Annotated in this window: 100 protein-coding genes and 1 tRNA gene (1 of these 101 only partly in view); 60 read left to right on the top strand and 41 right to left on the bottom strand. The window is 70.8% G+C overall.

What is annotated here, in order from left to right:
• Positions 1–13: 13 nt before the first annotated feature.
• Positions 14–817, bottom strand: coding sequence for a 30S ribosomal protein S2 (gene rpsB, locus DRV85_RS10230; RefSeq protein WP_113289359.1), 804 nt, complete (start codon positions 815–817; stop codon positions 14–16).
• A gap of 210 nt (positions 818–1,027) precedes the next feature.
• Here rpsB and DRV85_RS10225 point away from each other — a divergent pair, with 210 nt between their 5' ends.
• The 3 genes from DRV85_RS10225 to DRV85_RS10215 are packed head-to-tail and all read left to right on the top strand — an operon-like array spanning position 1,028 to position 3,660.
• A complete protein-coding gene (locus tag DRV85_RS10225) occupies positions 1,028–1,927 on the top strand; it encodes a PfkB family carbohydrate kinase (RefSeq protein WP_113289505.1) in 900 nt (299 codons plus the stop codon).
• Entirely contained in the window at positions 1,924–2,868 is a 945-nt protein-coding gene (locus DRV85_RS10220; RefSeq protein WP_113289358.1) for a pseudouridine-5'-phosphate glycosidase, read from the top strand. The genes DRV85_RS10225 and DRV85_RS10220 overlap by 4 nt, the downstream gene beginning before the upstream one ends.
• Positions 2,869–2,925: 57 nt before the next feature.
• Positions 2,926–3,660 (top strand): DUF502 domain-containing protein, encoded by a 735-nt coding sequence (locus tag DRV85_RS10215; protein ID WP_113289357.1) that lies wholly within the window; start codon positions 2,926–2,928, stop codon positions 3,658–3,660.
• A gap of 4 nt (positions 3,661–3,664) precedes the next feature.
• On the opposite strand, the gene DRV85_RS10210 is transcribed toward DRV85_RS10215, so the two are convergent.
• Together DRV85_RS10210 and DRV85_RS10205 are read right to left on the bottom strand one after the other, a co-directional pair.
• A complete protein-coding gene (locus tag DRV85_RS10210; protein ID WP_113289356.1) occupies positions 3,665–4,705 on the bottom strand; it encodes a patatin-like phospholipase family protein in 1,041 nt (346 codons plus the stop codon).
• Between the two features lie 91 nt (positions 4,706–4,796).
• On the bottom strand, positions 4,797–5,570 hold the full coding sequence (locus tag DRV85_RS10205) for a 3-hydroxybutyrate dehydrogenase (RefSeq protein WP_113289355.1): 774 nt from the start codon (positions 5,568–5,570) through the stop codon (positions 4,797–4,799).
• Between the two features lie 296 nt (positions 5,571–5,866).
• Here DRV85_RS10205 and DRV85_RS10200 point away from each other — a divergent pair, with 296 nt between their 5' ends.
• The 13 genes from DRV85_RS10200 to DRV85_RS10145 all read left to right on the top strand — a co-directional run bounded on the left by DRV85_RS10200 (position 5,867) and on the right by DRV85_RS10145 (position 17,762).
• A complete protein-coding gene (locus tag DRV85_RS10200) occupies positions 5,867–7,693 on the top strand; it encodes an extracellular solute-binding protein (RefSeq protein ID WP_233495465.1) in 1,827 nt (608 codons plus the stop codon).
• Positions 7,690–7,809: an entericidin EcnA/B family protein gene (locus tag DRV85_RS10195; protein ID WP_113289354.1), complete on the top strand. Its 120-nt coding sequence runs from the start codon at positions 7,690–7,692 to the stop codon at positions 7,807–7,809. Before DRV85_RS10200 ends, DRV85_RS10195 begins: the two co-directional genes overlap by 4 nt.
• 53 nt (positions 7,810–7,862) lie before the next feature.
• On the top strand, positions 7,863–8,048 hold the full coding sequence (locus DRV85_RS10190) for a hypothetical protein (RefSeq protein ID WP_113289353.1): 186 nt from the start codon (positions 7,863–7,865) through the stop codon (positions 8,046–8,048).
• Complete coding sequence (locus DRV85_RS19165) at positions 8,049–8,207, top strand: hypothetical protein (protein ID WP_158540141.1); 159 nt, start codon at positions 8,049–8,051, stop codon at positions 8,205–8,207.
• Positions 8,208–8,249: 42 nt separating this feature from the next.
• Positions 8,250–9,776 (top strand): class I adenylate-forming enzyme family protein, encoded by a 1,527-nt coding sequence (locus tag DRV85_RS10185; RefSeq protein ID WP_113289352.1) that lies wholly within the window; start codon positions 8,250–8,252, stop codon positions 9,774–9,776.
• Entirely contained in the window at positions 9,763–10,401 is a 639-nt protein-coding gene (locus DRV85_RS10180) for a DsbA family oxidoreductase (protein WP_113289351.1), read from the top strand. The genes DRV85_RS10185 and DRV85_RS10180 overlap by 14 nt, the downstream gene beginning before the upstream one ends.
• Positions 10,398–10,745 (top strand): potassium channel family protein, encoded by a 348-nt coding sequence (locus DRV85_RS10175; protein WP_113289350.1) that lies wholly within the window; start codon positions 10,398–10,400, stop codon positions 10,743–10,745. The genes DRV85_RS10180 and DRV85_RS10175 overlap by 4 nt, the downstream gene beginning before the upstream one ends.
• Positions 10,746–10,802: 57 nt before the next feature.
• The gene (locus DRV85_RS10170) at positions 10,803–12,020 is read left to right on the top strand and encodes an MFS transporter (protein WP_113289349.1); all 1,218 of its coding nucleotides are present in this window, start codon (positions 10,803–10,805) and stop codon (positions 12,018–12,020) included.
• 102 nt (positions 12,021–12,122) lie between these two features.
• Positions 12,123–13,340 (top strand): NADP-dependent isocitrate dehydrogenase, encoded by a 1,218-nt coding sequence (locus DRV85_RS10165; RefSeq protein WP_113289348.1) that lies wholly within the window; start codon positions 12,123–12,125, stop codon positions 13,338–13,340.
• Between the two features lie 97 nt (positions 13,341–13,437).
• Complete coding sequence (locus DRV85_RS10160) at positions 13,438–14,058, top strand: YitT family protein (protein ID WP_113289347.1); 621 nt, start codon at positions 13,438–13,440, stop codon at positions 14,056–14,058.
• Positions 14,059–14,135: 77 nt separating this feature from the next.
• Positions 14,136–14,597 carry a (2Fe-2S)-binding protein gene (locus DRV85_RS10155; RefSeq protein WP_113289346.1) on the top strand — a complete coding sequence of 154 codons (462 nt, stop codon included), beginning with the start codon at positions 14,136–14,138 and terminating at the stop codon, positions 14,595–14,597.
• A gap of 3 nt (positions 14,598–14,600) precedes the next feature.
• Positions 14,601–16,844: a xanthine dehydrogenase family protein molybdopterin-binding subunit gene (locus DRV85_RS10150; protein WP_113289345.1), complete on the top strand. Its 2,244-nt coding sequence runs from the start codon at positions 14,601–14,603 to the stop codon at positions 16,842–16,844.
• Between the two features lie 51 nt (positions 16,845–16,895).
• Positions 16,896–17,762, top strand: a complete 867-nt coding sequence (locus DRV85_RS10145; RefSeq protein WP_113289344.1) for a DMT family transporter — start codon at positions 16,896–16,898, stop codon at positions 17,760–17,762.
• A 5-nt stretch (positions 17,763–17,767) separates the two neighbouring features.
• Here DRV85_RS10145 and DRV85_RS10140 read toward each other — a convergent pair whose 3' ends face one another.
• The 13 genes from DRV85_RS10140 to pdxH all read right to left on the bottom strand — a co-directional run bounded on the left by DRV85_RS10140 (position 17,768) and on the right by pdxH (position 32,324).
• On the bottom strand, positions 17,768–18,589 hold the full coding sequence (locus DRV85_RS10140) for a hypothetical protein (protein WP_113289343.1): 822 nt from the start codon (positions 18,587–18,589) through the stop codon (positions 17,768–17,770).
• Positions 18,582–20,315 (bottom strand): thiamine pyrophosphate-binding protein, encoded by a 1,734-nt coding sequence (locus DRV85_RS10135; RefSeq protein ID WP_113289342.1) that lies wholly within the window; start codon positions 20,313–20,315, stop codon positions 18,582–18,584. The genes DRV85_RS10140 and DRV85_RS10135 overlap by 8 nt, the downstream gene beginning before the upstream one ends.
• A 15-nt stretch (positions 20,316–20,330) precedes the next feature.
• Positions 20,331–21,629 carry a TRAP transporter large permease gene (locus DRV85_RS10130; protein WP_113289341.1) on the bottom strand — a complete coding sequence of 433 codons (1,299 nt, stop codon included), beginning with the start codon at positions 21,627–21,629 and terminating at the stop codon, positions 20,331–20,333.
• Positions 21,630–21,637: 8 nt separating this feature from the next.
• Positions 21,638–22,174: a TRAP transporter small permease gene (locus DRV85_RS10125; protein WP_113289340.1), complete on the bottom strand. Its 537-nt coding sequence runs from the start codon at positions 22,172–22,174 to the stop codon at positions 21,638–21,640.
• A gap of 69 nt (positions 22,175–22,243) precedes the next feature.
• On the bottom strand, positions 22,244–23,266 hold the full coding sequence (locus DRV85_RS10120; protein WP_113289339.1) for a DctP family TRAP transporter solute-binding subunit: 1,023 nt from the start codon (positions 23,264–23,266) through the stop codon (positions 22,244–22,246).
• A 50-nt stretch (positions 23,267–23,316) separates the two neighbouring features.
• Entirely contained in the window at positions 23,317–24,303 is a 987-nt protein-coding gene (locus tag DRV85_RS10115; protein WP_113289338.1) for an alpha-ketoacid dehydrogenase subunit beta, read from the bottom strand.
• Positions 24,303–25,322, bottom strand: coding sequence for a thiamine pyrophosphate-dependent dehydrogenase E1 component subunit alpha (locus DRV85_RS10110; RefSeq protein ID WP_113289337.1), 1,020 nt, complete (start codon positions 25,320–25,322; stop codon positions 24,303–24,305). The genes DRV85_RS10115 and DRV85_RS10110 overlap by 1 nt, the downstream gene beginning before the upstream one ends.
• Positions 25,319–26,143: an IclR family transcriptional regulator gene (locus DRV85_RS10105; protein ID WP_113289336.1), complete on the bottom strand. Its 825-nt coding sequence runs from the start codon at positions 26,141–26,143 to the stop codon at positions 25,319–25,321. Before DRV85_RS10105 ends, DRV85_RS10110 begins: the two co-directional genes overlap by 4 nt.
• 279 nt (positions 26,144–26,422) lie before the next feature.
• The gene (locus tag DRV85_RS10100) at positions 26,423–30,091 is read right to left on the bottom strand and encodes a vitamin B12-dependent ribonucleotide reductase (protein ID WP_113289335.1); all 3,669 of its coding nucleotides are present in this window, start codon (positions 30,089–30,091) and stop codon (positions 26,423–26,425) included.
• 387 nt (positions 30,092–30,478) lie between these two features.
• A tRNA-Pro gene (locus DRV85_RS10095) sits at positions 30,479–30,555 on the bottom strand.
• A gap of 40 nt (positions 30,556–30,595) precedes the next feature.
• Positions 30,596–31,063 carry a DUF192 domain-containing protein gene (locus tag DRV85_RS10090; protein ID WP_420820916.1) on the bottom strand — a complete coding sequence of 156 codons (468 nt, stop codon included), beginning with the start codon at positions 31,061–31,063 and terminating at the stop codon, positions 30,596–30,598.
• Positions 31,060–31,593, bottom strand: a complete 534-nt coding sequence (locus DRV85_RS10085) for a cold-shock protein (RefSeq protein WP_233495464.1) — start codon at positions 31,591–31,593, stop codon at positions 31,060–31,062. The genes DRV85_RS10090 and DRV85_RS10085 overlap by 4 nt, the downstream gene beginning before the upstream one ends.
• A gap of 125 nt (positions 31,594–31,718) precedes the next feature.
• Positions 31,719–32,324, bottom strand: coding sequence for a pyridoxamine 5'-phosphate oxidase (gene pdxH / locus DRV85_RS10080; protein WP_113289333.1), 606 nt, complete (start codon positions 32,322–32,324; stop codon positions 31,719–31,721).
• Between the two features lie 108 nt (positions 32,325–32,432).
• Between pdxH and fabI the strand changes: the two genes are divergently transcribed.
• From fabI to trpE, 5 genes are all read left to right on the top strand, one after another.
• Entirely contained in the window at positions 32,433–33,239 is an 807-nt protein-coding gene (gene fabI / locus DRV85_RS10075) for an enoyl-ACP reductase FabI (RefSeq protein WP_113289332.1), read from the top strand.
• A 19-nt stretch (positions 33,240–33,258) separates the two neighbouring features.
• The gene (gpt, locus tag DRV85_RS10070) at positions 33,259–33,762 is read left to right on the top strand and encodes a xanthine phosphoribosyltransferase (RefSeq protein WP_113289331.1); all 504 of its coding nucleotides are present in this window, start codon (positions 33,259–33,261) and stop codon (positions 33,760–33,762) included.
• Positions 33,763–33,834: 72 nt separating this feature from the next.
• Entirely contained in the window at positions 33,835–35,034 is a 1,200-nt protein-coding gene (locus DRV85_RS10065) for an aminotransferase (RefSeq protein WP_113289330.1), read from the top strand.
• Positions 35,035–35,061: 27 nt separating this feature from the next.
• Positions 35,062–36,909, top strand: coding sequence for a peptidylprolyl isomerase (locus DRV85_RS10060; protein ID WP_113289329.1), 1,848 nt, complete (start codon positions 35,062–35,064; stop codon positions 36,907–36,909).
• A 4-nt stretch (positions 36,910–36,913) separates the two neighbouring features.
• Positions 36,914–38,428 (top strand): anthranilate synthase component I, encoded by a 1,515-nt coding sequence (gene trpE / locus DRV85_RS10055; protein ID WP_113289328.1) that lies wholly within the window; start codon positions 36,914–36,916, stop codon positions 38,426–38,428.
• Positions 38,429–38,456: 28 nt separating this feature from the next.
• Here trpE and DRV85_RS10050 read toward each other — a convergent pair whose 3' ends face one another.
• Positions 38,457–40,373, bottom strand: a complete 1,917-nt coding sequence (locus tag DRV85_RS10050) for a divergent polysaccharide deacetylase family protein (protein WP_113289327.1) — start codon at positions 40,371–40,373, stop codon at positions 38,457–38,459.
• Between the two features lie 147 nt (positions 40,374–40,520).
• Here DRV85_RS10050 and DRV85_RS10045 point away from each other — a divergent pair, with 147 nt between their 5' ends.
• The 6 genes from DRV85_RS10045 to lexA all read left to right on the top strand — a co-directional run bounded on the left by DRV85_RS10045 (position 40,521) and on the right by lexA (position 45,387).
• The gene (locus DRV85_RS10045) at positions 40,521–41,102 is read left to right on the top strand and encodes an anthranilate synthase component II (protein WP_113289326.1); all 582 of its coding nucleotides are present in this window, start codon (positions 40,521–40,523) and stop codon (positions 41,100–41,102) included.
• Positions 41,099–42,121, top strand: a complete 1,023-nt coding sequence (trpD, locus tag DRV85_RS10040) for an anthranilate phosphoribosyltransferase (RefSeq protein WP_113289325.1) — start codon at positions 41,099–41,101, stop codon at positions 42,119–42,121. The genes DRV85_RS10045 and trpD overlap by 4 nt, the downstream gene beginning before the upstream one ends.
• Positions 42,118–42,930, top strand: a complete 813-nt coding sequence (trpC, locus tag DRV85_RS10035) for an indole-3-glycerol phosphate synthase TrpC (RefSeq protein WP_113289324.1) — start codon at positions 42,118–42,120, stop codon at positions 42,928–42,930. The genes trpD and trpC overlap by 4 nt, the downstream gene beginning before the upstream one ends.
• Before the next feature lie 8 nt (positions 42,931–42,938).
• Positions 42,939–43,415, top strand: coding sequence for a cyclic pyranopterin monophosphate synthase MoaC (gene moaC / locus DRV85_RS10030; protein ID WP_113289323.1), 477 nt, complete (start codon positions 42,939–42,941; stop codon positions 43,413–43,415).
• A complete protein-coding gene (locus tag DRV85_RS10025) occupies positions 43,412–44,593 on the top strand; it encodes a molybdopterin molybdotransferase MoeA (protein ID WP_113289322.1) in 1,182 nt (393 codons plus the stop codon). The genes moaC and DRV85_RS10025 overlap by 4 nt, the downstream gene beginning before the upstream one ends.
• Before the next feature lie 83 nt (positions 44,594–44,676).
• Positions 44,677–45,387 (top strand): transcriptional repressor LexA, encoded by a 711-nt coding sequence (gene lexA / locus DRV85_RS10020; protein WP_113289321.1) that lies wholly within the window; start codon positions 44,677–44,679, stop codon positions 45,385–45,387.
• On the opposite strand, the gene DRV85_RS10015 is transcribed toward lexA, so the two are convergent.
• Positions 45,344–47,431 carry a ComEC/Rec2 family competence protein gene (locus DRV85_RS10015; protein WP_113289320.1) on the bottom strand — a complete coding sequence of 696 codons (2,088 nt, stop codon included), beginning with the start codon at positions 47,429–47,431 and terminating at the stop codon, positions 45,344–45,346. The two genes, lexA and DRV85_RS10015, sit on opposite strands and share 44 nt — an antisense overlap.
• 161 nt (positions 47,432–47,592) lie before the next feature.
• On the opposite strand from DRV85_RS10015, the gene gltX reads away from it, so the two are divergent.
• Together gltX and gltA are read left to right on the top strand one after the other, a co-directional pair.
• Positions 47,593–49,002 (top strand): glutamate--tRNA ligase, encoded by a 1,410-nt coding sequence (gene gltX, locus DRV85_RS10010; protein WP_113289319.1) that lies wholly within the window; start codon positions 47,593–47,595, stop codon positions 49,000–49,002.
• An 85-nt stretch (positions 49,003–49,087) separates the two neighbouring features.
• Positions 49,088–50,383, top strand: a complete 1,296-nt coding sequence (gltA, locus tag DRV85_RS10005) for a citrate synthase (protein ID WP_113289318.1) — start codon at positions 49,088–49,090, stop codon at positions 50,381–50,383.
• Between the two features lie 129 nt (positions 50,384–50,512).
• Here gltA and DRV85_RS10000 read toward each other — a convergent pair whose 3' ends face one another.
• The 5 genes from DRV85_RS10000 to DRV85_RS09980 form a co-directional block, all read right to left on the bottom strand.
• Positions 50,513–51,289 carry an enoyl-CoA hydratase-related protein gene (locus DRV85_RS10000; protein WP_113289317.1) on the bottom strand — a complete coding sequence of 259 codons (777 nt, stop codon included), beginning with the start codon at positions 51,287–51,289 and terminating at the stop codon, positions 50,513–50,515.
• A gap of 65 nt (positions 51,290–51,354) precedes the next feature.
• The gene (locus tag DRV85_RS09995) at positions 51,355–51,807 is read right to left on the bottom strand and encodes a cytochrome c-type biogenesis protein (RefSeq protein ID WP_113289316.1); all 453 of its coding nucleotides are present in this window, start codon (positions 51,805–51,807) and stop codon (positions 51,355–51,357) included.
• Positions 51,804–53,786: a heme lyase CcmF/NrfE family subunit gene (locus DRV85_RS09990; protein WP_113289315.1), complete on the bottom strand. Its 1,983-nt coding sequence runs from the start codon at positions 53,784–53,786 to the stop codon at positions 51,804–51,806. The genes DRV85_RS09995 and DRV85_RS09990 overlap by 4 nt, the downstream gene beginning before the upstream one ends.
• Positions 53,787–53,841: 55 nt before the next feature.
• A complete protein-coding gene (locus DRV85_RS09985) occupies positions 53,842–54,363 on the bottom strand; it encodes a 3TM-type holin (protein ID WP_113289314.1) in 522 nt (173 codons plus the stop codon).
• On the bottom strand, positions 54,354–54,965 hold the full coding sequence (locus DRV85_RS09980) for a holin-associated N-acetylmuramidase (RefSeq protein ID WP_113289313.1): 612 nt from the start codon (positions 54,963–54,965) through the stop codon (positions 54,354–54,356). The genes DRV85_RS09985 and DRV85_RS09980 overlap by 10 nt, the downstream gene beginning before the upstream one ends.
• Before the next feature lie 444 nt (positions 54,966–55,409).
• Between DRV85_RS09980 and DRV85_RS09975 the strand changes: the two genes are divergently transcribed.
• On the top strand, positions 55,410–56,243 hold the full coding sequence (locus DRV85_RS09975) for a class I SAM-dependent methyltransferase (RefSeq protein ID WP_113289312.1): 834 nt from the start codon (positions 55,410–55,412) through the stop codon (positions 56,241–56,243).
• A gap of 25 nt (positions 56,244–56,268) precedes the next feature.
• On the opposite strand, the gene DRV85_RS09970 is transcribed toward DRV85_RS09975, so the two are convergent.
• Positions 56,269–57,243 (bottom strand): NAD-dependent epimerase/dehydratase family protein, encoded by a 975-nt coding sequence (locus DRV85_RS09970; RefSeq protein ID WP_113289311.1) that lies wholly within the window; start codon positions 57,241–57,243, stop codon positions 56,269–56,271.
• A 275-nt stretch (positions 57,244–57,518) separates the two neighbouring features.
• Here DRV85_RS09970 and DRV85_RS09965 point away from each other — a divergent pair, with 275 nt between their 5' ends.
• The 22 genes from DRV85_RS09965 to DRV85_RS09860 all read left to right on the top strand — a co-directional run bounded on the left by DRV85_RS09965 (position 57,519) and on the right by DRV85_RS09860 (position 81,907).
• On the top strand, positions 57,519–58,787 hold the full coding sequence (locus DRV85_RS09965; RefSeq protein ID WP_113289310.1) for an ABC transporter substrate-binding protein: 1,269 nt from the start codon (positions 57,519–57,521) through the stop codon (positions 58,785–58,787).
• 152 nt (positions 58,788–58,939) lie between these two features.
• On the top strand, positions 58,940–59,989 hold the full coding sequence (locus DRV85_RS09960) for an iron-containing alcohol dehydrogenase (RefSeq protein ID WP_113289309.1): 1,050 nt from the start codon (positions 58,940–58,942) through the stop codon (positions 59,987–59,989).
• Between the two features lie 163 nt (positions 59,990–60,152).
• Positions 60,153–60,983: a helix-turn-helix domain-containing protein gene (locus tag DRV85_RS09955; RefSeq protein WP_113289308.1), complete on the top strand. Its 831-nt coding sequence runs from the start codon at positions 60,153–60,155 to the stop codon at positions 60,981–60,983.
• A gap of 145 nt (positions 60,984–61,128) precedes the next feature.
• Positions 61,129–62,142 carry a branched-chain amino acid ABC transporter permease gene (locus tag DRV85_RS09950; protein ID WP_113289307.1) on the top strand — a complete coding sequence of 338 codons (1,014 nt, stop codon included), beginning with the start codon at positions 61,129–61,131 and terminating at the stop codon, positions 62,140–62,142.
• Positions 62,143–63,192 carry a branched-chain amino acid ABC transporter permease gene (locus DRV85_RS09945; RefSeq protein ID WP_113289306.1) on the top strand — a complete coding sequence of 350 codons (1,050 nt, stop codon included), beginning with the start codon at positions 62,143–62,145 and terminating at the stop codon, positions 63,190–63,192. It abuts the gene before it with no gap.
• Positions 63,189–63,995, top strand: coding sequence for an ABC transporter ATP-binding protein (locus DRV85_RS09940; protein WP_113289305.1), 807 nt, complete (start codon positions 63,189–63,191; stop codon positions 63,993–63,995). The genes DRV85_RS09945 and DRV85_RS09940 overlap by 4 nt, the downstream gene beginning before the upstream one ends.
• Positions 63,988–66,189 (top strand): ABC transporter permease, encoded by a 2,202-nt coding sequence (locus tag DRV85_RS09935; RefSeq protein ID WP_113289304.1) that lies wholly within the window; start codon positions 63,988–63,990, stop codon positions 66,187–66,189. Before DRV85_RS09940 ends, DRV85_RS09935 begins: the two co-directional genes overlap by 8 nt.
• Entirely contained in the window at positions 66,186–67,013 is an 828-nt protein-coding gene (locus tag DRV85_RS09930) for a phosphoenolpyruvate hydrolase family protein (RefSeq protein ID WP_113289303.1), read from the top strand. Before DRV85_RS09935 ends, DRV85_RS09930 begins: the two co-directional genes overlap by 4 nt.
• Positions 67,014–67,039: 26 nt before the next feature.
• Entirely contained in the window at positions 67,040–70,033 is a 2,994-nt protein-coding gene (locus tag DRV85_RS09925; protein ID WP_113289302.1) for a flotillin family protein, read from the top strand.
• Complete coding sequence (locus tag DRV85_RS09920; protein ID WP_113289301.1) at positions 70,034–70,471, top strand: SRPBCC family protein; 438 nt, start codon at positions 70,034–70,036, stop codon at positions 70,469–70,471.
• Between the two features lie 3 nt (positions 70,472–70,474).
• Complete coding sequence (locus DRV85_RS09915; RefSeq protein WP_113289300.1) at positions 70,475–70,921, top strand: SRPBCC family protein; 447 nt, start codon at positions 70,475–70,477, stop codon at positions 70,919–70,921.
• A complete protein-coding gene (locus tag DRV85_RS09910) occupies positions 70,918–71,718 on the top strand; it encodes an FAD binding domain-containing protein (protein ID WP_113289299.1) in 801 nt (266 codons plus the stop codon). The genes DRV85_RS09915 and DRV85_RS09910 overlap by 4 nt, the downstream gene beginning before the upstream one ends.
• The gene (locus tag DRV85_RS09905) at positions 71,718–72,194 is read left to right on the top strand and encodes a (2Fe-2S)-binding protein (protein ID WP_113289298.1); all 477 of its coding nucleotides are present in this window, start codon (positions 71,718–71,720) and stop codon (positions 72,192–72,194) included. The genes DRV85_RS09910 and DRV85_RS09905 overlap by 1 nt, the downstream gene beginning before the upstream one ends.
• Entirely contained in the window at positions 72,191–73,906 is a 1,716-nt protein-coding gene (locus DRV85_RS09900) for a xanthine dehydrogenase family protein molybdopterin-binding subunit (protein ID WP_199525895.1), read from the top strand. Before DRV85_RS09905 ends, DRV85_RS09900 begins: the two co-directional genes overlap by 4 nt.
• Complete coding sequence (locus DRV85_RS09895; RefSeq protein WP_113289297.1) at positions 73,906–74,931, top strand: xanthine dehydrogenase family protein molybdopterin-binding subunit; 1,026 nt, start codon at positions 73,906–73,908, stop codon at positions 74,929–74,931. Before DRV85_RS09900 ends, DRV85_RS09895 begins: the two co-directional genes overlap by 1 nt.
• Before the next feature lie 23 nt (positions 74,932–74,954).
• Positions 74,955–75,803 (top strand): AAA family ATPase, encoded by an 849-nt coding sequence (locus DRV85_RS09890; protein ID WP_233495463.1) that lies wholly within the window; start codon positions 74,955–74,957, stop codon positions 75,801–75,803.
• Complete coding sequence (locus DRV85_RS09885; RefSeq protein WP_113289295.1) at positions 75,800–76,912, top strand: vWA domain-containing protein; 1,113 nt, start codon at positions 75,800–75,802, stop codon at positions 76,910–76,912. The genes DRV85_RS09890 and DRV85_RS09885 overlap by 4 nt, the downstream gene beginning before the upstream one ends.
• On the top strand, positions 76,909–77,793 hold the full coding sequence (locus DRV85_RS09880; protein WP_113289294.1) for an amidohydrolase family protein: 885 nt from the start codon (positions 76,909–76,911) through the stop codon (positions 77,791–77,793). Before DRV85_RS09885 ends, DRV85_RS09880 begins: the two co-directional genes overlap by 4 nt.
• Positions 77,794–77,807: 14 nt before the next feature.
• Positions 77,808–78,659 carry an N-acyl homoserine lactonase family protein gene (locus tag DRV85_RS09875; RefSeq protein ID WP_113289293.1) on the top strand — a complete coding sequence of 284 codons (852 nt, stop codon included), beginning with the start codon at positions 77,808–77,810 and terminating at the stop codon, positions 78,657–78,659.
• Between the two features lie 10 nt (positions 78,660–78,669).
• Positions 78,670–80,238 carry an isochorismatase family protein gene (locus DRV85_RS09870; RefSeq protein ID WP_113289292.1) on the top strand — a complete coding sequence of 523 codons (1,569 nt, stop codon included), beginning with the start codon at positions 78,670–78,672 and terminating at the stop codon, positions 80,236–80,238.
• Positions 80,239–80,272: 34 nt separating this feature from the next.
• Positions 80,273–81,025, top strand: coding sequence for an SDR family NAD(P)-dependent oxidoreductase (locus DRV85_RS09865; protein WP_113289291.1), 753 nt, complete (start codon positions 80,273–80,275; stop codon positions 81,023–81,025).
• A 36-nt stretch (positions 81,026–81,061) separates the two neighbouring features.
• Positions 81,062–81,907 (top strand): fumarylacetoacetate hydrolase family protein, encoded by an 846-nt coding sequence (locus tag DRV85_RS09860; RefSeq protein ID WP_113289290.1) that lies wholly within the window; start codon positions 81,062–81,064, stop codon positions 81,905–81,907.
• Positions 81,908–82,185: 278 nt separating this feature from the next.
• Here DRV85_RS09860 and DRV85_RS09855 read toward each other — a convergent pair whose 3' ends face one another.
• From DRV85_RS09855 to DRV85_RS09845, 3 genes are all read right to left on the bottom strand, one after another.
• Complete coding sequence (locus tag DRV85_RS09855; RefSeq protein ID WP_113289289.1) at positions 82,186–84,186, bottom strand: hypothetical protein; 2,001 nt, start codon at positions 84,184–84,186, stop codon at positions 82,186–82,188.
• A 39-nt stretch (positions 84,187–84,225) separates the two neighbouring features.
• Positions 84,226–85,452 carry an ATP-grasp domain-containing protein gene (locus DRV85_RS09850; RefSeq protein ID WP_113289288.1) on the bottom strand — a complete coding sequence of 409 codons (1,227 nt, stop codon included), beginning with the start codon at positions 85,450–85,452 and terminating at the stop codon, positions 84,226–84,228.
• Positions 85,453–85,892: 440 nt separating this feature from the next.
• The gene (locus DRV85_RS09845; protein ID WP_113289287.1) at positions 85,893–86,837 is read right to left on the bottom strand and encodes a response regulator transcription factor; all 945 of its coding nucleotides are present in this window, start codon (positions 86,835–86,837) and stop codon (positions 85,893–85,895) included.
• Between the two features lie 100 nt (positions 86,838–86,937).
• Here DRV85_RS09845 and DRV85_RS09840 point away from each other — a divergent pair, with 100 nt between their 5' ends.
• Together DRV85_RS09840 and DRV85_RS09835 are read left to right on the top strand one after the other, a co-directional pair.
• Entirely contained in the window at positions 86,938–88,239 is a 1,302-nt protein-coding gene (locus DRV85_RS09840) for a vWA domain-containing protein (RefSeq protein ID WP_158540140.1), read from the top strand.
• A gap of 92 nt (positions 88,240–88,331) precedes the next feature.
• Positions 88,332–89,912, top strand: a complete 1,581-nt coding sequence (locus tag DRV85_RS09835; RefSeq protein ID WP_158540139.1) for a Calx-beta domain-containing protein — start codon at positions 88,332–88,334, stop codon at positions 89,910–89,912.
• 181 nt (positions 89,913–90,093) lie between these two features.
• Here DRV85_RS09835 and ccmE read toward each other — a convergent pair whose 3' ends face one another.
• The 5 genes from ccmE to DRV85_RS09810 form a co-directional block, all read right to left on the bottom strand.
• On the bottom strand, positions 90,094–90,549 hold the full coding sequence (gene ccmE, locus DRV85_RS09830) for a cytochrome c maturation protein CcmE (RefSeq protein WP_113289284.1): 456 nt from the start codon (positions 90,547–90,549) through the stop codon (positions 90,094–90,096).
• A 10-nt stretch (positions 90,550–90,559) separates the two neighbouring features.
• Complete coding sequence (gene argC, locus DRV85_RS09825) at positions 90,560–91,588, bottom strand: N-acetyl-gamma-glutamyl-phosphate reductase (protein WP_113289283.1); 1,029 nt, start codon at positions 91,586–91,588, stop codon at positions 90,560–90,562.
• 23 nt (positions 91,589–91,611) lie between these two features.
• On the bottom strand, positions 91,612–92,424 hold the full coding sequence (locus tag DRV85_RS09820) for a glutamate racemase (RefSeq protein ID WP_113289282.1): 813 nt from the start codon (positions 92,422–92,424) through the stop codon (positions 91,612–91,614).
• Between the two features lie 30 nt (positions 92,425–92,454).
• On the bottom strand, positions 92,455–93,360 hold the full coding sequence (locus tag DRV85_RS09815) for a lysophospholipid acyltransferase family protein (RefSeq protein WP_113289281.1): 906 nt from the start codon (positions 93,358–93,360) through the stop codon (positions 92,455–92,457).
• A 99-nt stretch (positions 93,361–93,459) separates the two neighbouring features.
• The gene (locus tag DRV85_RS09810; RefSeq protein WP_113289280.1) at positions 93,460–96,861 is read right to left on the bottom strand and encodes an indolepyruvate ferredoxin oxidoreductase family protein; all 3,402 of its coding nucleotides are present in this window, start codon (positions 96,859–96,861) and stop codon (positions 93,460–93,462) included.
• A gap of 195 nt (positions 96,862–97,056) precedes the next feature.
• Between DRV85_RS09810 and DRV85_RS09805 the strand changes: the two genes are divergently transcribed.
• The gene (locus tag DRV85_RS09805) at positions 97,057–97,962 is read left to right on the top strand and encodes a LysR family transcriptional regulator (RefSeq protein WP_113289279.1); all 906 of its coding nucleotides are present in this window, start codon (positions 97,057–97,059) and stop codon (positions 97,960–97,962) included.
• A gap of 297 nt (positions 97,963–98,259) precedes the next feature.
• Here the strand turns inward: DRV85_RS09805 and DRV85_RS19160 are convergent, their stop codons facing one another.
• Together DRV85_RS19160 and DRV85_RS09800 are read right to left on the bottom strand one after the other, a co-directional pair.
• Complete coding sequence (locus tag DRV85_RS19160; protein WP_158540138.1) at positions 98,260–98,436, bottom strand: hypothetical protein; 177 nt, start codon at positions 98,434–98,436, stop codon at positions 98,260–98,262.
• A gap of 199 nt (positions 98,437–98,635) precedes the next feature.
• Entirely contained in the window at positions 98,636–98,896 is a 261-nt protein-coding gene (locus DRV85_RS09800; RefSeq protein WP_113289278.1) for a hypothetical protein, read from the bottom strand.
• A 124-nt stretch (positions 98,897–99,020) separates the two neighbouring features.
• Between DRV85_RS09800 and purL the strand changes: the two genes are divergently transcribed.
• Positions 99,021–101,180, top strand: a complete 2,160-nt coding sequence (gene purL, locus DRV85_RS09795) for a phosphoribosylformylglycinamidine synthase subunit PurL (RefSeq protein ID WP_113289277.1) — start codon at positions 99,021–99,023, stop codon at positions 101,178–101,180.
• A gap of 126 nt (positions 101,181–101,306) precedes the next feature.
• Here the strand turns inward: purL and DRV85_RS09790 are convergent, their stop codons facing one another.
• On the bottom strand, positions 101,307–102,185 hold the full coding sequence (locus DRV85_RS09790) for an NAD(P)-dependent oxidoreductase (protein WP_113289276.1): 879 nt from the start codon (positions 102,183–102,185) through the stop codon (positions 101,307–101,309).
• Positions 102,186–102,289: 104 nt separating this feature from the next.
• Between DRV85_RS09790 and DRV85_RS09785 the strand changes: the two genes are divergently transcribed.
• Positions 102,290–104,761, top strand: a complete 2,472-nt coding sequence (locus tag DRV85_RS09785) for a penicillin acylase family protein (protein WP_113289275.1) — start codon at positions 102,290–102,292, stop codon at positions 104,759–104,761.
• Here DRV85_RS09785 and DRV85_RS09780 read toward each other — a convergent pair.
• Complete coding sequence (locus tag DRV85_RS09780) at positions 104,756–105,685, bottom strand: DMT family transporter (protein ID WP_113289274.1); 930 nt, start codon at positions 105,683–105,685, stop codon at positions 104,756–104,758. The genes DRV85_RS09785 and DRV85_RS09780 overlap by 6 nt on opposite strands.
• 79 nt (positions 105,686–105,764) lie before the next feature.
• Between DRV85_RS09780 and DRV85_RS09775 the strand changes: the two genes are divergently transcribed.
• The gene (locus DRV85_RS09775; protein ID WP_158540137.1) at positions 105,765–106,730 is read left to right on the top strand and encodes a LysR family transcriptional regulator; all 966 of its coding nucleotides are present in this window, start codon (positions 105,765–105,767) and stop codon (positions 106,728–106,730) included.
• Between the two features lie 31 nt (positions 106,731–106,761).
• On the opposite strand, the gene hflX is transcribed toward DRV85_RS09775, so the two are convergent.
• The 5 genes from hflX to DRV85_RS09750 form a co-directional block, all read right to left on the bottom strand.
• Positions 106,762–108,045, bottom strand: coding sequence for a GTPase HflX (gene hflX, locus DRV85_RS09770; protein ID WP_113289501.1), 1,284 nt, complete (start codon positions 108,043–108,045; stop codon positions 106,762–106,764).
• The gene (gene hfq, locus DRV85_RS09765; protein WP_113289500.1) at positions 108,038–108,277 is read right to left on the bottom strand and encodes an RNA chaperone Hfq; all 240 of its coding nucleotides are present in this window, start codon (positions 108,275–108,277) and stop codon (positions 108,038–108,040) included. Before hfq ends, hflX begins: the two co-directional genes overlap by 8 nt.
• 167 nt (positions 108,278–108,444) lie before the next feature.
• Entirely contained in the window at positions 108,445–109,956 is a 1,512-nt protein-coding gene (locus DRV85_RS09760) for a potassium transporter TrkG (RefSeq protein ID WP_113289272.1), read from the bottom strand.
• Between the two features lie 4 nt (positions 109,957–109,960).
• Positions 109,961–111,337 carry a Trk system potassium transporter TrkA gene (gene trkA, locus DRV85_RS09755; RefSeq protein ID WP_113289271.1) on the bottom strand — a complete coding sequence of 459 codons (1,377 nt, stop codon included), beginning with the start codon at positions 111,335–111,337 and terminating at the stop codon, positions 109,961–109,963.
• A gap of 146 nt (positions 111,338–111,483) precedes the next feature.
• A complete protein-coding gene (locus tag DRV85_RS09750; RefSeq protein WP_233495462.1) occupies positions 111,484–111,924 on the bottom strand; it encodes a PaaI family thioesterase in 441 nt (146 codons plus the stop codon).
• Between the two features lie 57 nt (positions 111,925–111,981).
• On the opposite strand from DRV85_RS09750, the gene DRV85_RS09745 reads away from it, so the two are divergent.
• Complete coding sequence (locus tag DRV85_RS09745) at positions 111,982–112,767, top strand: enoyl-CoA hydratase (RefSeq protein WP_113289269.1); 786 nt, start codon at positions 111,982–111,984, stop codon at positions 112,765–112,767.
• Positions 112,768–112,807: 40 nt separating this feature from the next.
• On the top strand, positions 112,808–113,047 hold the start of the coding sequence (gene trmFO / locus DRV85_RS09740; protein ID WP_113289268.1) for a methylenetetrahydrofolate--tRNA-(uracil(54)-C(5))-methyltransferase (FADH(2)-oxidizing) TrmFO. The gene runs 1,116 nt beyond the window's last position; the window shows 240 of its 1,356 coding nt (coding positions 1–240); it begins with the start codon at positions 112,808–112,810; its stop codon lies off the right edge, out of view.

Genomic DNA, 113,047 nt, shown 5'->3' with positions numbered 1-113,047 from the left:
CCCTGCCCCGGGTTCAGCTCTGGGCCTGCTCCTCCGCGGGCGCGCCCTCGGCCGTTTGCTCGCCTTCGGCGACCGCCTCCTCGACCGGCGTCTCGGCCAGCGCGCCGACATCGACGCCCGCTGCGCCCAGCTGCGCCGACATGCCGTCGAGCGCAGCGCGGCTCGCCAGATCGCAGTAGAGCGCGATGGCGCGCGCGGCGTCGTCGTTGCCGGGGATCACGTAGTCCACGCCCTCGGGCGAGCAGTTGGTGTCCACCACGGCGACGACCGGGATGCCGAGCTTGTTGGCCTCGGTGACGGCCAGCGCCTCCTTCTTCACGTCGATGACGAAGAGCATGTCCGGCAGGCCGCCCATCTCGCGGATGCCGCCCAGCGAGGCCTGCAGCTTGGCCTGCTCGCGCTCCATGCCCAGCCGCTCCTTCTTGGTCAGACCGGCGAAGCCCTGCTCGGCCATCTCGTCGATTTCCTTGAGGCGCTGGATCGACCGGCTGACCGTCTGCCAGTTGGTGAGCGTGCCGCCCAGCCAGCGGTGGTTCATGTAGTACTGCGCGCATTTCTCGGCCGCCTCGGCGATCGGGCGCTGCGCCTGCCGCTTTGTGCCGACGAAAAGCACGCGGCCGTTCTTGGCCACTGTCTCGCGGACGGCGTTGAGCGCGGCGTCCAGCATCGGCACCGTCTGCGTCAGGTCGATGATGTGGATGCCGTTGCGCGCGCCGTAGATGAATTCGGCCATGCGCGGGTTCCAGCGCTGGGTCTGGTGGCCGAAATGCACGCCGGCTTCGAGAAGCTGACGCAGGGAGAACTCGGGAAGAGCCATGTCGCGTATCCTTTCCGGTTTGCGCCTTGGCAGGGGAATTGAAGGCCTTCGCCTCAACCGGTGGACGGCGCAGGGATGTCTCCCCTGCCCGCCCGGCCCCTGCCTGCGGGATGAGTGCCGCGCACATAGACGCTCGATCCCGCGCGCGCAAGAGGGAACGCGATGCGCCTGCCGCTTGCACGCCGGCCGCCGGCGCGCCATGAGAGGCCCATGACCACCGCCGCGCGTCCCGACATCCTCTGCATCGGTTCGGTCCTGTGGGATCTGATCGGCCGCACGCCCGCGGCCATGCCGCCCGGCGCGGACGTGCCGGGCCGGATCTCGCGGGTGCCGGGGGGCGTCGCGCTCAACATCGCGGCCACGCTCGCGCAGCTGGGCCTGCGCCCTGCCCTGCTTTCCGCGGTCGGCCGCGACACCGAGGGCGAGGCGCTCGTGGCCGCCTGCGCGGCGATGGGGCTCGACACCGCGCATCTCTACCGCTCCGAGGATCTGCCTACCGACCGCTACATGGCGATCGAGGGCGCGGGCGGGCTCGTGGCCGCCATCGCCGACGCACATTCGCTCGAGGCCGCGGGCGCGCGCATCCTGCGCCCGCTGACCGAGGGGCCGCTCGGCACGCCGGAGGCGCCCTGGCAGGGGCCCGTGGCGCTCGACGGCAACCTTACGCTCACGCTCCTCGAGGAGATCGCGACCCATCCCGCCTTCGCCCGCGCCGATCTGCGCGTGGCGCCTGCCTCGCCCGGCAAGGCCGAGCGCCTCATGCCCTTCCTCCGGCACGGCCGCGCCACGCTCTACGTCAACCGGACCGAGGCGGAGCTGCTGACCGGCCGGTCCCTCGACAGCGCCGAGGCGGCCGTGCGCGCCCTGCTCGAGCGCGGCGCGCAGCGCGCCGTGGTGACCGACGGCGGCCGCCCGGCCTGCTCCGGCTCGGCCGAGGGGCTTGTCGCGGCGATGCCGCCGCAGGTGCTCGTCGCCCGCGTGACCGGCGCGGGCGACGCCTTCATGGCCGCGCATGTCGCGGCCGAATTGCGCGGCGCGGCGCCCGCCGCCGCCCTCGACGGGGCACTCGCCGCGGCCGCGACGCATGTCTCGGGCGAGGTGCCGGCATGAGCGGTCCCGTTCTCGCCCCGGAGGTGTCCGAGGCGCTGGCCGCCGGTCGCCCGGTGGTCGCGCTCGAAAGCACGATCATCAGCCACGGCCTGCCCTGGCCCGACAATCTGGACCTCGCCCGTGCCGTGGAAGAGGAGGTGCGCGCGGGCGGCGCCGTGCCGGCCACCATCGCGGTGATCGACGGAACCCTGCGTGCCGGCCTGGACGCCGAGGCGCTCGAGCGGCTCGCCCGGGCGGAGGGAATCGCCAAGCTCTCGCGCGCCGATCTGGCCGTCTGCATCGCGCGCGGCGGAACCGGCGCCACCACGGTCGCGGCCACCATGATCGCCGCGGCACGCGCCGGCATCGCCGTCTTCGCCACCGGAGGGATCGGCGGCGTGCACCGGGGTGCGGAGCGCAGCTTCGACGTCTCCGCCGACCTGCAGGAGCTCGCCCAGACCCCGGTGACGGTGGTGGCCTCCGGCGCGAAGGCAATCCTGGACCTGCCCAAGACGCTGGAGATGCTCGAGACCCTCGGTGTGCCGGTCATCGCCTATGGCCAGAGCGGCTTTCCGGCCTTCTGGGCGCGCGAGAGCGGCCTCGCCGCCCCGCTGCGGATGGACGCGCCCGCAGAGATCGCCCGCGCCCATCTGACGCGCGCCGGGCTCGGCCTCCCCGGCGGGCAGCTCGTCGCCAATCCGATCCCGGCCGAGGCCGAGATCCCGCTCGACGAACTGGAAGGCCTCATCGCGCAGGCGCAGAGGGAGGCGGAGGCCGCGGGCGCCACCGGCAAGGCCGTGACCCCTGCCCTGCTCGACCGCCTGCGCGCGCTCACGCAGGGCCGCACGCTCGCGGCCAACGCGGCGCTGGTGCGGGCGAACGCGCGGCTGGGCGCCGCCGTTGCACAGGAGATCGCCAGACAGCGCGCAGAGGGCGCGCCGCCGCGTGCCGGGCCATTGTAGAGCGTCCCGCTTGCCCCTACCTTCTACGCGGCGACCGCCGACAGCGGCACGGGGACGATGAACGCACCCAGACAGGACAATCCGCCCTCGCCACGCAAGCCGGGCCTGCTGGCCGGTCTGAGGGCGAGCTTCATCACCGGGATCGTGGTGATCGCGCCGGTGGGACTGACCGTCTGGCTGATCTGGACCGTGATCGGCTGGATCGACAGCTTCGTGCTGCCCTTCGTGCCCAACGCCTACCAGCCCGAGCAGATCTTCAAGCAGATCTTCGGCCCCGAGACCGAGGTCAACATCCGCGGGCTCGGCGTGGTCTTCTTCCTGCTCTTCACCGTCTTCGTCGGCTGGGTGGCCAAGGGCGTGATCGGGCGCGCGCTGATCCGCTGGGGCGAGCATCTGGTGGACCGGATGCCCGTCGTCCGGTCGATCTATTCGGGCGTCAAGCAGATCGCCGAGACCGTCTTCGCCCAGTCCGAGCGCAGCTTCGAGAAGGCGTGTCTCATCCAGTATCCGCGCAAGGGCATCTGGGCGATCGGCTTCATCTCGACCGAGGCCCGCGGCGAGGTCTCGGCCAAGGCCGAGACCGGCGGCGACCTGCTGTCGGTCTTCGTGCCCACCACGCCCAACCCGACCTCGGGCTTCCTGCTGTTCTTCCCGCGCGAGGACGTGATCGAACTCGACATGTCGATCGAGGACGCGGCCAAGCTGGTGATCTCCGCGGGGCTCGTCTATCCGAACCCCCGCGATCCCGCCGGCCCGCCGGTGGTGGTCGGCCCGCCGCGCGCCGCGGAATGAACCCTCAGCCGTAAAGCGCCGCCAGATCGACCGTCTGCCGGACGTTCAGATCCTGCCCGTGCGCGTCGAGAAAGGCGTCCCCCGCCGTCCGGCCCGCCTCGAAGAGCTCGCCAATCACGCTCGGCAGCGGCACCAGCTTGGTGGCCACCGAGAGCCGGTTCATCAGCCCGTCGTCCGAGATCATGTGCACCAGGACGCGCTTCATCGCGCCCTCCGGCATGCGGTGCGCGTCGATCAGGCGCTGCACGAAGGCGATCGCGCGCAGCTCGCGCAGCAGCGAGGAGTTGAAGCTGATCTCGTTGATCCGGTTCTGGATCTCCTGCGGCGTCACCGGCACCGAGTCGCGCTCGAGCGGGTTGATGTTGACCACGACGATGTCGTCGGGCAGCTCGGGCGCGAAAAGCGGGAAGAGCGCCGGATTGCCGGTGTAGCCGCCGTCCCAGTAGTGCTCGGTCTCCCCTGTCTCCGGATCGGCGATCGGAACCGCCTGGAAGAGCGTGGGCAGGCAGGCCGAGGCGAGGATCGCCTCCGGTCCGATGTCTCCGCCCGAAAACACCCGCACCTTGCCCGTGCGCACGTTGGTCGCGCAGACGAAGAAGGCCGGCCCTTCCTCGGCGCAGACCTCGCCGTAGTTGAACCCCTCCGCGACAGGCTGCAGCGGATTGCGGTAGAAGGGCCCGTAGGCATAGGGCGACACCGCGCGCGAGAGCGCGTCGGCGGCCGAGAAGGCCGGCGAATAGGCCAGCGTCTTCGCCAGGATCCCCGGATCCGGCAGGAAGCCCGCCATCCAGGCCGGCATGCGCATGTCCCCCGCCGCGCCGATCCGGCCCCAGAGCTCGGCCAGCACCTCGCGCGCGCGACCCGGGCCGCCCTCGATCAGCCCCGATTTCAGCGCAGCGCCGTTCAGCGCCCCCGCCGAGGTGCCCGAGATGCCGGCGATCTCGAGGCCGTCCTCCTCCAGCATCCGGTCGAGCACCCCCCAGGTGAAGGCGCCGTGCGCGCCCCCGCCCTGCAGCGCGAGATTGATGCGCCGGACCTCGGCCATCCGCGGGTTCCTTCTTCTTGGCCCAAATATCCTCGGGGGGTGAGGCGGCGCGAGCCGCCGAGGGGGGCAGACAGCCCCCCTCTCCCGGCTGTCAGAGCGCCGTCCAGCCCCCGTCCACGCTGATCGTCGTGCCGGTGATCTGGTCGGCCGCGGGCGAACACAGGAAGACCGCCGTCTGCCCGATCTGTTGGGTGCTGGCGAATTCCTTCGAGGGCTGGCGCTCCAGCATGACCTTCTCGATCACCTCCTCGCGGCCCATGCCGTATTTCTCCATCGTGTCGGGGATCTGGTCCTCGACCAGCGGGGTCAGAACGTAGCCCGGGCAGATCGCGTTCGCGGTGATCGGCGCGCGCGCGGTCTCGAGTGCGGCGACCTTGGTCAGGCCCACCAGCCCGTGCTTGGCCGCGACATAGGCCGCCTTGTAGGGCGAGGCGGTGAGCCCGTGCGCCGAGGCGATGTTGACGATCCGGCCCCAGCCCGCGTCACGCATCTTCGGCAGCGCGGCCGCGGTGCAGTGGAAGGCGGAGGAGAGCATGATGGCGAGGATCGCGTCCCATTTCTCCTGCGGGAATTCCTCGATCGGCGCGACGTGCTGGATACCCGCGTTGTTCACCAGGATGTCGCAGGCGCCCGCGGCCTCGACGAGCGCGCGGCACTGGTCGGGCTTCGACATGTCGGCCTGCACGTAGCGCGCCCCGACCCCGTGCGTCCGGGCGATCTCCTGCGCGATGGCGTGATCCTCTTCGCGATCGGTGAAGGAATTGATGACCACATCCGCGCCCGCACGGGCGAGTTCATGCGCCACGCCGAGCCCGATTCCCGAGGTAGAGCCGGTGATCACCGCCGTCTTGCCCGCCAGATCCATGATGTCTCTCCTGCCGTGTCGCTGCGTCGCGGCAGAGAATGGCAGGCGCGGCGGCGGTGACAAGGCCCGCGCGGGGCGGCCCCGGCGTCAGCGCCCTAGCGCGGGACAAAAAAACGCCGGCACAAGGCCGGCGTTCAGTTATTGAGGCAGGTTTCATACAGGCAAGAAACCTATCGAGCAGTGAGGCCTTTATAAGCAATCTCGCGCCGAGCGCCAAGCTAAAAGTTTGAAAAACCTTGGGCGCGGGGGTAGTTTGCGCGGCAAGAAAACAAGGGCACACGAGCAGTGTTGCGCGAATGCGATCGATGATTTTCCGTTTCCGCCACGCGGCGGCAGGCGCCTGCGCGAGTGTCGCGCTGGCCGCCAGTGCCGCGCTCGCGGCGCCGCAGCACGGCATAGCTATGTATGGCGAGCCGGCCCTCCCACCGGATTTTGTGTCGCTGCCCTACGCCAACCCCGAGGCGCCCAAGGGCGGGCGAATCGTCTTCGGAGAGACCGGCGGCTTCGACACGCTCAATCCCTTCACACTCTCGGGCACCGCGCCGTGGCAGTTGCGCTTCCTCGCCTACGAGTCGCTCCTTGGGCGAAGCTGGGACGAGCCTTTCACCCTTTACGGTCTTCTGGCCGAATCGGTCGAGACCGCGCCGGACCGGTCCTGGGTCGAGTTCACCCTGCGTCCCGAGGCCCGATTCTCCGACGGCACGCCGGTGACGGTCGAGGACGTGCTGTGGTCCTACGAGATCCTCGGCACCGAGGGTCACCCCCGCTACCGCGCGCTCTGGGAGGCGATCGAGACGGCCGAGGCGACGGGCCCGCGCACGGTCCGCTTCACCTTTTCGCGCGACAACCCGGAGCTCGCGCTCCTCGCCGGCCTGCGGCCGATCCTCAAGAAGGCGCAGTTCGAGGGGCGCGACTTCGCCGCCGCACGCCTTTCCGAGCCGCCGATCGGCACCGCGCCCTACGTCGTGGGCGATTTCGAGCCGGGCCGGTTTCTCGAGCTCGAGCGCGACCCCGACTACTGGGGCGCGGATCTGCCCTTCCGGGCCGGCACGCACAACTTCGACACCATCCGTTACGAGTATTTCGGCGACGCGACCGCGCTCTTCGAAGCCTTCAAGGCCGGCACGCTCACCGCGCACCGCGAGTTCAACCTCGACGCCTGGGAGACGCGCTACGACTTCCCGGCGGTGCGCCGCGGCGAGATCGAGAAATCGGTGATCCCGCACGGCCGGCCCTCGGGCATGACGGGCTTCGTGATGAACACGCGCCGCGACCTCTTCGCCGACTGGCGCGTGCGCGAGGCGCTGATCGCCGCCTTCAACTTCGAGGCCATCAACGACACGCTCACCGGCGGGCGGCAGCCGCGCATCACCTCCTATTTCTCGAACTCCGTGCTGGGCATGCGCGCGGGCCCGGCCGAGGGGCGGGTGCGCGACCTGCTCGCGCCCTTCGCCGACGATCTGCTGCCCGGCACGCTCGAGGGCTACGCCCTGCCCGAGAGCGACGGCACCACGCGCAACCGCGTCGGGCTGCGCCGGGCGATGCGGCTGTTGCGCGAGGCGGGCTGGCGGGTCGAGGACGGCCGGCTCGTCGATGCCGAGGGCACGCCCTTCGCTTTCGAGCTTCTGATCCGGCAGGGCGCGCAGGAGCATCAGTCCATCGCCGACATCTACGCCCGCGCGCTGGAGCGGCTGGGTATCGCCATGACGATCAACACCGTGGACGACGCGCAATACACCGAGCGCACGACCGCCTTCGACTTCGACATGACGCCCTACCGCGTCGGGCTCTCGCTCTCGCCGGGGACCGAGCAGCGGCTCTACTGGTCGGCCGAGGCGGCCGAGACGCCGGGCTCGCGCAACTGGATGGGAATGCGGTCCGAGGCGGCGGAGGCGATGATCGACGCGATGCTGAACGCGCAGAGCCGCGAGGAGTTCATCGCCGCGACGCGCGCGCTCGACCGCGTGCTGACGGCGGGGCGCTACGTGATCCCGTTCTATCAGTGGACGGCCAGCTACATCGCCCATGCCGACGAGCTGCACTATCCCGAGAGCCTTCCGGTCTACGGCGACTGGGCGGGCTTTCTTCCGGATGTATGGTGGTACGAGGAGACAGGAGAATGATCCGGCTGATTGCGAGCCTCGCGCTCGTCGGGACGCTGACGGGCTGCGCCACGATCGACGGCGTGGGGCAGGACATCTCGGGCGTCGCGCGCACCGTGGAGGGCTGGTTCCGGTAGGGAACGGGCGGCGCGCGGGCGGCGTTGGCATGTCAACAGGAGGGAGCCCGCTCATGGACTGGAACGACATCCGCGCCGACTGGCCTGCCTACGCCCGCGTCATCGCCGAACGCTGGCCCGAGGTGCGGGAGGCCGATCTTCTCGCGCTCGAGGGCGACCGCGAGGCGGTGATCGACACGATCGCCCGCGCAACCGGCATGGAGCGCACCGTGGCCGGCGCCGAACTGGCGGAATGGTAGATGGGCGAGCCGCCCGTGGACGTGCTGATGGACGAGACGCGCGACAACGCCAACATCCGCAAGAGCGCGCGGCATGTGCCCGAGGGCGAGGATCCGCTCGCCGACGACGACGCCTTCGGCGACGAGGGCCAGCCGGACCGCCCGATGGGCCGCAGCTGACGCGCCCTTGCGCCGCGACGTGGCGCTCCTTAGCAAGGGGCGATGTTGTCCGTTTTCGATCAGGGGCCGCCGCCGCCCTGCCCCGCCCCCTTCAACCTCGCGGCGCATGTGCTCACCCCCGCGGCGCAGGTGCCGGACAAGGTCGCGCTCGCCGTTCTCGGCCCCAGTCGGGCCGAGCGCTGGAGCTACGCGCGCCTCGAGGCCGCCGTCCGGGGCACGGCGACGGGCCTGATGCGCGCGGGGCTCGCGCCCGGCGATCTGGTGATGCTGCGGCTCGACAACACCGTGGACTTCCCGATCGCCTTTCTGGGCGCGGTGGCCGCCGGCATCGTGCCCGTGCCGCTTTCGGCCGCCCTCACGGCGCCCGAGGTGGCCCGCCTCGCGCAGGCGCTCTCTCCGGCCGCCATGCTGCACGACCCCGCGCTCGCCGCGCCGGCGGAGGCGCGGCGGATCCCGCTGGAGGAGCTGCGCGCGATGCGCGACCTGCCGCCCGCCGACTACGCGACGGGCGACCCGGAGCGGCTGGCCTATGTCGTCTTCACCTCCGGCACCTCGGGGACGCCGCGGGCGGTGATGCACGCGCATCGCGCCGTCTGGGCGCGGCGCATGATGCATGACGGCTGGTATGGCCTGACGGCAGAGGACCGGCTGATGCACGCGGGCGCCTTCAACTGGACCTATACGCTGGGGACCGGCCTGCTCGACCCCTGGAGCGTGGGCGCGACGGCGCTGATCCCGGCGCCTGGCACCGACCCCGCTGCGCTGCCGCTGCTCCTGTCGCGGCATGATGCCACGATTTTCGCCGCGTCGCCTGGGGTTTACAGGAAACTCCTGAAGCATTGGGGGAACACGCGGGCCCCGCGGCTCCGGCACGGGCTCTCGGCCGGCGAGAAGCTGACCGAGGGCACGCGCGCGGACTGGGAAAGGGCCACCGGCACGACCCTGTACGAAGCCTACGGCATGTCGGAATGCTCCACCTTCATTTCCGCCGCGCCCGGAGCGCCGGCGCCGGCGGGGACGCTGGGCCGGCCCCAGCCCGGGCGGCGCATCGCGATCCTCGGTCCGGACAACGCGCCGCTGCCGCTGGGCGAGATCGGCACCATCGCCGTCGCGCGCCGCGATCCGGGGCTGATGCTGGGCTACATGGGCGCGCCCGAGGCGTCCGAGGCGCGGCTCAGGGGCGAATGGTTCCTGACCGGCGATCTCGGCGCGATGGACGAAGGCGGCGTGATCACCTATCACGGCAGGGCCGACGACCTGATGAACGCGGGCGGCGTGCGCGTCGCCCCGGCCGAGGTCGAGGCGGCGCTGGGGGCCTTCCCCGGCATCGAGGCGCTGGCGGTCACGGATGTCGCGGTCAAGGACCAGGTGCGCGTCATCGCCTGCTTCTACACCGCACCGGAGTCCATTGACGAGGAACAGCTTTCCGCCTTCGCCGCCGAGCGCCTGGCGCGTTGGAAACAGCCGCGGCTCTGGATCCGCACCGAGGCGCTGCCCACGGGGCCGAACGGGAAGCTCTCCCGCCGGCGCCTGCGCGAGACATGGGAGGCCGCACATGGTCAAGCTTGACATCATTTCGGATCCGATCTGCCCCTGGTGCTACATCGGCAAGGCGCAGCTCGACCGCGCGCTCGAGGCAGAGCCCGACCACCCCTTCGAGATCGAATGGCACCCCTTCCAGCTCAACCCGGAGATGCCGGCGGAGGGCATGGACCGCCACGCCTATCTCGAGGCGAAGTTCGGCGGCCCCGAGAAGGCCGCGGAGGTCTATGCGACGATCGCCGAGCACGCCGAGGCGGCGGGGCTCGAGATCGACTGGTCGAGGATCGGGCGCACGCCCAACACGCTGGACGCCCATCGCCTGATCCACTGGGCGGGGATCGAGGGTTGCCAGACCGCGGTGGTCTCGGCCCTTTTCCGCGCCTATTTTAGGGAAGGGCGCGACATCGGCGACCCCGAGGTGCTGGCCGATATTGCCGATGCCCGGGGGATGGACGCTTCGGTGGTTCTCCGCCTGCTGGCCTCGGACGCCGACCGCGAGGAGATCGCCGCCCGCGACAAGGCCGCGCGGGACATGGGCGTGACCGGGGTGCCGACCTTCATCGTCGCGCGGCAGCACGCCGTGCCGGGCGCGCAGCCCACCGAACTCTGGCGCAAGGTGATCGGCGAGATGCAGGAGAAGCTCAAGGAATGAGGCTCTTCAGCGCGCTTTCCATCCTCGGCACGCTCGTGCTCATCATCGCGAGCGGGACGGTCTTCTTCCGCTATGTCGAGGGGTGGAGCTGGCTCGACGCCTATTTCTTCACGGTCGTCACCCTCTCGACCGTCGGTTACGGCTCGCTGGTGCCCGCGACAGCGGCGGGCAAGATCGGAACCACGGTGATGATCTTCCTGGGGCTGAGCGTCTTCGTAGTGGCGGTGCAGCAGTTCGGCAGCTTCGCGATGAAGAAGCGGCAGGAGCATACCGAGTGGCTGGTCGGCCATTGGCGGCACGGGCATGAAGAGCGCCCTCCGCGGGATGGCGACAAGCAGGGCTGAGCGGCTGGTTCCCCCCGCGGCGATGTGCTAGCGGCCCGGGGCATCCCGAGGATCCGCATGCCCCCTGCCCGCCTCTCCCTGCCCGAATTCGTCGCCCTCATGGCGATGATGTTCGCGATCATCGCCTTCTCGATCGACGCGATGCTGCCCGCGCTCCCCGAGATCGGGCAGAGCCTGACGCCCGAGGACGTGAACCGCGCGCAGCTCGTGGTGACGGTCTTCGTGCTGGGCATGGGTGTGGGCACCTTCTTCACCGGGCCGCTCTCGGACGCGCTGGGACGGCGGCCGGTGATCCTCGGCGGTTTCGCGCTCTATATTCTCGCGGCGGGAATCGCGGCGCTCGCCCCCTCGCTCGAAATGCTTCTCGCCGCGCGATTCCTGCAGGGGCTGGGGGCTGCCGCACCGCGGATCGTGACGGTGGCCATCGTGCGCGACCTCTACGCCGGGCGGCGCATGGCGCAGATCATGTCCTTCGTGATGATGGTCTTCACGCTGGTGCCGGCGCTCGCGCCGCTGATCGGCGCGGGGCTGATCGCGCTCGCCGGCTGGCGGGCGATCTTCGTGGCCTTCATGCTCTTCGGCCTCGCCGCGCCGCTGTGGATGGCGCTGCGCCTCGCCGAGCCGCTGCCGCGCGAGATGCGCCGCCCCTTCCGCCTCGGCGCGCTGACCGCTGCGCTGGCCGAGATCGCGCTGAACCCGATGGTGCGGCTCTCGATCCTCGTGCAGGGGCTCGTCTTCGGGCAGATGTTCTCGATGCTGGTGAGCGTGCAGCCGGTCTTCGACGTGACCTTCGGCCGGGCCGCGACCTTTCCGCTCTGGTTCGGCGCCGTGGCCGTCGTCGCGGGAAGTGCCACGCTGCTCAACGCGCTGCTGGTGATGCGCCTGGGGATGCGCTTTCTCATCACCGCGGCGCTCGCCGCGCAATGCGTGCTTTCGGGCGCGATGATCGGCGTGAGTCTCGCCGCGCCGCCCGATCCGCTCTTCTTCGCGCTCTTCGTGATCTGGCAGACCTCGCTCTTCTTCCAGGTCGGGCTGACCGTGGGCAACATCAACGCGATGGCGATGGAGCCCCTCGGGCACATCGCGGGCTTCGCCTCGTCGATCATCGGCTCGGTCTCGACCGTGCTGGCGGTGCTGCTGGCGATTCCGGTCGGGCTGATGTTCGACGGCACGCCGCTGCCTCTGGCCACGGGGATCTTCGCGATGGCGCTGGCGGCGCTTGCGCTGATGCTGCATCTGCGCCGGGTCGAGGCACGGCTCGCGGCGGGCGCCTGACCGCCGGGTGGCGAAAAGGCAGTATACCGTCGCATACCATCTTTTCAGCCGCGCATTCCTCCGCTAGAAGGCGCGCGAAGCCGCTCATCGGAGGACCCGCGCATGGCCAAGATCAAAGTCGAGAACCCGATCGTCGAGATGGACGGGGACGAGATGACCCGGATCATCTGGGATTTCATCAAGCAGAAGCTCATCCTGCCCTATCTCGACGTGGATCTGCTCTACTACGACCTGTCGATCCAGTCGCGGGACGAGACCGACGACCAGATCACCGTCGACGCCGCCGAAAAGACCAAGGAGGTGGGCGTCGCGGTGAAATGCGCGACCATCACCCCCGACGAGGCCCGTGTCGAGGAATTCGGGCTGAAGAAGATGTGGCGCAGCCCCAACGGCACGATCCGCAACATCCTGGGCGGCGTGGTCTTCCGCGCGCCGATCATCTGCCGCAACGTGCCGCGCCTGGTGCCCGGCTGGACGCAGCCCATCGTGATCGGCCGCCACGCCTTCGGCGATCAGTATCGCGCGACCGACTTCCGCATGCCCGGACCCGGCAAGCTCACCATCCGCTTCGAGGGCGAGGACGGCGAGGTGATCGAGCGCGAGGTCTACCAGTCGCCCGGCGCCGGCGTGGCCATGGCGATGTACAACCTCGACGACTCGATCCGCGACTTCGCGCGGGCCTCGATGAACTACGCGCTCGGCATGGGCTGGCCGCTCTACATGTCCACCAAGAACACGATCCTCAAGGCCTATGACGGGCGCTTCAAGGATCTCTTCCAGGAGGTCTTCGACGCCGAGTTCAAGGACAAGTTCGAGGCCAAGGGCATCACCTACGAACACCGGCTGATCGACGACATGGTCGCCTGCGCGATGAAGTGGAACGGCGGCTTCGTCTGGGCGTGCAAGAACTACGACGGCGACGTGCAGTCCGACACCGTGGCCCAGGGCTTCGGCAGCCTCGGCCTGATGACCAGCCAGCTGATGACGCCCGACGGCAAGGTGGTGGAATCCGAGGCCGCGCACGGCACCGTCACCCGCCACTACCGCCAGCACCAGCGCGGCGAGGAGACCTCGACCAACTCGATCGCCTCGATCTTCGCCTGGACCGGCGGGCTCAAGCACCGCGCCAAGCTCGACGGCAACGAGGATCTGCGCCACTTCGCAGAGACGCTCGAGCGCGTGGTGGTCGAGACGGTGGAATCGGGCCACATGACCAAGGATCTCGCCCTGCTGGTGGGCCCCGACCAGGGCTGGCTGACCACCATGGGCTTCCTCGAGAAGGTGGACGAGAACCTGAACAAGGCGCTCGGCGCGGCCTGAGCGCCGCCCGGGGGCGCTGCCCCCGGACCCCCGGGGTATTGGGGGACCATTGAAAGGGCGGGCGGCCGGGGCCGGGCGCCCGCGCCAGGAGGCGGCGATGCAGCTTCTTTCCACCCCGCCGCCCGACCGTCACACGCCGCTCGAAGATGCGCAGGGGCTCGTGGTGGGCGCGGTCATGGTCGCGCTGGCGGTGCTGATGCTGCGGGCGGGCGACCTCGTGACGGGGCAGATCGCGGGGCTTGCGCTGGTGGTGAGCTATCCCACGGGCTGGCCCTTCGGCGCGGTCTTCTTCTTGCTCAACCTGCCCTTCTACCTTTTGGCGATCCGGCAGCTGGGCTGGCGCTTCACGATCAAGACCTTCGCCGCCGTCGCGCTGATGAGCGCGCTGGTCGAGGCGCTGCCGCTGGCCGTGCCGCTGGGCGCGGTGCCCGCGCCGGTGGCGGCCGTGCTCTTCGGCGTGCTGGCGGGCTCCGGCCTGCTCACGCTTTTCCGGCATGGCGCCACGCTGGGCGGGGTGGGGATCGTCGCGCTCTGGCTGCAGGACCGCGGCACGATGCGCGCGGGACAGGTGCAGCTGATCTTCGATCTCGGGGTCTTCGCGCTGGCGCTCGCGCTCTTTCCCTGGCCGGTGGTGCTCTGGTCGCTGGTGGGTGCGGCGATCCTCAACCTGATCATCACCGTCAACCACCGGCGCGACCGCTACATCGCGCGCTCGTGACCCCTGCCGCAGGGGAAGGTTTGGGCGCGCGGCGGCGCTGCGCTATCATCCTGCGCGCATGAGACGGGAGCGTGCGGATGGAGCTTCGGGTCAACGGGCAGACCTACGAGGTCGACGTCGAGGAGGACATGCCCCTCCTCTGGGTGCTCAGGGACGAGCTGGGCCTCACGGGGACGAAATACGGCTGCGGCATCGCGCAGTGCGGCGCCTGCACCGTGCATCTGGACGGCATGGCGGTGCGGTCCTGCCAGACCTGGGCGGCGGACGCCGCGGGCGCCGAGATCACCACCATCGAGGGGCTGGGCACGCCCGAGGCGCCGCACCCGGTGCAGGCCGCCTGGATCGAGACCCAGGTCGCGCAGTGCGGCTATTGCCAGCCCGGGCAGATCATGCAGGCGGCGAGCTTCCTGCGCGACGTGCCGGAGCCCTCGGATCAGGATATCGACAACGCGATGGGCGGCAACCTCTGCCGCTGCGCGACCTACCCGCGCCTGCGCGCGGCGGTGCGCATGGCTGCGGCACGGCTGCGGGAGGGCTGAGCGATGGCGAGCATCGGCAAGATCGCGCGGCGCAGCTTCCTCGTGGGCACCGTGGCCGTGGCGGGGGGCGTCGCCTTCGGCTACTGGCGCTACCGCACGCCCTACCCAAACCCGCTGGAGCCGGGCGAAGGCGCGGCGGTGCTGAACCCCTGGGTCGTTGTGGACAGCGACGGCGTGACGCTCATCACCCCGCGCGCCGACAAGGGACAGGGCGCGGTGCAGGTGCAGGCGGCGCTGCTGGCCGAGGAACTGGACGTGGACCCGGGCGAGGTGCGCACCGCCTTCGGCCCCCCTGCCCCGGTCTACTACAACTCGGTCGTGGCCTCCGAAGGGATGCCGGTGGCCGCCACCGACGACGGCATCATCGCGCGGCTCATGCGCGAGGGCGTCAGCGACGCGGCGGCCAAGCTTCTCGGCATGCAGGTGACGGGCGGCTCGACCACCGTTCCGGATGCCTACGAGAAGCTGCGCCGCGCGGGCGCGGTGGCGCGCGAGACGCTGAAGCGCGCGGCGGCGGCGCGGACAGGCGCGGATGTCGCCGACCTGCGCACCGAGGCGGGCCGCGTGATCCTGCCGGACGGAACAGCCCTGCCCTACGCCGATCTGGCCGCCGAGGCGGCGGAGGTCGAGGCGCCCGATTTCGTGGCCCTGCGCGACCCCGCGGAGTGGCGCATCCTGGGCCAGCCGGTGCAGCGGCTCGACATGGCGGCGAAATGCACGGGCACGCAGGACTTCGGCATCGACCACCGGCAGGAGGGGCTGCTCCACGCCACGGTGCGGACGCATCCCGGCTGGGGCGACAGCGTGACCTCCATCGACAGCCGCGCGGCGGAAGGCATGCGCGGCGTCGAGCGGGTGGTGCAGATCACCGGCGGCGTCGGCGTGATCGCCGACAACACCTGGCGCGCGATGCGCGCGGCGGAGGCCGTGCAGATCGACTGGGGCCCCTCGCCCATCGCCGAAAGCTCCGACGCGATGTGGGAGGGCTTCGCGGGCTCCTTCACAGAGGACCGCCGCGACAGCCGCTTTAAGGACGAGGGCGACGTCGAGGCGGCGCTGGCGGGCGCCGAGGTCATGGAGGCGGAATACCGCGTCCCCTTCCTCGCCCACGCCCCGCTCGAGCCGATGAACGCCACCGTGCAGGTCAGCGGCGATCGGGTGGACGTCTGGACCGGCACGCAGATCCCGCGCTTCCTGCAGGCCAACGTCGCCGAGGTGGTGGGCGTGGACCCCGAGCAGGTGCATGTCCACAACACGATGATCGGCGGCAGCTTCGGCCACCGGCTGGAGGATCTGCATGTCCGGCAGGCGGCGGAGGTGGCGATGCGCGTGCCCGGCCGTCCGGTCAAGATGACCTGGAGCCGGGAAGAGGACATGGCGCACGATTTCCCCCGCACCATGCAGCTTGCCCGGATGCGCGGCGCGGTGCGCGACGGCCGGGTCGAGGCCTACGACCTCTCCATCGCCGCGCATTCGACCTTCGCGAGCCAGGGGCCGCGCTGGGGCGTGCCGGCGGCGGGGCCGGACATCGCTATCGTCGCGGGCGCCTGGGATCAGCCCTTCGCCATCCCCAACTACCGGGTGACGGGCTACCGGGTGCCGGGCGGCGTGCCGGTGTCGTCCTGGCGCTCGGTCGGCGCCTCGGGCAACGGCTTCCTGCACGACGGATTTCTCGACGAGCTGATCCATGCCGCGGGCGCCGACCCGCTGGAGGAGCGCCTCCGCCTGTGCTGGCACGCGCCCTCGCGCCGGGTGCTGGAGGCGGTGGGCGAGATGTGCGGCTGGGACGGGCCGCGCATGGGCGAGGGACGCGGGCGCGGCGTGGCCTACTGCCTGTCCTTCGGGGTGCCCACGGCCGAGGTGGTCGAGGTGACGGCGACCGAGGACGGCATCCGCATCGACGCCGTCTATGTGGCGGCCGAGGTCGGCCGGGTGCTCGACCCGGTGAACGTCGAGGCGCAGATGACCGGCGGCGCGCTCTTCGGGCTGGGGCACGCGATGTTCTCGGAGCTGACCTTCGCGGGCCACCAGGTGGAGCAGCGCAACTACGACCTCTACGAGACGCTGCGCCTGCCCCAGGTGCCGAAGGTCATCGAGGCCCGCGCGCTGGAGACCACCGACGAGATCCGCGGCATCGGCGAGCCGCCCGTGCCCCCCGCCGCCCCCGCGCTCGCCAACGCGATCTTCGCCGCGACGGGGGAGCGGCTGCGCGAGATGCCGTTCGCGAAGGCGGTGCGGTTCGTCTGAGGCGGGCGCCGCGGCTTTCCTTCCGGCGCGCTTTGGTCCACACAGCTGCGGATGTCCGTCTATGCCAGGGGATTCCTGATCACGCTCGCCGGCGTGCTGGTGCTCTCGCCGGATACGCTGCTGGTGCGGCTGGTGGATGCCGCGCCGCTGGCGCAGTTCTTCTGGCGCGGGCTGCTGAGCGGCGGGATCATCCTTCTGGCCTATGCGCTCTTCGCGCCGGCGGCGCTGCGGGCGAGCCTGCGGGGGTTCGGCCGGCCCGAGGCGCTGGTTCTGCTGCTTTACGGGACCAGCAACCTGCTCTTCGTCTATTCCACGCTGACCACGCTGGTGGCCAACACGCTCTTCATCCTCGCCACCTCGCCGGTCTTCGCCGCGCTGATCGCGCGCTTCGTGCTGGGCGAGACGGTGCCGCGCCGGACCTGGGTCACGATCCTCGTCGTGCTGGCGGGGATCGGGATCATCGCGGCCGGCAGCGGGTTGGGCCGGGGCGGCAGCCTCGCCGGGGATCTCGCCGCACTGGGCACGGCGCTCGCCATGGCGACGATCTTTTCGATCGCGCGGATGCGTCCGGAGCGCAGCATCGTCCCCGTCATGGGCGCGTCGTCGTTCCTCGCGGCGGCGGTCTGCGGGCTGGTCGCCCCCACGCTGGTGCTGCCATCCGGCGACTGGGTCTGGATGGGGCTCATGGGGCTGCTGGTCGTGCCGCTGGCCTTTGCGCTCATCGCCACCGGCCCGCGCTACCTGCCGGCGGCGGACGTGGGCCTGCTGATGCTGCTCGAGGCGGTGCTGGGTCCGCTCTACGTGTGGTGGGCGCTGGGCGAGACGCCGGGGCCCACCACCTTCGCGGGCGGCGCGCTGGTCCTGGGGGCGCTGGCGGCCAACAACGCGATCATGCTGCTGCGCCGACGCGCGGCCTGAGCCGGTCACGTGACCCCGGGACGCGCGGGCGCGCGCAGCGCGCGGTCGATGAGCGCGCGCGCCGGCGCGCCGCACTGCGCGCCGAGCGCGCGGGCGGGGGCGTTCGCCGCCGAGACGATCCCGTCCTGCCAGGTCGAACGCGCCTCGCCGATCCGTGCGCTTTTGGCGGCGACCGTCGCCGCGGCCACGCCGCGCGCCTCGAGCGCGGCCAGCCGCCCCGTGCCGGTCCCGCCGCCGGCATCGTTGAAGAGCGCGAGGAAGGCGTCCGCCTTCAGCGCGTTGCGCGGATCGTCGCCGAAGACCGCGCCGTGCGAGCCGGTCACGACCACCTGGCCGGCGTCCTCGGCGCGGACGAGGCTCGCCGAATCTACCAGGACGAGCGCACGCCGCGCGCCCGTGGGCCGCAGCACCTCGCGTGCCTCCGAGACCTCGGGGCAGGCCCCGTCGTGCAGCGGCGCGGCCTCCAGGCGGCGGGCGGCTTCGGTGCAGGACATGCCCGGCCGCACACCGCAGGCGCGGGCCTGCGCGTTGGCGTGCGAGATGCGGCCCTGTGCGAGCATCTCGCCGGCCTGCCCGATGGCGGCGCTCGCGTGGTCCACCGAAGCGGCGGCCATGCCCTCCGCCTCCAGCCAGCCGAGGCCGCCGATGCCGGCCTCCCCGAGCCCCACGCCCGCGTCGTGCAGGATCACCGCCCGGCATCCCGACCGGCAGGCCAGCGCCGCCGCATAGACGCCGCCATGCGAGCCCGAGACGACCACCCGCCCCGCCGCTTCCGGCCCCAGCTTCGTCACGCTGTCGGCCAGGAGCGGCCCGGCCGGGTCAGGCAACGCGGTCGCCCTTCCTGACCTGCACCGCGCGGCTGTCGGCGGCGGGCAGCATCTTGCCCGGATCGCGGGTCACGACGACATCGAGCACGGTGGGGCGGCCCGGCTCGGCCAGCCCCTGCGCCAGCGCGCCGGACAGCGCGTCCGGGTGTTCCACCCGGATACCCTTGCATCCCAGCGCCTCGGCCGCGGCAGCGTAATTCGTCTCGGCCAGGTCGCTCGACTGATAGGCGCCCTCGCCGTACATCAGGTGCTGGAGCGCCTTCACGTAGCCGGAGGCCGCGTTGTTCACCACGATCACCGTCAGCGCGAGCCCCATGCGCCGCGCCGTCTCCAGCTCGCCCAGCACCATGTTGAAGCCGCCGTCGCCCGTGAGCGCCACGACCGCCCGGTCCGGCGCGGCCAGCCGCGCGCCGATCGCGCCGGGCAGGCCGTAGCCGATCGAGGCGAAGCCGCGGTCCGGCACGAAGCCGCGCCCGGCGCGTGGCTGGTCGTAGAGCAGCCCGCCCCAGTGCGCCGCGAAGCCGCCGTCGGCGATCAGCAGCGCGTCCTCGGGCAGCCCTGCGTTCAGCGTGCCCATCAGCCGGCCCATCGAGACCGGCACCTCGTCGCTTTCCAGCCGCGCGCGCGCGGTCTCGCGCCATTTCGCCATGCGCGTGATGACCTCTGCGCCCCAGGCCTTGCGGGCCTCGGGCATGGCGCTGCCGTCCAGCGCGGCGGCCAGATCGCGGATGCCTTCGCGCAGATCGCCCCAGAGCGGCAGCGTCGGCCGGTAGGTGCGGCCGATCTCTTCGGCCACGCAATCGAGATGGATCAGCGTCTTGCCCGGCGCGGGGACGGTGTAGCGCTTGGTCGCGATCTCGCCCAGCTTGCAGCCGATCACGAGAAGGCAGTCGCTTTCCGCGATCATGTCGTTGGCGATCCGGTCGTAGCGTCCGAAAAGGCCGGCCGAGAGCGGGCTGGTGCAGGGGATCGCGCCCTTGCCGCTCATCGTGTGGGCGACGGGGATGCCGTGGGCCTCGGCGAAGCGGGTCACGTCCTCCGCCGCCTGCGACAGGTGCACGCCGCCGCCTGCGAGGATCATGGGCCGCGCGGCGGCCGCGAGCATCCCGGCCGCCTGCGCCACGCTCTCGGCATCGGGCCGCGCGCGCAGGGCCGGCGCCGCCTGATAGCGCGGATCGGCGGTGAAGTCGTCGTCGGAAAAGCCGTGCGTGCCGTGCGCCACGTCTTCGGGCACGATCAGCGCCACGGGGCCGGGGCGCCCGGTCGTGGCCACCGTGAAGGCCCGGCGCGCGAGCTCGGGCAGGCGCGCGACGCTCTCGGCGCGAATGACCTCCTTGACCGCGGGGCGCAGGATCTCGGCCTGCCGGGCCTCCTGCGTCATGTTCTTCCAGGCATGTTCGCGGTGCGTATCCCCCACGATCGCCACCAGCGGGCTGCCCGCGTTCAGCGCCTCCACCAGTCCGGTGACGAGGTTCGTCGCCCCCGGGCCGAGCGTCGCATCCACGAGGCCCACCCGGCCGGAGACCTTGGCATAGGCATCGGCGGCGAAGACGCCGCAGCGTTCGTCGTTGATGAGGTTGTGGTTCAGGCCCAGCCGGCGCGCCGCGTCGTAGAAGGGCAGAAGCTGGAATCCCCCCATCCCGAAGATCGGTCCCGCGCCATGCGCCTGCAGCATCCGCGCAAGCGCCTCGCCGCCGGTCATCTCGTTGTGTCCCTGCTCCGTCATGCGTGCCTCGTCGTCTCAGGTTATGCGATAGCCCAGAACCCGCGGCAGCCAGAGCGCGAGCTCGGGGAACAGAACGATCAGCGCCAGCGCCACCGCCATGCCCAGCAGCAGCCAGCCCACCCAGCGGAAGGTGCTCTCGAGCGGGACTCGGGCGATCTTGGCGGTGACCATGAGGTTCACGGCCACCGGCGGGGTGAACTGCCCCATCGCCACGAGGATCGCCATGACCACCCCGAACCAGACGAAGGACCAGTCGAAGGCCTGCACGATCGGGATGAGCAAGGGCACCGCGATCAGGTAGATCGACACCCCGTCGAGCACCATCCCCGCGAGCAGCAGCAGGATCATCAGGAAGAGCAGGATCAGCCATTCGTTGTCGGTCACCGACAGGAGCGCCGCGGTCGTGGCGTCGAAGGCGCCCATGGTCGATCCCGCCCAGGCGAAGAGCCCCGCCAGCGAGATGATGAGCATGACCACGCCGGAGATCTTGGCGGCTTCGGCCAGCACCTCGTAGATCTCCCGCAGGCCCATGGTGCGGTAGAGCAGCGTGCCCACCAGCAACCCGTAGAACACGGCGACCACGGCCGTTTCGGTCGGTGTGAAGAGGCCCGAGCGCAGCCCGCCCAGGATGATGACCGGCGCCATGAGCCCCGGCAGCGCCCGCCGGAAACTCGGCCAGATGGCGGGGCGGTCGGGGTCTTCGTCCCGGCCGAAATCATGCCGGCGGCTGAGCAGGAGCGCGGGCACCGCGATCGCGAGGCCCACGAGCAGCCCCGGCACGAGGCCCGCGGCGAAGAGCGCGCGCAGGTCCAGTCCCGGCACGATCACCGAATAGATGATCATGGCGACGGAGGGCGGGATCAGGATCGCGGTGGAGGCGGAGGCCGCCACGACGCTCGCCGTGAAGGGCCGCGGGTAGCCCGCCTTGATCATCGAGGGCAGCATGACCGTGATCACCGCCGCCGCGTCGGCCGGGCCGGAGCCGGACATGCCCCCCATGATGAGGCAGACGATCACCGCCACAAGCGCCAGCCCGCCGCGGCGCGGGCCGATCAGCGACTGCGCGAACTCCACCAGCCGCGCGGCCACGCCCGAGCGCTCGAAGACCATGCCCGTCAGGATGAAGAGCGGGATGGCGATCAGCGGATACTTGGCGACCGCGGCATAGGTGTTCGGCCCGATCATGCCGAGCGCCGTCAGATCCAGCCCGACATAGATGCCCGCCGCCCCCGCGAAGCCCAGCGCGACGGCGATCGGCGTGCCGATCAGCATCAGCGCCACGAAGACCAGCAGCAGAAGGACGTTCGGATCCATCGGCAGCGCTACCCGTCCCGGCGCGGGCGCAGAAGCTTCGCCCAGCCGCGCCCCCAGACCCGGCAGATGATGGCCACCGAGAGCAGCGGCAGCCAGATCGTGTAGAGCCAGACCGGGTTGCCGAGGCCCGGCGAGGTCTCGCCCCAGTACCACTCGTCATAGGTCACGCGTCCGCCGTACCAGACGATCATCGCGAACATCGCGGTGGTCACGGCGAGGGTGACGAGTTCGGCCAGCCACCTGAGCCTTGGCGGGAAGCGTTCCAGGAAGAAGGTGATGCGGATGTGTTCGTTCGTGGCGAAGGCCGCCGAGGCCCCCACGAAGGTCATGAAGACCAGCAGGAAGACCGAGAACTCCTCGGTGAAGGCGAAGGAGGCGTTGGTGGCGTAGCGCACCACGACGTTGCCGAGCGAGATCAGGCAGATCGCGGCCAGCGCGGCGGCGCCCAGCGCCTCCTCGATCTTTACCGGCACGCGGGCGTGATCCGCGCCGGTTTCGGTCACGTCGGGATCCGGCGCGGGATCCCCGCTCTTCTGCGGGCTCATCGGAACCTCTCGGTCTGCGCAAGCGGGGCGGCCGCCGCGCGCGGGCGGCGGCCGCCGGTGCCGCAGGGATCAGCGGTTGGCGATGGACTCCTCGGCCATCCGCACGAGGTCTTCGCCGACCGTCGCGGTCCATTCCTCGTAGACGGGCCGCGTGACGTCCACGAAGGCCTGCCGCTCCTCGTCCGTGAGCGTGACGACCTCCACGCCGTAGCCGCGGATCTCCTCCACGAGGCTCTGGTCATCCTCCGTCAGCCCCTCGCGGGCCACCTCGATGCCCAGCGCGCCCGCCTCGATCGCGGCCTGGCGCAGGATCTCCTGATCCTCGGGCGTGAAGCTCTCCCAGACCTCCTGATTGACGGCGAAGATCAGCGGATCGGCCACGTAGTGCCAGAGCGTGACGTTGGTCTGGCCCAGTTCGTGCATGTTGAGCACCGAGTAGATGGTGAGCGGGTTCTCCTGCCCGTCCACCGCGCCGGTGGTGAGCGCCGGCTGCGCGTCGGCCCAGCTCATCTGCGTGGGGTTGGCGCCCATGGCCGAGAACATGTCGTTGAAGATGGGCGAGCCCACGACCCGCATCTTCAGCCCCTCCATGTCCTCGGGGCGGCGGATCGGCCGCACCGAGTTCGTCACCTCGCGAAAGCCGTTCTCGGCCCAGGCCAGCGGCTCCACTCCGTTCTCGCGCAGGATCTCGAAGATCCGCTCGCCCACCGGTCCCTGCGTGAGCGCGTCGAGCGCGGCGTAGTCGGGCATCAGGAAGGGCATGGAGAAGAGATTGAGCTCCTGCACCTGCGGCGACCAGTTGATGGTGGAGCCCACGGCCATGTCGATGATGCCGCGCCGCATGGCGGTGAACTCGCGCGTCTGGTCGCCCTGCACGAGCTGCACGCCGGGATAGACCTTCATGTTGATCCGCCCGTCGGTGCGCTCGGCCACGAGCTCGACCCAGCGGTCCGCCGCGATCCCCCAGGGGAAGGGCGCGGGCACCACGGTCGAGACGCGGTATTCGTCCTTGTAGTCCTGCGCCATGGCGGGCGCGAGCCCCAGCATCGACGCCGCGGCCCCGGCCGCGATCAGTGTCTTGAGCAGTTTCATCCTCTCTTTCCTCCCTTAGTGATGATGGCGGCGCCTCCTCGCCGGCCGGTTCACGAAACGGGCGCAGGCGCGATCATGCCCTGCACCGCCTCGACGATCTGATCCTCGCTCACGCGCGCGCGGTCCTCCAGCGGCGGCGCGTAGGCGATGGGGATTCGCGGCGCGCCCAGCCTGCGCACGGGCGCCGCGAGCCGGGCGTGCAGCGCCTCCGCCACGCTCGCCGCGATCTCGGCGCCGAAGCCCGCGACCGAGACGGCTTCCTGCGCGACCAGCAGGCGGCCCGTCTTCTCGACAGAGGCCAGCACGGCCTCGCGGTCCCAGGGCCAGAGCGTGCGCAGGTCGATCACCTCGACCTCGATGCCCTGACCGGCAAGACGCTCCGCTGCCAACAGGCTGACGTGGCGCATCGCCGACCAGGTCACCAGCGTCAGGTCGCGGCCCTCGCGTGCGATGTCGGCCTGCCCCAGCGGCACCAGGTGCTCGCCCTCGGGCGCCTGCCCTTCGAGCCCCCAGAGGTTCTTGTGCTCCATGTAGACCACCGGGTCGTCGCAGCGGATCGCGGATTTCAGCAGGCCCAGATTGTCGGCGGGCGTCGCGGGCGCGACCACGACGAGGCCGGGGATATGCGCATACCACGCCTCGAGCGACTGCGAATGCTGCGCGGCGGACGAGCGCCACATGCCGACCGGCTCGCGCACCACCAGCGGCACGCGCATCTGCCCGCCGAACATGAAGCGCGCCTTGGCGGCCTGGTTCACCAGTTCGTCCACCGCGCAGAGCGCGAAGTCGGAAAAGCGCATCTCGACCACCGGGCGCGTGCCGGTCATCGCCGCGCCCACCGCGGCGCCCATGATGCAGGCCTCCGAGATCGGCGTGTCCGCAATCCGCGCGTCGCCGAACATCTCCTGCAGGCCGCGGTACTGGCCGAAGACCCCGCCCCGGCCCAGATCCTCGCCCAGCGCCCAGACGCTGCCGTCGCGCTCCATCTCCTCGATCAGGGCGCGGCGGCCGGCCTCTAGATAGGTCGTCCCCGCCATCAGAAGGCCCTCGCCGCCGGATCGCCCACGTCCTGCACGTCGGCGAAGGCGCCGGCCGCGTCCGGCCAGTCCGCCGCCCGCGCCCTGTCGCGCACCTCGCGCATCCCGGCCTGGGCCGCCTCGCGCGTCTCGTCGAGCCGGGCCTGATCGACTCCGGCCATGCGCAGCGCCGCCTCCAGCCGCGCGATCGGGCAGCGGGCGCGCCATTCCTCGACCTCGGAGGCGTCGCGATAGGGCGCCTGATCCGCCGCGGTGTGCCCGGTGATGCGGTAGGTCCGGCAGTGCAGCAGCCGCGGTCCCTCGCCGCGGCGCGTGGCCTTGATCGCCGCCCGCGCGGCCGCGTCCACCGCGAGCACGTCGTTGCCGTCCACCGCCTCGGCCGGCAGGCCGAGGCTCTCGGCGCGCGCCACGACGCCCGGTCCGCCGGTGAGCGACCGGGTGCGCGTGGTGGCGGAAAACCCGTTGTCCTCGCAGACGAAGATCACCGGCAGATCGAAGACCCGTGCCCAGTTGAGCCCTTCGAGGAAGGGGCCGCGGTTCACCGCGCCGTCGCCGAAGATGCAGACCGCCACCTCGCCCGCGCGGCGCAGCCTGAGCGCATGCGCCGCCCCCACGCCGATGGGGATGTTCGCGCCGACGACCCCGTTCGCGCCCAGCATGCCGACGCCGAAATCGGCGATGTGCATCGAGCCGCCCTTGCCGCCGCAGGTGCCGCCCGCCCGGCCGAAGAGCTCGAGCATCATGGCCAGCGGGTCGGCCCCCTTGGCCAGCGTGTGCCCGTGGCCGCGATGGGTGGAAAGCAGCAGGTCCGTGCGCCACAGGTTCGGACAGATGCCGGCGGCGACGGCCTCCTGCCCGATCGAGGGATGGATGGCGCCCAGCACCAGCCCCTCGCGCAGGGACTCGATGGCGAGTTCCTCGAAGCTGCGGATCCTCCACATCAGCGCGAGGACGGGCAGGAACCGCCCGGGATCGAGATTGGCCGCGGCCGCCTCGCGGCCTGACGCGGAGTCGTTCAAAACTGCTCCTCCCTGGTTGACTCGGTCACGCCCCCCGGCGCGTCCGCTTCCCCGGGCGCGCCCAGCAGGCGGCCCAGTTCGGCGGCCTCGTCCCGCAAGAGCGTCACGAGTTCGGATTCGCGCGGGGGCTCCATCCGTTCGCGGATCGCGGCGATGGAGAGCGCCGCGACGGCGCGGCCGGTCTCGTCCAGCACCGGCACGCCCACGGCGGCCATGGCGCTGACGATCCGGCCGTCGTTGCGGGCGTGGCCCGCGGCGCGGCTGGCGCGTATCATCTCGCGCAGGCTGGCCGCGTCGAAGCCGGGAAAGCCCGCGCGCGCGGCATGATCGTCGCGCAGCACGCGCGCGATGTCCGCTTCGTCCTGCCAGGCGAGCAGCGCCAGCGAGCCCGCGCCCACGCCAAGCGGGCGCCGGTCGCCCACGTCGAGGGTCAGCGTGCGGATCGGGTAGCTGCCGGTGCAGCGATCGACGCAGAGCGCCTCGTCGCCGTCGCGGACCGAGAGATAGACCGTGTCGCCCGTGGCCGCGGCGAGCCGCGCGAGCACAGGCCGCGCGAGATCGACGATGCGGAAGCGGCGCGCCGCGGAGCCCAGCGCGAAGAGCCCGTAGCCCAGCCGGTAATGCTTGGCCGTCTCGTCGAACTCGACGAAGCGGACATCGACCAGCGCGCGCAGCAGGCGGTGCGCCGTGGCCTTGCCCAGGTCCAGCGCGGCAGTGATCTCGGACAGGCGCATGCCCTCGGCCGGCCCTTCGGCCAGCGCGCGCAGAACGCGCGCGGCACGGTCGATCGTCTGGAGCGATGCGCCCTCGCTCTCCGGCATCTCCGGCGTCCCCGGCTGCTGTCCTCCCGCTCCCGGTCTCCCCTCCGGAAGCGTTCCGCTCAGCGGAACGGCGCTGATGCTATTTTGGAACTCTCGCCCCTGTCAATCGCCTCGGTGCGGCGGGACGGCCGGCATCGTGCGCCGCTTGCGAGCGCGACAAGAAAAAGGGGGCCAGTGGCCCCCCAGTCTCGCCGTCCAGGCTCTTGCATTGACCGCTCGGTAGTGTTCTCGCCTGCGGCCTGAACGTCGTCGGGGCCGGGCGCACCCGCCCCTTGGCCCTCAGCTACACCCGCTCGTCGCGCCGCAGGTGTTGCACTTCATGCAGGTGCCGTTGCGCACCAGCGTGTAGTTGCCGCAGTCGCCGCAGGCCTCGCCCTCGTAGCCCTGCATCCGCGCCTTGGCGGCGGCGTCCATCGTGGCGGTGGCCGTCATCGTGGCCGAGCTCGACACCGTCAGGCTGGCCGAGGCGCTTTCCGGCATGACTGCCTGCATGGGGGCGGCGGGATCCTGCGGCATCCGCGCGGTGGCGGGCGTGCCGCCGCCGTTGAGCACCACCAGTTCCTGGGGCAGGCGCTTGCGCAGGTAACCCGTCGAGCTGATCTGCTTGAGCACCTCCAGCGAGCGGCTCGCCGCGTCCTCGGAGATCTCGCGGATGTTCGACACCCCCTCTTCCTCGCCGCGACCCAGCGCGTCGAAGGTCGCGCCCTCGGGCTTGACGTGGGCGAGATCCGTGCGGTCGAGGTAGCTCACCGCCAGCTCGCGGAAGATGTAGTCGAGGATCGAGGTGGCGTTCTTGATCGAGTCGTTGCCCTGCACCAGCCCCGCGGGCTCGAACTTGGTGAAGGTGAAGGCGTCCACGAACTCCTCCAGCGGCACGCCGTACTGCAGGCCGACCGAGACCGCGATGGCGAAGTTGTTCATCATCGCCCGGAAGCCCGCGCCTTCCTTGTGCATGTCGATGAAGATCTCGCCGAGCTTGCCGTCCTCGTACTCGCCGGTGCGCAGATAGACCTTGTGGCCGCCCACGATGGCCTTCTGCGTGTAGCCCTTGCGGCGCTCGGGCAGCTTGCTGCGCGCGGCGCGGGCCACCTCCTTGACGACGATCTTCTCGACCACCTTCTCGGCCAGAACCTGCGCCTTCTCCTGCTGGCTGCCGGTCTCCAGCACCTCGGCGGCGTCCTCGTCGTCCTCGACGAGCGCGGAGGCCAGCGGCTGGCTGAGCTTCGAGCCGTCGCGGTAGAGCGCGTTGGCCTTGCAGCCCAGCGACCAGGAGAGCTCGTAGGCGCGCTGGCAGTCCTCGATGGTGGCGTCGTTGGGCATGTTGATCGTCTTGGAGATCGCGCCCGAGATGAAGCTCTGCGCCGCGGCCATCATGCGGATGTGGCTGTCCACGCTCAGGAAGCGCTTCCCCTTCTTGCCGCAGGGGTTGGCGCAGTCGAAGACGGGCAGATGCTCGTCCTTGAGATAGGGCGCGCCTTCCAGCGTCATGGTCCCGCAGACGTGGTCGTTCGCCGCCTCGATCTCGGCCCGGGTGAAGCCCAGATGCCGCAGCAGGTCGAAGCCGGGGTCGTTGAGCTTCTCGGCCGGAATGCCGAGGCGCTCGCGGCAGAACTCTTCGCCCAGCGTCCACTGGTTGAAGACGAAGCGGATGTCGAAGGCCTGCCCCAGCGCCCCTTCGACGCGCTCCAGCGCCGCGGCGTCGAAGCCCTTGTCGCGCAGCGTGGCCGGGTTGATCGCCGGCGCCTGCGCGATCGAGCCGTGGCCCACGGCATAGGCGACCATCTCCTCGATCTGGGCGCTGGTATATCCCAGCTTTTCCAGAGCCGCGGGAACGCTTTGGTTGATGATCTTGAAGTAGCCGCCGCCCGCGAGCTTCTTGAATTTCACCAGCGCGAAATCGGGCTCGATCCCGGTGGTGTCGCAGTCCATGACGAGGCCGATGGTCCCGGTGGGCGCGATCACCGTGGCCTGCGCGTTACGGTAGCCGTGCGCCTCGCCCAGCCGCAGCGCCTCGTCCCAGGCGGCCATCGACAGCTCCACGAGTCGCGCGTCGGGGCAGTTCAGGTGGTCGAGCGGCACGGGTTTCACCGCGAGATCCTCGTAACCGTGGCCGTTGCCATGCGCGGCGTTGCGGTGGTTGCGGATCACCCGCAGCATGTGTTCGCGGTTGCGCGCGTAGCCGGGAAACGGCCCGAGCTCGCCCGCGATCTCGGCCGAGGTGGCATAGGCCACGCCGGTCATGATCGCCGTGAGCGCCCCGCAGAGCGCGCGGCCTTCCTCGGAGTCGTAGCCGTAGCCCAGGTTCATCAGCAGGCCGCCGATGTTGGCGTAGCCCAGGCCCAGCGTGCGGAAGTCGTAGGACAGCTGCGCGATCTCCTTCGAGGGGAACTGCGCCATGAGCACGCTGATCTCGAGCGTGAGCGTCCACAGACGCACCGCGTGCATGTAGTCCTCGGCCTGAAACGCGCCGTCCTTGAGGAAGGTGAGCAGGTTGAGCGAGGCGAGATTGCAGGCCGTGTCGTCGAGGAACATGTACTCCGAGCACGGGTTCGAGCCGCGGATCGGGCCGTCCTCGGGGCAGGTGTGCCAGGCGTTCACCGTGTCGTGGAACTGGATGCCCGGATCGGCGCAGGCCCAGGCGGCGTGGCCGATCTGCTCCCAGAGCTCGCGCGCCTTCACGGTCTTGGCCACCGAGCCGTCGGTGCGGCGGTAGAGCTCCCAGTCGGCGTCGTCGCGCACCGCCTGAAGGAAGGCGTCGGTCACGCGCACCGAGTTGTTGGAGTTCTGCCCCGAGACGCTGGCGTAAGCCTCGCTGTCCCAGTCGGTGTCGTAGGTGGGGAACTCGATCGAGGTGAAGCCCTGCCGCGCGTAGTCGAGCACGCGCTTGACGTAGGTCTCGGGGATACGGTCGCGCTTGGCTGCGCGGATGGCGGTCTTGAGCTGCGGGTTCTTCGCCGGGTCGGCCGCGTCCTCGGCCGCGCCGTCCCAGGCGCCGATGGCGGCGAAGATGTCGTTGAGCCGCGCTTCATGCGCCTTCGAGCCGGCGACGAGGCTCGCCACCTTCTGCTCCTCGACCACCTTCCAGTTGATGAAGTCCTCGATGTCGGGGTGATCCACGTCGCAGATCACCATCTTCGCCGCGCGGCGCGTGGTGCCGCCGGACTTGATCGCGCCCGCGGCACGGTCGCCGATCTTGAGAAAGCCCATGAGTCCCGACGACTTGCCACCGCCCGAGAGCGGCTCGCCCTCGCCGCGCAGCTGGCTGAAATTCGTGCCGGTGCCGGAGCCGTACTTGAACAGCCGCGCCTCGCGCACCCAGAGGTCCATGATGCCGCCGTCGTTCACCAGGTCGTCGGCGACGGACTGGATGAAGCAGGCGTGCGGCTGCGGATGCTCGTAGGCCGAGGTCGCCTTGGTGAGCTTGCCGGTCTTGTAGTCCACGTAGTAGTGGCCCTGGCTCGGCCCGTCGATGCCGTAGGCCCAGTGCAGGCCGGTGTTGAACCACTGCGGGCTGTTGGGCGCGGCGCGCTGCGTGGCCAGCATGTGGCGCATCTCGTCGTAGTAGGCGCGCGCGTCCTCCTCGGTGGAGAAGTAGCCGCCCTTCCAGCCCCAGTAGGTCCAGGCGCCGGCCAGCCGGTCGAAGACCTGGCGCGCCGATGTCTCGCCGCCGAAGCCGTCGTTGTCGTCGGCCGGCACGGAGCGCCAGAGGAATTCGGGCACGCCCTTCTCGCGCACGCGCTTGATGCGGTTCGGCACGCCCGCCTTGCGGAAATACTTCTGCGCGATGACGTCCGAGGCGACCTGGCTCCAGCGCGCCGGCACCTCGACCTCGTCGAGGCGGAAGACGACCGTGCCGTCGGGGTTGCGGATTTCGGAGCTCGTGGTGACGAACTCGACGCCTTCGTAGGCGTCCCGTCCTGCCTCGGTGAACCTTCTTTCGATGCGCATGTCGCAGCCCTGCCTTTTCGTTCCGGCGGACGCAGCATCTCCGTCACGGTGCGCGTGACCGTGCCGGGCCCCTCGCCGGGCCGGGCGCTGCTTTGTCCGATGTCTCTGTCCCGCGGCGCCTTGGGCTACATCTAGTGGCCATCCGCGCCGCCCACACAACCTGACGTATCCGACACAAGATCGTCAACGCCATTTTAACGGCCCGGGAGCGCTTTTTTCGCTTGACGCGCCGGACGGCCGGGCCGCCCGATTCCACAGGCGGAGGACGTCGCGTCAGCGCAGCGGGAAAAGATGCAGTTTCACCGCATCTTGGGCCGCACGGCTGCGAAACGGCATCAACCGCGGCGGCGCAGCCAGGGGTGCGGCCCTTCGGTCACAGGAGGGGCGTGGTCGGGGCGGCGAGATTCGAACTCACGACCTTCTGTACCCAAAACAGACGCGCTACCAGGCTGCGCTACGCCCCGACGCCTTCCCTCTACATATCGCTGACGCCGAAGGGAAGCCTCAGCAGGGCCAGGCGGCCCCCGCCCCGAGAGAAGGATGCCGCAACTCGGTGCCCGGCCCGATTCCCATCGTCCGCGCCATGCCGCCGTTGACCTCGAGCACGAAGCGGATCGCGTCGCCGCCGGGGATCGGCGTGAGATCGCCGGGCTGGGCGTTCTCGTGGACCCGCCGCACCACGCCGCGGGCGTCGGCAAAGATCATGTCCAGCGGAATGAGGGTGTTCTTCATCCAGAAGGAGACGCGTTGCGGCCGCTCGTAGACGAAGAGCATGCCCTCGAAGCGGCCCATCTCCTCGACGAACATCAGGCCCTGCGCGCGTTCGTCGGGCGTGTCGGCCACGGCGACGCGGAAGCGCGCCTCGCCCCAGTCGCCGCGCAGCCAGACGGCATCCGCGCTGCACGCCGCCGCGACACCCGCCGCCGGCCAGAGCGCCAGCGCGAGCGCCGCCGCGACGATACGGCGTGTCAGTCGCACTCGACCAGCGCGGCTTCCCACGCGCAGACCTCGGTGGCCATGCGGCCCCGCTTGCCCTCGATCACGCGCATCGCCAGCGCCTCTCCGGGCTGCAGATCGGCCAGTCCGGCGCGGCGCAGCACCTCGATGTGCACGAAGACATCTTCGCCGCGGCCGAAGACGTTGGCGAAGCCGAAGCCCTTGATCTTGTCGAACCACTTGACGCGCGCGGGCTCCAGCGGCGCGCTGCGGATCACCTCCGGGTCGAGCTCGGCGAAATCCGCCAGCGGCGGCGTCTCGGGCACGTCAGGCGGCGCGACCGAGAGCACCGCGGCCGCCTGCAGGCCGCGCTCCGTCTCCTGCACGACGATCTCGATCCGCGCTCCGTCGACGACCGAGCTCTGCCCGAAGTTCCTCAGAACGTTTGCGTGCAGAAGAATGTCCGGTCCGCCCTCTTCGGACACGACGAACCCGAACCCCTTGCCCGGATCGAACCACTTGACGCGCCCCGCCACGCGGCGCGCGTCGGACCTGATATCCGACACGACGTCATCCCCTTGCTCATCCCCGCATCTAGTCATGGAGGCAATGCCGGTCGCTCGCAAGCGCAAAATAACCAGCGATTCCGGGCGATTCGCGCGTGCCTGCGGGAGGCTGCGCAGGGCTGTGGTCAGGGACTCAGGCGCGCCACGCGCCACGCCTCTTCCGGCGAGGTCCGGCGCCAGACGAAGCGGTCGTGCAGGCGAAACGCGCCGTCCGCCCAGAACTCGATCTCGACAGGCGTGATGCGGAAGCCGCCCCAGAACGGCGGGCGCGGCGGGTTTGTGCCGTGCCGCGCGGTGACGCGCGCGACCTCGGCCATCAGCGCCGACCGGCTCTCCAGCGGCTGCGACTGGCGCGAGGCCCAGGCCCCCAGCCGACTCTTGAGCGAGCGGGAGGCGAAATACTCGTCCGCCTTCGGTCCGTCCTCCCGCTCGGTCACACCCCGCACCCGGATCTGGCGGCGCAGCGACTTCCAGTGCATCACGAAGGCCGCCTTGCCGCCCGCCTCGATCTCGCGCGCCTTGGCGCTCTCGTAATTGGTATAGAAGACGAAGGCGCCGTCCTCGATCTCCTTGAGCAGCACCATGCGCACGTTGGGCAATCCCGCCTCGTCCACGGTGGCGAGCGCGATGGCGTTGGGGTCGTTGGGCTCGCTCGCCTCCGCCTCGGCGAGCCAGGCCCGGGCGATGGCGAAGGGGTCGTCGCCTGCGAAGATACCGCTGCGGTCCGTCATCTGCGTTCCTTTCCTCGAGCGCCCCGCCGGGCCGGGCCGGTCGCCCTTGATGCCCAAAATGCAATCTTCTAAAGGACGCCCATTGCGGAAATCGGTCGGAGACCCCCCATGTCAAATTCCCTACTTGCCGGCAAGCGCGGGCTGATCATGGGGCTGGCCAACGACAAGTCGATCGCCTGGGGCGTCGCGCGGGCCTGCGCCGAGGCGGGGGCGGAGCTCGCGTTCTCCTACCAGGGCGAGGCGCTCAAGAAGCGCGTGGGGCCGCTGGCGGGTCAGCTCGGCAGCGACGTGGTGATCGAATGCGACGTGGCCGACGAGGCCTCGATCGACGGGCTTTTCGCCGAACTGCGCGAACGCTGGGGGCGGCTCGACTTTCTCGTGCACGCCATCGGATTCTCCGACAAGAACGAGCTGCGCGGCCGCTACGTGGACACCACGCGCGCCAATTTCGCGACCTCCATGGACATATCCGTCTACTCCTTCACCGCGGTGGTGCAGCGCGCGGAGAAGATGATGGGCCCCGGCGGCGCCTGCCTGACGCTGACCTACTACGGCGCCGAGAAGGTGATGCCGCACTACAACGTGATGGGGGTGGCCAAGGCGGCGCTCGAGGCCTCGGTGCGCTACCTTGCCGAGGATCTCGGCAAGGACGGCATCCGCGTCAACGCGATCAGCGCCGGCCCGATCAAGACGCTCGCGGCCTCCGGCATCGGCGATTTCCGCTACATCATGAAGTGGAACGAATACAACTCGCCGCTGCGGCGCAATGTGACCATCGACGACGTGGGCCGGTCCGCGCTCTATCTGGTCTCCGACCTGGGCTCCGGCGTGACGGGCGAGACGCATCACGTCGATGCGGGCTATCATGTGGTGGGCATGAAGGCGGTGGACGCGCCCGACATCACCAAGGGCTGAGACGCGGGGGAGAGAGGCGATGAAGGACCGGCTGCCGCACGAGAAGGGGTTCCACGTCAGCTGGGACCAGCTCCACCGCGACGCGCGCGCGCTCGCCTGGCGGCTGGACGGGCACGGGCCCGACAATGGCGGCTGGCGCATGGTGGTGGCGATCACCCGCGGCGGCATGGCGCCCGCGATGATCGTCTCGCGCGAGCTCGACATCCGCACCGTCGATACGATCAGCGTCAAGAGCTACAACCACCAGACGCGCGCCGAGCCGCAGATCATCAAGGCACCCAACATGGACCTCGTGGGCGACGGGACGGGCGTGCTGATCGTCGACGATCTGGTGGACACGGGCCGCACCCTGGAGGTGGTGCGCGCGACGATGCCCAGGGCGCATGTCGCCACCGTCTACGCCAAGCCGATGGGACGCGGGCAGGTCGATACCTTCATCACCGAAGTGAGCCAGGACACCTGGATCTTCTTCCCCTGGGACATGGCGCTGCAATATGTCGAGCCCTACCGCGGCACGGACTGAGATGCGGCGCGCTCGGCGGTCCCTCCGGTCCCTTCTCGCGAAGCGCGCCCGCACGGGCGCGATGAGCGGCGCATGACGACCCGCGCCGAAGCCACCTTCCGCCCGCCCGTGATGGAGGCGCGGCGCTGGCTCGACGCCGCCGCGCCGCCCGCGGGCCTGCCGCTTCTGAACGTCAGCCAGGCCGCGCCGGTCGATCCGCCGCCCGCGGCCCTGCGCGACGAGATGGCGCGGCTCGTCACCGAGGTGCCGGAGGTGCATCTCTACGGGCCCGTCCTTGGCCTGCCCGAGCTGCGCGGCGAGATCGCTGAGCGGTGGAGCGCGGCCTACGGCGGCGCGGTCGCCGCGAGCCAGGTCGCCGTCACCGCAGGCTGCAACCAGGCCTTCTGCGCCGCCATCGCCGCGCTGACCGGCGAAGGCGATCAGGTCATCCTGCCGACGCCCTGGTACTTCAACCACAAGATGTGGCTCGACATGAGCGGGGTCGAGGCCGTTCCGCTGTCCTGCGACGACGAGCTCCTGCCCGACCCGGAGCGCGCCGCGGCCCTCGTCACGCCGCGCACCCGCGCCATCGTTCTGGTGACGCCCAACAACCCCGGCGGGGTCGAGTATCCGGCCGACGTCGTGGCGGCCTTCTACCATCTGGCGCAGGAACGTGGGCTCACGCTCATCCTCGACGAGACCTACCGCGACTTCGACGCGCGGCCCGGCCCGCCGCACGGGCTGTTCGGCGACCCGGACTGGCCGCGCCACCTGGTGCATCTCTATTCCTTCTCCAAGGCCTTCCGCCTGACCGGGCACCGCACCGGCGCGATGATCGCGGCCGAGGGCACGCTGGCCCAAGCGGAGAAGTTCCTCGACACCGTGGCGATCTGCGCGCCGCAGCTGGGCCAGCACGCAGCGCTCTGGGGGCTGCGCAACCTCTCGCAATGGCTCGCAGGCGAGCGGGCCGAGATCCTCGACCGGCGCGCGGCCATCGAGGAGGGCGCCGGGCCGCTCGCGCGGGCCGGATGGCGGCTGACGGGCGTGGGCGCCTACTTCGCCTATTTCGAGCATCCCTTCGCGATGCCCTCCGACACGCTGGCCCGCCGCATGGTGGGGGACATCGGCGTCCTCGCCCTTCCGGGCACCATGTTCATGCCGGAGGCGGACGAGACCGGCGCGCGCCACCTGCGCGTGGCCTACGCCAACGTCGACCGGGACGGCATCGCGGAGCTCTACCGCCGTCTCGCCACGCTTGCCTACCCGCTTGCCGAGACGCCGCCGCGCGGCTAGGTAGCCGGAAGCGGACAGGGAGGCGACATGGCGGCGCGCAGCGGGACATCGCGGATCTTCGTCTGGATACTTCTGGGTCTGCTCATCATCGGACTCGCCGGCTTCGGCGCCACCAATCTCACCGGCACGGTCCGCACCGTGGGCGAGGTCGGCGACGAGCCGATCGAGGCGCAGGCCTATGCGCGCGCCCTGCAGAACGAGCTGCGCGCGCTCACCCGGCAGCGCGGCTCCGCCGTCACCTTCCAGGAGGCGCGCGAGGCCGGCGTGGACCAGCAGGTTCTGGGTCGTCTGATCGTGCAGGCCGCGCTCGATCACGAGGCGGACCGCCTCGGCCTTTCGGTGGGCGACGCGGTGCTCGCCGAACAGATCGCCGAGATCCAGGCCTTCCAGGGCCCCGACGGCAATTTCGACCGCGAGGCCTATCGCTTCGCGCTGGAGAACGCGGGGCTGACCGAGGCCGAGTTCGAGGAAGACCTCCGCGACGAGACCGCGCGCAGCATCCTTCAGAGCGCGATCCGCGCCGCCACCCCCGCGCCCGAAGGCTATGTCTCGACCCTGATCGGCTTTCTCGCCGAGCGGCGCAGTTTCACCTGGGCGCGGCTGGGGCCCGGCGCGCTCGACGCGCCGGTGCCGGCGCCCGACGAGGCGCAGCTTCGCAGCTTCTACGAGGAGAACACCGACCGCTTCATGCGGCCCGAGCGCAAGAGCATCACCTACGCCTGGCTCACCCCCGAGATGATCCTCGACACCGTCGAGGTGGACGAGGCGGCGCTGCGCGACCTCTACGAGCGCCGCGCGGCCCAGTATCGCCAGCCCGAGCGGCGGCTGGTGGAGCGCCTGGCCTATCCGGACGAGGCCGCGGCCCGTGCCGCGCGCGAGGCGATCGAGGCGGGCGAGACGAGCTTCGAGGCGGAGGTCGAGGCGCGCGGCCTGTCGCTTTCGGACGTGGATCTGGGCGACGTCACGCGGCGCGACCTCGGCGAGGCGTCCGAGCGCGTCTTCGCCGCGGAGACGGGCGCGGTCGTGGGCCCCCTGCCCTCGTCGCTCGGCCCCGCGCTCTTCCGCATCAACGGCGCGCTCGCCGCGCAGGAGACGAGCTTCGAGGAGGCGCGGCCGGAGCTGCGCGAGGAACTGGCGGCCGACCGCGCGCGCCGCGTGCTCGCCAATCAGGCCGAGAGCTTCGACGACATGCTGGCCGGCGGCGCCACGCTGGAGGAACTCGCGGACGAAACCGAGATGCGCCTTGGCTCGATCGACTGGCACTCGGGCATGTCCGAGGGCATCGCCGCCTACCCCGCCTTCCGCGAGGCGGCCGCGGCGGTGACGCAGGACGACTACCCCGAGATCGTCGGTCTCGAGGACGGCGGGCTCTTCGCGTTGCGGCTCGACGCGGTGACGCCTCCCGCGCCCGCGCCCTTCGAGGAGGTCGCGGGCGAGGCGACGCTGCTGTGGGAGCAGCAGGAGATCCGCGCGCGGCTCAGCGAGCAGGCCGAAGAACTCGCGCAATCGCTGCGCGAGGGGCGCGACTTCGCCGGCGTGGGACTCGAGGGCGCGACGGAGGTCGAGGGCGTGACCCGCGGCGGCCAGGTGCAGGGTCTGCCGGGCGGTTTCTCCGAGACCGTCTTCGACATGGAGCCGGGCGAGGTGCGCCTCGTGCCCGACGGCGCGGCCGTCATCCTCGTGCGGCTCGACGAGATCGCCGCGCCCGACCCCGACGCCGGGGACATCGCCGCGCTGCGCGAGCAGGTCGCGGCGCAGGCGGGCAGCAGCCTCGCCGGCGATCTGCTGGAATACTACGCGCGCGACGTGCAGATGCGCGCGGGGATCACCCTGGATCAGGCCGCGATCAACGCGGTGCACGCGAGCTTCCAGTAGGCGGATGGCGCTCACGCCCGATTTCGAGGCCTTCGCCGAAGGCTACAGGGCGGGCCGCAACCAGCTCGTGTCGGCCCGGCTCGCCGCAGATCTCGACACGCCGGTGTCGCTGATGCTGAAGCTCGCCGGCGCCCAGCCGATGAGCTTCCTGCTCGAGTCCGTCACCGGCGGCGAGATCCGCGGGCGCTATTCGATCATCGGGATGAAGCCCGACCTCGTCTGGCGCTGCCGCGACGGGAGGGCCGAGATCAACCGCCATGCCCGCTTCGACGCCGAGGCCTTCGAGCCCGACCCGCGTCCGGCGCTCGAGTCGCTGCGAGCGACGATCGCCGAGAGCCGGATCGATCTGCCCGAGGACATGCCGCAGGCCGCGGCGGGGCTTTTCGGCTATCTCGGATACGACATGGTCCGCCTGGTCGAGCGGCTGCCCGACGCGCCCCCCGACCCCATGGGACTGCCCGATGCGCTGCTGTCGCGGCCGTCGGTGCTGGCCGTGCTCGACGGGGTCAAGGGCGAGGTCACGGTGGTCGCCCCTGCCTGGGTGCAGGAGGGCGTCCCGGCGCGGGCCGCCTACGCGCAGGCGGCCGAGCGCGTGATGGACGCGGTGCGCGATCTCGACCGCGCCCTGCCGGCCGCGGGCCGCGAGATGGGCGAGCCCCTGCCGCTGGCCGCGCCGGTGTCGAATTTCGCGCGCGCGGACTATCTCGCGGCGGTCGAGCGGGCGAAGGCCTATATCCGCGCCGGGGACATCTTTCAGGTGGTGCCCTCGCAGCGCTGGACGCAGGACTTCCCGCTGCCGCCCTTCGCGCTCTACCGCGCCCTGCGCCGCACGAACCCGTCGCCCTTCATGTTCTATTTCGACATGGGCGGCTTTCACGTCGTGGGCGCGAGCCCGGAGATCCTCGTGCGGGCCTTCGGCGGCGAGATCACGATCCGCCCCGTCGCCGGCACGCGTCCCCGCGGCGCGACGCCGGAGGAGGACCGCGCGCTCGAGGCCGATCTGCTCGCCGATCCGAAGGAGCGGGCCGAGCACCTGATGCTGCTCGATCTCGGGCGCAACGACGTGGGCCGCGTGGCGCGGATCGGCACCGTGCGCCCGACCGAGACCTTCACCGTCGAGCGCTACAGCCACGTCATGCATATTGTCTCGAACGTCACCGGCCAGCTGGCCGAGGGCGAGGATGCGCTCTCGGCCCTGCTCGCGGGTCTGCCGGCCGGCACCGTCTCGGGCGCGCCCAAGGTGCGGGCGATGGAGATCATCGACGAGCTCGAGCCGGAGAAGCGCGGCGTCTACGCGGGCGGCGTCGGCTACTTCAGCGCCGGCGGCGACATGGACATGTGCATCGCGCTGCGCACGGCGGTGGTCAAGGACGGCAAGCTCTACATCCAGGCGGGCGGCGGGGTCGTCCACGACTCCGATCCCGAGGCCGAGTGGCAGGAAACCGTAAACAAGAGCCAGGCCATCCGCCGCGCGGCCGAGGAGGCCGCGCGGTTCGCCGGCAAGGGCGAGGGCAACTGACCGTCCGGCCGGTGCACTCCCTCCCGGATCACTCCGACTCGTGGCCTGTCAGCAGGACCGCCGAGGCAGGCGCGAGCGCAAGGCCGGCGTCGCGGTCGCCGACGCCCCAGGAGACGAGCACGGGAAGCACCTCGGCCCGCAGCGGCGCCGTCACCAACGCGGCTCCCTCACTCCGGGCGCGCAGGCTGGCCTGTTCCAGCGCTCTCTGCATCGCGCCGGCATCCTCGCCTGCGCCGCCGAGGCTGCGGAACAGCGTGGCGGCCGGAACCTCTGCGCGCTCGGCCAGCGCGAGGCCGGTGTTGAGCCCCTGTGCATGCAGCACCAGACCTCGGCCGCTTTCGGCGAGGATCCCGGCCACCTGTTCGGCCAGCGCGCGGTCCTGCTGAAGCGCGCCGGGGCGGCCCTCGAGGACCGCCACGGTTTCGGGCAGCACGTCGAACCAGACGCCGCTCGCCACCTCGGCGTCCTGCGGCGCGGCCCCCTCCGGCAGATCGGCCAAGGCCAGCACCTCGATTCCCTTCGCGCGGTAGGCCGCCATCGCCTCCGCTGCGTCGGGGCGGGCCGGATCGAGCGCGACGCTGACCGGGAAGGGAAAGCCGGCGAGCGCCTCGGCGCCGAACTCCAGCGTCCCGTCGTCCACCAGCACGATCGCCAGGCGCGGGCTGTCGGGGGGCAGATCGACCTCGGCCGCGTAGCGACGGATCGGCGGCAAGGAGTCGGCCGGCGCCGCGGCGGCCTCTTCCTCGGGCGGCGCGCCGGCGCCGACGGCGGGCAAGCGGTTCGTGCGGATCTCCGGGGCGAGCTGCGACAGATCCCCCGGCGCGCGGCCGACGGCGACGCGCTCGCTCGTGTCGCCCGCGTCCGGCTGCGAAGGCTCGGGCGAAGGCTGCGGCGCGGACTCGTCGGGTGCCTGCGGCGCCGACGGCGCGGCGGCGCTCTCGGGCGCGGTCGCGGATGCGCGGTCCTGCGTCGACGCATCGGGGCGTGGCGCGGCCGTGGCGGCGTCCGGGGCGGTTTCGGTGTCAGGCGCGGCGACTCCTGCCGGTTCGTCAGGCGCGCGGACGACGGGCGCATCGTCCCCGCCGGGGGCCGCGGGCGCTCCTTCGGTCTCCGCCGGCGTCTCGAGCGCCGCCATCTCTTCCGAGCTGCCGGCCTCCGGCCGCGTCGGAGCGTCGGACGAAGCAGGCGTATCCTCCGTCGCCGGCGCCGCGGGTCCGGGCGCGGCTGCCGGCGGCTCGGCGGCGGCCGGTGCCTCGCCCAGCGCCACCTCCGCCGAACCGCCGGGCGTTTCGGGCGCCTGCATGCCCGTCTCGGCCGTACGCGCGTCTGGTGCGGCGGCGGCGCGGCGCGCCTCATCTTCGAGCGCCGCCGGCGCATCCGCATCGGGCGCCTCGGCGCGGGACGCCGCACCCCGGGGGTTTTCCGCCGCGGGTGCGTCGCCGAGCGTCACGCCCGACGCGGGCGGCGCCGCGCCCGGGTCGGACATCGTGACCTCCGGCGCCACCGGCGCAGGCACCTCCGCCGCGCGCCGGGCGCCCTCTTCGAGCGCGGCGGGCTGATCGGGGACGGGTCGCGTCGCGCGGGGCGCCTGTGCAGGCGCCTCGGGCGGCGGCAGCGCGCCGGGAAGCTGCGCGGGGCGATCCTCGCGCTCGGCGTTGAAGCGCGACCCCGCCGGTGCGGCGAGATCGGTTTCGGCCGCGCCCGGACCATCGGCCGCCGTCGCCGCGGTATCGGTCCCCGGCGCGTCATCGTCGGCCTGCGGGGCGGCCTCGCCATCGGCCGCCTCGGCCGCCTCGTCGGGCGTCGTGGCGTCCTCCGCCTCCGCCACCGCCCCGGGCGGCTGGTTTCGCTCCGGCGGCGGCCCGGCGAGATAGGCCAGAACGCCCGCGCCGATCGCGAAGACCGCCGCGCCCCAAATGAATCCCGAGAGTGCCCCGCGTGCCAATGGCCCCGTCCTTCCTGCCAGTCCTGCCTCTCTCCCGGCCCCTGCCCAGGGCCGCGGCCTGCCCCCCTTGACGGTCTCGCGCAAGCCTGAGCATGTATAGCGCGACCGGGGCGCGCCCCTCCACCCCTTCGTGCCGACGGCCCGCGGATGCTGCTGCTCATCGACAACTACGACAGCTTCACATGGAATCTCGTCCACGCCCTGGGCGATCAGGGCGCGGAGGTCGTGGTGCGCCGCAACGACGCGCTGAGCGTGGCGGAGGCGCTGGCGCTCGGCCCGTCCGGCATCGTGCTCTCGCCCGGTCCCTGCGACCCCGACCGCGCGGGCATCTGCCTCGACCTCACGCGCGCGGCGGCCGAAGCGGGGCTGCCGCTCCTGGGCGTCTGCCTCGGCCATCAGACGATCGGGCAGGCCTTTGGCGGGCGGGTCGTCCCCGCGCCGCGGATCATGCACGGCAAGACCGACCGGGTCTCGCACGACGGCACAGGGCTCTTCGCCGGCCTGCCGTCGCCGCTCACGGCCACCCGCTATCATTCGCTCGTCGTCGCGCGGGAAGGGCTGCCCGGCTCGCTGCGCGTCACCGCCGAGACCGGGGACGGCGCGATCATGGGGCTCGCGCACCGCAGGCTGCCGGTGCACGGCGTGCAGTTCCATCCCGAATCCATCGCCTCAGAGCATGGCGCGCGGCTGCTCAGCGGCTTCCTCGCCCTCACCCGCGAAGCCGCATGACCGAGAGCCTCAAGCCGCTCATCGGGCTCGCCGCCGAACGCCCGCTGACCGTGGCCGAGGCGGAATCGGCCTTTCGCTGCCTCTTCGAAGGCGAGGCGACGCCGGCGCAGATGGGCGGGTTCCTGATGGCGCTGCGCACGCGCGGCGAGACGGTGGACGAATACGCCGCGGCCGCAGCCGTCATGCGTGCGAAATGCCAGAAGGTCTCCGCGCCGCCCGGCGCCATGGACATCGTCGGCACCGGCGGCGACGGCAAGGGCACGCTCAACATCTCGACCGCGGCGGCCTTCGTCGTGGCCGGCGCCGGCGTGCCCGTGGCCAAGCACGGCAACCGCAATCTCAGCTCGAAATCCGGCGCCGCCGACGCGCTCTCGGAGATGGGCGTCAATGTCATGGTCCACGCGCCGGTGGTCGAGCGGGCGCTCGCGGAGGCGGGCATCGGCTTCATGATGGCGCCCATGCATCACCCCGCCATGGCGCATGTCGGCCCCGTGCGGGCCGAACTGGGCACCCGCACGATCTTCAACATCCTCGGGCCGCTCACCAACCCCGCCGGCGTCGCGCGCCAGCTCACCGGCGCCTTTTCGGCGGCGCTGCTGCGCCCGATGGCGGAGACGCTGAAGCGGCTGGGCAGCGAGCGCGCCTGGCTCGTCCACGGCGCCGACGGCACCGACGAGATCTCGATCGCGGGTCCGACCCGCATCGTGAGCCTTGACGAGGATGGCACCATCGCCGAACGCGACATTCATCCCGAGGAGTTCGGCCTGCCCCCGCACCCGTTCGAGTCGATCCTGGGCGGCACGCCGGCCGCCAATGCGCGCGCCTTTCGCGGCCTCCTCGAGGGGGAGCCTTCGGCCTATCGGGACGCGGTGCTGCTCAACGCCGCCGCCGGGCTGATCGTGGCCGGGCGCGCGGCGGACCCGGCCGAAGGTGTCGCGATGGCGGCCGAAAGCCTCGACAGCGGCGCGGCGCGCGGCAAGGTCGAGGCGCTCGCCCGGATCACGAAGGAAAGCGCATGACCGAAACCGTTCTCGACCGTATCACCGCCTACAAGCTCGAGGAGATCGCGGCCTGCAAGGCCGCCAAGCCGATCGAGGAGGTGGAGGACGAGGCGCGCGCCGCGCCGGAGGTCCGCCCCTTCGCCGAGACCCTCCTGCAGGCCTCCAAGACGGGCTACGGGCTGATCGCCGAAATCAAGCGCGCCTCGCCGTCGAAGGGGCTGATCCGCGACCCATTCGATCCCGTCGCGCTGGCCGAGGCCTACGAGGCGGGCGGCGCGGCCTGCCTGTCGGTGCTGACCGACGCGCCGAGCTTCCAGGGGCAGAAGTCGGACCTGACCGACGCGCGCGCCGCCTGCAGCTTGCCCGTGCTGCGCAAGGATTTCCTCTACGACCCCTACCAGGTGGCCGAGGCGCGCGCGCTCGGGGCCGACTGCATTCTCATCATCATGGCCGCCGTCTCCGACGCACAGGCCGCGGAACTGGAGGCCGCGGCGCGGGACTGGGGGATGGACGCGCTCATAGAGGTGCACGATCGCGCGGATATCGACCGCGCCGCGAAGCTGTCGTCGCGGCTCGTGGGGATCAACAACCGCGATCTCCGGACATTCGAGACCACGCTCGACGTGACCCGCCGGCTCATCAAGCATGTGCCAGCCGATCGCATCATCGTCTCCGAGAGCGGCCTTTCGACGCCGGAGGATCTGGCCGAACTCGCGCGCTACGGCGCACGCTGTTTCCTGATCGGGGAAAGCCTGATGCGCCACGAGGACGTGACGGAGGCGACGAAGGCGCTGCTCGCCCGGCCGCTGCGGCCGGCCGGGATCTGAGGCGCGTCATGCCCGAACTGACCCATTTCGACGACGAGGGCGCGGCCCGCATGGTGGATGTCTCGGACAAGCCCGAGACGGCGCGCATAGCGCGCGCCGAGGCCTGGGTGCGGATGCAGCCCGAAACCCTGGCGCTGGTCGAGGAAGGCCGCGCCAGGAAGGGCGACGTCGGCGGCGTGGCCCGGCTCGCCGGGATCATGGGGGCCAAGCGCACCGCCGATCTCATCCCGCTGTGCCATCCGCTGCCGCTGTCCTCGGTGACGCTGGACGTCGTGCCCGACCGCGAGCTGCCCGGGCTGCGCCTGACCGCCACCGCGAAGACCACCGGGCGCACGGGCGTCGAGATGGAGGCGCTGACCGCCGCCTCGGTCGCCGCGCTTACGGTCTACGACATGCTCAAGGCCGCCGATCGCGGCATGGAGATCGGCGGGCTGCGCGTGATTCTCAAGGACGGCGGCAAGTCGGGCCGCTACGAGGCGGAATGATCTCCGTCGCCGAGGCGCTGGAGCGGCTCTTCGCGCTCGTCGAGCCGCTGGAGGCCGAGCAGGTGCCTCTGCGCGAAGCGGCGGGCCGCGTGCTGGCGGCCGATGCCGTGGCCTCGCGGAATCAGCCCCCCTTCTCCGCCTCGGCGATGGACGGCTATGCCGTTCGTGCCGCCGAGGTCACCCCCGGCGCGCGCTTTCGCGTGATCGGCGAGGCGCCCGCGGGCCGGCGCTTCGCGGGCCGCGTCGGCCCGGGCGAAGCCGTGCGGATCTTCACCGGCGCGCCGATGCCGCACGGCGCCGACCGCGTCGTGATCCAGGAGGACACCACGCGCGAGGGCGAGGCGGTCATCATCACCGGCACGCCCGGCCCGGGGCCCCATGTGCGCCCGGCCGGCGCCGATTTCCATGCAGGCGACAGGCTGGCGGCGCCGCGGCGGCTCTCGGCGGCCGATGTCGCGCTCATCGCGGCGATGAACCTGCCCGAGGTTCAGGTCGCCCGCCGGCCCGGCGTCGCCATTCTTTCCACCGGCGACGAGCTGGTGATGCCGGGCGAGGATCCCGGCGAGGATCAGATCGTCGCCTCCAACGCCTTCGGTCTCAAGGCGCTGCTCGAGGCCGAGGGCGCCGAGGCGCGGCTTCTGCCCGTCGCGCGCGACACTGACGAGTCGCTGCGCGCGGGCTTCGAGCTCGCCGCCGATGCGGACCTGATCCTGACCGTCGGCGGCGCCTCCGTGGGCGATCACGATCTCGTCGCGCCGGTGGCGCAGGCCCTGGGGATGGACACCGCCTTCTACAAGGTCGCGATGCGGCCCGGAAAGCCGCTCATGGCCGGCCGGCTGGGCGCGGCGGCGATGATCGGCCTGCCGGGCAACCCCGTCTCGGCCATCGTCTGCGGCACGGTCTTCGTGGCGCCGGTGATCCGCAAGATGCTGGGGCTCGGCGCCGCGCCCGCGCCGCGCCGGCGGGCGGCGCTCGCCCGCGGCGTGGCGCGCAACGGCCCGCGCGAGCACTACATGCGCGCGCGTCTCACGCCCCATGGCCTCGATCCCTTCGACAGTCAGGACAGCGCGCTTCTGTCGCTGCTCGCCGAGGCCGACGCCCTGCTCATTCGACCGCCCGAAGACGGCCCGCGGGAGGCCGGCGAGCCCGTCGACTACATCCCGCTGCCCCGCCCCTGAGCGCAAGGGGCTGTGGATAAGCTTGACACAAAACGGGAACATGCGTAGAACATGCCGCAACACGCGGTATGGGAGTGGGCTGAATGCTGACCCGCAAGCAACTGGATCTTCTGCGCTTCATCAACGACCGCGTCGAGCGCGACGGCGTTCCGCCAAGCTTCGACGAGATGAAGGAGGCGCTGGATCTGCGATCGAAGTCGGGCATCCACCGGCTGATCACGGCGCTGGAGGAGCGCGGCTTCATCCGCCGGCTCGCGCACCGGGCGCGGGCGATCGAGATCGTGAAGCTGCCCGAGAGCCTCACGCAGAAGCCCAAGGGCGGTCTGCGCGTGATCGAGGGCGATCGCGGCGCCGCACCTGCGCACGGCCGCCCCCTGCCCGCCCGCGCCGAGCCCGCGGGCGACGGCGCGGTGACGGAGCTTCCGCTTCTGGGCCGGATCGCGGCCGGCGCGCCCATCGAGGCCATCGCCGACGAGACCCCGCAGGTCGCCGTGCCCGGCGCGATGCTCGCCGCCCAGGGCCGGCACTTCGCGCTGGAGGTCAAGGGTGACTCGATGATCGAGGCCGGGATCAACGACGGCGACATCGTCGTAATTCGCGAAGCGTCCGACGCGCAGAACGGCGACATCGTGGTGGCCCAGGTCGAGGGCTACGAAGCCACGCTCAAGCGCTTCAAGCGCAAGGGCGACATGATCCTGCTCGAGGCCGCGAACCCGGCTTACGAGACGCGGGTGCTGCCGCGCGGCAGCGTCAAGGTGCAGGGCCGCCTGGTGGGCCTGATCCGGATGTACTGAACGCCAGCGCGGCGAGCCGCTGCGGCACGTCGGCCGCGCCCGCCGGGCTCCACAGCCGCCGCCCCTCCTCGATCGTCGCGCTCTCGATCCGGATGCCGGCGTCCGTCGCGTAGAGCGCCAGGCTGCCCGCCCCGCGCATCCGCGCGCCGTCGAGCAGAAGGCAGGGCTGCGGCGGCCCGTCGAAGACCTCGGTCAGCACCACGATCTCCCCCGGCGCGCAGCCGTCGAAGCGCGCGGCGCCGCGCTTGCCCCAGAGATGACGCACCCGCAGCGCGCCCTCCGCGGGCCAGCGCGCGGCGGCCTCCGCACGCGCCGCGCCGTCGCCGTCGTTCTCCAGCCAGACCCCGGCGGCGAATCCCGCGCCGCGCGGCTTGCTCAGCGCGCGCCCCTCCTCGGTCATCACGCCGACGAGCGCGCCGCCCGCCGCGATCAGCACCGGCGGGCGCTCCGTCGCCGCCCAGAGCAGCAGCGCCGCCGCGACCGGCGCCGTCCCGGCCCACCGGCCGCGTCCCTGCCAGAGCATGACGAAGAGCCCTCCGAGCGCCAGGAGAGGCAGGACCGTGGGCGGCGGCGCCGGGATCGGCCGGACCGCCCCGGCGAGATCGGAGGTCCAGTGCGCCACGCCCAGGATCCAGTCGAGCCCCAGCCCCATCACGGCGAGCGGCCATTGCTCCAGCCCCAGCGGCATGAGCATCGCCGCGACCACGCCGGAGGGGATGACCAGCGTGCCCATGAGGGGCACCGAAGCGAGATTGGCGATCAGCCCGTAATGCGCGAACTGGTTGAAATGCGCGGCCGCCACGGGCGCGGTCGCAAGGCCTGCCACGGCGGAGGAGACGACCACCGCCGCCACCGGCCGCGCCCAGCGGGGCAATTCCGGAACGCGCCCCGTCCGGAGTGCGCCGAAGACCGCCACCAGCGCCGTCGTCGCCGCGAAGGACATCTGGAAGCCCGGACCCAGCAACGACTCGGGTTGCCAGACGAGGATGATCATCGCCGCGAGCGCCACAGCCCGCAGCGAGAACGGCCGCCGGTCGAGCATAACCGCGAAGAGCGCCACCGCCGCCATGACGAAGGCGCGCTCCGTGGCCACGTTGCCGCCCGACAGCGCCAGATAGCCCGCGGCCGCGACCAGCGCGCCGCCCGCCGCGAGCTTTTTCGCCGGCAGCCGGGCGCCGATGCGCGGCAGCATGACCAGCCCCAGGCGCAGCACGGCGAAGACGAAGCCCGCGAGCAATCCCATGTGCAGGCCCGAGATCGCCAGGAGATGGGCGAGATTGGCGTGCCGCAGCGCCTCCAGATCCGCAAGGCCGAGCCCCGAGCGGTCGCCCGAGAGGATGGCGGCGGCGAAGGCCCCCGCCTCGCCCGGCAGCGCCGCCTGCACCCGCGCCGACAGCCCCATGCGGGCGCGCGTCACGACGAGGTCCGTGGGCACCGGCGGGGCGAGCAGCAAAACCGGGGTGCGCGCATACCCTACCGCGCCCAGCCCCTGAAACCAGGCATGGCGGCGGAAATCGAAGCCGCCGGGCTCGACCGGCCCCTGCGGCGGCGAGAGCCAGGCGGTCAGAATGACCCGCGCGCCCGCCGGCGGAACGTCCGCGCCGGCCTCGCCGTGCAGCGAGATCCGCACCCGCGACGGCAGGCGCTCCGGGTCCGTCCGCGCCAGCACGACCCGGTCCAGCGTCAGCCGCGTCGCGTCGGAGGCGGAGCGGTCGATCCCGACGACGCGGCCCTCCACCGGACCGTAGTAGCGAAAGTCGAGCACCGGCGCAGCGACCGCATGCGCGCGAAGCGCGGCGATCACGACGCCGGCGGCCACGAGCGCGGGCAACCACAACAGCGGCGCCCAAAGCGGGCCGAGGCGCACGGCCATGGCCCCCGCGGCGACCGAAGCGACCCCCGCGCCGATCAGCACCCATGGCGGCGGCTCGACCGGCAGGCCGAAGTAGAGTCCGATGCCGCAGGCCAGCGCCACGGGCGCCCAGGGAAAGAGATTGCCCTGCTGCCCGAGCAGCCAACGCCCCAGCGCGCCGCCGTCCCCCATCTGCGAGCCTCCGCCGGCATGCCCGGCCGCGGCGCATCCTGCGCCAGCAAGGTTAACCGCTGGTTAAGGCCGCCCGATCCCTCGTGCGCCTTGTCCTGCGCCGGCGCGGCGGATAGAGAGACGCCGCGATGGCACGCCCGGACAAGGAGAGACCGCGCCGCATGACAGCCGAGGTCGTCACCCGCTTCGCTCCCTCGCCCACGGGTTTCCTGCACATCGGGGGCGCGCGCACGGCGCTGTTCAACTGGCTTTTCGCCCGCGGCCGCGGGGGTCGGTTCCTGCTGCGCATCGAAGACACCGACCGTGCCCGCTCCACCCCCGAGGCGCGACAGGCGATCCTCGACGGGCTCGACTGGCTCGGCCTCGATCACGACGGCGCGGCGGTGAGCCAGGCCGCGCGCGCCGAGCGCCACGCCGAGGTGGCGCGGCAGATGCTGGCCGAAGGCACTGCCTACAAGTGCTTCGCCACGCAGGAGGAGATCGACGCCTTCCGCGAGGCCGCGCGCGCCGAGGGCCGCTCGACCCTCTACCGCAGCCCCTGGCGCGACGCGGACCCTGCGACGCACCCCGATGCCCCTTATGTCATCCGCCTCAAGGCCCCGCGCGAGGGCGAGACGGTGATCGAGGACCAGGTGCAGGGGCCGGTCACGATCCGCAACGACCAGCTCGACGACATGGTGCTGCTGCGCTCGGACGGCACGCCGGTCTACATGCTGGCGGTGGTGGTGGACGACCACGACATGGGCGTGACCCATGTCATCCGCGGCGACGATCACCTCAACAACGCCGCGCGGCAGATGCAGATCTTTCGCGCGATGGGCTGGCAGGTGCCGGTCTGGGCGCATATCCCGCTGATCCACGGCCCCGACGGCAAGAAGCTGTCCAAGCGGCACGGGGCGGTCTCGCTCACCGAGTACCGCGACATGGGCTACCCGGCTGCGGCGATGCGCAACTACCTCGCGCGGCTGGGCTGGAGCCACGGCGACCAGGAGGTGTTCGCCGACGCGGAGCTGCGCGAGCTGTTCTCGCTCGAGGGCATCAACAAGGCGCCCGCGCGGCTCGACATGAAGAAGCTCGACAGTATCAGCGGCCGGCACATCGCCGCCATGGAGGATGCTGCACTGCTGCATGAGCTGGAACGATTCCTCGCCGCCACGGGGCGTCCACCGCTCGACGACCGCAGGCGCGAACTGATGCTGATGGCCATGCCGCACCTGAAGGAGCGCGCGAAGACTTTCGTGGATCTTCTTGAAAAGGCGAACTTCGTGCTCGCCGAGCGCCCGGTCGGGAAGGACGACAAGGCGGCGCAGGCGCTGGATTCTGTATCCCGTGGTATACTGGCTGAATTGACGCCGCAGCTGCGAAATGCTAGCTGGAGCCGCGACGCGCTGGAGGCGCTCGCCACCAGGGCCGCAGAGGAGAACGGCATAAAATTCGGAAAGCTGGCCGCGCCGCTGCGCGCCGCGCTCGCGGGCCGCACGGTCAGTCCAAGCGTCTTCGACATGATGCTGGTGCTCGGCCGTGACGAGACACTGGCGCGGCTCGAGGACGCTGCCGCGGGCAGGAACTGAACGGGCCGGCGCGCCGGCCCGTCGTTCGGGATCAATCGCCCGGGCCGCGCGATGCGCCCCCGGGCCCGAGGACGAGGGTGTGCACATGCCGGAAAGCACCAAGACGGCCAAGCTGACGATCGACGGGCAGGAGCACGAGCTTCCGATGTTCAGCCCGACCGCGGGCCCCGAAGTCATCGACATCCGCAAGCTCTATGCGGACGCGGGCGTGTTCACCTATGACCCGGGATTCACCTCGACCGCCTCATGCGACTCGACGATCACCTACATCGACGGCGACAAGGGCGAGCTGCTGCACCGGGGCTACCCGATCGACCAGCTCGCCGAGAAGTCGCACTACCTCGAGGTCTGCTACCTGCTGCTCTACGGCGAACTGCCCACGGCGGCGCAGCTGGAGGATTTCGAGAGCCGCGTGACCAATCACACGATGCTGCACGAACAGATGCAGTATTTCTTCCGCGGCTTCCGGCGTGACGCGCATCCCATGGCGATCATGGTGGGCGTCGTCGGCGCGATGTCGGCCTTCTATCACGACTCGACCGACATCACCGATCCCTGGCAGCGCGAGGTCGCCTCGATCCGGATGATCGCCAAGATGCCGACGATCGCGGCCTGGGCCTACAAATATTCGATCGGCCAGCCCTTCGTCTATCCGCGCAACGATCTCGACTATGCGTCGAACTTCCTGCGCATGTGCTTCGCCGTGCCGGCGGAGGACTACGTGGTCGATCCGATCCTGAGCCGCGCGATGGACCGGATCTTCACGCTGCACGCCGACCACGAACAGAACGCCTCGACCTCGACGGTGCGGCTCGCCTCCTCCTCGGGCGCCAATCCCTTCGCCTGCATCGCGGCGGGCATCGCCTGTCTCTGGGGGCCGGCGCACGGCGGCGCGAACCAGGCCTGCCTCGAGATGCTCAAGCAGATCGGCGAGGTCGAGAACATCCCGGAATACATCGAGCGCGCCAAGGACAAGAACGACCCCTTCCGCCTGATGGGCTTCGGCCACCGCGTCTACAAGAACTTCGACCCGCGCGCGAAGGTGATGAAGCAGTCGGCCGACGAGGTGCTGGAGCTGCTGGGCATCGAGAACAACAAGGTTCTACAGGTCGCCAAGGAGCTGGAGCGGATCGCGCTCTCGGACGACTATTTCCGCGACAAGAAGCTCTTCCCCAACGTCGATTTCTACTCGGGCATCATCCTCGAGGCGATGGGCTTTCCGACCTCCATGTTCACGCCGATCTTCGCGGTGTCGCGCACCGTCGGCTGGATCAGCCAGTGGAAGGAGATGATCGCCGACCCGCAGATGAAGATCGGGCGTCCGCGGCAGCTCTATCTCGGGGCCACGAACCGCGACTACGTCGATATCGAGAACCGCTGAGCCTGCCGGCCTACGCGGCCTGCTGCAACGCCAGCCGGGCGCGGCCAACATGCCCCGCCCGGCCTGGCGTCATCCGCTTTCCTCTGACCGCGTCTGCGGTGTCGCGCAGCGTGGCCCCAATAGGGCGGTTCAGCGCCCCTCGTAGGTCGCAGGGCGCTTTTCCAGGAAGGCGAGGACGCCTTCCTGGAAGTCGCGTGTCTTGCCGCACTGGCCCTGCAGCCGCGCCTCGAGCATGAGCTGGTCGTCCAGTCCCGCCTCGAAGGCGCCGCGGATCGCCTGGCGCACGGCGTTGTAGGCGCGCGTCGGCCCCTGGGCGAGATGCGCGGCGCGCTTGCGCCAGTGCTCCTCGAAGGGCTCGTCGGCGACCGCCTCCCAGATCATTCCCCAGTCGTCGGCCTGGCGTGCGCTGATGCGCTCGGCGAAAAGCGCAGCCCCCATCGCCTTGGCCAGCCCCATCTGCCGCGGCAGGAACCATGTCCCGCCCGCGTCGGGGATCAGGCCGATCCGGGTGAAGGCCTGCATGAAATAGGCGCTTTCGGTCGCGATCACGACATCGGCGGCCAGCGCGAGGTTGGCCCCCGCCCCCGCCGCCGGGCCGTTGACCGCGGCGATCACCGGCACCGGGCAGTCGTAGATCGCCCGCAGCATGGGCACGTATTCGTCCCGCAGGATCCGCTCGAGATCCATGTTGGCGGCGTCCTGCTCGTCGCCCAGGTCTTGACCCGAGCAGAAGGCGCGGCCGTTGCCCGTGAGCACGACGACCCGGGCGCCCTGCCCCGCCTCGCGCACCGCATGGCCGATCTCGGCGCGCATCTGTGTGTTCATCGCGTTCATCACGTCGGGGCGGTCGAGCCGCACCACCGCGATGTCGTCGGCGATCTCCAGCGTGATGGTCTGATAGTCCATGCCCGGCCCCTCTCTTTTCTCCGGCTCGCGCCGGTTCTACCGCATGGGGCGCCGAGGGGAAGGGGTCAGTCCTCGAGCAGCGCCTTGAGCCGCGCTTCCTCGTCGGCCGACAGCCCGTCGTCCGACGGTGGCTTCGCCCGGGCGCGCCCGCGCAGATAGAGCCCCGCGATCAGCGCCGCCACCAGCAGCATCGCCGGCCCCGCGAGCCAGAGGATCCAGTTCGCGCCTGTCGCGCGCGGGTTGAGCAGCGCGTATTCGCCGTAGCGTTCGACGACATACTGCACCACCTCCTCGTCCGAGTCGCCGGCGACCAGCCGCTCGCGCACCATGAGCCGCATGTCGCGGGCGAGCGGCGCGTTCGATTCGTCGATGCTCTCGTTGCGGCAGACCATGCAGCGCAGACCTTCGGAGATCTCGCGCGCCCGCTCTTCCAGAACGGGGTCGTCGAGCACTTCGTCGGGCTGCACCGCCGCCAGCGGGCTCGCCAGCAGCGCGAGGATCAGGATCAGGCGCCTCATTCCGCAGGCACCCCCGTGGCGGGCGCCGGCTTCGTCTTGCGCGCGCCGGCGGCCACCCGGTAGCGACGGTCCGACAGGCTGAGCGCGCCGCCGAGCGCCATGAGCGCCGAGCCCGCCCAGATCCAGTTCGCGAGAGGCTTGAGATAGGTGCGTACCGCCCAGCCGCCGTCGTCCTGCGGATCGCCCAGCACGACATAGACGTCGCGCAGGATGCGGTAGTCGATGCCCGCCTCGGTCGTGGGCATCCGGGCGATCGGATAGTTGCGCTTCTCGGGGGTGAGTGTCGCGATCTCGCGCCCGTCCCGCGCCAGGGTGATCATGCCCATGGTGGAGTAGTAGTTCCGCCCCTCCGCCGGGTTGTAAGGCAGCTCGCGCACCTCCTCGAGCGTGAGGTCGAAGCCTGCCATCTGCCAGCTTTCGCCCTCCTGGACGACGCGGATGTCCTCCTGTTCCCAGGCGAGCAGACCGGCGATGGCGAGCACCGTTATGCCGAAGCCCGAGTGCGCCACCGCGCGGCCCCAGTCCGCCCGCGGCAGGCGCGTCAGGCGCGCAGGCGTCCGACCCGCGCGCAGCCAAAGGTCCACCGCCGCGCCCGAGACCAGCCAGGCCCCCAGGAAGAGGCCCACCGGCCCCAGCAGCGAGTTGCCCGTCTGCATCGCCCAGGTCAGGCCGCCGACCGCCAGAGCTAAAAGCGCTGCCGGACGGAGCGTGCGCAGCGCGCGGCCGATGCGCGCCCGCTTCCATGGCATGATCGCGCCCACCGGCAGGATCAGGCCCAGCAGCACCATGAAGGGCGTGAAGGCGGCGTCGAAGAAGGGCGGGCCGACGCTGAGCTTCCGGTCGAAGAACATCTCGGCCACCATCGGCCACATCGTGCCGACGAAGACGACGAAGCACGACACGGCGAGGAGCACGTTGTTGGCCACCAGCGCCGACTCGCGGCTGGCCATGCCGAAGACGCCGCGCGCCTCCATGACGCTCGCCCGCGCCGCGAAGAGCGTGAGCGCGCCGAGCATGAAGACGGCGAGGATCAGCAGGATGAAGACGCCGCGCTCGGGATCGTTGGCGAAGGCGTGCACGCTCGTCAGCAGCCCCGATCGCACGATGAAGGTGCCGATGAGCGAGAAACCGAAGGCGAGAATGGCCAGCAGGATCGTCCAGCTCTTGAGCGCCTCGCGCTTCTCCACGACGATCGCGGAATGCAGCAGCGCGACCGCCAGAAGCCAGGGCATGAAGCTGGCGTTCTCGACCGGATCCCAGAACCAGAAGCCGCCCCAGCCGAGTTCGTAATAGGCCCACCACGAGCCGAGCGCGATGCCGATGGTCAGGAAGACCCAGGCCGCCAGCGTCCAGGGCCGCACCCAGCGGCCCCAGGCGGCGTCGACACGCCCCTCGAGCAGCGCGCCGACGGCGAAGCTGAAGCAGATCGAGAGACCCACGTAGCCGAGATAGAGGAAGGGCGGGTGCAGCGCGAGGCCCGGATCCTGCAACAGCGGATTGAGATCCTGCCCGTCGAAGGGTGGCGTGGCGAGGCGGATGAAGGGGTTGGAGGTGAAGAGGATGAAGGCCAGGAAGGCCACCCCGATCATCCCCTGAACGGCCAGCACCCGCGCGCGCAGCGTCGGCGGCAGGTTGCCCCCGAACCAGGCCGCCATCGCGCCGAAGAGCGCCAGGATCAGCACCCAGAGCAGCATCGAGCCCTCGTGGTTCCCCCAGACGCCGGTGATCTTGTAGATCAGCGGCTTGGCCGAGTGGGAGTTCAGCGTCACCAGCTGGAGGCTGAAGTCCGAGGTCACGAAGGCCCAGGTCAGCGCAGCGAAGGAGAAACCCACCAGCAGAAGCTGCGTGGTCGCCGCGGGCTCGCCCACCGCGATCCAGCCCGGCCAGCGTTTGTGCGCGCCCACCAGCGGCACGACGGACTGCACGATCGCGACGAAAAACGCGAGGACGAGGGCGAAGTGGCCGAGTTCGGTAATCATGGCCCGAATATAGCCGCAGCGGCTGCCACGGCCAATCGGATTCGGCGGCCCCGGATCACCTTGTCGCGGGGCGGGCGCCGCGCGCGCGCCAGTCGTCGAGCGCCGGGTTGGACTCGCCCGGCGCCTCGGCGGCCGCCTGCCGCGCGCGCGGCGCGGCGCGCAGCAGCCCGGCGGCCAGCGCGCGCTGGAACTCCTGCCCCTTGGCCTGGTGACGCGCGCCGAAGTAGAAGCTCACGACCGCGCCCAGCAGCCACCAGAGCGGCTCGGGCACCGCGGCCAGCGCCCGCATGCGTTCGGCGAACCAAAGGGGCGCCGCCATCGCGGCGGCGAAGAGCGCCAGCGTTCCCAGTGCCATCGCCGGGCGCGGCAGGCGGTTGAGCCCGTCCACCAGCCGGTCGAAGGCCCCGCGCCGCGGATGGGCGAACTCGGCCGCGAACTGCGCGAGCGCCGCGGCCTGCGCGTCCGCGTCGCGCACGGCCTCCGCCTCGGCGTTCACGCGAAAGACCTCCGCCGTCTCCTTGAGGACGTTGCGGCTCTCTCCGAAGAGGGCGTCGACGAGGCGACCGATCAGTCCCATGCCGCCACCCGCGCGCGAAACTCCGCCTCGGTCATGTGGTAGCGCGGCGAGATGAAGGCCTCGGCACGGGCGATCCACCCGCCCTTGCCGCCGTCGCGCGCGCGGGCGTACTTGCGGCTCGCCGGGCGGGCGTCGGCGAGGCGGAAGTAGTAATTGCGCCGCGCGATGCCGTAGGCGTCGGCCAGATGTTCGGGCGCGAGCGCCGCGGCCTCATGGGCGGCCCGCGCGGTCTCGGGGCCGATGATGCCGTCCACCGCGACGCGCAGCCCCATGTCGCCCAGCAGGCGCTGCAGGATCTTCACCGCGTTCGCGCCGGCATTCACGTACATGTCGAAGACCGAGGCGCGCAGCGCCTCGGGCAGCCGCCCGATTCCCGGCGCCTCGTAGTAGTGGCGCAGAAAGATCTCGACGGCCTGCTCGCGCGAAATCCGCCGCACGTCGGCCTCGGTCACGGCCCCGTCGCCGTCGAGGTCGAGCCCCAGCCGGCGCAGGGTGTGGATGGTGACCCCGTGTTTCGTGGCGCCGCCGGGGTCGTCGGGGTCGTTCACGTAGCCGCCTTCGCGGTCCACGATCTCTTCGGCGATCTCTCGCACGCTCCGCATCGCATGCCTCCTGCATGGGGATGCCGCGAGCCTGGCGTCACGCCGTTAAGCCGGCGCTGGCACGGCGTGCGTTGCCTGCAAAAGACGTGTCTGCGGCGCGCGGCAGGACATGCAGCTGTCGCCTCCTGCCCGGGCCGGGATGCCGGCATCGGCTTTCATGACCCGCCGTCACGCGCCGCCGCTGAATGACGCGCCCTCCGACGTCTCAGAAATGCGAGCGCGGGGTTCAGTCCGTGGACTAGCCCCGAGCCGACCGCCGGTGCGAGTCTCGCTGACGCGTCGCAGCCGTTCCGGGGGACGGGACGGCATGCAGAGGAGGGAGAGGCATGGCCGAGTTGCCGTCTGCCGGATGCAACGACTGCTCCGGGCGAGGTTCGGGGCCGCGTCGCGCGCGTCGTCGGCCAACGACGGGATCTCTGCCATCACATTTCAACGGAGGTAACCATGACACTTGCAACGCGCCGTCGCGGCGAGACGATCCGCAGCCACAACGCGACGCCCTCGGCCACCTGGTCCAGCGGCGGCGGGGCCTATGACGAGGTCAGCCGCGGGATCCTGGACGCCATCGAGCACTGCATCGAGCGTCTCGACCCGCCCCGGGGCGGCCATGTGCTCGACGTGGCGACGGGGACCGGCTGGGCCGCGCGGCGCATGGCCGCCCGCGGCTGCACCGTGACGGGCGTCGACTTCGCGCCCGACATGCTGGGCGCGGCCGAGGAGATGGCCGCCGCGCGCAACCTCGACATCGCCTTCGACCTCGGCGACGCGGAGGCCCTGCCCTATCCCGACGCCGCGTTCGACGCGGTCTTCTCGAGCTTCGGCATCATGTTCGTGCAACGCCCCGAGGATGCCGCCGCCGAGCTCGCGCGCGTCTGCAAGCCGGGGGGCCGTATCGCGCTGGCCACCTGGACACCCGAGGGCAACGTCTTCGAGATGTTCAGGATCATGAAGGCCTACATGCCGCAGCAGCCTGCCGGCACGCCGCCGCCCTCGCCCTTTGACTGGGGCCGCGAGGCGCGCCTGACCGAGCTGCTCGGCGACCATTTCGATCTCGCGTTCGAGCGGGGCACCTCCTTCTATCGCGAACCCGACGGGCAATCCGCCTGGCGGACCTTCGTCGAGGGCTACGGTCCGCTGCGCACGCTCGCCGGCAAGCTGGACGCGGCCGACGCAAGGTCGCTCGAGCGCGAGTTCGTCGCCTTCCACGACGGCTTCGCCACCGATCTCGGGGTCTGCGTGCCGCGCGAGTATCTCGTCGCGGCCGGAACGCGCCGCTGACAGGGCCGTGATCCCGCGGGTCGGGTCAGGCCTGTGCCGCGAGCCTGCCCTGCCCCGCGAGGCGCGCGAAGGCCTCGTAGGTCGCGCGGATCCCCTCCTCGGGCGCGATCGAGGGGTAGTCGCCAAGCTGGTCCCGGATCGGCCCGTCGCTCAGATCCGGCGGGAACGGCAGGCGTGTGCCGGTCGTCGTCACCCGGTGACCCGGCGCGATCCGCGACAGGATCTCGATGCCGTCCTCCACCGAGATGCAGGCGCCGTTCAGGTCGAAGACGCGGGCATCGTCACCCTCGCGGGCGACGGCGGCGATGAAGGCGGCGGCGGCCTCGCCCGCGTAGAGCCAGCTGACAGGCCCGCCGAAGGCGATCTCGTAGGCCTCGCCGCGCGCGGCGTGCGCCAGCGCCACGCTGACCCCCGAGGTCATGCCCTGGTCGCGCCCGACGCCGTAGACCACGTTGGGCCGGATCCCGACCGAGGGCACGCCCCAGTCGAGCCAGTAGATCCGCGCGGTGTATTCGTTGGCCAGCTTGTAGGCGCCGTAGAGCGTGGCGACGGCCTCGCCGCCCGGCGGCATTCCGTGGGCCGCGACCGAGCTGGCGTAGGCCGTCCGCTTCAGCCTGCGGTGGCGGGCCAGTTCCAGCACGTTGATCGTGCCCTCGACGTTGACGCGCGCGCCCGCGGCGGGGTCGGCCTTGCAGAAGGGCACCTGAAGCCCGGCGAGGTGGATGATCGCGCCGATCCCGTGGCGGTCGCAGATCTCGTCGAGGCGGCCGCGGTCGGCGATGTCGCCGGTCTCCCACGTCAGGGCGGCGGCACCCTCTTCCCCCATCACCAGCGCGGGACGCGCACGCGCGTCGTTCAGGTCGAAGGCCACGACGGGCACGCCAGAGCGCGACAGGATCGCCACGGTCCAGGCGCCGATGCATCCGCCCGCGCCGGTCACCAGCACCGGGCCGGGCAAAGCGGCCGGATCGATCAGGAAAGGGTCTGTGAGTGCATCCACGGCCGGTGTCCCCCGTTTCTGGTTCCGCCGAAGAGTGATCGAGAGCGGCAGGCCAGTCCATACCCGGCAGTCGGCAACCGGCAGGTCGCGGGCGACGCGTGCATGCGGCGGAGCAAAAAAGAATCAGACAGGCGGATATGGCGCAAGGCAGGGGGCAATCGTGGCCGCGCGCCCGAGCGCCTAGCCTGACCCGATTGCCATTGTCCGGAAGTGCAGGCGGCGGGACGGCAATGGACAAGGACGCTTCGGCCTGCGACTGACACGGGAGGAGACCCATGAGAAAGGCACTTATCGCCTCGATTTCGGCATTGGCGCTCGGGCTGCCGTCCGGCGCCATGGCGCAGGACGATCCGGTCCGAATCGGAATACTCGTCGCGCTCGAGGGCGCCTTCGCCGAGGGCGGCGCAGACGGCGTGCGCAACGTCGAGCTTGCCATCGAACAGGCCGGCGGCTCCGCGGGCGGGCGCGAGATCGAGACCGTCGTGGCGCCCACCGACACGACGCCCGACACCACCGTGCGCCAGGCGCGCAAGCTGATCGAGCAGGACGAGGTCGACATCATCATCGGTCCGCTCTCCGGCTCCGAAGGCATCGCGATGCGCGATTTCGCCAAGACGATTCCCGATCACACGGTGATCAACGGGATCTCCGGCGCGCTCGAGACGACCTGGGTCGATCCCGCCGAGAACTTCTTCCGCTTCAACCTCGACGGCGCGCAGTGGGGCGCAGGCCTCGGCACCTATGTGGTCGAGGAAAAGGGATGGGATCGCGTCGCCACGGTCGCGGCCGACTATTCCTTCGGCTACACGAACTTCCTCGGCTTCGCGGTCGACTTCTGCCGCGCGGGCGGCACGATCGTCGAACGCTTCTGGGTGCCGCTCGGCTCGTCCGACTTTGGCGGCGTGATCGCGGCGATGCCCACCGACATCGACGCGATCTATCTGGGCGTCGGCGGCACCGACGCGATCAACTTCCTCAACCAGTACGCCCAGGCCGGCGCCGACACCAACTTGATCGGCGGCACGATCATGGCCGATCAGACGGTGCTGACCTCGCGGGGGCGCGCCAAGGAGGCGCTGATCGGCACGCCGACCTCCGGCCCGCTGGCCGAGGACAACCCCGACCCGGCCTGGCAGGACTATGTCGCCGCCTATCGTGACGCCTTCCCGGAGGACGAGCGCTTCCCCTCGCCGTCGCTCTTCGGCGTCGGCTACTACGTCGCCACGCTGGCGGCGATCCAGGCGCTGAACGAAGTCGACGGCGACCTCTCCGACGGGCAGGCTGCCTTCCAGGAGGCGCTGGCCACCATGCCGCTCGAGACGCCGCTTGGCACCGTGACGCTGAACGAGAACCGGCAGGCCACCGGCTCGGTCTTCATCAACGAAGTGGTCGAGGACGGCGAAGGCGGCCTCAAGAACGAGTTCAAGGCGCGCCAGGACGACGTCAACCAGACGCTCGGCATGACGGTCGAGGCGTTCACCGCGATGGGCCTGCCCTCGCGCACCACGCCCGACTGCAACGCGCTCGGCGGCAACGAGGGCTGAGCGCGCGGCCGCGCCGCCGGCGGCGCGGCACCCGACACGGGGGCGGGCCGGTCCCTCGCCGGCCCGCCCCCCCCCCGGACGCACCGTTTCGCGCACCGGCCGCGTCGGGCGGAGGCCCGGCATCCGAGGCCCCTGACCGGGGATGCCCGAAGATGTCGCTCATCACCTACCTGACCCGAATCCACTTCGCCGACCGCGTTCTCGAGGACGCGCTGGCCGAAGAAGTGCGGCGTCGCCGCATCCGGCGTCCGCTTCTGCTGACCGATCCTGAAGCGGCCTTGGGCGAGGCGCTCGATCGCGTGAGCGACGCGCTGCCGCTGGCGGCCGAGCCGGTCCTGCTCGTCACCACCGGCGCGGGCGCCGAGGCCGCCGAGGGCGACAGGCGCGCCGCCGAAGGGCGCCTCGCCGAAGAGGGCTGCGACGGGCTCGTCGCGGTGGGTGGCGTGCGTCCCCTCGACATCGCGCGCCTGATCGGGCGGGACGGGCTGCCGGTCATCGCCGTGCCGACCGGCGCAGGCAGCGTGGGCCTGGGGCCGCTCGGGGCCGAGCTTGGCGCGACCGGGGGCCGGCGCCAGCCGGTCACGCCTGCCGCGATCCTGTGCGACGCCACGCTGACGGTCGAGGCCGGCCCGGCCTCCACCGCGGCCGCTGGCATGGACGCCTTGGTGCACTGCCTGGAAAGCTACCTCGGCACGACCTACAACCCGCCTGCCGACGGCATCGCCCTCGACGGGCTGCGCCGCGCGGTGCGCAGCATCGAGGCGGCAGTGACCGACGGCCGCAATCTCGCCGCGCGGCGCGAGCTGCTCGCCGCGGCGCTGAACGCGGGCCTTGCGTCGCAGAAGGGCTGCGGCGGGATCGAGGCGGCCGCGCGCGGGCTCGAGGCGGCCGCGCCGGCCCCGCACGGCACGCTCCACGCGGCGCTGCTGCGCGGCATGCTCGCTTTCAACGCACCGGCGGTGTCGCATCGCTTCGCCGATCTCGCGCGGATGCTCGACGTGCCGGCCCGCTGCGACGTGGCCGAGGTGCTTACCGATCTGGCCGAGCGGATCGGCCTGCCGCTGCGCCTTTCCGAGGCGGGGATCGCCGCGCCGGCCCTGGCGGAGGCCGCGCGCCGCGCCGCCGCCGATCCCGCGAACCGGACAAACCCGCGCCACGCAACGTCGCGGGACTACGAGCGGATCATGTCAGAGGCGCTTTGAGCGGCTGCCGCATGAACGCGCGCGACGAAGGATTTGGCCGCCGCCGAGACCGAGGGTAGCATCACGTCAAGAAAGCCTGACAGGCCCGGCTCGGCGCCGCCGGCGCGCCGGTCAGAAAAAACACAACGATAACAAAAACCAACTGTAGCACCTGGGAGGAGACATGAGTGATTCTCTGGCCGTGTTTCACGGGCACTTCGGGCGTGTCTGCCTGTATTCGATGGATCGCCAGATGGTGCCGCACGGGCACCGCGAAGGCCACCTCGTGTTCCATGTGCAGGGCCCGCCCGCGCAGATGGTCGTGGGCGACAGGGCCTGGCCGCTCTCGCCCGGACAGGCGGTGGCGATCAGCCCGTGGCACGCCCACTACTACAAGCCCCTGCACATGACCGCGCCGACGCTCGCGCTGGTGCTCTACATCCGCCCGGCGTGGTTTCTCGAGGCGGCGCGCTGCGCCACCGCCTCGCTCTGCTTCGGGCGTCCGGGCATCGAGGCGACGGACCACCTTGCGCGGCTCGTCGTGGGCACCGTGCAGGCGATGCTGGACCCCGACCGGGAAGATCTGTTGCTCGAAGACCGGCTCTGCGCGCTCAGCCAGGCGGCCTTCGACCAGTCCTGGCAGTGGACGGACCGGGGCTCGGCCTTCGTCGGGCCGGAGCCGCCGCGCCGCGACTTCCGCGTGCGCAAGGCGATGAAGCTGTTGCGCGAACGGGTGGGCGAAATCGTGGAGCTCGACGCCGTCGCACGCGAGGTCGGGCTGTCGCGCCCGCATTTCTACAAGCTCTTCCGCACCCAGGTGGGCCTTACCCCCAACCTCTATCTCAACGCCCTGCGGATGGAGCGCGCCATCGACCGGCTCGCGCAGTCGGGGGAGGCGGTGTCGGACATCGGCTTCGACCTGGGCTTTTCCAGCCAGGCCAGCTTTTCGCGCTTCTTCATCGGCAACGGGGTAGTCCCGCCCTCGGCCTACCGGCGCAGCGTGCACGTCGCCTGAGACCCTCTGCGCGGGCCGAAGTTTCCCGACCGGCGGCACAAGGATCAGACCCTCGGGTATCTGCGCGCGAGGGCGCGCGCGATAGGCTCCACCCCGCCGCCCGGTCGCGCCCAGGCCGGCGGCGCGGGGACGGAAAGGGAGAGGAATGCAGGGCTTCGCGCGGCGCCACCCGGTCTGGTCGCTCCTCATCGCGCTCGCCGCGGCCGTGCTGGCATGGCTGATCTTCGCGCCGTGGTCCGAAGGCCTCGAATCCGTGCTCGGCGCCAAGCGTATCTTCCTCAACGCGCTCTTCGGCGGCATAACGCTTGGCGCGCTCTATTTCCTCGTCGCCTCGGGGTTCACGCTGATCTTCGGCCTGATGCGCAACGTCAATCTGGCGCATGGCTCGCTCTACCTGCTGGGCGGCTACCTGGGCTTCGAGGTGTCGGAGCGCACCGGATCCTGGCTGCTGGCCTTTCCCGTCGTCTTCCTCCTCGTCGGCCTCCTGGGGATCGTCCTGCAGCATCAGGTCTTCCGCCGGATGGAAGGCGAGGAGTTGCGCCAGACGATGGTGACGATCGGCCTATCGGTGGTGCTGGCCGACATCATGCTGTGGATCTGGGGCGGCCAGTCCTACACGATCTTCGCGCCCGACTGGCTCTTCGGGCCCGTCACGCTGCCCATCATCTCGGACGTGCGCGACAGCGGCGAGGCGATCTACCTGCGCTACCCGGCGGTGCGCATGGCGATCCTGGCCGCCGCTATCGTCATCGGCGTGGCGATGTGGCTGGTGCTCAACCGCACGCGGCTGGGGATGCTGGTGCGCGCGGGCGTCGACGACCGCGAGATGCTGTCGGCCTCGGGCGTGCGCATCCAGTATGTCTTCCTGGCGGTCTTCGCCTTCGGCGCCGGGCTCGCCGGCATGGCCGGAATCGTCGGCGGCACCTTCCAGTCGCTCTCGCCCGGCGAGGACACGCGGTTCCTGCTCGCCAGCCTTGTGGTGGTGATCGTGGGCGGCATGGGCTCGATCCCCGGCGCCGCGATCGGCGCGCTGGCCATCGGGCTGTCAGAGCAGATGGGCCTCGTCTACGCGCCCACCTACTCGGTGGTCTTCACCTTCCTCATCATGGCCGCGGTGCTCGCCTTCCGCCCGCAGGGCCTCCTGGGCGAGGCGCGCTAGATGGCGGTGGTGGAGGACCGCCGCGCCGGCGTGCAGCCGATGTGGGTCGAGCGGATCCCGCCCGTGTGGTGGGCGCTTGGGCTGATCCTGCTGACGATGCCGGCCTGGGCGGGCGACTTCATCCTGTTCCAGGTGATGGGCTGGACCTTCATCCTTGGCATAATCGCGCTCTCGCTGATGTTTCTGGCGGGCTACGGCGGGATGGTCAGCCTGATCCAGATGTCGGTGGCCGCAATGGCGGGCTACATGGTGGCGATCTTCGGCGCCTCCGGCGTCGCCGAGATCTCGATGGGGCTGCCGTGGTGGCTCTACATCCCCATCGCCATCGGCGTCGCCGCGCTCTTCGGCACCATCGTGGGCGCGCTCGCGGTGCGGACCGCGGGCATCTACACGATCATGATCACCCTCGCGATCGCCTCGGCCTTCTTCTACTTCACGCGGCAGAACTACACGATCTTCAACGGCTATTCCGGCTTCAACCTTGTCGTCCCACCGCAGCTTTTCGGGGTGGACTGGCGACAGGCGGTGCCCTTCTACTACCTGACGCTGGGCTGCGCGGCGATCTGCTATGCGGCGGTGGTCTATGTCTCGCGCGCGCCCTTCGGGCTGGCGCTGCAGGGGGTGCGCGACAATCCGCGGCGCATGGCGGCGCTGGGCTTCAACGTCACGGCCCACCGCGTCGCGGCCTATACCTTCGCCAGCGTGATCGCCGCCATCGGCGGCATCCTCCTGGTCTGGCAGAACGCGCAGATCGCGCCCGGCACCGCCGGCATCCCGGCGGTGATCGACATCCTCGTGATCGCGGTGGTGGGCGGCATCGGGCGGCCCATCGGCCCCTTCATCGGCGCGCTGATCTACGTGGTGCTCAGCACCTTCTCCCCTGACCTGCTGACCGCCTTCGGCCTCTCGGGCGAACGGTTCAACCTGCTGATCGGGCTTGGCTTTCTCGCCGTGGTCTTCTTCTCGCCCGACGGCGTGCTGGGGCTGTGGGAACGCTGGCAGGCCCGCCGCGCCCGGATGAGCGACCCGCTCAAAGGGGGCGGCGCATGAGCGCGGCGGAGAGTTTCGCCGCCGGCAACGCGGCCGAACGGCTGGGTGCGGTCAGCACCGGCAATGCGCTGGAGCTGCGCGGCGTGGGCAAGATGTTCGGCGCGCTCGCCGCGATCGAGGATGTCACGCTGACCGTGCGCTCGGGCGAGCGGCGCGCGGTGCTGGGGTCGAACGGCGCGGGCAAGACCACGCTCTTCAACTGCATCACGGGGGATTTCCTGCCGACGACCGGCACGATCCGGCTCTTCGGCGAGGACGTGACGCGTTTCCCGGCCTACGAGCGCATCCGCCGGGGGCTGCGTCGCACCTACCAGATCAGCCTGCTCTTCAACGGGCTGACGGTGGCCGACAACGTCTATCTCGCCTGCCGGGGCGTCTCGCGCGGGCGGTTCTCGTTCCTGCGGCCGCGGCGGGGCGACACGCTGGTCGCGCGGGCCGACGAACTGATCGAGGCGGTGCATCTGACCGCCTCGCGCGACACGGCCGTCGCGAACCTCAGCTACGGGCAGCAACGCCAGCTCGAGATCGCGCTGGCGCTCGCCGGCGCGCCGCGCGTGGTGCTCTTCGACGAGCCGGCGGCGGGCCTCTCGCCCACCGAACGGGCGGAGCTGGTGGCGATCCTCAACGGGCTGCCCGAACACATCGGCTACATCATCATCGAGCACGACATGGACGTGGCGCTGCGCGTGGCCGAGCGCGTGTCGATGATGCACAACGGGCGCATCTTCAAGGAGGGCACGCCGGAAGAGATCGAGAACGACCCCGAGGTGCAGGAGCTCTACCTCGGAGGCGGCGATGAGTAAGCGGGGCGCAAGGGCCGCCGCGGCGCCCGCGCTGGAGGTGCGGGGGCTCAACGTCTACTACGGCGCCTCGCACGCGCTGCAGGGGGTGGACCTGCGGCTCGACGGCGGCGTGCTGTCGGTGGTCGGTCGCAACGGCATGGGCAAGACCACGCTCTGCAAGGCGATCCTGGGGCTGGTGCCGGTCGCCTCGGGCACGATCTCCTTCGCCGGGCAGGCGCTGGTGGGCCGGAACCCCGACGAGATCGCCCGCATGGGCATCGGCTACGTGCCGCAGGGCCGGCGCCTGTGGCGCTCGCTCACGGTGGACGAGCACCTCAAGATGATGGCGGGGCGCGAGGGCGCCTGGACGGTCGAGCGGATCTATTCCACCTTCCCCCGCCTCGCCGAGCGGCGGCGCAACGGCGGCGGCCAGCTCTCGGGCGGCGAGCAGCAGATGCTGGCGATCTCGCGCGCGCTGCTGGCCAATCCGCGTCTGCTGGTGATGGACGAGCCGACCGAGGGCCTCGCCCCCGTGATCGTCGACCAGGTCGAGGAGATGCTGCTCCGGCTGGCCGACGAGGGCGACATCGAGGTTCTGGTGATCGAACAGAACATCGGCGTGGCCTGCGCGGTGGCCGACCGCGTGGCGATCATGGTCAACGGGCGGATCAACCGGATGGTGCCCGCCGCCGAACTGGCCGCCGACCGCGACCTGCAGCAGCGGCTTCTGGGCGTCGGCCGGCACGCGCACGACGACACGCCCGAGGCGCCGGCGCGCGCAGCGGCAGAGGGCGATGGCGACGCGGAGCGCCCCTCGGGCCCGCAGCCGGTGAAGATCTATCTCTCCAACCCGAAGGTGCCGACCCGCTGGTCGAAGCCCGCCTCGGTCGCCTCGATCGAGCGGGCGGCGCGGGTCGTGACCACGGGCAGCGCCGCGTCCGGCGGCACGCAGGCCGAGATCCGCCCGCTCGCCGCCCCGGGGGCAGAAGTGGTGGTGATCGCCGGCACGCTCGACACCAAGGGGGCGGAACTGCGCTACATGCGCGACCTGATCCGCGCGGCGGGCCTGCCGGTGCGGATGGCCGATCTGTCGACCTCGGGCCACCATTCGGGCGCCGAGATCCCCGCGCATCAGATCGCGGCCTTCCACCCGCGCGGCGCGTCCGGCGTCTTCACCGGCGACCGCGGCCGGTCCGTCGCCGGCATGACCGAGGCCTTCGCGCGCTGGATGCAGCGGCAGGAGGGGGTGGCCGGCGTGTTGTCCGCGGGCGGCTCGGGCGGCACCGCGATGGTCGCGCCCGCGATGCGCACCCTGCCCGTGGGCGTGCCCAAGTTGATCGTCTCCACCGTCGCCTCGGGCGAGGTGTCGCAATACATCGGCCCCTCGGACATCACCATGATGCACTCGGTGGCCGACGTGCAGGGGCTGAACGCGATCACCGAGGAGGTGCTGGCCAACGCGGCCCACGCCATGGTGGGCATGGTCACCGCGCGGCGGTCCGCCCGGCCCCGTGCCGCGGCCAAGCCCGCCATCGGGCTCACGATGTTCGGCGTGACCACGCGCGCGGTGCAGCAGGTCGCCGCCGCGCTCGACGACGATTACGACTGCCTCGTCTTCCACGCCACCGGCATCGGCGGCCAGTCGATGGAGAAGCTGGTGGACTCGGGCAAGGTTGCCGGGGTCATCGACCTGACCACGACCGAGGTCTGCGACATGATGATGGGCGGCGTCTTCGCCGCCACCGAGGACCGCTTCGGCGCGATGATCCGGCGGCGGATGCCCTATGTCGGCTCGGTCGGCGCGCTCGACATGGTGAACTTCGGCGCGCCGCCCTCGGTGCCGGAGAAATACCGCGACCGGCTCTTCTACGAGCACAACCCGCAGGTGACGCTGATGCGCACCACGGCGGAAGAGAACACCGCGATGGGACGCTGGATCGGCGGGCGGCTGAACGAGATGGAAGCGCCGGTGCGCTTCTTCCTGCCCGAGGGCGGGGTGTCCGCGCTCGACGCGCCCGGCCAGCCCTTCGACGACCCGAAGGCGCGACATGCGCTCTTCACCGCGCTCGAGGACACGGTGCGGCAGTCCTCGACCCGGCGGCTGATCCGCCTGCCGCATAACATCAACGATCCCGAATTCGCCGCCGCCGTGGTCGCCGCCTTCCGCGAGCTGCACGGCGGCGCGCCCCAGAAAAAGAAGCAGGCCCGCCGATGACCGACCGCGACGCCCTCCTCTCCCGGTTCCGCGACATGGTGGCGCGCGGCGAGCCCATCGTGGGCGGCGGCGCGGGCACCGGCCTGTCGGCCAAATGCGAGGAAGCCGGCGGCATCGACCTGATCGTGATCTACAACTCCGGCCGCTACCGCATGGCCGGGCGCGGCAGCCTCGCGGGCCTCATGCCCTACGGCGACGCCAACGCCATCGTGGTCGAGATGGCCGCCGAGGTGCTGCCGGTGGTGAAGCACACCCCCGTCCTTGCCGGCGTCTGCGCGACCGATCCCTTCCGCCGGATGGACCTCTTCCTGGACGAGCTGAAGCGCATCGGCTTCGCCGGGGTGCAGAACTTTCCCACCGTCGGTCTGATCGACGGCATCTTTCGCGCCAACCTCGAAGAGACGGGCATGGGCTACGGGCTCGAGGTCGACATGATCCGCACCGCCGGGGAAAAGGGCCTGCTGACCACGCCATACGTCTTCGACGAGGACAGCGCAGCGGCGATGGCCGAGGCGGGCGCCGACATCATCGTCTGTCACCTGGGCCTGACCACCGGCGGCGCGATCGGGGCCGGGACGGCGCTTGCGCTGGGCGACTGCCCGGCACTCGTCGACACCTGGGCCGAGGCCGCGCTGAAGGTGAAGCGCGACGCCATCATCCTCGTCCACGGCGGCCCGGTCGCGATGCCCGAGGACGCCGAATACGTCCTGAAGAACACGCAGAACTGCCACGGCTTCTACGGCGCCTCCTCGATGGAGCGGCTGCCGACCGAGGTGGCGATGACCGAACAGACAAGGGCCTTCAAGGCCATCAAGCGCCGCTGACGGCGCGTCGCGGAGAGGGAGGAACCATGACCGGCCAGCTCATCGGGCAGCTCATACTCTGGCTCATCGTGGCGGTGGTCGTCATCGCCATCGTCTACTGGGTGATGCAGTGGCTCTACCGGCGCTCGACGAAGGAGATCGCCTTCGTCCGCACCGGCTTCCTGGGCGAGAAGGTGGTGATCGACGGCGGCGCCTTCGTCTGGCCGATCGTGCACGACATCACGCCGGTCAACATGAACACCCTGCCCCTCGCGGTGGAGCGCGCGCGCGAAGAGGCGCTGATCACCAAGGACCGGATGCGCGTGGACGTGGAGGCCGAGTTCTACATTCGCGTCCGCCCCGACAAGCGCGCGGTCTCGATGGCCGCCTCGACGCTGGGGCGCCGCACGCTGGAGGCGCAGAACCTGCACGGCCTGCTCGCCGGGAAGTTCGAAAGCGCCATGCGCGCCGTCGCCGCCGAGATGACGATGGGCGAGATGCACGAGAACCGCGGCGCCTATGTCGCCCGGGTCCGCGAGGTGGCGCAGGAGGATTTGGAGAAGAACGGACTCGAGCTCGAGAGCGTCGCGATCATGAACATCGACCAGACCGCGCTGGAGTATTTCAACCCGTCGAACCGCTTTGACGCCGAGGGTCTGACCGTCCTGATCCGCGACATCGAGGAGCGGCGCAAGCTTCGCAACGACATCGAGCAGGACTCGATGATCAAGATCCGCGCCCGCAACCTCGAAGCCGAGAAGCTGTCGCTCGACATCGAGCGCGAAAGCGAGGAGGCGCGGCTGGCGCAGGAGCGCGACGTCGAGACCCGCCGCGCCCAGCAGCGCGCCGAGCTCGCCCGCGAGCGCGCCGAGCGCGAGACAGAAGCCGAAAGCGCCCAGATCAGCGCCCGCGAGGCGATCGAGAAGGCGCGCATCGCCTCCGAGCGCGAGGTCCGCGCCCGCGAGATCGCCCGCCAGAAGGAGCTCGACGCCGAGGAGATCGCCGCGCGCGAGGCCACCGAGACCGCCCGCGCCCTGCAGGAGCGCAAGATCCGCGAGGCCAGCATCCGCTACGAACAGGAAACCCGCGCACAGGAGATCGCCCGTCAGAAGGCGCTGGACGAGGCCGAGATCGAGGCCCGCGAGGCCACCGAGCGCGCCAGGCTCGACCAGGAGCGGGCGCTGGAGGAAGCCCGGATCGAGAAGGAGCGCGAGACGCAGGCCAAGGAGATCGAGCGTCAGCGCACGATCCGCGAGGCCGAGATCACCGCCAACGAGGCCAACGAGAAGCGCCGCATGGCCCAGGACCTCGCGCTCGCGCAGACCCGCATCAAGGGCGAGGAGGATATTCGCCAGCGCGAGATCGCCCGCCAGAAGGCCCTCGACGAGGCCGAGATCGCCGCCAAGGAGGCGGTGGAGCGCATGCGCATCCTGCAGGATGCGCAGATCAGCGAGGCGCGCATCGCCGAGGACAGGCGCATCCGCGAGCTCGAGATCGAGCGGCAGAAGGCGGTCGAGGCCGCCGAGATCGCCGCGCAGGAGTCGGTCGAGGCCGCCCGCATCGCGCGCGAGAAGCAGATCGCGACCACAAGGATCGAGGCGGACGAGGAGACGCGCGCGCGCGAGATCGCGCGTGACCGCTCGGTGGACGAGGCGCGCGTCGCCGCCGACGAGGCGGTGGAGCAGGCCCGCATCGCGCAGAAGCGCGCACTCGACGCCGAGCGCATCGCCGCCGAGCAGCAGACGCGCGCGCAGGAGATCGAGAAGGAACGCGAGCTCGAAGAAGCCGAGATCGGCCGCCGCGAGGCGACCGAAAAGGCGCGCGTGGCCACCGAACTCGCCCTCGAACAGGAGCGGATCGCCAGTCAGAAGACGCGCGAGATCACCGAGATCGAGCGCCGCCGCGCCGTCGAGGCCGCCGATGAGGAACGCGTCGTCAAGCTTGCCGACACCAAGGCCAGGCGCGCCGAGGCCGAGGCCAGCGTGGGCGCCGCCGAGGTCGCCGCGAAGCAGCGGATCGAGGCTGCCGAGGTCGAGCGCGAGCGCGCCATCGAGGCCGCCCGCCTGGAGCGCCGCCGCGCGCTCGAGCAGCTCGAGATCGCGCGCGTGCAGGCCCTGCGCGAGGCCGAGATCGCCAGCCAGGAAGAGATCGAGCGCGCCCGTGTTGCCTCGGAACGCGGACTCGACGAGATCCGGATCGACCACGAGACGGTGCGGCGCAAGCTGGAGGTGACGCGCGAGCGCGACGTCGAGGCGGCGCAGATGGAGAAGGCGATCGCCCTCTACCAGAAGTCGCTGGAGGAGAGCGCCGCGCGGGCCGAGGCCGACGCCGCGCGCGCCCGCGCGGTCGAGGCCGAGGAAAAGGTCACGACGGTGCGCGAGACGGAGGCCGCCAACCGCAAGAAGTCGATCGACGTCACGCTGGCGGAGAAGGCGGCCGAGGAGGCGCGCCACATCGCCGAGGCGGACAAGCTGCGCGCTACGGTCGAGGCCGAGGCGCAGCGCCTCATCAACGAGGCCGAGAACGTGCTCACCGATCCGGCGCGCGCCTCGCTCTTCCGCCGCAAGCTGCTGGAGCATGTCGAGGGCATCGTCTCGGCCTCCGTCAAGCCGCTGGAAAAGATCCAGGACATCCGGATCATGCAGCTTGACGGCGTGACCGGCGGCTCCGGCGGGCGCGACGGCAGCCCGACCGACGAGGTCATCAACTCGGCCCTGCGCTACCGCGTGCAGGCCCCGCTGATCGACTCGCTGCTGTCCGACATCGGGATCGAGGGCGGCGGGCTCGCCAGGCAGGGCGGCCTGATCCGCGAGGCCTCGGACATGCAGCGCATCTCCGACGCGGTGGCGAAATCCGGCGGGGGAAGCGGCGGAACCGGCGCCGAGGGCGGCAGCGGCGGCGCGTCAGAAGGCAGCTCGGGCGGATCGGGTGAATCGGGTGAATCGGGAGGCCGAGCCGGTGGGGGGTCCGGTGGCTCGGGCGGATCGGGCGGCTCCTCCGGCAGCCGGTCGCGCGGCGGCTCGGGGCGGGGGCGCAAGTAGATGCCGCGCGTCTACATATCCTCCGTGATCGACGCCCCCGCCGCGCGGGTCTGGGAGCGCATCCGCGACTTCAACGGGCTCGCCCGCTGGCACCCGGCGATCCGCGACAGCCGGATCGAGAACGGCGAACCCTCGGACCGGGTGGGCTGCGTGCGCGATTTTCACCTGCAGAACGGCGACCGCATCCGCGAAAAGCTGCTGGGCCTGTCGGACTACGACATGTTCTGCACCTACTCGATCCTCGAAAGCCCCATGCCGCTGACCGACTACGTCGCCACGCTGCGCCTGACGCCGGTGACCGACGGCGACCGGACCTTCGCCGAATGGACGGCCGAGTTCGACTGCGCCGAGGAAGAGGCGGAGGGGCTCGTCACCGGCATCGGCAACGACGTGTTCCAGGCCGGCTTCTCCGCGCTCAAGCGGCAGATGACGGGGTGAGCCATGGTGCATGTCGTCAAGAGCACGGTCCTCAACGCGCCGATCGAGGCGGTCTGGGACGTGCTGCGCGACTTCAACGGGCACGATGTCTGGCACCCGGCCGTGGCCGACAGCACGATCGAGCGCGGCCAGCCCTCGGACCGTATCGGCTGTGTCCGGCGCTTTCATCTCGAGGACGGCTCGGAACTGCGCGAGCTGCTGCTGACGCTGTCGGACGCGGACTTCGCCTTTTCCTACTGCCTGCTCGACACGCCCGTGCCGCTGCTGAACTACGTCGCCCACGTCCGGCTCGCGCCGGTGACGGACGGCGACATGACCTTCTGGCACTGGGAAAGCCGCTTCGACACGCCGGCGGGCCGCGCGCGCGAACTGCACGACATGGTGGCCGAGAACATCTACCAGGGCGGGTTCGACGCGATCCGCGCCCACATGGGACTGGAGGACGCATGACCACGGTCGAGACCTACGGCACGCTCGCCGATGCCGCCCGCGCGCTGGGCAGCGATGCCGTCTACCTGGGCGGCGGAACGCTGGTGATGCGGGAGGTCAACGCCGGCCGCGCGCCGGCGCGGGTGCTGCGCGTGACCGACCCGGGACTGGCCGAGATCCGGGCCTCGGGCGATGCGGCGTCGCTGGGCGCGGGCGTCACGATGGCCGACGTGCTGGCCGCGCGTGAGCTCGACTTCCTGCATCCGGTCGCCCGCGTGATCGGCGGGCCGCAGGTGCGCAACATGGCGACCGTAGCGGGCAATCTCTTCGCCGCGCACCCTTACGGCGACTTCGCCATGGCGCTGCTGGCGCTGGGCGCGCGGGTGCATTTCGCCGGCGGCGGCAGCCCGCGCCCGGTGGAGGAGGTGCTGCGCGACCGCGAAAGGGGCGGGCTCGTGGCCTCGGTCGAGGTGCCCCGCCCGCGCGACCCCCGCGCCTTCGGGTTTCTCAAGGTCAGCCGGGTCAAGCCCAAGGGCGTCTCGATCCTGTCGATCGCGGCGCTCCTGCCGCGCGAGGGCGGGCGCATCCGCGGCGCGCGCGTGGCCTTCGGCGCGATGGGGCCGACGCCCCTGCGCGCCGCAGGCGCCGAGCGCGCGCTGGAGGGCCAGACGCTCGACGCCGCGACCATCGCCCGCGCGGCAGACCAGGCGGCCGACGGGCTGGATCCACCGACCGACGCGCTGGCCACCGCCTGGTATCGCCGCGAGGTGGCGGGCGTGCACCTCTCGCGGCTTCTGCAACGGATGGAGCGCGGCTGATGGCGAGGCGACCGGTCAACTTCACGCTCAACGGCAGCCCGCGCGCCGCCTTCGCGGAAGAGGGGCAGAACCTGCTGGAATTCCTGCGCCGGGGCGTGGGCGACCTGACGCCGAAATACGGCTGCGGACAGGGCACCTGCGGCGCCTGCACGGTCACCGTGAACGGCCGCACGCAGCTGGCCTGCCTGGTGCTCGCCGAGACGGTCGAGGGCGCCGAGATCGGCACCGCTGCGGGGCTTGCAACGAGCGGCACGCTCGACCCGCTCCAGGAGGCCTTCATGGACCATTTCGCCGCGCAATGCGGCTACTGCACGCCGGGGATGCTGGTCTCGGCCCGGGCGCTGCTCGACGCCAACCCGCGGCCCACGCGCGAGGAGGTGGTCGAGGCGATCTCCGGCAATCTCTGCCGCTGTACGGGCTACGAGCCGATCATCGCGGCCATCCTGTCGGTCGCCGAAGGGAGGGCGCGGGCATGAAGGACATGACCCAGGGCGGCATGATCGAGTTCCGCAAGGACCTCTTCGCGGACGAGCGCGACGACGACCTGAACGTGATCGGCAAGCCCGAGCGCCGGCAGGACATCCTTGGCCACGTCACCGGGCGCTCGCCCTTCTTCGACGATCATCTCTTCGACGGGCTGCTGCACCTGCGATGCGCGCGCTCGCCCCACCACGCCGCGCGCATCCGCCGGATCGACACCTCCGCGGCCGAGCGGATGCCAGGCGTGGTACGCGTGCTCACGGGCCGGGACGTGCCGGTGAACCTGAACACGCTGCTGTCGCTCCTGGACTTCGGGCTCGACGACGAGCCGATCCTCTCCGACGAAAAGGTGCGCTACAGGGGCGAGCCCGTCGCCGCCGTGATTGCCGAGACCGAGGCGCAGGCGCGCGCCGGGGCGGAGGCGGTGCGCGTCGACTGGGAGGTGCTGCCGCATGTCCTCGACCCCGAAGAGGCCATCGCGCCGGGCGCTCCGGTCGTGCTCGACATCTATCCCGGCAACAGGTTCGTCTATCACGGCAAGTACGACCACCAGAAGCTGCGCTACGGCGACGTGGACGCAGCCCTCGCCCGGGCCGACCACGTGGTCGAGGGGCGCTATCAGATGTCGCCCATCGAACAGGCGCCGATCGAGACCTGCGGCGCCATCGCCGCGCCCGAGCAGAACGACCGCTACGTCTGCTACACCTCCACGCAGGCGCTGTTCTTCTCGCTGGGCACGGCGGCCAAGGTGCTGTCGATGCCGTCGTCGCGGCTGCACTTCGTCGGCGGCACGGTGGGCGGCGGCTTCGGCGGCAAGGTGGATTCGGTGCACGAGCCGCTCGCCATCCTGGGCGCGATGCTCACCGGGCGGCCTGTGAAATACGCCTGGGACCGCGAGGAGGAGATGCAGGTGGGCGCGCCGCGCGGCGCGGAGCGGTGGTATGTGACCGACGGCGTCATGGCTGACGGCAGGATCGTGGCGCGCAAGTTCACCGGCTACTTCGACGCCGGCGCCTACACGCGGCTGTCGTCCTACGCGATCATCAAGGCGGTGGGGCATCTGCCCGGCCCCTACACAATCCCCAACGTCTCGGCCGACGTCTATTGCATCTACACCAACCGCACACCCGCGACCGCGATGCGCGGCTTCGGCATCACCGGCGTCGATTTCGCCATCGAGGCGCATATGGACAAGGTGGCCGAGACCGTCGGCATGAACCCGGTCGAGCTGCGGATCCTGAACGCCTACCGCGACGGCGACATGAAGGCGCACCGGCGGGTCGCCAAGAACTGCGCCTTCATCGAGTGCTGCCAGGTGGTGGCGGAGAAGGCGGGTATCGCGATCTCGGCCGAGGCGCGCGCGGCCTCGTCGCGCGAGGGCGGCGGCGGGGAGCGCGGCCAGTTGCCCGCGCACACCGCGACGGACGAGAACGGCCGCGTCGAGGGCTACCGCGCCACCAGCTACGCGACCAAGGGCGGCCCCACCCAGCCGCCGCCCGGCGCGCCCCCTGCCCCGCCGCGCCCGGCCACTGCACCGGCCCAGCGCCCCGCCGCCGCGCAACCGGCACCCGCGGCCGCAGCGCCGCCCGCACCGGCAGAGCCCCACGGCGGACAGCGCGCGCAAGAGCCGCAGCGCGCCGCCCCCCAGGGCACCGCGCGCAAGGGCGCGCTGCGCTTCTCGTCCCTCTCCGGTTTCAGGAGGCGCTGATGGCCCTGCACCGTGGCCGCGGCTTCGCGGCAATCAACTATCCCATCGGCATGAACCTCGGCGGCGACCCGTCCCAGGCGCTGGTGCATTCCAACCCGGACGGCAAGTTCACCGTGGCACTTTCGGCCATCGACCTCGGCCAGGGGATGAAGTCCGTCACCCGGCAGGTCGCGGCCGAGACGCTGGGCGTGCCGCTGGAGGACGTCTACGTCGACACCGCCGACAGCGACACCGGCCCGCACGACATGGGCAGCTTCGCCAGCCGCGGCACGCACCGGATGGGCAACGCGGTGATCCGCGCGGCCGAGGAGGCGCGGCAGGTGATGCTGGAGGCCGCGGCCGAGGAGCTGGAGGTGGACGCCGCCGACCTCGTGACCGACGGGCAGGGCAACATCCACGTCCGCGGCGCGCCCTCGCGCTCGATCACCACCATGGCGGCGGCGCAGGCCGCGCAGTTCCGGCAGGGGCGCACCATCGCCGGGCGCGGCATCTTCCTGATCCCGCTTTCCGAGGTGGACCCCGACACGGGCGAGATGAGCCCGGTGACCACCTTCGCCCATGCCGCGATGCTGGTCGAGGTGGAGGGCGACGACGAGACCGGAGAGGTCGCGGTCACCGACATGCAGTCGGCCTACGAGGTCGGCCGCGCGCTCAACCCCCGGCTGGTGGAGCAGCAGCTGCGCGGCGGCGCCTGGATGGGCATGAGCCACGCCGCCTGGGAGACGACGGAGCCCTACTATCCAGACCGTGCGCATGGCCCCGTGGACTTCAACGCCTACACGCTGCCCGGTCCGGGCGACCTTGCCCCCCATCACATCAGTGTGCTGGAGCGCCCGGCAGAGGATGGCCCCTACGGCGGCAAGGGACCGGGCGAGATGTGCGCCAACCCCGTCCTGCCGGCGGTGGTGAATGCGGTCTACGACGCCGTGGGCCTGCGCATCGACGAGCTGCCCGTGACGCCCGAGAAGGTGCTGCGCGGGCTGCGGGCGCAGGGCGGCGCGAAGCCGCGGCGCGCGCTGGGATGACGGTCCGCCGCTCCATACAGGGGATGGACGGCCCAGAGCCGCTGGCCCGCGCCCTGCGCGACGCGCAGTACATCGCGGACGAGGGGCTTGCGACGGCGGCCTACCTCGCGCTTGCGCTCGGAAAGCCGCTGCTTCTGGAAGGGGCGCCCGGCGTCGGCAAGACCGAAGCCGCCAAGGCCATCGCCTCGGTCCTCGGGCGCGAGCTTGTGCGCCTGCAATGCTACGAGGGGATCGACGCGGCCGCGGCGATGTACGAGTGGAACTTTCCCCGGCAGATGCTCGCCATCCGGCAGGCCGGCGACGACTACGTCAACCTCTACGCCGACGACTTCCTGATCGCGCGCCCGATCCTGCGCGCGCTCGAGGCGCCGCGCGACCGGGTGCTGCTGATCGACGAGATCGACCGCGCCGACCATGAATTCGAGGCCTTCCTGCTGGAGTTCCTGTCCGACTTCACCGTCTCGATCCCCGAGCGGGGGACGATCCGCGCCGCCGAGCCGCCGGTCGTCGTGCTGACCTCGAACCGCACGCGCGAGCTGCACGAGGCGCTGCGTCGGCGCTGCGTCTATCACTGGATCGGCTATCCCGACCCCGCACTCGAGGCGCAGATCGTGATGATGCGCGCCTCGACCGTCGCGCAGGACACCGCGCAGCGGGTGGTCCGCGCGGTGGGCGCGCTGCGCGCCGAGCCATTGGCCAAGCCGCCGGGTGTGGCCGAGACGGTGGAATGGGCCGAGGCGGCGACGCTGCTGAACGCGCAAGGGGTGCCCTGGCCGCGCGCCTTCGCCCGCGCGATCGGCGTGGCGCTGAAGGATCAGGAGGATCTGGACTACATCGTGCCCCGCCTCGACGCGATCCTGGGGGCGGCATGACGCCCCGCGCGCTCGACCCCTTCCTCGCCTTCCCAGCCGCGCTGCGCGCCGCGGGCCAGCCGGCCGCGCCGGATCAGACCGAGAGCTTCCTCGCCGCCGTGGGCCTTCTGGGCCCGCGCCGGATGCAGGACATCCGCCGCGCGGCGCATGCCGTCTACGGGCCGGGGCCGGAGCGCGCCGAGGAATTCGACGCCATCTTCGACGCGGTTTTTCTGGGCCGCGCCCTTGCCGCGCCGGCGCTCGGGGCGCCCGAAGACCTGCCCGGCAGTTACGACGCGAGCGGCATGGAGGAGGTGCCGCTGCCCGACGACGAGGAGCCCTCGGGCGGCGACGCGACCGCCGCCGAGCGGCTCTTCGCCCGCGAGCTTGCCACCGGCGGCGAGGCGGCGGTGCTGCGGTCCTTCGCGCGCGCCCTGCCCCGCGCGCTGCCGCGCCGCCGCTCGCGCCGCCATGCCGCGGGCAAGGGCCGGCTGGCCGACGCGCGCCGCGCCTTCCGCGAGATGCTGCGCCGCGACGGCGAGATCACCCGCCTGCCGACGCGTCGCCGCCGCACGCGCGAGCGCCGGGTGCTGATGCTGATCGACGTCTCGGGCAGCATGAAGGAAGGCACCGACGGCGCCCTGCGCCTCGCCCACGCGCTGGTGCAGGGCGGCGAACGGGTGGAGTGCTTCACCGTCGGCACGCGCCTCACCCGCGTGACCCGCGCGCTGCGGCACCGCAACCGCGAACAGGCGCTGACGCGCGCCTCGGGGCTGGTGGCAGACTGGGACGGCGGCACGCGGCTGGGCGAGGCGCTAGCGGCCTTCCTGTCGGTGCCGCGCTTTGCCTCTCACGCCCGCGGCGCGCTGGTCATCGTCGTCTCCGACGGGCTGGAGCGGGGCGGGCCGGAGGCGCTGGTGGCCTCCATGCAGCGTCTGTCGGCGCTCGCCTGGTCGGTGCTCTGGCTCTCGCCGCTCGCCGCCGACCCGGACTACCGGCCCGAGACCGGCGCGATGCGGGCGATCCTGCCGCTTATCGACCGGCTGGGCGACGGGGCGACGCCACCCGCCATCGCGGCCGAGATCCTCGGCTTCTCGAAGGGCGCGCGCAGTCCGGGGGTGCGGGCATGAGCATCGTGGACGCGCATTTCCACATCTGGCGCCGGGCCGACCTGCCGTGGCTCGACGGGCCGATGCAGCCGCGCATCTTCGGCGCCTACGAGGGGATCCGGCGCGACTATCCGGTCGGGGAATACCTGGGCGACATCGCCGGCACGGGCGTCACCCGGGCCGTCTACGTGCAGGCCAACTGGCCGCCAGAGCGGGCGGAGGACGAGGCCGCCTGGATCGAGAGCGTGGCCGACGACAGTGGCTGGCCCCACGCCCAGGTCGCCTATGCCGACATGACGGCCGACGACCTGCGCCCGGCGCTCGACCGGCTGGCCCGGTTCCCGCGCCTGCGCGGCATCCGCCAGCAGTTCCACTGGCACGAGACCCCCGCCTACCGTTTCGCACCCCAACCCGATCTCTGCCGCGATCGGGTGGTGCAGCGCAACGTGGCAAGGCTGGCCGACGACGGGCTGGTCTTCGAGCTGCAGGTCTTCGCCGGGCAGATGGCGGGCGCCTGCGCGCTGGCCGACGCCTGCCCCGACACCACGCTGGTGTTGCAGCACGCGGGGATGCTGGAGGATACCTCGGACGAGGGCCGCGCCGCATGGCGCGACGCGATGGCGGCGCTGGCCGAGCGGCCCAACGTCACGGCCAAGCTCTCGGGCTTCGGCACCTTCATTCACCGCGTCGATCCCGCGCACATCGCCTGGCTCATCGAAGAGACGGTGGCGCTCTTCGGAGCGGACCGCTGCCTCTGGGGCTCGAACTTCCCCATCGAGAAGCTCTGGACCGACTACGCCACGCTGCTCGCCGCGCACCGTCACGCCGCGGCGGGGCTGAGCGCGGCGCAACAGAACGCGATCTTCAACGACACCGCATGCCGGGTCTACCGGCTGACCTGACAGGGAGGCGCTGAATGGGACTGGAAATCAGGGTGCTCGACTACGGCGACATCGAGCTCGAATCGAGCTTCCTCGTCCTCGGGCGCGATTGCGGGCGCACCCGGCGCGTGCCGGTCTACGGGTTCCTGATCCTCGGCGGGCGCTATCCGATCGTGGTCGACACCGGCTACCGCGACAACGCGATCATGGAGACGCTGGGGATGCGCGGCCTGCAGTTCCACGAGAACATGATCGAACGGCAGCTCGCCAACCACGGCGTCCGGGTGGGCGACGTGCGCTACGTGCTGCACACCCATCTGCACATCGACCACGCGGGCAAGGACGACCATTTCCCGATGAACACCACCGTGGTCATCAACCGGCGCGAGCTGGAATACTCGGTCTCGGGCCTGATGCATCCGCAGTATCCCAAGCCCGACATCATCCATCTGGTCGAGCGGCTGCACCACCCCGGCGCGCTGCGGCTGGAGGACCTGGAAATCTCGGGGCCGGTCGAGCTGATGCCCGGCGTGATCCTCGAGGCGGCGGGCGCGCATACCGAGGGCTCGATGAACGTGCATGTCGAGACCGACGAGGGCCTCGCCACGATCTGCGGCGACGTGATCTACGACTTCAACGACCAGATCATCCAGCCGCAGCGCAGCTTCGGCCCCGAGGAGTACCAGGTCACCGGCAACCACGGCGGATCGAAGCGCGGCGAGAAGGGCGCGATCCGCAAGTTGATGTATTCCGGCGCGAAGTTCCTGCTGCCGGTGCACGACAAGCCCGCGAAGGTCGAGGGCGGTCAGGTGGTGGGCCGGCTCGACATGCAGGTGCCCGGCCCGGTCACGCAGTCGGTGCCGCGGCGCGACTGGTTCCCGGCCTGAGGGGGCGGTCATGGCGCACGAAGCACAGGATCCCGCCTTCGAAAGGCTGATCGACGCCCACGCCCCGGTGCGGCAACCGGGCTCGGGCTTCATGTTCACCGAGGGGCCGATCTGGCACCCGGTGGAGCACTACCTGCTCTTCTCCGACATGCCCGGGGACGTGCGCCGGAGGCTCGACAGTTCAGGCGTGCGAGAGGTGGCGCGGCCCTCGAACAAGGGCAACGGCATGACCTACGATGCCGAGCTCAACCTGCTGATCTGCGAGCATTCCACCTCGAGCGTCGTGCGCCTGCGCCCCGACGGGCGGCGCGAGGTTCTGGCCAGCCACTACGAGGGGCGCGAGCTGAACTCGCCCAACGACATCGTGGTGAAATCCGACGGCTCGATCTGGTTCACCGATCCCTGGTACGGGCGGATGGAGGGATTCGGCGTCGAGCGCCCGCGCGAGCTGGGCTGGCAGGGGGTGTTCCGCCTGCCGCCCGGCCACCGCCCCGGCGAAGAGCCCCAGCTGGTGGTGGACCGCTACCTCTTCACCATGCCGAACGGGCTCTGCTTCTCGCCCGACGAGCGGCTGCTCTACGTCAACGACACCGAACAGGCGAACATCCGCGTCTTCGACGTGGAGGACGGCGGGCGCCTGCGCAACGGGCGCATCTTCGCCGGCGGCATCCGCGACAGCCTGCGCCCCGGCGTGCCCGACGGGATGAAATGCGACGCAGAGGGCAACGTCTGGGTCACCGCGCCGGGCGGGCTCTGGGTCTATGCGCCCGGCGGCAAACTGATCGGCAAGGTCTCTATCCCCGAGCTGCCGGCGAACTTTCACTGGGGCGGCGCGGACTGGCGCACGCTCTACGTGGCCGCCTCCACCTCGGTCTACGCGATCCCGGTCAAGGTGGGGCCGCGCAACGAGCCCTTCATGCGCGCCCGTCCCGCCGCCCGCGCGGCCTCCTCCGCGCCCGCCGCGGGCGGCGATGCCCTGCGCCTCGACGCGGGGCGCTGCGCGCTCATCATCCAGGACATGCAGAACGACGTAGTGACGGAGGGCGGCGCCTTCGCCGATTCGGGCAGCCCGCAGCACTGCCGCGACCAGAACGCCATCGCCAACATCGCGCGGCTCGCAGACCGCTGCCGCGCGATGGGCGTGCCGGTGATCCATGTCCACTACCTCGTCCATCCCGGCGCGCCCGGCATGACGCTGAACGCGCCGCTCTTCGAGGGGGTGGTCGACGCGGGCGCCCTCGTCCGCGGCACCTGGGGCGGGTCGCCCGTGGAAGGGCTCGAGCCCCAGCCCGGCGATCACGTGGTCGAGAAGATGCGGATGAGCGCCTGGGAGGGCACCGCGCTCGAGACGATCCTCAAGGCAGAGTCGCGCGACATCCTGATCGAGACCGGCGCCTGGACCAACATGTCGATCGAGCACACGGCACGGACAGGCGCCGACAAGGGCTATGTCATGGTGATCCCCGAGGACGGATGCTCGACCATGAACGCCGACTGGCACCGCGCCAGCATCGACTACGCGCTGCAGAACGTGTCGCTGGTGACGAAGGTGGACGAGGTGATCGCGGCCCTGTCGTGAGGGGCGCGCAGGAAGGCAAGGAAAGGGGCACGTCATGCAGGCAGTCACACACGATCTTTCGGGGCAGGTCGCGGTCGTCACGGGCGGCGCGCAGGGCATCGGGCTGGCCGTCGCGCGGCGGCTCCACGCCTCGGGCGCGACGGCGTCGCTCTGGGACCTCGACGGCGCGCTGGCCGAGGAGGCTGCGGCCGAACTGGGTGACCGTGCGGAGGGCCGCGCGCTCGACGTGACTGATCCGCAGGCGACCGAGGCTGTGGCGAAGGCCACGGCGGAGCGGCTCGGCCGCATCGACATCCTCGTCGCCTCCGCCGGCATCGCGGGGATGAACGCGCCGGTGGTCGATTACCCGGTAGAGGAGTTCCACCGCGTCGTGGCGATCAACCTGCACGGCGTCTTCCATTCCTGCCGCGCGGTGCTGCCGCACATGGCGGCGCGGGGCTACGGGCGCGTCGTCAACATCGCCTCCGTCGCGGGCAAGGAGGGCAACCCCAACGCGGGCGCCTATTCCGCCTCCAAGGCCGGGGTGATGGCGCTGACCAAGACGCTGGGCAAGGAATTCGCCGACACCGACATCGCGGTGAACTGCGTGACACCCGCGGCCGCGCGCACCCGGATCTTCGACCAGATGAGCCAGACGCACATCGACTTCATGCTGTCGAAGATCCCGCGCGGCCGGTTCCTGGAGGTGGACGAGGCGGCCAACATGATCGTCTGGCTCTGCTCGCCCGAGAATTCCTTCACCACCGGCGCGGTCTTCGACCTTTCCGGCGGACGGGCGACCTACTAGGCGGTCTCGGCAACGAATACGGACAAGAGGGACAGCATGAAGTTCGTGCGATACGGGGAAGCCGGGCAGGAAAAGCCGGGCGTTCTGGATGCAGACGGGGGCATTCGCGACCTGTCGGTGCTGATGCGCGACCTGGGCGGCGAGACGCTCGCCCATCTCGGCGCGCTCGAGGGGCTCGACGTGGCGGCGCTTCCGAAGATCGAGGGGACGCCGCGCCTCGGCCCGCCGGTCGCGGGCATCGGCAAGTTCATCTGCATCGGGCTCAACTTCGCGGATCACGCCGCCGAGAGCGGCGCGCAGGTGCCGCCCGAGCCGATCATCTTCATGAAGGCAAGCTCGGCCGTCTGTGGCCCCGACGACCCCATCGTGATTCCCCGCGGGTCGGACAAGACCGACTGGGAGGTCGAGCTCGCCGTGATCATCGGCAAGCGCGCGAAATACGTCTCCGAGGCCGAGGCGCTGACCCATGTCGCGGGCTACGCGGTGACCAACGACGTCTCCGAGCGCGCCTTTCAGAACGAGCGGCAGGGCCAGTGGACCAAGGGCAAGTCCTGCGACGCCTTCGGCCAGCTCGGGCCCTGGCTGGTGACGCCGCACGAGATCGGCGATCCCCAGAACCTGAAGATGTGGCTGACGGTCAACGGCGAGACGAAACAGGACGGCTCGACCGCGACCATGGTCTACGGGGTCGCGCACCTGATCTCCTATCTCAGCCGGTTCATGACCCTGCACCCGGGCGACGTGATCTCGACCGGCACGCCGCCGGGTGTCGGCATGGGCCAGTCGCCGCAGCAGTTCCTCAAGGCGGGCGACATCGTGGAGCTGGGGATCGAGGGCCTCGGGCGGCAGCGGCAGGCGGTGCTGGCCGACGACCCTGCTTAGGGTTTCCGCAACGGGGAACGTCCTGAGCGACGCGTTTGTGCCGTCGTTACTGGCGGCAGCGCCGAACGGGCAGCTCTTCCGCGATCCGGAGAGTGGGACGGCCCAGTCCGGTGGCAGAGCCATGCCCCTTCCGGGCGACGGGATTGCTTTGCATGCCTGAGCCGGCGGCATCCCGGCGGTCGCCTTCCCGATCGGGCCAAGGCGTCAGCAGGCAGGTCCTGCGACGCCCATCGAGGCAGCGCAGCTGCGCTCGCCCCTCCGGGCGCGTCCGCTCGCGCTCACGCGCCACCCCCAGTCCAGGACGGCGCGGCCTCCAGCCTGTCGGCCGCCCAGCTCTGCGTCGCGCGGTCGCGGATCGACGCGATGAACTCCTCCGGCACGATCGTCGGCACCCGCGCGGCTGTCAGCGGGTCGTCGTGAAACAGATACAGACGCGAGACGAACTCCTCGAACGGCAGGGAGGCCTCGCCATATCTTTCGCCGCAGCCGCTGGTGGACACCACGACGCCCGCGCCCCAGTCCTGCCCGCTGTCGTTGTTGGGATTGTAGAAATAGACCCGCACCACGCCGTGCTGATCGGTGTCCACGCGCAGGATCGAGATCGCATGCCAGCCCACGAAGCGGGCAGACGCGTCCGTCACGGCGATGCCGGCCGGCTGCGGGTGGATCACCGGGCGCGCGTCATTGTAGGCGGGATGATAGCCGCGGCAGAAGCGGGCGACGAAGGCCTCGTAGTCGGCAAGCAGCCCGGTCGCCACGTCGACCGCCACGATGCAGTCGCGGGCCACCCACCAGCCGTGGAACTCGGGATTGATCCAGCGGTGCGGATCGCCGCCCCGCGGCGCGCAGAGCCGGCCCATCTCGGCATAGATCCGGTCCAGATGCGGCACCAGCAAGACCGAGACCGGGTCCGCGTCGATCGGCGCGCCCGCGCTCAGCCCGGGCGGCAGCTCGGAGGAGGCGATGGGCTGCCCCTCGAAGTGCATGGTCACCGCGTCCATCTCGCTGGCCTGGCGGACGAGATGCAGCAGGTAGTCGGGGTCGTTGAGCGCCCACATCGCGATGGCGCGCGCCGACTGACAGGTGGGGTTGGCCCCCTGCCCCACGCCGAACGGCTGGCCGATCACCTCGAGCAATCCCGCCAGAAGATGGGTTTCGGCCGACACGGCCTCGCCATAGGCGAGCCTCAGCCGCTGCGCAGCCTCGGGGTGCAGCTCCGCCGCGATCTGGCCCGTCAGCGCGGGCTCGATGGGGGCGTAGTGCAGCACGCCGCGGTCGAGCACCAGCGACAGCCCGTAGACCGCCTGTGGCGTGAACGGCGTGACCGCCGCGCCGATCAGCCGCCGGACGAGCGGCATGTAGCGCCGCCAGCAGTCGAGCCCGGTCTGGCCCAGCCCCAGCGCCTCGGGCACCAGCGACGGACCCTCCCGCGCCGCGAGCCACGTCAGGAAGGCCGCGTGATAGTCCGACACCAGGCCGGTGTCGTGCATCGCGCGGGCGAAGCCTGTGGCCTCTCGCATCAGCGCGTGCTCGTCGAAGCCCTCGAGACGCTCCAGGAAGGCGCCGATGCCGGGGTCGTCCTGCGAGGCGATCGTGGGACCGAAAAGCGCACCCACCAGGCGTTCGGCGCCCAGGCGCTCCTGTCCCGGCTCCGCGCCCTGCTCGGCCATCGCGATGGAGATCTGCGCGATCATGTCCTTGACGGGGGCCACCTGGACGGGTCGCTGCTCGAGAATGCGCCAGATCTCCTCAACCAGCACGCCGAGCACGTCGCGCAGGCCGATGCGCTCGGCGACGAAACGCAGCACGCTGCGCTTGACGTCCTCCCAGCCGGTGGCGCGGCTCGCCTCGCTCGACGCGCCGAAGAAGTGCCGCAGGTTGAGCGCGAGAACCTGGGTGAGGTAGTGGCGCGCCGGCTCGGCGTGCAGTCCCTCGTGCGTGGCCTCGCCCGTGGCGATGGCGAGCATCCGCAACAGGCTCGTGATTTCCAGCGCGACGGTGACCCGGTCGGGGTTGTCGAGCGTGAGGCCCACGAGCTGCGGAAGCAGCGTCGCCGGGCTGTCCCAGTCCGACCCGGCGAAGAGCCCCGCCGCGTCGAGCGCGCCCGCGCGGGCGTAGAGCGCGGATACGCCGCCGGGCTGGCCCAGCACACGCGCGGCGATGTCGAGCACCGGCCGCTGATGCCGGTGCTTGGCGAAGGGGCGCGCATCGGCCAGCCGCGCAGCGGCGGCGTCCAGCTTTTCCAGCAGCGCGGCGAGCGCGGCGTCCTCGTCCCTCATCGGTCGCTCCGGCGTGCGGCGCAGGCCCCTGCGCGCAGGTCACACATAGAAATCGAGTTCCTCCTGCGACTTCAACAGGTCACGCAGGCGGTGGGGGTCGTCGCCGAAGAAATACATCAGGCCCCAGTGCGTGCCGAAGGCCGAGCGCTTGGCGACCTTGTTCTGCATCGGCTCGGCCAGTTCGTGGTGCTCGAAGTAGGGATGGTTCGCCGTCGCGTCGGGAATCTCGAGCCGGTTGACGACGCGCCGGCGCGGATAGACGCCGAAGCAGCCGGCATGTCCCTTCGCATCCTCGACCGGGGTGGGAAAGAAGGCGTCGAGCTCTTGCTGCGTCGCCTTCGGGTCGAAGGCCAGCACGAGCGCCTGATAGCCGTTGAAGCCGTAGGCGCGCTCGATCAGTTCCAGCGCGTTGAAACCCGGCGGACGGTAGGCGACCTCGCCGAAGTAGAGCTTGTTGTCGCTGGTCAGGAAGTATTCCGGGTGGATGAAGCCGAACTCGATGTCGAAGGTCTCGATCAGCTTCTCGATCTCCTCGGTGATCCGCGCGCGATGTTGCTCGAGCTCGGGGGTGGCCGGCACGAAGACCGAATAGCCCAGCGTCACGTATTCCGAGATGTTCAGGAACTGGATCTTGCGGTCCTTGATCCAGGCCTCGACCGCGAACTCCCAGCCGTCCAGATGGCTCTCCAGCAGCGCCGGGAACTCCTCGTCGGGGATCAGGTCCACGTCCTCGGCCGTGCGGATCACGCGGTGGCCCGCGGTGCCGGACTTGTCGAAGGCCTTGAAGTGGATCGGGTCGTTGGGGTCGCCGTCGAGCTTCAGGAGCGTCTGGTTCACGCGCTTGAGAAAGCGGATCACGTCGCCGCGGTCGTGCGCCTCCTCGAAGACGCCCACGCGGATGCCGCCCAGCTGCGCGCGGCGCTTCATCAGCGACTTGTCGCGGAAGAGCATCGCCTGCCCCAGGAGCCGCGGGTTGTCGCGCAGCACGGCGTTGACCGCGCCGGCCCATTCCACCGTCTCCTCGAAGAGCGGGATCGCCACGTCCACGCCCTCGTCCTTGAGCGTGGTTGCCAGCTCGTAGGAGCGTTCGTTCAGCCGGTCGAAATCCCACGCGATGTGGGGGATGCCGTTGGCCTCGCAGTAGTCCGTAGCCCAGGGCGGCGCCACGACGATGTAGCGCCGGTCGAACCGGTCCGCCGCGTCGATCGCGTTGAGGCTCCAGCCGAGCAGCGCGACGTAGCCCTTGCTCTCGTCGTAGTCCTGCATCCTTGCCTCCTTTCGGCTTCGATCGCCGGGCGCATCATGGAGATCCGACCTCAAAGCTTCGTTATACAAAGCAAAGGCATCTCTACAAAAAAGGCCTTCCTGGCAACTGCCCGGCATATTTGATTAGCTTGGCAACCTAATGCCTGAGCAGCACTTCGTCCAGTGCCGGGTCCTGCATCCGTGGCGCGGCGGCCAATCGGGCCGGTGCCCGCGCCGGCGCCGGAAGCTGGCGCGGCCGTCGCGTCGCCGGGCGAGATGGGCTCAGGACTGCGTCATGTGGCCCGCGCCGGCGATCGGATCGGACGACACCTTTGCCTGCACACCCCATGACGCGAGCGCCGGGATCCGGACAGCCTGCCCGGCGTCGCGAGCGGCGATGCGCAAGGTGCCGCGCGCCTCGACCGGATCGAAACGCCGGGCCGCACCGAGTGGCTTGCCGGCTATCGTTTTCCTCGCGATTTCCGCGAAAGGGTCCGCGCCATCCGGTTCAGCTCGCTGCGCCGGCGTGCGCCGGTCCGGTGAAGGACGGCCTCGCAATGTCGGCGCGCCGTGTTGACGCGGATGCCCAGTCGGGCCGCGACGTCGCGGGTCGAAAGGCCGTCCAGCAGACACTCCGCGGTGTCCTGCTGACGCGGTGTCAGGCCATATGTCTGCGCAAGCCGTGCCGCCAGGGTCCCGGCGTCCGGCGGCGACACGGAAAGATAGCCCGCCTCGGGGCTGGGCAACGGCAAGCACAGGAACGCCTCGGACCCGCCGTCGTCGTCGTCGCGGACGCTCACGTCCATGTCGCTCTGCGCGATCGCGGTCTGAAGCCGATCGAAGTTGCGCGCGCCCCGGTCCAGTGCCCCGAAGGCGCTCGCGAAGGCCGGCAGCAGAAGGTTGAGCACGATCTCGGCCCGCCCCCCGACCAGTGCGGGCGCATCATGGCGCGCATACCCCATCGCGAAGACCGCCTCGCCCACGTCAAGACGCGTCGTCATGCCGATGACATGGTTCATCCCGACCGGCCGGAAGGCCTCGCGGTGGAAGGCGGCGTTCTCGATCATGGCGCGGCCGGCGAGGGAGCTTTCGTGCCGCACGCCGTCGCCCATCTGCCGCCGCGTGAGGTTGATCCTGTCGAGATCCGGGTCGGTCGAGCGGATGTTGCCGTCGCGGTCCACGCCGGCGAAGGTCCGGGCGAAATAGGCTTCGATCTGCGGACCTGCGTTCCAGGTGGCGAACAACGGGACGCCCTCGTTCAGCCAGGCCGCCATGGCCGCGTCGGCATCGACCAGCCTCGCCACCTCCCCGAGAAGCGCGCCGACCGTATCCGGATCCGCTTCGAGGTCCAGCAGGCGCCGCTGTAGCCCCGCGAGCGTGCGCGCGCAGTCCAGATCGATCTCCATGACCGCATCCTACCGGCTCCGCGACCTAGGGCAAATGCCCCATGCACCGTCTCCTGCAAGCTGCGACAGTGACGGCCGACAAGACTTCCGGAGGCAAATCGTGCACGCAAATCGCATACTTGCAGGACTGCTCTGCCTTGCCGCGCTGGCCGGACCGGCCAAGGCCCAGGACGAGCGGACGACGATGATGATTCTCGACGGGTCGGGCAGCATGTGGGGCCAGATCGACGGCATCCCCAAGATCGAGATCGCCCGCGACGCGGTCGGGCGGATGCTCGCCGACTGGCCCGAAGGCCGCGCGCTCGGCCTCATGGCCTACGGTCACCGGCGCGAGGGCGATTGCGAGGACATCGAGACCCTGCTGGCCCCCGGCCCGCTTGACCGGAGCGCGTTCGAGATGGCGCTGGCCGGCGTCACGCCCCGCGGCAAGACGCCGGTGGGCGCATCCGTCCGCGCCGCCGCCAGGTCCGTCGCGGAGAACGGCGCGGTCGTGGTGGTGACCGACGGGTTGGAAAACTGCGGCGCCGACCTCTGCGCGCTGGGGCGGGAGCTGGCGGAGGCGGGCAAGGGGCTCACCGCGCATGTCATCGGCTTCGACGTGGACGACGCGGGCGGGCAGCTCGCCTGTCTCGCCGAGACCACGGGGGGGCGCTACATCCCCGCCTCGGACGCGGAGTCCCTCACCGGCGCGCTTCGGCAGGTCAGCGCGCCGGCGCCCGAGCCGGCAGGTCCGCTTCACGTGGACGAATTCGACCGCGCCGAGCTCGGCCCCGACTGGACGATCGACACCCCCGACCCGTCCGGCTTCATCGTCGACGACGGCGCGCTCGTGACGATGACCGTCGAACCGGGCTACATGGGGGACGCCGAGGATCAGCCGAACGTCTTCCGCTGGACGGCGGCCGGATTTCCGGAGGGCGACTGGGACCTGAGCGCCGACTTCACCGCGCGAATGGGCGAGGTGCAGACGCTGGGCGGCCGCCGCGCCATCGTCCAGGTGGGCCGCCATGCGGATGTGGACAATACGATCTCGGTCTATGTCTACCGGCAGGGCAATTCCAACGACGACCTGTGGCTGCGGTTGCGCGCCGTGTCCGGCGGCACGGAAACCCGCGCCGAAGTCGAGATCGCCGGCGATCTGCGCGGCTACGACCTCGCGCAGATCCTGCGGGATTTCGAGGAAAAGGGCGCGCGCCTGACGATTTCGAAACGCGGCCGCGATTACGTCGGCCGCCTCGCTATGAACGGCTGGACCATGCAGGAAGGCGGCCCCGAGGTCATCGAGACCGACCCGATCCAGGTTCTCCGCACGACCGGCGACCCGGCGCTGTTCGCCGGAACGCTGGGGTCGGAACAGACCGTCGCCGAATTCGACCGGATCGAGATCGTGGAGGTGGAATGATGCGCGCCTGCCCCGGACGCTGGATCAGCCCGGCCGTCACGTCTGCGCTCGTCGCATCGGCCCCGACCGCGGCTTCGACACAGGTTCTCACGATGGAAGCCGTCAGGACAGAAGCGCGCGAGGGATCGGGCATCGGCATCGAACTCCTGCTGATGCTCGACCAGCCTGCCGAGGCCCCGTTCATGGCGCAGGTCGAGCTCACCGGCGTGGACGCCACGGGCGGCTCGGACTTCGCGCCGCCGCTGATCCCGGTCACATTTCTCGAAAACGACGTGCTCAAGCGCGCGGTCATCGACATCGTCGACGATCCCCTCGACGAGATCTACCGCGAAACCTTCGTGGCCTCTGTGGGCAGCGTGACCATGCTCGATCCGCAGGCGGTCCCCGGCGGCATTGTCAACGGCGCCGGCGCCATCCCGCTGACGGTGATCGACGACGACAACGCATTCTCGGTCTCCGCCCGACCCGGCCCCGAAGGCGGCGCAGTGGTGCTCACGCTGCGGCAGGAACACGACAGCGAAACCACGGAGGTCGTCGTCGCCGCTCCCGGCGCGGGCAGTGCCACGCCCGGCCTCGATTTCGAACCCTGGCAGAAGGTCGCCCGGTTCCCGCAGGGAACGACCGAGGTGTCGCTGGCCATCGGGCTGATGCCCGACGACGTGCCCGAGCAGACCGAGTCCTTTCCGATAGAGTTCGCGCATATCGGCACCGGCACGGCGACCTTCGATCCTGCACGGGTGACGGGCTCGATCCAGGACGAAACCGAGGGCGAGATCCCCGTCCGCATCGAGTTCACGCAAGGCACGGTTCGCATGGAGGTTTCGGGGCAGACGTTCACGCAGCCCTTCCAGCACGCGGCCATGCAGGGCACGCTGACGCGCCATATCGGCGGCACGCGCATGACCCTGAGCCAGGGCAACGGCACGGATCTGACGCTGCGCCGATTCTGCGCGGAAGACATCGACTTCACAGGGATTGCCGACGGCATACCGGATCTTTCGGCAGCGGAGATCGGCGCAGGCAACCGGACCGGCTGGCGCGGAGAGTTCGTCGTCGACGGGATCCAGTTCGACTACGCCATGTTCGAACAGCCCGATGGCAGCTACGCCGGTTACGGGCGACAGCGGGGTAACGTGGACGGCTCGAGCGTCCTGACCCGTCACGGCTACCGCGTCATCCCGCTTGTCGAGGAAGACCCCGAGGTCGCCCGCCTGCCGGGCGAGACGCCCGAGGCGCAACTGCCGCCCGAAGCGGTTACCGACGCCGTCGCGCGGCAGGTGGCCGCCGATCTCGGCATGAGCGCCGAGGCCGTCCGCCCCTACCTGTCCACCAGTCTCGGCCCCGACATGACCAGTGGCGACGGGGACAGCGCCCGCACCGTCGAGGTCGAGATCTGGCTCGACGCCGAGGGCCGGCCCCTGCCTGCGGACCGCGCGGCGCCCGGCCCGTGCGATCCGGGCTACGGCGAGGCGCGCGCCGCCGCCAAGCGCCTGCGCTACCGCATCGGCACGGCCGGTGAGGCGATCATCGGCCAGGCCGTCACGCAGGATGTCGAGACAGGCCGGCTCGAGACGGCTTACATGGAAGATCTGGGCGAGGCGTCGAACAGCCTCGACACGGCGGTCGAACGCGCGCATGGCGGGCTTTCTCCGGCTCTGCAGGCGCCGGACTGACCGGTGGGCTTGCGAAGGCGGGCCGCAGGCGCGGATCGCGCAAGGGCGTGCCGCCCCATGGAGACCGATGCGCCCGCCCGTGTGGCGGGCGCTCGTTCCGAGCCTCTGCCGGCGCCTGGATCAAGAGAGCTGCCTCGTGCCGCTCGGCCGCCCCGGGCGGAACGAAGGCTGAGGCGGAGCGTCAGGTGCCCTCTTCGCCCTCGTAGTGGCGGTAGACGCCCTGCTCTTCCAGAGCGTCCTTGACCTCCTTGGGCATGTAGGTCTCGTCGTGCTTGGCGAGGATTTCCGTCGCCTCGAAGACGCCGTCCACGTAACGGCCCGTGCCCACCATGCCCTCGTTCTCGGCGAAGAGGTCGGGCAGCACGCCGGTGAAGACCACCGGGATCGAGGCCCCGCCGTCGGTCACCGAGAAGCGCACCGTCTCGCCCTGCCCGCGCACGAGGCTGCCCTGCTCGACCAGCCCGCCGATGCGGAAGGTCTCCGTCGGCGCGGGCGGCTCGGCGAGGATCTGGCTGGGCGCGCGGAAGAAGTTGATGCCGTCGCGCATCGCGTAGCCGATCAGGCCGGTGGAGAGCACGAGCGCCGCGGCGGCGACCATCACGATCTGGATGCGGCGCTTCTTCTTGAGACCTCTCATCGACGTCGCCTCACGGGAAACAGGGCGCGAGCATAAGCCCGGTATGCTCTGGTATATCTAGCATCAGGTTGGCGTTCTGCAAAGCCTGGCCGGAGCTGCCCTTGGTGAGGTTGTCGAGCGCCGCGACCACCATCGCCCGGCCCGGAAGCCGGTCGCCCGACACGCCGATATGGCAGAGATTCGAGCCTCTTACGTGCCGGGTCGAGGGCAGCTCGCCGAAGGGAAGCACCTGCAGGAAGGGCTCGTCCGCGTAGGCCTGCGACAGCGTGTCATGCACCACGCGCGCGTCGCCCGTCACGTAGGCGCTGGCGAGGATGCCGCGATTGGCCGGCATCAGGTGCGGGGTGAACTGCACCCGCACGGGGCGGCCGGCAAGCGCCGAGAACTCCTGGTCGAACTCGCCCAGATGCCGGTGGGTGCCGCCGGCGGCATAGGGATGGTAGCCCTCCGACAGCTCGGCATGCAGCAGGTTCTCCCTGAGCGACCGCCCGGCGCCGGAGACCGCGCACTTGAGATCGAGCACGATGTCGTCGAGGTCGATCGCCTCCGCCGCGATGAGCGGGCGCAGCGCATATTGGCCGGTCGCCGCGTTGCAGCCGGTGCCCGCGACCAGCCGCGCGCCGCGGATCTCGTCGCGGTAGAACTCGGTCAGGCCATAGACGGCTTCCTTCTGAAGCTCCGGCGCGGCATGGGGCTTGCCATACCAGCGCTCGTAGTCGGCCGGGTCGCGCAGCCGGAAGTCGGCGGAGAGATCGACGATCTTCAGATCGCGCGGCAGATCGGCGATCACCGCCTGGCTCGTTGCGTGAGGAAGGGCGCAAAACACCATGTCGATGCCCGAAAAATCCACCTCCTCTATTCGCTGAAGGTGCGGCAGGTCGAGGTGGCGCAGATGGGGATAGACCTCGGCCATCGGGCTGCCCGCCTTCCGGTCGGCCGTGAGCGCGGCGATCTCCATTCGCCCATGCGTGGCGATCAGCCGCACAAGCTCCGCGCCGGTATAGCCGGAGGCACCGAGAATGGCGATTCTGGAAGTCATGTCAGTGTCTTTCGGCTCAGTTTTCAGGCAGGAAGAAAGGCGATCTCGCGCTTGAGGAACTGTATCGCGCGGTCCGAGACGCGGCGCGCATCGCCGGTGGTGAGAAAGCCGGGCCGCTCACCCGCGCCGCGCATCTCGGGACGGCGGGCGAGGTAGTCCGCCAGGCTCTCGGCCACGATCTGCGGCTGCGAATAGACCGCGACATCAGGGCCCAGGGCGTCGCGGAACGCCTGTTCCATCAGCGGGTAGTGCGTGCAGCCCAGCACCGCCGCCTCCGGCTGCGGCATCTTGCGCAGCAGCGCCTCGACATGGGAGCGCACCAGCGCCTCGGCGAGGATCAGGTCGCCCTCCTCGATCGCGTCCACCACGCCGCCGCAGGCCTGCGCCTCCACGTCCACGCCGATCGCACGGAAGGCGAGTTCGCGCTGGAAGGCGCGGGAGGCGACCGTGGCCGGCGTGGCGAAGAGCGCGACATTCTTCACCGACACCTCACGCGGGGGGGAGTTGTCGCCCCACTGCCGCTCTGTCAGCGCCTCGATCAAGGGCACGAAGACGCCGAGCACGCGCTTGTCGGGCGGCACCCAGGTCTCCTGCAGGCGCCGCAGGGCGGCGGCCGAGGCGGTGTTGCAGGCGAGGATCACCAGATCGCAGCCCTCGTCCCAGAGCCGTGTGACACCGCCCTTGGTGAGCTCCGTCACGTCGTCGGCGCTGCGCACGCCGTAGGGCGCGTTGCGGTTGTCGCCGAGATAGACGAAGGGTACATCCGGCAGGCGCCGCGTCACCGCGTCGAGCACCGTCAGTCCGCCAAGGCCGGAATCGAAAATCCCAACCGCCATGCTGCCCGCCTGTCCCGCGGCGCCCGGCGCCTAGTAGACGCGCTGCCGCTCTTCCCGCCCCGAAGGACGGTGCCGTTCCTCGAACTCGAAGCCGTATTCGTAGCTGCGAAGCGGCTCCGGCGACAGCTCATAGGTCTTGCGGCGGAGGAAGTCCATCATGGCGCGCGTGTCCGCGGCGCGCGCGGCCAGCTCGTCGGGCGGGATGGGCGCGCCGATCGCCACGCGCACCGGCGCGTCCACGCGCTTGCGGAATTCCGAGATCAGCAGCCCCATGCGCAGCGTCGAGTGCAGGTGGCTGGCGAGCTGAAAAAGCCGCGAGGTCGTGCCGTCGAAATAGACCGGCACCACGGTCGCGTCCGAGCGCGCGATCATCCGGGCGGTGAAGCTGCGCCAGCCGGGGTCCATCGGGCGCGAGAAGGGCCGCGCGGCAGTCGAGACGGTGCCGCCGGGAAAGACCCCGATGCAGCCGCCGGCGGCGAGATAGCGCAGCGACTCGCGCCGGGTCTCCAGCGTCTCGCGCTGCGCCTCGCGCGTCTCGTCGAAGTTCACCGGCAGGATCACCCGGTCGAGATCGGCGGCCTTGCGAAAGACCTTGTGCGCGAGAATGCGGAAATCGCCCCGCACGACCGACAGCATGTGGCCCAGCATGAGCCCGTCGAGGATGCCGTAGGGATGGTTCGCGATCACCACGAGCGGCCCCTCGCGCGGGATCGATTCGATCGAGCCGGCGATGACCTCGAGCGACAGGCCGTAGCGCTCGACCATGACCTCCCAGAAGTCGCGGCCGGCGGCGACCTCGTGCTCGTAGCCGCGCGCCCGGCGGATCAGGCGGATGCGCCCGGTCGCGTTCTCCATCAGCCGGATCATGGCGCGGCCGCCGCGGGTCCGGGCGGAGCGGTAGTAGCTTATGTCGCGCGCGGTGCGACGCTCGGTCATGTGCGGGGCCTCTCACTCTGGCGCAGGGCACATAGGGCGGTTCGATCCTGATCGCCAGAGACTGTAACGAAGCCATGACCGGCGCATGACGCTACCCGGCTACTCGGCCGCGCGGGCGAGCGGCGCGCCGCCCTGACGGATGACGCTCAGCAGTTCCTCGCGCCGCCTGGCGGCCTTTTCGGCGTTGGCCTCCTTCACCGGGCCGAAGCCGCGGATCGAAAGCGGCAGCTCGGCCAGCGCCACGATGGCGTCGCGCGTGTCGTCGCCGAGCTTCGGCAAGACCTCGGCCATGTCGGCCTCGTAGTCGCGGATCAGGCGGCGCTCCATGCGGCGCTCGGCGGAATAGCCGAAGGGGTCGAAGGGCGTGCCGCGCAGGAACCGCATCCGCGCCAGCAGCCTGAGCGGTCGTTCCAGCCAGGGGCCGAATTCGCGCTTCTTAGGTCGGCCGTTCGCGTCCTTGCCCGTCAGCATCGGCGGCGCGAGGTGGAAGGTCATGCGGAAGTCGCCGCCGAACTCCTCGCGCGCCTTCTCGCGGGTCGTGAGCAGCAGCCGCGCGACTTCGTATTCGTCCTTGTAGGCCAGCAGCTTGTGATAGCCCTTGGCCACCGCCTCCTTCACCGCGCGGTCCTGGATGCCGTCGACCAGCTTTCGGTAGCGCCGGGCGAGCCGTTTGCCCTGATAGGCGGTCAATTGCTCGGTGCGGTAGTCGATCTGCTCGTCGAGCGAGCGCGGCAGCTCGTGCACCTTGTCCTCGAGGACATCGGCGGCCTCGGCCGGCGCATGCGCCGCCCAGCGGCCCACCTCGAAGGCGCGCAGATTGGCCTCGACCGCGGCGCCGTTGAGGCGGATCGCCTCGGCGATGGCCTCGTGGCTCACCGGGAGGAGCCCGCGCTGCCAGGCCGCGCCCATGACGATCATGTTGGAGTAGATCGAGTCGCCCATCACCTTCGCGGCCAGCGCGGTGGCGTCGAAGGTCTGCAGCCGGTCGCGCAACCGCCGCTCGAGCGCCAGCGTGAGATCCTCGGTGGGGATGCGGAACTCGGTGTTGCGGGTGAATTCGCCGGTGATGATCTCGTGGCTGTTGACGACGCCGCCGGTGCGGCCGGTGGAGGTGAGGCCGAGCGTCCTGGCGCCCGCGCTCACCACGAGGTCGCCGCCGATCAGCGCATCGGCCTCGCCGGTGGCCACGCGGATCGCGCTGATGTCCTCGGGCCGCTCGGCCAGCCGGCAGTGGATCAGCACCGCGCCGCCCTTCTGCGCCAGGCCCGCCATCTCGATCATCGCGGCGCCCTTGCCCTCGATCTGTGCGGCCTGCGCGAGCACCGCGCCCAGCGTAACGACGCCGGTGCCGCCCACGCCGGTGATCACCACGTTCCAGGTGCGGTCGATCTTCGGAAGCTCGGGCTCGGGCAGATCGGGCAGCTTGAGGTCGGTCGCGGCCTCGCGGCGGACCTCGGCACCCTCCAGCGTCACGAAGCTGGGGCAGAACCCCTTAAGGCAGGAGAAATCCTTGTTGCAGGCGGACTGGTCGATGGCGCGCTTGCGGCCGAGCTCGGTCTCGACAGGCACGATGGCCACGCAGTTCGACTGCACGCCGCAGTCGCCGCAGCCTTCGCAGACGTCGGTGTTGATGAAGACGCGCTTGTCCGGGTCGGGAAAGGCGCCCTTCTTGCGGCGGCGGCGCTTCTCGGCCGCGCAGGTCTGGATGTAGAGGATGGCGGTGACGCCCTCCATCTCGCGCAGCTTTTCCTGCACCTCGTCCATCTCGGCACGTTCATGGCGCGCTATCCCCTTGGGGAAATGCGTCCAGTCGGGCTCTTCCTTCTCGTCGTAGACGACCGCGACGTGGCGCACGCCCATCGCCAGCAGTTCGCGCGCGATGCGGTCCGGGGTGAGCTCGCCCTCGTTGGGCTGCCCGCCGGTCATGGCGACCGCGTCGTTGTAGAGGATCTTGTACGTGATGTTCACGCCGGCCGCGATCGCCGCGCGGATCGCGAGCGTGCCGGAGTGATTGTAGGTGCCGTCGCCCAGGTTCTGGAAGACGTGGCGGCGGGTCGAGAACGGCGCCTCGCCGATCCAGTTGGCGCCCTCCGCCCCCATGTGGGTAAATCCCTCGGTCGAGCGGTCCATCCAGAGCGCCATGGTGTGGCAGCCGATGCCGGCGCCCGCCCGGCTGCCCTCGGGGACGCGCGTCGAGGTGTTGTGCGGGCAGCCGGCGCAGAAATACGGCAGCCGGGCCGCGATGTCCTGCGCGTTGTCGGCGCGCCGCGCCTCCTCCAGCGTCTCGAGGCCCTTGCGGATGCCGTCCGTCTCACGGCCCTCCTCGATGAGGATGCGCCCGAGTTTCGCCGCGATATCCACCGGGTCGAGAGCGTAATGCGTCGGGAACAGCACCTCGCCGTTCTTGCGCCCGCCATAGACACGCCGGCCCCGGCGGTCGTCGAAGATCGCCTCCTTGACCTGCACCTCGATGAGCTTGCGCTTTTCCTCGATCACCACGATGAGCTCGAGCCCCTCGGCCCAGTCGTGGAAGCTCTCCATGTCGAGCGGCCAGGTCTGCCCGACCTTGTAGGTGGTGATGCCCAGCCTTTCGGCCTCTTCCGCGTCGATGCCCAGCAGGGTCAGCGCGTGTTCGAGGTCGAGCCAGTTCTTGCCGGCCGAGACGAAGCCGATCTTCGCCCCCGGCTTGCCCCACACCCGCTTGTCGATGCCGTTGGCGCGGGCGAAGGCCTCTGCCGCGTAACGCTTGTGCGCGAGCAGCCGCTCCTCCTGCGGCACCCAGTGGTCGCCGAGCCGGATGTTGAGGCCGGCCTCGGGCAGCGCGAAGTCCGGGGTGACGAGCTGCATCCGGTCCGGCCGGCCGTCCACCACGGCCGTCGCTTCCACCGTGTCCTTCACCGCCTTCAGGCCCACGCAGACACCCGCGTAGCGCGACAGCGCGTAGCCGTAGACGCCGAAATCGAGAATCTCCTGCACCCCCGCGGGCGAGAGGACGGGCATGTGCACGTCCACCAGCGCCCAGTCGGACTGATGGCAGGTGGTCGAGGACTCGCCGGTGTGGTCGTCGCCCATCACCATGATGGCGCCACCCTGCGCGTCGGTGCCCGCCATGTTGAAGTGGCGCATGGCATCGCCCGAGCGGTCCACGCCCGGCCCCTTGCCGTACCACAGCGCGAAGACGCCGTCGTATTTCCCCTCGCCGCGCAGGCCCGCCTGCTGCGAGCCCCAGACCGCGGTCAGCGCCAGATCCTCGTTGAGGCCCGGCTGGAAGACGATGTCGTTGTCCGCCAGAAGCTTCTGCGCGCGCGACATCTGCATGTCCACGGCGCCCAGCGGCGAGCCGCGGTAGCCCGTGACATAGCCCGCGGTGTTCAGACCGGCGCGCCGGTCGCGTTCCTTCTGGGTGAGCATCAGACGCACAAGCGCCTGCGTGCCGTTGAGCAGAACGGGTGATTTCGTAAGGTCGAGCCGGTCGCTCAGCGAGACCTTCTGGATCGTCATGCCGTGCCTCCCTGCCTGCACGGGATGTAGTCTGAACGTGACGGAATAATAGGTCTGGATAACTGACCTGTATAGAGGCGAATCCGTTCAAGCGTGCGCTTTCGCCACGCCGCCCGATCCGTCCGGGCGTTCCCTGCGCGGCATTTTCGTGCCATTAAGCAAGCGGCGGCTCCCGCCGGGAAAGGACCTGTCGCGATGGATTGGGACAAGCTCAGAATCTTTCACGCCGTGGCCGATGCCGGCTCGCTCACCCACGCCGGCGAGCGCCTCAATCTTTCGCAGTCGGCGGTCAGCCGCCAGATTCGCGCGCTCGAGGAAAGCCTGGGCGCGACGCTCTTTCACCGCCATGCGCGCGGGCTGATCCTGACCGAGCAGGGCGAGCTGCTCTTCGACGCGACCCGCGCGATGACCAAGCGGCTCGAGGCCGCCGCTGCGCGTATCCGCGACAGCGAGGAGGAGGTCTTCGGCGAGCTCAAGGTCACGACCACGACCGGCTTCGGCTCGCTCTGGCTGGTGCCGCGGCTGGCGAAGTTCTACGAGAAGTATCCCGACCTGAAGATCGACCTGATGCTGGAGGAGCGCGTCCTCGACCTGCCGATGCGCGAGGCGGACGTGGCGATCCGCATGAAGGAACCCAGCCAGGCGGACCTGATCCGCAAGCGCCTTATGGGTGTGCGGATGCGGCTCTACGCCTCTCCCGACTACCTGCGCATGCACGGCGCGCCCGAGGTGCCCGAGCAGCTCACGGCCCATCGCCTGATCTGCCAGAACCCGCGCGCGCCGCAGGTCAGCGCCGGCGCGAGCCTCGTGGCCCATCTGATGACCTATCAGCCGCACTCCACGCTGACGGTGAACAACTATTTCGGCGTGCTGCAGGGCGTGCTCGCGCATCTGGGCATCGGCGTGCTGCCCGAATACCTCTCGCACGACTTCCCCGAGATGCAGCGCGTGCTGCCCGAGGTGGAATCGAACGAGGTGCCGGTCTTCCTGGCCTACCCGGAAGAGTTGCGTCAGTCGCGCCGCATCGCCGCCTTCCGCGATTTCGTGCAGGCCGAGATCGCCGCGCAGCGCCGGCAGCAGCGGGGGAAGGCGGCGGAGTGAGCGCAGCGAGTGAGACTTGCGCGCAACGCATAGCCGGCATGTCTGACCATCTGGTCGAAACTGCTTGATCGATTCACTTCTGCCGCCTATCTGATCGGTCGAAGGCGATGGCGCCTAGCAGCGCATCATCTTCATACCTCCCTGTTGGACTTCGGCCGAGACTTAGTCTCGGCCTTTTTTTTGCCGCGGCCTTGCGCGCCCGGAAAACGCGAACGGCGCCCCCGCTGCGGGGGCGCCGTCGCCAGTGGATCAATTCTGCTTGTGGTTGAAAAGGCGACTGGTCTCGCCCGCCCCGGCTCAGCCGGCGTCGACCGCGCCGCGACGCAGCCGTTCCTCCATACCATCGCGCGAGAGCGCCGATTTCTTGTGATTGCCGTCGCGCATCTGCTTTTCCGTGGCGCGCGCGCTGATGTAGCCGAAGGCGACGGCGAAACCGAGCGTGCCGAGGCACAGGATGATCGGAAGCTGTTCCATCGTGTCGTGTCCTTTCCCATTGGCGAAGTCTGCCCCTGTCTACGCCGCAAGTGTCTCGCCGGATCACGCCGGTCTTGAAATTTTTCTTGATTTCTCAATAGCATACGAAAGCATACCGCCAGGGCGGGCGCGAAAACGGACGCAAGGTCAACGCCTTGCGCGCTGCGCTGCAGCACGCGCGCTGACGCTCACGCGCCGATCACGAAACGATGAGGATTACCGCCAGCCAGAAGAGCGCGAGCCCGACGAGTCCGAACTGCGCGGCGAAGAGGCTGAGCAGGAACAGAAACCCCAGAACGCCCCCGACCACGGCGCTCTGCCGTGCCGCCGGAAGCCCGCCGATCGCCGCGTCGATTTCCTCGGGCGCGCGCGTGCGCCACAGGGACGCGATCAGCGCCACGGCCACCATGCGGCACTGGCGCGCGATCGGAACCATCACTGTGCGGCGCGGGTCGGACATCGGCTGCTCCTGTTGTATACGACGGTATCACGTCGCGCGCCGGCCGCGCAACCGGCGGGCCTTTCCCCCTGCCCGCCCATGCCCTAAGACGGGCGCGGTCGATCTGCGAGGGGACCGCAACCGCATGTCCGAGCCCGCCATCACGCCCGAGCTCGTCGAGGCCCACGGCCTCGCGCCCGAGGAATACGCCCACATCCTGCGCCTGCTGAACCGGGAGCCCAGCTTCACCGAGCTCGGCATCTTCTCGGCGATGTGGAACGAGCACTGCTCCTACAAGTCGTCGAAGAAATGGCTGCGCACGCTGCCGACGGACGGCCCGCAGGTGATCTGCGGCCCCGGCGAGAACGCCGGCGTGGTGGACATCGGCGACGGGCAGGCCGTCGTCTTCAAGATGGAGAGCCACAACCACCCCTCCTACATCGAGCCCTACCAGGGCGCGGCGACCGGGGTGGGCGGCATCCTGCGCGACATCTTCACCATGGGTGCGCGGCCCATCGCGGCGCTGAACGCGCTCTCCTTCGGCCGCCCCGACCACCCGCGCACCCGCGCGCTGGTGCACGGCGTGGTGGCGGGCATCGGCGGCTACGGCAACGCCTTCGGCGTGCCCACCGTGGGCGGCGAGCTGCGCTTTCACCCGGCCTACGACGGCAACTGTCTCGTCAACGCCTTCGCCGCCGGGCTCGCGGAGGCCGACAGGATCTTCTATTCGGCGGCCAGCGGCGTGGGCCGCCCCGTCGTCTACCTCGGCGCCAAGACCGGCCGCGACGGCGTGGGCGGCGCGACCATGGCCTCGGCCGGGTTCGACGAGGGGCTCGAGGAGAAGCGCCCCACCGTGCAGGTGGGCGACCCCTTCACCGAGAAGCGCCTGATGGAAGCCTGCCTCGAGCTGATGGCGACCGGCGCGGTCGTCTCGATCCAGGACATGGGCGCGGCGGGGCTGACCTGCTCGGCCGTCGAGATGGGCGACAAGGGTGGCCTGGGCATCCGCCTCGACCTCGACCGCGTGCCCTGCCGCGAGCCCGGCATGACCCCTTACGAGATGATGCTCTCCGAAAGCCAGGAGCGCATGCTCATGGTCCTCGACCCCGCGAAGGAGGCCGAGGCGCGCGCCGTCTTCGAGAAATGGGACCTCGACTTCGCCGTGGTCGGCGAAACGATCGCCGAGGATCGTTTCCTGGTCGTGCACAATGGCGAGACACGCGCAGACCTGCCGCTGCGCGCGCTCTCCGGCGAGGCGCCGGAATACGACCGCGAATGGCTGCCCTCCGAGCCGGAGGTGCCGCTCGGCCCCCTGCCCGATATCGACCCGATCGAGGGTCTCAGGGCGCTCGTCGGCTCGCTCAACTATTGCGCGCGCCGCTGGGTCTGGGAGCAGTATGACCACATGGTCATGGCCGACACCGTGCAGGGACCGGGTCACGGCGCCGCGCTGGTGCGGGTGCACGGCACCGAAAAGGCGCTCGCCTTCACCGCCGACGTCACCCCCCGCTACGTCGAGGCGAACCCCGTCGAGGGCGCCAAGCAGGCGGTGGCCGAGGCCTTTCGCAACCTCGTGGCGGCCGGCGCCCGGCCGCTCGCGGCGACCGACAACCTCAACTTCGGCAACCCCGAGAAGCCGCGCATCATGGGCCAGCTCGTGGGCGCGATCCAGGGCATCGGCGCGGCCTGCCGCGCGCTCGACATGCCGATCGTCTCGGGCAACGTCTCGCTCTACAACGAGACCGACGGCCACCCGATCCAGCCAACGCCGACCATCGGGGCCGTCGGTCTGGTGGAGCGGATCGAGGAGGCGATCACCGGCCGCGCCCGCGAAGGCCACGTCGCGGTGCTGGTGGGCGAGGGCCCGGGCCACCTCGGCCGCTCGGCCCTGCTGTGGGAGATGTTCGGTCGCGCCGAGGGCGACGCGCCCCCCGTCGACCTGGAGGCCGAGCGGCGCAACGGCGCCTTCATCCTCGAGAACCGCGCGCTGATCCGCGCCTGCACCGACCTCTCCGACGGCGGCCTCGCGCTCGCCGCCTTCGAACTGGCCGCCGCCGGCGGCGTCGGCGTGGCGCTCGACGATGACGACGCCGCCGCGCTCTTCGGCGAGGACCAGGGGCGCTACCTGGTCGCCTGCAACTTCGACCAGGCCGAGGGGCTGATGATCGCCGCCGGCCGCGTCGGCGTGCCGATCCGCACCGTCGGCCGCTTCACCGGCGAGACCGTGCGCCTGGGCCGCGCGGAGGCGCCGCTCGCCGAGCTCGTGGCGCTCTGGGACGGCGCCCTCGCCGCGCGGCTGGGCTGAGCCCCGCCGCAGCCCGGGCCCTTCTTCTTGGGTCAAATATCCTTGGGGGTGAATGCCGCGCGCCCGCGCGGCAGAGGGGGCTGAAAGCCCCCTTGTCCAAGCGGTTTCGAAACCGCTTGGGCGCGCTCACCCGCGGTCGAAGGCCCTCAGCCGCCGGATCAGCGAGGAGGTGTCCCAGCGCCCGCCCCCCATCGCCTGCACGTCCTTGTAGAACTGGTCCACCAGCGCGGTGACGGGCAGCGCCGCGCCGATCTCGTCGCCCGTGTCGAGGCAGATGCCCAGGTCCTTGCGCATCCAGTCCACCGCGAAGCCGAAGTCGAACTCGTCCGCGAGCATCGTGGCCGAGCGGTTCTCCATCTGCCACGATCCGGCCGCGCCCTTCGAGATCACCTCGACGAGCGCCGCGCCGTCGAGCCCGGCGCGGTCGGCGAAGTTCAGCGCCTCGGAGAGCCCCTGCACGAGCCCCGCGATGGCGATCTGGTTGCACATCTTGGCCAGTTGCCCCGCGCCCGAGGGCCCCAGCCTGCGGCACATCGCGGCATAGGCGGCGATCACCGGCTCGGCGCGGGCGTAGGCGCCCGCGTCGCCGCCGCACATGACCGAGAGCCTGCCGTTCTCGGCCCCGGCCTGCCCGCCCGAGACCGGCGCGTCCACGAAGCTCACCTGCGCGTGGTCGGCCGCGGCGTAGAGCTCTTCGGTCACGCGCTTCGAGACCGTCGTGTGATCGACGAAGACCGTGCCGGCCCCCATCCCCGCGAGCGCGCCGTCCGCGCCCGTGCAGACCGCGCGCAGGTCGTCGTCGTTGCCCACGCAGGCCATGACGAACTCCGCGCCCGCGGCCGCCTCGCGCGGCGTGGGCGCCCGGTCCCCGCCGTGTTCCGCGACCCACCGCTCGGCCTTCGAGGCTGTGCGGTTGTAGACCGTGACCTCGTGGCCCGCCTTCGCGAGATGCCCGGCCATGGGATAGCCCATGACGCCGAGCCCGATGAACGCAACCTTCGCCATCGCAGCTTCCCCCTCGTCGCTCTTGCCTTTCGCGGCGCGCAGCGTTTGTCTCGCGCAGACCACGGGAAGGCAAGGGCGAAGCTCCGGCCGGGGAAAAGGGCGCGATGGGCACAGTGTTCCGATGGCTCCTGCGCATCGCCACGGCGCTGGTCGCGCTCGTGGCGCTCGCCGCCGTCGTCGTCTACTACCTCGCCTCGCGCTCCCTGCCCGACTACGACAAGAGCCTGCCGGTCGCCGGCATCTCGGCGCCGGTGGAGATCGTGCGCGACACCGCGAACGTGCCGCACATCTTCGGGCAGGCCGACGCCGACGTGTTCTTCGGGCTGGGATACGCCCACGCGCAGGACAGGCTGTGGCAGATGGTCGTGCTGCGGCGCACCGTGCAGGGCCGGCTGTCGGAGAAGTTCGGCGCACGCACGCTGGAGGTCGACACGCTTCTGCGGCGGCTCGACCTCTACCGTCTCGCGCAGGCCTCGCTGGAGGCGCAGGACGCGCGCACCCGTGCCGCGCTCGAGGCCTATGCGGCCGGCGTCAACGCGCGGCTGGCCGAGATCAACCGCGACAGCCTGGGGCGCGGCGCGCCGGAATTCTTCCTTTTCGACGCGCCGATCGCGCCATGGCAGCCGGCGGATTCGGTGGCGCTCGTCAAGCTGATGGCGCTCCAGCTGTCCGGCCATCTGGGCCAGGAGGTGCTGCGCGCGCGCGTCTCGCTCGCGCTCGAGGACCGGCCGGGCGAGGTCGAGGACATCCTGCCCGAGGCCCCGGGCCAGGGGATCGCGGCGCTCCCGGACTATGCGAGCCTGGTGCCCGGCCTGCCGCGCTACGCCGAGGCCGCGCCGGCGCCCGATCATCCGTTCTGGCCCGTGCCGAAGCCGCGCTTTTCGGGCGCCTCCAACGCCTGGGCCGCGGCGCCCAAGCGCTCGGCGGCCGGGTCCACCCTGCTGGCGGCCGATCCGCACCTCGGCTTCTCGGCGCCCGCGATCTGGTATCTGGCGCGGCTCGAGCTCTCCGCCGGGGGGGTCATCGGCGGCACGATTCCCGGCATCCCGGCCGTGCTCGTGGGGCGCAGCGCCGAGCTCGGCTGGGGGATCACCTCGTCCAATCTCGACGATCAGGACGTGTTCCTCGAAGAGCTGAACCCCGAGAACCCGGAGCAATACCGCACGCCGGACGGCTGGAAGGCCTTCGAGACCCGCCGCAGCATCGTCGAGATCAAGGACCAGGCGCCCGTCACCGTCACCCTGCGCTGGACGGACAACGGCCCGGTGCTGCCGCCGGGCCGCTTCGGGCTGGGCACGATCACGCCGCCGGGCCATGTCGCCGCGCTGTCGTGGACGGCGCTCTCGGATCAGGACACGACGATGCGCGCGGCGATCGGCATGATGTATGCCGATTCGATCGATGCCGCGCTCGAGGCCGGGGCGTGGTTCGTGGCGCCGTCGCAGAACCTGATCGTGGCGGACGGCGAGCGCATCGCGCTCAAGCTGCTGGGCGCGATGCCGCGCCGCGATGCGGCGCATCAGACCCAGGGGCGCATGCCCTCCTTCGGGTATCTGCCGGAAAACCGCTGGCAGGGCACCCTGCCCTTCGAGTCCAATCCGGGCTTCATCGACCCGCAGGGCGGGATCGTCGGCAATACAAACAACAAGATCGTGGACCGCCCCTTTCCGCTGCACGTCTCCTACTGGTGGGGCGACACCCAGCGCGTCCAGCGCTGGCAGCGGCTGATGCAGAGCCGCGAGATTCACACGCGCGACAGCTTCGTCGAGGCGCAGCTCGACACGGTGAGCTACACGGCGCGCGCGCTGCTGCCGCTGGTGGGCGCCGACCTGTGGTTCACCGGAGAGGCCGCGCCCGCCGGCACGCCCGAGCGCCAGCGCCAGCGCGCGCTCGCGCTGCTCGCCGAGTGGAACGGCGAGATGAACGAGCACCTGCCCGAGCCGCTGATCTACGCCGCCTGGATGCGCGCCCTGCAGGAGCGTCTGATCCGCGACGATCTCGGCCCGCTGGCCGACGAGTTCACCCATCCCGAGCCGCTCTTCATCGAGCGGGTCTTCCGCGACGTGGACGGTGCGAGCGCCTGGTGCGACATCCGGCAGTCCTCGGCCGTCGAGACCTGCACCGACATCGCGCGCCTCGCGCTCGACGACGCGCTCGTCTGGATCGGGGAGCGTTACGGAAGCCAGCTCGAATCGCTGCGGTGGGGGGACGCGCATCAGGCCACGCACGACCACCAGACGCTGGGCGAGGTGCCGGTGCTGCGATATTTCGTGAACATCCGGCAATCCACCAGCGGCGGCGACAACACGCTGATGCGCGGCCTCACCGGCGGCGAGGATCCCGACCCCTTCCTCAACGTGCATGGCGCGGGCTTCCGCGGTGTCTTCGACTTCGCCGATCCGGACAGCTCGGTCTTCGTGATCTCGACCGGGCAATCGGGACACTTCCTGTCACGCCACTACGACGATCTGGGCCAGCTCTGGCGGCGCGGCGAATACGTGAACATGTCGCTCGACCCGGAACTCGCGCGCGCCGGTGCGGTCGGCGTCACGGTGCTGCGGCCCGACGGCTCATAGCCCGAAGAGGCGCTTGCGCCCGGTCAGCCCCGGCGCGCCCGGGCGCACGGCCGGCGCGGTCAGGATGGCGGCCAGCACGAGCGCGGCCGAGGCGATCTCGCGCGGGCCCAGAACCTCGCCGAAGGCGAGCGCACCGATCGCCAGCATGGTGGGCAGTTCCACGCTGCCGGCCGCCGCGGCGCGGCCGGGCCCGACGCGCGGTGCGGCAGAGACGTAGAGCATTTGCGGGATCAAGGCGGTGGCGAGGCCCAGCCCCGCGATCATGAGCCAGCCAGCCTCCGACGCGGGCAGGAAGCCTGCCACCGGCGTGGCCATCAGCAGCGGCGCCATCCCCAGAACCGCACCCAGCGTGGTGCAAACCATCCGCTCGGGCGCGGTGAGCCCGTGCATGAAGGACGACAGGATCACGATCCCCAGACCGAAGGTCAGCGGCGCGGCCAGCGCCTTCAGAAGCGCGAGCGGTCCGGCCCCGGCGAGCCCGCCGCCCTCTGCCAGCAGTGCCGCGCCGCCGAGGATCATCGCGCCGGCAAGCCAGCCGCGCCAGCCCACCGCGGCGCCGGCCAGCAACCAGCCCAGAAGAAGCGCGAAGAGCGGATAACTCATGTAGATCACGCCGGCCGAGGCCACCGGCAGCGTTCTGAGCGCGTCGAGATAGCCCAGCCAGCCAAGGCTCATCAGCACGCCCGTTCCCACCATGATCGCGGCCGGGCCGCGCTTCGCCCGCGCGCGCGGCAGGAAGGGCAGCAGCACGAGCGTCGAGAAGGCATAGCGGTAGAAGGCGATCGCGGCGTCCGCCATGCCGGCGGCCTGAAGCTCGCGCGCGAAAAGGGGCACGAGCCCGAAGCAGACCGAGGCCGCGACGATTCCCGCGGTGGCGGCCCCGGGCCCGGCCAGGGGGGAGTGTCTGAGCGTGGCTTGGGTCATGCGCCTGCTCTACCCGCAAGGCAGGCCGGAGAAAAATTCCGAATTCTCAGAAGCGCCATGAAATGATCTAATGGCCGGCATGCTGCCGCGCCTCAACCTGAACCATCTCGCCGTGCTCGACGCGCTCGCCGAGACCGGCACGCTCACCGCGGCTGCCACGCGGCTGGGCGTCACCCAGTCGGCCGTCAGCCACCGGCTGCGCGAGGCGGAGCGGCGGCTCGGCGCGCGGCTCACCCGGCGCGCCCCGGGCGGGGGCGTCACGCTCACCCCCGAGGGCGACAAGCTGCGCGATTTCGCCGCGCGTACACTGGGCGAACTCGCCCGCCTCGAACGCGAGATCGAGGCGCGGCAGTCCGGCGACCGCCGGCTCGTCCGGCTGGGTCAGGCGACCTACAGCCGCTGGCACTGGTTGCCGGATTTCCTGGCCTACCTCGCGGAGCGCGCGCCCGAACTCACCGTCGATCTGTCGGGCGAGGCGACGGCGCGGCCCTTCACCAGCCTCGCCGAGGGCGCGGTGGATGTCGTGACGGTCTATGGCCGCCCCGCCGCCATGCCCCGGCTGCGCTGGTTCCGGCTGGGCTCGGACCCGCTGGTCGTCGCGATGGCGCCGGCGCACCGGCTGGCGGCGGAGCGGATCGTGGACAGCCGGGTGATCGGCGACGACCGGCTCTTCACCTATCCGATCTCGGCCGAGCCCGGCTTCGAGTGGGAGGCGCTGCTGGGCCGCCCGAACGCGCCGCTGCGCAACGTGCGCGCCATGCCCACGCCGGAAGCGGCGATCGACCTTATCCGCGCGGGCTTCGGCGTGGGGCTCTTCAGCCGCTGGGCGGTGGAGCCCGAGGTCGCCGACGGCACGCTCGTCACCCGCGCCACGAGCGAGGAAGAGTTCGCGCTCGACTGGTGGACCGTGATGCGCGACAGCGACGCCGAGGACAGTCCCGCAGGCCGCCTCGCGCAGGGGCTGTTGGCCTGGTCCGAGCGGCATCGCAACCCGCTCAGAACGCTGGGTTTCGAAACGTGCGAAGAGCCCCGCAAGGGGCGATGAGCCGCTCGGCCGCCCTGCCGGGCGTTCTCGCTCAGCCCGCCATCGCGCGGAACTGCGCCGCCTGCTTGGGCGACCAGCGCACGCGCAGGTGATGTCCGGCCTCGTCCTGCGACTCGTCGAGCACGACGCCCTTTTCGAAAAGCCAGGCGCGGCGGCGGCCGTCGTCGAAGCCCAGGTGCAGGGATTCCTCGCGTCGCTCGCCCTCGAGCGCGCGCCCCATCGCCCCGGTCAGATCCGCCATCCCCTCGCCCGACAGCGCAGAGAGCGCGACCACCTCGGCCCGTCGCGCCGCCGTCGCGCGCGCCGCCTCCGCCTGGTCGGCCGGCAGAAGGTCGAGCTTGTTCCAGACCTCGATCTTTGGCGTCGCCTCCAGGACGCCCAGATCCTCGAGGATCGTCTCGACGTCGCGCTTCTGATCCTCTGTCTCGGGATGCGAGATGTCGCGGACGTGGAGGACCAGATCCGCCTCGAGCACTTCCTCCAGCGTGGCGCGGAAGGCGGCGACCAGCTCGGTGGGCAGGTCCGAGATGAAGCCCACCGTGTCCGACAGGATCACCTCGGGCCCCTCCGGCAGCCGGATCGCCCGCATGGTGGGGTCGAGCGTGGCGAAGAGCATGTCCTTGGCCATGACCTCCGCCCCGGTCAGGCGATTGAAGAGGGTGGATTTTCCCGCGTTCGTATAACCCACGAGCGCGACGATCGGATAGGGCACCTTGGCGCGCGCGGCGCGGTGCAGCGTGCGGGTCTTGACCACCTTGTCGAGCTGGCGGCGCAGGCGGACGAGCTGTTCGTCGATCGCGCGGCGGTCGGCCTCGATCTGCGTCTCGCCGGGACCGCCCACGAAGCCCAGCCCGCCCCTCTGCCGCTCGAGGTGCGTCCAGGCGCGGACGAGCCGGGTGCGCTGATAGGACAGCGCCGCCATCTCGACCTGAAGCACGCCCTCGCGGGTGGCGGCACGATCGGAAAAGATCTCGAGAATGAGCCCCGTGCGGTCGAGCAGCTTGACCTTCCAGGCGCGTTCGAGGTTGCGCTGCTGCACCGGCGTCACCGGCCCGTCGATCAGCACCAGCTCGATGCCGTCCTCCTTCAGACGCGCGCCGATCTCCTCGATCTTGCCGGAGCCGAAGAAGGTGCCGGGGTGGGCCCTGGGCAGGCGGACGGTTTCGGCCCACTCGACCGACAGGCCCGGCAACGCCTCGGCCAGCGCCACCGCCTCCTCGAGCGCGTAGCGCGGGTCACGCCGGCCGGGCGCAGTCCGGATGTCGGGGTGCAGGACCGCCGCGCGCGTGGTGCCGGTATCGCCCGTGTCAGCTATTGTCGTCGCCGTCGTAGAGATTGATCGGTTGCGAGGGCATGACGGTCGAGATCGCGTGCTTGTAGACAAGCTGCGACTGTCCGTCGCGGCGCAGCAGCACGCAGAAATTGTCGAACCAGGTAATCACGCCCTGAAGCTTCACCCCGTTGATGAGAAAGACCGTCACAGGCACCTTCGTCTTGCGCACATGGTTGAGGAAGGTGTCCTGAAGATTCTGGCGGTCCGAAGCCATTGAGTGTCCCTTTTTTTCCTTCTGATCCCTGCGGGACGTCGTCGTTCCAGCCGGGTCTTATGGCGTGTCCTTGCACGGCGCCCGATATGCGCCGTGATGCGGCATGGTATCCGAAGGACAAGTATGGGATGCAAGCGACGGAGTTTCCAGCCCCTAAATCCCGCGCGTCAGCGGCGCCACAGCGCCGGCGAGATCAGCGCGATGATCGCCAGCAGCTCGAAGCGGCCGAGCACCATCGCGCCGGCGAGCAGGAGCTTGCCGCCCTGCGACAGCTCGATCACCAGGATCGGCGTCTCGGGCGCCCAGATCACAAGCGGCCCCGTCGTCGTGAGCGCCGCGATCGCCAGCACGACGGCCTCCTCGAAACTGCTGCCCAGGACGGCGAAAAGCAGACTCGTGACCGTGAGGCTGAGCGCGAAGAGCATGAAGAAGACGAAGGCGATGAAGGCGCCCTGCCGGCGCAACCTGCGCGAGAAACCGCCTGCGCGGCCGACAGACGACGGATGCACGAGTTTCTCCATCTCGCGCAGACCGTGCAAATAGAGCGCATAGATCCGCAGAAGCTTCACGCCGCCCGCCGTGGTCGCCACGCCCCCGCCCAGCATCGCGAGCCCCATCAGGATCATGCCCGGCGTGCCCAGCCCCGACCAGACCTGCGCGGCCCCCCAGCCGCTGCTGACGAAGCCCGTGGTGCTCAGAAAGGAGAGCACGGTGAAGCTGGCGCCCCAATGCGCCCGCAGCGCCTGGGCCAGGTTCTCCTCCTGGTCGACCTCGTAGGCGCCCGCCCAGTGCCGCAGGAAGAGCACGAGCGGCACGCCCAGCACAAGCACGAGGCCCAGGCGGAACTCGGGATCCTGCGACAGGCGCGTGCGCGCGCTGGCCAGGGTGTCGGACGAGAAAGTGAGCCGCGAGAGCGCGAAGAAGAGAAAGGCGAAGATGACCGCCTCGGCCCAGAAGCCCGCCGTGGCGCCCACCGGCCCGCCGGCGTCCGAGATGCCGGAGGTGGAAATCGTCGCCATCGCGTGGATCGCGGCGGTCATGGGCGCCTCGCCGAGCGCCATGAGCATGAGCCAGAGCACAAGGGTCAGGGCGGCATAGACGGGCGCGAGGCGCCGCGCGGCGCGCGCGAGCCGCGTGGCCGGCGCCGCGGTCGCCATCGCCGGCTGGCGCGGATCCGCCCGCCCTGGCTCTCCCGAGGCGGTGACCTCGAAGCCCCCCAGCGAGAGCGGCGCGAGGATCGCCACCGCCGCGGTCCAGATCACGAAGCCGCCCATCCAGCCCACCTGCGCCCGCCAGAGGTGCAACGCGGGCGACAGCCGCCCCGGCTCGAAGATCGGCACGCCCGTGGTGGTCAGGCAGGAGACCATCTCGAGATAGGCGTTGAGAAAGCTCGTCGTCCGCACCGCCTCGTGGAAGGGGACGGCCAGCCCCACGGGCAGCAGCACGAAGCCCGCCAGCAGCGCGAGCAGTTGCCGCGGCGCGTCGCGCTCGGGCGGGCGGCCGGCCCGCGCCACCGCGATCAGGGCCACGATCAGCGTGCCGAGCAGGCCGGCGTAGAAGAAGCTGCGCGCGACGTGGAACTCCTCGCGCGCAAGCGCGACGGCGGCCGGCGCCAGCATCGAGACCGAGACCGCCCCTGCGAGCAACAGAAACAGCGGAAGCCGCCAGAGCCGGGCCATCGGCTCAGAAGTAGTCGATCGAGACCTGCAGCAGGCGCTCGACCTCGGGGACATCCTTGGCGAGCGCGAAGATCACGATCACGTCGCCCTCGTCGATGCGCGTGCCCGCCTCGGGTTTGACGATCCTTTCGCCCTTCTGCACCGCGCCCACGAGCACGCCCTCGGGGAAATCCACGTCGCGGATGCGCTGGCCGGAGATCGGCGAGGTGGAGAGCACCTCGGCCTCGATCACCTCGGCCTCGGCGTCGCCGATGGAATAGACGTCGCGCACCCGGCCGTGCCGGATATGCCGCAGGATCGAGCTCACCGTGGTGGCGCGCGGGTTGATGTAGGCGTCGATCCCCAGGGGCTCCATCAGCGGCTCGAGCGTGGGGTCGTTGACGAGGGCGATGGCCATGGGACAGCCCAGCGACTTGGCGCGCACGGCGACCAGCATGTTGGTCTTGTCGTCGTCCGTCACGCAGAGCACCGAGTCCGCCCGCGCGATGTTGGCCTCGTTCAGCAGCCCGACATCCAGGCCGTCGCCGTTGAGCACGATCGTGCGCTCCAGATCGTCGGCCGCGCGCTCCGCCGCGGCGCGGTCGCGCTCGATCACCTTGGCGCGGATCCGCTCGGGGCGCGCCTCGAGCGCCTTGGCCACCGTGAGCCCGACGTTGCCGCCGCCCACGAGCACCACGCGCTCGGTGCGCTTGCTGGACTTGCCGAAGATCTCCAGCGTGCGGTCGATGTCCTCGGCATGCGCGACGACGTAGCAGGCGTCGCCGGCGAAGAGCTGGTCGTTGGGCTCGGGCGCGAAGAGCGTGCCCTCCCGGCGCACGCCCACGACCACCGCGCGCAGCGTCGAGAAGAGATCCGTGAGCTGCCGCAGCGGCGTGTTGATGACCGGGCAGGCCTCGGTCAGCCGCAGCCCCAGAAGCTGCGCACCGCCGCCCAGAAAGCTCTCCGCGTCGAAGGCCGAGGGTCTCGAGACCCGGCGCAGCGCGGCGTCCGCGACCTCGCGTTCGGGGCTGATCACCACGTCGATGGGCATGTGGTCGCGCCGGTAAAGGTCCGAGTAGATCGCGGTCAGATAGCTCTGCGCGCGGAGCCGCGCGATCTTGCGCGGGATGGAAAAGACCGAATGCGCCACCTGGCAGGTCACCATGTTGACCTCGTCCGAATAGGTGGCGGCGATGATCATGTCGGCGTCACGCGCGCCGGCCCGGTCCAGGATGTCGGGATAGGAGGCATGCCCGGCGATGCCCTGCACGTCGAGCGCATCGGTCGCGCGGCGCACCAGATCGGCGTTGTTGTCCACGACGGTGACGTCGTTCTTCTCGCCCGAGAGATGGCGCGCGATCTGCCAGCCCACCTGGCCCGCGCCGCAGATGATGACCTTCATGGGCCGGCGTCTCCCGTCATCTTCCGCCGTTCTGGATGGCACGCGGCCCGGGCAGGGTCAATCGCGCGGACGCCGCGGGCGCTCGTCCCTCCCTCCGGTCGGTCCTCGCAAGAGCGACGCGGCCCGTCAGGGCCAGGGAGCGCGCCTCAGCCGCGCGCGGGCGGGATCGAATAGGTCATCGTCGCCCGCGCCACCGGCTCTTCCATGCCCTCCGAGAAGACCAGCACGTCGCCCACCGCCAGCGCGCGACCGAGCTTCAGCAGCCGGCAGCGCGCGATCATGTCCGTGGCCGCGGCGGGCTTGCGCATGAAGTCCATCGAGCAGCCGGTGGTCACGGCGAGCGCCTCCGGCCCGATCATGGCCAGCACCGCAAGATAGACCGAGACGTCGGCCAGCGCGAACATCGACGGCCCCGAGACGGTGCCGCCCGGGCGCAGGTGCCGCTCGTCCACCCGCAGCCGCACCTCGATCTCGCGCGGCGCCACCCGCTCGATCGCGAAATCGGCGGCCACCTGCGGAAACGCGCGCGCCATGAAGGCCGCGAGCGCCTCCGCGTCCATCCGAAGTCCCTGAGCGCCGTCCGCCATGCTTTCCTCCGCCTTTCGTGACGCCTAGAGTTGGCGCGAAGCGGAGTGGAGGACAAGATGACCATACTGGAACGCGAGGACGACGGCGCCGTCGCCCGCCTCACCATGGCCGCGCCCGAGCGGCTCAACGCGCTCTCCGACGCGATGCTGGCCGAGTTGCAGGCCGCCTTCGACGCCCTGAAGGAGGATCGCGCGATTCGCGCCGTGATCCTGTCGGGCCGCGGCAAGGCCTTCTGCGCCGGCCACGACCTGAAGGAGATGCAGGCCGGACGGCAGGCCGAGGACGGCGGCGCGAGCTATTTCGACGATCTCTTCCGGCGCTGCGCCACGATGATGCAGACCATCCGCGAGGTGCCGCAGCCGGTGATCGCACAGGTCCACGGCATCGCCACCGCCGCGGGCTGCCAGCTCGTCGCCTCCTGCGATCTTGCGGTGGCGGCCGAAGGCACCCGCTTCGGCGTCAACGGCGTGAACATCGGGCTGTTCTGCTCCACGCCGATGGTGGCGCTGTCGCGCAACGTGCCTCTGAAGCACGCCTTCGAGATGCTGGTGACGGGCGAATTCGTGGACGCCACCCGCGCCCGCGAGCTCGGACTCGTCAACCGCGTGGTCCCGCCCGAGCAGCTCGAGACGGAGGCGGAGGCACTGGCGGGCACGATCGCCTCGAAGCTCGGCAGCGCGGTGAAGATCGGCAAGCAGGGCTTCTACCGCCAGGCGGAGATGCCGCTCGAACAGGCCTACGACTTCACCGGCGCGGCCATGGTCGAGAACATGCTGAACAGCGACACGAACGAGGGCATCGCGGCCTTTCTCGAAAAGCGCGCGCCCGACTGGCGCCAGTGACCCCGTGACAAGCCCCCGCAAGGAGCCTAGATCGGCGCGCATGACGGAAAAGCTGCATATCGTGGGCGGCGGCATGGCCGGCTCGGAAGCCGCCTGGCAGGCCGCGGAAATGGGCGTGGAGGTGGTGCTGCACGAGATGCGGCCCACGGTCGGCACCTTCGCGCATCGCACGGGCCACCTGGCCGAGATGGTCTGTTCGAACTCCTTCCGCTCCGACGACGACGCGGAGAACGCCGTGGGCCAACTCCACTGGGAGATGCGCGCGGCGCAAGGCTTGGTG

Origin of the sequence: Rhodosalinus halophilus, assembly GCF_003298775.1 — a bacterium.
Taxonomy (GTDB): Bacteria; Pseudomonadota; Alphaproteobacteria; order Rhodobacterales; family Rhodobacteraceae; genus Rhodosalinus; species Rhodosalinus halophilus.
Note: the sequence above shows the minus strand (reverse complement) of the source record. Positions and strands in the feature narration are given on the sequence as shown.

Bases quoted from the DNA above. Each gene is read 5' to 3' on its own strand.
- rpsB (WP_113289359.1), bottom strand. From the start codon at position 817: ATGGCTCTTCCCGAGTTCTCCCTGCGTCAGCTTCTCGAAGCCGGCGTG.
- DRV85_RS10225 (WP_113289505.1), top strand. From the start codon at position 1,028: ATGACCACCGCCGCGCGTCCCGACATCCTCTGCATCGGTTCGGTCCTG.
- DRV85_RS10220 (WP_113289358.1), top strand. From the start codon at position 1,924: ATGAGCGGTCCCGTTCTCGCCCCGGAGGTGTCCGAGGCGCTGGCCGCC.
- DRV85_RS10215 (WP_113289357.1), top strand. From the start codon at position 2,926: ATGAACGCACCCAGACAGGACAATCCGCCCTCGCCACGCAAGCCGGGC.
- DRV85_RS10210 (WP_113289356.1), bottom strand. From the start codon at position 4,705: ATGGCCGAGGTCCGGCGCATCAATCTCGCGCTGCAGGGCGGGGGCGCG.
- DRV85_RS10205 (WP_113289355.1), bottom strand. From the start codon at position 5,570: ATGGATCTGGCGGGCAAGACGGCGGTGATCACCGGCTCTACCTCGGGA.
- DRV85_RS10200 (WP_233495465.1), top strand. From the start codon at position 5,867: ATGCGATCGATGATTTTCCGTTTCCGCCACGCGGCGGCAGGCGCCTGC.
- DRV85_RS10195 (WP_113289354.1), top strand. From the start codon at position 7,690: ATGATCCGGCTGATTGCGAGCCTCGCGCTCGTCGGGACGCTGACGGGC.
- DRV85_RS10190 (WP_113289353.1), top strand. From the start codon at position 7,863: ATGGACTGGAACGACATCCGCGCCGACTGGCCTGCCTACGCCCGCGTC.
- DRV85_RS19165 (WP_158540141.1), top strand. From the start codon at position 8,049: ATGGGCGAGCCGCCCGTGGACGTGCTGATGGACGAGACGCGCGACAAC.
- DRV85_RS10185 (WP_113289352.1), top strand. From the start codon at position 8,250: ATGTTGTCCGTTTTCGATCAGGGGCCGCCGCCGCCCTGCCCCGCCCCC.
- DRV85_RS10180 (WP_113289351.1), top strand. From the start codon at position 9,763: ATGGTCAAGCTTGACATCATTTCGGATCCGATCTGCCCCTGGTGCTAC.
- DRV85_RS10175 (WP_113289350.1), top strand. From the start codon at position 10,398: ATGAGGCTCTTCAGCGCGCTTTCCATCCTCGGCACGCTCGTGCTCATC.
- DRV85_RS10170 (WP_113289349.1), top strand. From the start codon at position 10,803: ATGCCCCCTGCCCGCCTCTCCCTGCCCGAATTCGTCGCCCTCATGGCG.
- DRV85_RS10165 (WP_113289348.1), top strand. From the start codon at position 12,123: ATGGCCAAGATCAAAGTCGAGAACCCGATCGTCGAGATGGACGGGGAC.
- DRV85_RS10160 (WP_113289347.1), top strand. From the start codon at position 13,438: ATGCAGCTTCTTTCCACCCCGCCGCCCGACCGTCACACGCCGCTCGAA.
- DRV85_RS10155 (WP_113289346.1), top strand. From the start codon at position 14,136: ATGGAGCTTCGGGTCAACGGGCAGACCTACGAGGTCGACGTCGAGGAG.
- DRV85_RS10150 (WP_113289345.1), top strand. From the start codon at position 14,601: ATGGCGAGCATCGGCAAGATCGCGCGGCGCAGCTTCCTCGTGGGCACC.
- DRV85_RS10145 (WP_113289344.1), top strand. From the start codon at position 16,896: ATGTCCGTCTATGCCAGGGGATTCCTGATCACGCTCGCCGGCGTGCTG.
- DRV85_RS10135 (WP_113289342.1), bottom strand. From the start codon at position 20,315: ATGACGGAGCAGGGACACAACGAGATGACCGGCGGCGAGGCGCTTGCG.
- DRV85_RS10130 (WP_113289341.1), bottom strand. From the start codon at position 21,629: ATGGATCCGAACGTCCTTCTGCTGCTGGTCTTCGTGGCGCTGATGCTG.
- DRV85_RS10125 (WP_113289340.1), bottom strand. From the start codon at position 22,174: ATGAGCCCGCAGAAGAGCGGGGATCCCGCGCCGGATCCCGACGTGACC.
- DRV85_RS10120 (WP_113289339.1), bottom strand. From the start codon at position 23,266: ATGAAACTGCTCAAGACACTGATCGCGGCCGGGGCCGCGGCGTCGATG.
- DRV85_RS10115 (WP_113289338.1), bottom strand. From the start codon at position 24,303: ATGGCGGGGACGACCTATCTAGAGGCCGGCCGCCGCGCCCTGATCGAG.
- DRV85_RS10105 (WP_113289336.1), bottom strand. From the start codon at position 26,143: ATGCCGGAGAGCGAGGGCGCATCGCTCCAGACGATCGACCGTGCCGCG.
- DRV85_RS10100 (WP_113289335.1), bottom strand. From the start codon at position 30,091: ATGCGCATCGAAAGAAGGTTCACCGAGGCAGGACGGGACGCCTACGAA.
- pdxH (WP_113289333.1), bottom strand. From the start codon at position 32,324: ATGACGGACCGCAGCGGTATCTTCGCAGGCGACGACCCCTTCGCCATC.
- fabI (WP_113289332.1), top strand. From the start codon at position 32,433: ATGTCAAATTCCCTACTTGCCGGCAAGCGCGGGCTGATCATGGGGCTG.
- gpt (WP_113289331.1), top strand. From the start codon at position 33,259: ATGAAGGACCGGCTGCCGCACGAGAAGGGGTTCCACGTCAGCTGGGAC.
- DRV85_RS10065 (WP_113289330.1), top strand. From the start codon at position 33,835: ATGACGACCCGCGCCGAAGCCACCTTCCGCCCGCCCGTGATGGAGGCG.
- DRV85_RS10060 (WP_113289329.1), top strand. From the start codon at position 35,062: ATGGCGGCGCGCAGCGGGACATCGCGGATCTTCGTCTGGATACTTCTG.
- trpE (WP_113289328.1), top strand. From the start codon at position 36,914: ATGGCGCTCACGCCCGATTTCGAGGCCTTCGCCGAAGGCTACAGGGCG.
- DRV85_RS10045 (WP_113289326.1), top strand. From the start codon at position 40,521: ATGCTGCTGCTCATCGACAACTACGACAGCTTCACATGGAATCTCGTC.
- trpD (WP_113289325.1), top strand. From the start codon at position 41,099: ATGACCGAGAGCCTCAAGCCGCTCATCGGGCTCGCCGCCGAACGCCCG.
- trpC (WP_113289324.1), top strand. From the start codon at position 42,118: ATGACCGAAACCGTTCTCGACCGTATCACCGCCTACAAGCTCGAGGAG.
- moaC (WP_113289323.1), top strand. From the start codon at position 42,939: ATGCCCGAACTGACCCATTTCGACGACGAGGGCGCGGCCCGCATGGTG.
- DRV85_RS10025 (WP_113289322.1), top strand. From the start codon at position 43,412: ATGATCTCCGTCGCCGAGGCGCTGGAGCGGCTCTTCGCGCTCGTCGAG.
- lexA (WP_113289321.1), top strand. From the start codon at position 44,677: ATGCTGACCCGCAAGCAACTGGATCTTCTGCGCTTCATCAACGACCGC.
- DRV85_RS10015 (WP_113289320.1), bottom strand. From the start codon at position 47,431: ATGGGGGACGGCGGCGCGCTGGGGCGTTGGCTGCTCGGGCAGCAGGGC.
- gltX (WP_113289319.1), top strand. From the start codon at position 47,593: ATGACAGCCGAGGTCGTCACCCGCTTCGCTCCCTCGCCCACGGGTTTC.
- gltA (WP_113289318.1), top strand. From the start codon at position 49,088: ATGCCGGAAAGCACCAAGACGGCCAAGCTGACGATCGACGGGCAGGAG.
- DRV85_RS10000 (WP_113289317.1), bottom strand. From the start codon at position 51,289: ATGGACTATCAGACCATCACGCTGGAGATCGCCGACGACATCGCGGTG.
- DRV85_RS09995 (WP_113289316.1), bottom strand. From the start codon at position 51,807: ATGAGGCGCCTGATCCTGATCCTCGCGCTGCTGGCGAGCCCGCTGGCG.
- DRV85_RS09990 (WP_113289315.1), bottom strand. From the start codon at position 53,786: ATGATTACCGAACTCGGCCACTTCGCCCTCGTCCTCGCGTTTTTCGTC.
- DRV85_RS09985 (WP_113289314.1), bottom strand. From the start codon at position 54,363: ATGGGACTGATCGGTCGCCTCGTCGACGCCCTCTTCGGAGAGAGCCGC.
- DRV85_RS09980 (WP_113289313.1), bottom strand. From the start codon at position 54,965: ATGCGGAGCGTGCGAGAGATCGCCGAAGAGATCGTGGACCGCGAAGGC.
- DRV85_RS09975 (WP_113289312.1), top strand. From the start codon at position 55,410: ATGACACTTGCAACGCGCCGTCGCGGCGAGACGATCCGCAGCCACAAC.
- DRV85_RS09965 (WP_113289310.1), top strand. From the start codon at position 57,519: ATGAGAAAGGCACTTATCGCCTCGATTTCGGCATTGGCGCTCGGGCTG.
- DRV85_RS09960 (WP_113289309.1), top strand. From the start codon at position 58,940: ATGTCGCTCATCACCTACCTGACCCGAATCCACTTCGCCGACCGCGTT.
- DRV85_RS09955 (WP_113289308.1), top strand. From the start codon at position 60,153: ATGAGTGATTCTCTGGCCGTGTTTCACGGGCACTTCGGGCGTGTCTGC.
- DRV85_RS09950 (WP_113289307.1), top strand. From the start codon at position 61,129: ATGCAGGGCTTCGCGCGGCGCCACCCGGTCTGGTCGCTCCTCATCGCG.
- DRV85_RS09945 (WP_113289306.1), top strand. From the start codon at position 62,143: ATGGCGGTGGTGGAGGACCGCCGCGCCGGCGTGCAGCCGATGTGGGTC.
- DRV85_RS09940 (WP_113289305.1), top strand. From the start codon at position 63,189: ATGAGCGCGGCGGAGAGTTTCGCCGCCGGCAACGCGGCCGAACGGCTG.
- DRV85_RS09935 (WP_113289304.1), top strand. From the start codon at position 63,988: ATGAGTAAGCGGGGCGCAAGGGCCGCCGCGGCGCCCGCGCTGGAGGTG.
- DRV85_RS09930 (WP_113289303.1), top strand. From the start codon at position 66,186: ATGACCGACCGCGACGCCCTCCTCTCCCGGTTCCGCGACATGGTGGCG.
- DRV85_RS09925 (WP_113289302.1), top strand. From the start codon at position 67,040: ATGACCGGCCAGCTCATCGGGCAGCTCATACTCTGGCTCATCGTGGCG.
- DRV85_RS09920 (WP_113289301.1), top strand. From the start codon at position 70,034: ATGCCGCGCGTCTACATATCCTCCGTGATCGACGCCCCCGCCGCGCGG.
- DRV85_RS09915 (WP_113289300.1), top strand. From the start codon at position 70,475: ATGGTGCATGTCGTCAAGAGCACGGTCCTCAACGCGCCGATCGAGGCG.
- DRV85_RS09910 (WP_113289299.1), top strand. From the start codon at position 70,918: ATGACCACGGTCGAGACCTACGGCACGCTCGCCGATGCCGCCCGCGCG.
- DRV85_RS09905 (WP_113289298.1), top strand. From the start codon at position 71,718: ATGGCGAGGCGACCGGTCAACTTCACGCTCAACGGCAGCCCGCGCGCC.
- DRV85_RS09900 (WP_199525895.1), top strand. From the start codon at position 72,191: ATGAAGGACATGACCCAGGGCGGCATGATCGAGTTCCGCAAGGACCTC.
- DRV85_RS09895 (WP_113289297.1), top strand. From the start codon at position 73,906: ATGGCCCTGCACCGTGGCCGCGGCTTCGCGGCAATCAACTATCCCATC.
- DRV85_RS09890 (WP_233495463.1), top strand. From the start codon at position 74,955: ATGGACGGCCCAGAGCCGCTGGCCCGCGCCCTGCGCGACGCGCAGTAC.
- DRV85_RS09885 (WP_113289295.1), top strand. From the start codon at position 75,800: ATGACGCCCCGCGCGCTCGACCCCTTCCTCGCCTTCCCAGCCGCGCTG.
- DRV85_RS09880 (WP_113289294.1), top strand. From the start codon at position 76,909: ATGAGCATCGTGGACGCGCATTTCCACATCTGGCGCCGGGCCGACCTG.
- DRV85_RS09875 (WP_113289293.1), top strand. From the start codon at position 77,808: ATGGGACTGGAAATCAGGGTGCTCGACTACGGCGACATCGAGCTCGAA.
- DRV85_RS09870 (WP_113289292.1), top strand. From the start codon at position 78,670: ATGGCGCACGAAGCACAGGATCCCGCCTTCGAAAGGCTGATCGACGCC.
- DRV85_RS09865 (WP_113289291.1), top strand. From the start codon at position 80,273: ATGCAGGCAGTCACACACGATCTTTCGGGGCAGGTCGCGGTCGTCACG.
- DRV85_RS09860 (WP_113289290.1), top strand. From the start codon at position 81,062: ATGAAGTTCGTGCGATACGGGGAAGCCGGGCAGGAAAAGCCGGGCGTT.
- DRV85_RS09855 (WP_113289289.1), bottom strand. From the start codon at position 84,186: ATGAGGGACGAGGACGCCGCGCTCGCCGCGCTGCTGGAAAAGCTGGAC.
- DRV85_RS09850 (WP_113289288.1), bottom strand. From the start codon at position 85,452: ATGCAGGACTACGACGAGAGCAAGGGCTACGTCGCGCTGCTCGGCTGG.
- DRV85_RS09845 (WP_113289287.1), bottom strand. From the start codon at position 86,837: ATGGAGATCGATCTGGACTGCGCGCGCACGCTCGCGGGGCTACAGCGG.
- DRV85_RS09835 (WP_158540139.1), top strand. From the start codon at position 88,332: ATGGAAGCCGTCAGGACAGAAGCGCGCGAGGGATCGGGCATCGGCATC.
- ccmE (WP_113289284.1), bottom strand. From the start codon at position 90,549: ATGAGAGGTCTCAAGAAGAAGCGCCGCATCCAGATCGTGATGGTCGCC.
- argC (WP_113289283.1), bottom strand. From the start codon at position 91,588: ATGACTTCCAGAATCGCCATTCTCGGTGCCTCCGGCTATACCGGCGCG.
- DRV85_RS09820 (WP_113289282.1), bottom strand. From the start codon at position 92,424: ATGGCGGTTGGGATTTTCGATTCCGGCCTTGGCGGACTGACGGTGCTC.
- DRV85_RS09815 (WP_113289281.1), bottom strand. From the start codon at position 93,360: ATGACCGAGCGTCGCACCGCGCGCGACATAAGCTACTACCGCTCCGCC.
- DRV85_RS09810 (WP_113289280.1), bottom strand. From the start codon at position 96,861: ATGACGATCCAGAAGGTCTCGCTGAGCGACCGGCTCGACCTTACGAAA.
- DRV85_RS09805 (WP_113289279.1), top strand. From the start codon at position 97,057: ATGGATTGGGACAAGCTCAGAATCTTTCACGCCGTGGCCGATGCCGGC.
- DRV85_RS19160 (WP_158540138.1), bottom strand. From the start codon at position 98,436: ATGGAACAGCTTCCGATCATCCTGTGCCTCGGCACGCTCGGTTTCGCC.
- DRV85_RS09800 (WP_113289278.1), bottom strand. From the start codon at position 98,896: ATGTCCGACCCGCGCCGCACAGTGATGGTTCCGATCGCGCGCCAGTGC.
- purL (WP_113289277.1), top strand. From the start codon at position 99,021: ATGTCCGAGCCCGCCATCACGCCCGAGCTCGTCGAGGCCCACGGCCTC.
- DRV85_RS09790 (WP_113289276.1), bottom strand. From the start codon at position 102,185: ATGGCGAAGGTTGCGTTCATCGGGCTCGGCGTCATGGGCTATCCCATG.
- DRV85_RS09785 (WP_113289275.1), top strand. From the start codon at position 102,290: ATGGGCACAGTGTTCCGATGGCTCCTGCGCATCGCCACGGCGCTGGTC.
- DRV85_RS09780 (WP_113289274.1), bottom strand. From the start codon at position 105,685: ATGACCCAAGCCACGCTCAGACACTCCCCCCTGGCCGGGCCCGGGGCC.
- DRV85_RS09775 (WP_158540137.1), top strand. From the start codon at position 105,765: ATGCTGCCGCGCCTCAACCTGAACCATCTCGCCGTGCTCGACGCGCTC.
- hfq (WP_113289500.1), bottom strand. From the start codon at position 108,277: ATGGCTTCGGACCGCCAGAATCTTCAGGACACCTTCCTCAACCATGTG.
- DRV85_RS09760 (WP_113289272.1), bottom strand. From the start codon at position 109,956: ATGGCCCGGCTCTGGCGGCTTCCGCTGTTTCTGTTGCTCGCAGGGGCG.
- trkA (WP_113289271.1), bottom strand. From the start codon at position 111,337: ATGAAGGTCATCATCTGCGGCGCGGGCCAGGTGGGCTGGCAGATCGCG.
- DRV85_RS09750 (WP_233495462.1), bottom strand. From the start codon at position 111,924: ATGGCGGACGGCGCTCAGGGACTTCGGATGGACGCGGAGGCGCTCGCG.
- DRV85_RS09745 (WP_113289269.1), top strand. From the start codon at position 111,982: ATGACCATACTGGAACGCGAGGACGACGGCGCCGTCGCCCGCCTCACC.